Source organism: Streptococcus australis (assembly GCF_015553625.1).
In the GTDB taxonomy this organism is placed as follows: Bacteria; Bacillota; Bacilli; order Lactobacillales; family Streptococcaceae; genus Streptococcus; species Streptococcus australis_B.
In genome coordinates this window covers 55,959-171,301 of the sequence record NZ_JADNGY010000005.1, presented here as the reverse complement: position 1 = coordinate 171,301, position 115,343 = coordinate 55,959, and the positions used below count along the sequence as shown (strand labels likewise).

Below are 115,343 nucleotides of genomic sequence, written 5' to 3'. Positions count from 1 at the left end.
GCAATAAAATTTGTCGTCTTACCTTTTGTGGTGCCAGATTTGATTAAGATGGCTTTGACAACTATTTTCGCGGTCATTCTTTATCGAAATCTCAAGCATCTCCCTTATTTCAAAAAAGAAAAATAAAAAACTCTTAGAGAGGCTTGCAGATCTGCATAGCACTCTCTAGGAGCTTTTTTCATTATTTTGTTGCTAGAAGGGCTGCTTCAACAGCTGCTTTCTCCCGCTCAATAAGATCGATACGAGCCGCGATTTCTTTGATTCCCATCTTGATATTGCGGCTAATCGCCATATCATCCAATTGAGGTTCAAAGAAGGCCTTGTATTCATTCAACCGTTCACGGGTCTTGAAACAGTTGGCTGGATAGATGACAAACTTATCAAAGCTCATATCACCACCGAGTGCTTTCTTGATCCAATCCCAGTTTTCACGCGCCCAAGTCCAGGTTCTACCTTGGGTAAAGTCATCATGCAAGAAGTTGTAGTACCAGCTCATAGCCAAGTCCTGAGGTTTCACCACATCCTTGTTCTTCCACTCCTTCAATAGAGCTTCCAAAGTTTCCGCATCCTTGGTATAAGAAAGTGCAGCCGCCAACTGGCGTTTAAAGTTTCCATCAACTGTCTTCACATAGGTATCCAGATATTGTTGGCTAAGCTCCTTGGTTTCATGGTGCTTGATTTGGTTGACTAAGATTTGCAAGCGAATGGCAGCTGGGAGTTTTTCCAAATCATCTGCGTGTGCTTCAAAGATAGCACTCGCTTGGGCTTGTGCAGCTTCATCATTGGCCTTAATCATATTGGCGATCATAAGCTGACGAACTTTTTCGTCTTCTTCTGTTTCACCAGGCTTAGCTTCTAGACCCAAGCGTTCAAAGTTGTAACGGTTCAAGCGTTTTAACAACTCATGGAAGGCTGCTTCTGTTTCAGTTCCCTCATCCACAAAGAGACTGATTCCAGCTAAGACGCTCGAAACAGCTGAAACGACCAAGTAGGAACTTTCTTCTGTCAAGTGTTCAATCACTGGCAAGAGGCTTGCATAAGAAATTTGACCACTTTCAGCTAAAAGACGACGTTCTTGAACCACTTGTAATTTTGAAGTGCTATCCAAGCTAGCAAGGTCAGCAAGAATGTCTTCCAACAATTCCCCACGGTAGTCACTGATATAGTGAGCTGTATTTTCTGTATTGAATCGAAGAGCTCCGCTGTTAGCTGCTTTCAAGGCACTGTAGTTTGGAATTTCTAAGACTTCAGTTTCCAAAGTATCTGGAATACCCGTCCAGTTGCTATTTAACGGAACAACCCACTTGCGTCCTTTTTCTTCTCTTTCTCCGATGAAGAACTGCTCTTGACGGATGATCAAGGTATCGTTCTCTACAGAAGCTGAGACAACAGGGTATCCTGGTTGCTCCAACCAAGAATCCATAAAGGCTGCGACATCGCGACCTGAAGCTTGCCCAAGAGCATCCCAAAGATCACGACCGATGGTATTGCCGTATTGGTGTTTTTCAAAGTAGATCTTCAAACCTTTACGGAAGGCATCATCGCCTAACCAACGGCGAAGCATGTGCATGAGCCGGCTACCCTTGGCGTAAACGATCGCAGGGTCAAAGAGGGTGTTGATCTCGTCTGGGTGTTTCACTTCCACATGGACGGATTGAACACCATCAGTCGCATCGCGTTTCAAGGCAGCAGGTACACCAGTTGTTTGGAAGTCTTCAAAGATATTCCAGCTTGGTTCGATGGCATCCAAGCAGACATATTCCATCATATTGGCGAAGCTTTCATTCAACCAGAGGTCATCCCACCACTTCATGGTCACGAGGTTACCAAACCATTGGTGAGCCAATTCGTGAGCTACGACCAAGGCTACTGTTTGACGGCTTTGGGCTGTCGAGTTCTCATCTACAAGGAGGTAGACTTCACGATAGGTTACCAAGCCCCAGTTTTCCATAGCTCCAGAAGAGAAGTCTGGGAGGGCGATATGAAGGGATTGAGGGATTGGGTAAGCCACTCCATAGTAGTCTTCGTAGAATTCAATGGCACGAACAGCAATATCTAATGAGAAGTCCAAGTTTTCTAATGGGTGAGCTTTGGTAGAGTAGACACCGACTAGGGTTCCATTCTTGGTCTTAGCTGTCACACCCTGCAAATCTCCTGCCGCAAAGGCCAAAAGATAAGAAGACATACGAGGAGTTGTATCAAACTTCCAAATACCTGTTTCTTTCCGACTTTCGACATCGATTTCAGGCATGTTAGAAAGAACGATTTCCCCTTCTTCTTGGTCAAATTTCACAGCCAAATCAAAGGTCGCTTTGGCTTCTGGCTCATCCACACTCGGGAAGGCTTCACGCGCAAAATGGCTCTCAAACTGAGTGGAGATGACCTCTTTTTTGACACCATCTACTGTATAGTAAGACGGATAGATCCCTGTCATATTATCGGTAATTTTTCCTTCATAAGAAAGTGTAAGGTTTACTTTACCTGTAGCAGGAACTTCAACAAAGACCGCTTCTTCCTCATCCTTGACTGTAAAGGAACAATCTTGCCCATCTACTTGTGCAGATTCGATGGTCAAATCCTTTTGTTGAAGAGAGATGCGAGTATCCTTTGCCTCTCCTGTAATGGTCACTTTCCCTGAGAAAGTCTTGTTTGAGCGGTTCAAATCTAAGAATAGATCATAGTGCTCAGGTACAAATGTATCAATAAAATGTGCAACTGCTTGCATGAGTATCTCCTTCTTCATTTATTCTCATCTTCTATTCTAACATAAATCCTATGGTCTGTAAGGTAAGAGGAGGCAAAACCAGATCTATAAAAGAATAAAGTCTGAGATGATGACCTCAGACTTTATTTTCTTATAATTCCACAATTTTTCCTGTTTCGAAGTAGACAACCCACTCACAGATGTTTTTAGCATAATCACCAATACGCTCCAAGTAGTTGATCACTTGGAAGTAATCACGTCCGGTTACAATGGACTCAGGATTCTTCCGAATTTCTTCTGTTGCTAATTCTTGAATGCTATCGAAGTAATGGTTGATCACTTCGTCTCGGCTAGCTACTTCATAGGCCAAATCTACATCACCTTTGAGGTAAACATCCAGTGTGGATTCGACAAAGTCTTTGACCTCACGACCCATCTTGCTGATCTCCTCTTCAACAGATTGGATGCGGACTTCCCCCTTCATTCGAATAGTTGCTTTCGCGATTGAAACCGCATGGTCACCCATCCGCTCTAAGTCAGAGACTGCTTTTAAGACCGTCATGACCACGCGAAGGTCTTGCGAAACTGGCTGTTGAAGGGCGATAATCTCAAAAGATTTGCGCTCCAATTTCACTTCGTATTCATTGATATCCGCATCATCTTCGATAACCTGGCGGGCCAATTCACGGTCATGTGTGACGAAAGCACGAACCGTACGATTGATTTGGGTCAACACTTCATTTCCCATTGCATAAAATTGGTTATGCAATTTTTCTAAATCTTCTTCAAATTGAACTCGTAACATTTTATTTTCTTCCTATCCAAATTTACCAGAGACATAGTCTTCTGTTTCTTTCTTAGCTGGGTTCAAGAACATTTCATTGGTATCATTGTACTCAATCAAATCGCCATCTAAGAAAAAGGCTGTTTTATCGGAAATCCGACTCGCTTGCTGCATGGATCGAGTCACCAAGAGCATGGTGTAACGGTCTTTTAGTCCATACAGGGTTTCTTCAATCTTACCAGCTGAAATCGGGTCCAGCGCTGAAGTTGGTTCATCCAAAAGAATAATCTTTGGACTGGTCGCAAGGACCCGCGCTACACAAACCCGCTGCTGCTGACCACCGGAAAGTCCGATAGCAGAATCATGCAGGCGATCCTTGACCTCATCCCAGATGGAAGCACGTTTCAGTGAGGTTTCAACCGCTTCATCCAAAACAGCCTTGTCCTTGACACCATTAATCATCAAGCCATAGGTCACATTATCATAAATGGACATTGGAAAGGGATTGGGCTGTTGGAAGACCATTCCGATTTCCTTGCGCAATTCGACCGTATCGGTCCGTGGTCCGTAGATATTATGTCCATTATAGAGGATGGTTCCTGTAGTTGTGACCTCATGGTTCAGGTCCCCCATGCGGTTAATGGCTTTTAAAAGGGTAGATTTCCCTGATCCTGAAGGACCAATCAAGGCTGTAATCTCCTTTGGAGCAAAATCCAAAGAAACACTATTTAAAGCCTTCTTTTTATTGTAATAAACCGACAAGTCCTTGACTTGCAAAATTGGTTCTGTCATTCTATTTTCCTTTTTGTTGTCATATTCCTTTATCCAAAGTGACCCGATACATAATCGTTGGTCGATTGCAATTTCGCATTTTGGAAAATATTCGAAGTCTTATCGTACTCGATGAGGTTTCCAAGGTAGAAGAAACCGGTATAATCACTAGCACGCGCTGCTTGTTGCATACTGTGTGTCACGATGACAATCGTGTAATCCTTCTTCAACTCCAGCATGGTTTCTTCTAATTGCGCTGTTGCGATCGGGTCTAAGGCTGAGGCTGGCTCATCCATGAGCAAAATCTCTGGTTTAACGGAGATGGCACGGGCAATACAAAGGCGTTGCTGTTGACCTCCTGAGAGCGTCAAAGCAGACTTGTGCAAGTCATCCTTGACCTGATCCCAGAGTGCTGCTTGCTTCAAGGATTTTTCTACGATTTCATCCAAGACCTTCTTGTCTTTGACTCCTGCCCGTTCGTGAGGGAAGGTAATATTGCGGTAGATAGACTTCGCAAATGGATTTGGTCGTTGGAAGACCATCCCGATATGCTTTCTCATTTCATAGACATTGATATCTGGTCGGTTGACATCAATCCCTTCGTACCAGATCTCACCAGTCACACGCGCAATATCAATGGTATCGTTCATCCGGTTCAAACTTCTAAGATAGGTGGACTTCCCTGATCCAGAAGGACCAATCAAGGCTGTAATCTTATTCTTTTCAAACTGCATGTCGACGCCTTTGATGGACTCGTTATTTCCATAATAGACATGCAAATCTTTGGTAGATAGGACCACCTTTTCTTCAGGAAAAGTAATGATGTGTCTCTCATCCCAATTGTATTTTGACATTTCTTCTCCTTTTATGCTGAGGTTAATTTCTTATGGAGGTAAGTACCGAGCTTACGTGCTCCAAAGTTGAATATCAAAATGAAGATCAACAAAACTGCTGCAGAACCAGCGGATACTTCAATAGCATCTGGAATGGTCCCTTCACTATTGACCTTCCAAATGTGGACTGCTAGTGTTTCTGCTTGACGGAAAATGGAGATTGGACTGGTCACACTGAAGAGGTTCCAGTTACTCCAATCCAAAGCTGGAGCTGACTGGCCAGCTGTATAAATCAAGGCCGCTGCTTCCCCGAAAATCCGTCCAGAAGCCAGTACGACACCCGTAATAATACTTGGCAAGGCTTCTGGTACCACTACGTGAATCACGGTTTCCCAACGAGAGATTCCAAGAGCAAGCCCAGCTTCTCTTTGTGTATGGTGGACGTTTTGCAAACTATCTTCAATGTTTCGTGTCATCTGTGGCAAGTTAAAGACTGTCAAGGCCAAGGCACCAGAAATAATCGAGAAGCCATATTGGAACTGCACTACAAAGACCAAATAGCCAAAGAGACCGACTACAACTGATGGAAGGGAAGACAAGATTTCAATACAGGTCCGGACCAAATTGGTCAATGGGCCCTTCTTGGCATACTCTGACAAGTAGATCCCTGCCCCCAAAGAAAGTGGGAAGGAAATAATCAAGGTAATGACTAAGAGGAAGAAGGAATTATAAAGCTGAATCCCAATCCCTCCACCTGCTTGGTAAGAAGAGGATTTGCTGGTCAAGAAAGTCCAAGACACATGCGGCAACCCTCTAAGTAAGATATAGAGAATCAAAGAAGCAAGAATAGTGACAATAATTCCAGCAATAGCATAAAGAACCCCTGTCGCTATCTTATCTATTTTTTTAGCGTGCATAGTTCTTCTTACCTCTTTCTTTCGTGATCAATTTGATAACGCTGTTGAATGCCAAACTCATCAGCAAGAGCACCAAGGCAAGTGACCAGAGAACGTTGTTGTTAACTGTTCCCATAACCGTATTTCCGATACCCATGGTCAAAATGGAGGTCAAGGTGGAAGCTGGAGTTGTTAAAGATGTTGGAACAACTGCTGAGTTTCCGACTACCATCTGAATAGCCAAGGCTTCCCCGAAGGCACGCGCCATCCCAAAGACAACCGCCGTAAAAATACCGGAGCGAGCGGCCTTTAAGGTAACATGCCAGATGGTTTGCCAGCGAGTCGCTCCCATAGCCATACTCGCTTCCCGATAGTGACGAGGAACTGCCCGTAAGCTGTCTGTTGTCATAAAGGTCACTGTTGGAAGAATCATGACAAAGAGGACAAAGACCCCTGACAAAATCCCAAATCCTGTCCCACCAAAGATGGAACGAACAAATGGAACCACTACTTGCAAACCAATAAATCCATATACAACGGAAGGAATCCCTACCAACAATTCAATGGCTGGTTGTAAGAGACGAGATCCCTTAGGAGATACTTCTGTCATAAAGACTGCTGCACCAATGGCAAAAGGTGTCGCCACCAAAGCAGACAAAAGGGTTACAATGAAGGAACCCAAGATCATTGGCAAAGCCCCAAATTCTTTCCCTGACGGATTCCAAGTGGATCCGAAAAGGAAACTAAAGACATTGACCTTGTTGACAAAGAAGGTCGATAATCCCTTTTGGGCTACAAAAATCAAAATCAAAGCTACAACAAAGACAATTAAACTCATACAACAGAAGGTAATGGTTTTACCAAATTTTTCCAAACGAGAATTATTGGACTTTGCGAGCATTTTTTTTGCTACTTCGTTCATTTTTTACCTAATTCTTCTTATTTCTTCGTAATGTTACCGTCAAGATCACGGCTGACTTTCATATCATTGATTGGGATATAGCCCATCTTACCAACGATTTCCTGCTGGACCTCATCTGTCATCATATAATCCAAGAATTTCTTGGCCAATTTACTTGGCTCTCCCTTGGTATACATGTGTTCGTAGGACCAAATTGGCCAGTTATTATTCACCACGTTTTCCTTAGTTGGTTCATAGCCATTTAACTTCATAGTTTTGACACTATCATCCACGTAGGTAAAAGCCAAATAAGAAATGGCACCTGGAGTCTGGGAAACAATGTTCTTCACCATTCCATTGGAATCCTGTTCCTGAGCCTGTTTAGGATCTTTCCCATTCATGATGATGTCATCGAATACGGCACGGCTACCGGATCCTACTGCCCGGTTCACAATGGTAATTTCGAGATCCTCACCCCCCAATTGCTTCCAGTTGGTATATTCACCAGTAAAAATCTTACGCAATTGTTCAGTTGTCAAATCGTCTACGGAAATAGTCTTATTGGCAATGATGGCTGTTCCTGCTACTGCCACTTGATGGTCTACCAAGCTAGAAGCATCGATTCCATCTTTTTCCTCCGCAAAGAGGTCACTATTTCCAATATCCACAGCTCCCGATTGGACCTGAGAAAGACCTGTACCAGATCCGCCTCCTTGGACATTAACAATCTTACCGGGATGTTCTTCCACATAACGATCTACCACCCCTTCAACGAGCGGTTGTAGGGCTGTCGATCCAACAGCTGTAATCGCTTCTCCACGGTCAATCCAAGATGCACAGGCAGATAGAGAAGCTGCAAGTGCTACTGTTGCTAGCCCAAGGACTAGCTTTTTGCATTTATTCAATGTAAGTCTCCTTGAATCAAAATCAAATATCGTTTAAATGTTATCTCTAAACACTTGGTCATCTTCTAGTATTCTAGCAAGAATCACTCTATTTCCACTATAACATAGAAAGACCGCATTTCCTAATAATTTATCTAAATCTCAAGCCTTTTGGAAAGAAATTTTTTAACGTTCGTCCCGTTACTTTTGCAAAGCCCAAACCATTGCCTCCAGCCAGGACCTGATACCATCCATTTGCGTAATCTTGCTCCAACTGAATGGTCTCTCCAGCCACGTACTTACTAAAGTCTGGATCCGACAAGCTGACTGATTTTTTCACTTGATCTGGTTTCAGAGCTAGGCCCAGAGCAAAGCTAGGTTCAAAGCGATTTTTCTTAAAGGTGCCAAGGTGCAAGCCATTGCGAGCAATCTTGACCTTTTTCAAATCAGGAAGTCCAGATGGTAAGAAATAAAGCTGATCTCCAAAACATTGGTAGAGACCCTCCAAGTCGATGGCTAAGCGGTCCTTGGCAAAAGCTTGCCACAACTTCTTCTGCTCAGCCGTTAGATTGGAACGTCCTTCCTTGAACTTCTTAACTTCAGGCTCTCCGTGATAAAGGAATTTAGCAACAAATTGCCCTTCACCCTTGAAATGATGAGGATACATACGGGCCGTTTCAGGATGTCCGATCCCTTCTACCATACCATTAATTTTTTCAATCGGTAGCAATTCTAGCTCATATTCTTCTAAAAGCCAAGAGACAATCTCTTCGTTCTCTTCCGGAGCCCAGGTACAAGTCGAATAAACTAGCTGCCCCCCTGGTGCCAGCATCTTGATAGCATCTGTTAAGATTTCTCTTTGAAGACTTGCGCATTGAGCTGGATAATCTGGATTCCAGTAGTCCATGGCATCTGGCTGCTTCCGGAACATTCCTTCACCAGAGCATGGTGCATCCAAAACAATCAGATCGAAAAAGTCTGGGAAAACCTTTGCCAAACGTTCGGCTGATTCATTGGTCACCACGACGTTACGAGCACCAAAGCGTTCAACATTCTCGACCAGAATCTTGGAGCGTCCCTTGTGAATTTCATTAGAAATAAGGAGGCCTTGATTGCCTAAATAAGAGAGCAAGTGAGTCGTCTTTCCACCAGGGGCTGCCGCAAGATCCAAGACCTTCATACCCGGACTGGGATGCGCTACTTGAGCCACCATTTGGGCAGCGGGTTCTTGCGAGTAGACCAAACCCGTGACATGGGCAATGGATTTCCCCGATACCTTACCATAGTAACTCCAAGGCATGCCTGGAATGGGCTCATCGCCTCTGATTTGCACTGCCTTTAATGGATTGGTTCGATAGGCAGAAACGGCTGGTTCATCAAAAGTTTGAAAGAAGGCTTCAGCCTCTTCTTCAAGTAATTGGGTATACTTTTCTTTAAATCCTTGAGGAAAGGTCATGCGTTTTTTCCTTTCGTCAAAAAAGGTTGAATTTCATCTAGTTTACAAGTCGGCACCATCATAATGGGCTCCAAGGTCTCATAGTTGGGTTCTTTCCCTTCCAAGGTCAGGACCGAGTAACCTAGACACTCGCCCATAATGGCAGCAGCAGCATAATCCCAAGGCCAGATATAGCTAAAGTAGCCTAAAATACCACCAGATAGAATCTTGGTAAAGCTGATACCAGCGCTCCCATAGACTCGAATCCCCAAGCACTCTGCTCCCAGATCCGCCATGCCCCAAGCGTTGGATTTGAGCATGCCAACATTGGAAGCCACTAATAAGTCCCCAAGAGGCCGATTTTGAAATGGTTTCAGTTCTTTGTCATTGCAAAAGACTCCAAAATCCTTTCCACCAAAAAAGAGATGGTCGCGCATGACATCATAGATCAAGCCAAACTGGCCAATCCCTTCTTCAAAATAGGCAACCATTACAGCAAAATCTTCTTTTTGGGTCACAAAATTATTGGTCCCATCAATGGGATCAATCACCCAGACCTTGCCGGAGTGAATAGGCGCACGAAGCTCATCTTCTTCAGCGAAAATTTGGTCTTCTGGATAAGCTTCTAATATCTTATGGACTAAGGTTGCTTGCACTTTCTGATCCATCTGAGTCACCAAATCCGTCGGATTTGTTTTGACAGTAATCGCTAGCTGGTCATGTAAGTGTTCTCTTAGATAGCTTCCTGCTTCTTTGACAATGGTCTTAGCAAATTCTAATTTATTGATCAATCGAAAACCATCCTTCCCCTTTTTCTTTCGCAACTTTGGTTGCGCGGTAAAGTGAGTAGCCACTGACCTCTTCAAATTCCTTGCCCAGACGCTTTTCTTCGCCAATACTTGGGACAACTTTCTTAAAGGCCTTATAGGCTTCTAGGTAGATGCGGGCATCTGCCTTTTGTTCATAGGCTTGTTCAACCTGATTAAAAAAAGAAAGCACCGAAGCAAGCTCTTCAGTGCTCCACGATAAATCGAGTGGGTAACTATAATTCTTATTCATATTAATGGATCTCCGCTCTTAATGTAGCAGATCTTAACTCTTCCTTACGATATCCTCGAGGAAGAAATGCGCGGATTTCGTCCTCATTGAAACCAATTTGCATCCGTTTCTTGTCTAGAATAATTGGGCGACGCAAAAGACTAGGATTTTCCTCAATGAGCTTAATCAAAGCAGAAATCGATAAATCCTCTACATCAACATTTAACTTCTGAAAAATTTTAGAACGAGTTGAAATAATATCGTCTGTACCGTTCTCAGTTAGAGCTAAAATATTACGCAACTCCTCAGTTGTTAGAGGACTCGTCATAATATTGTGTTCCTTAAAAGGAACCTCATGTTTTTCTAACCAAGCCCGGGCCTTCCGACAGGATGTACAACTCGGAGACAAAAATAATGTAATCATGTTCTTCTCTTCTTTTTTTGGACACACTTAGCTAACTCTATTATACAAAATTATTCGGTGCTTGCATAGTGATTTTTGAATTTAGACAAAGAAAATTCTCCCCTTAAGGGAGAATTTCTAACAAAAGTTATCTGGTCCATTGACGAGCTATGATCTCATCCTGACGCAGTTGCTCCACAAGCGCTTCTACACTGTCAAATTTGACCATTTCTCGAATCTTGTCTAACCAAAAAATCCGAATCGTATGTCCATAAATATCTTTTGAAAAATCAAAGATATTGGCTTCAAAGCGAAGTTCCGTCCCATCAAAGGTCGAGTTTTTACCTACAGAGGCCATCCCACGATGACGCTTCCCTAGCACTTCTACTTCGACGACATAAACACCATCTTGAGGAAGATGTGTCCGATCGATAGGTGCAAGATTGGCTGTTGGAAAACCAATGGTTCGACCTCTTGCATCCCCATGAACGACAATACCACGACTGGATAGGGGATAGCCTAAAAGATTGGCTGCTTCTTTGACCTGGCCTGATGAAATAGCCTGCCGAATACGGGTCGAGCTGATTTTTTCTCCCTGGTCTAGGACAGGGGGAACCACTATGACTTGGCCTTTAAAATAGGTCTCCAAATCACTAGCTACTTTCTTGTCACTACCAAAGCTATAATCAAATCCTGCCACTAAGACACGCGCTCGAAGTGATGTTAGGTAGGTAGCAACGAATTCTTCAGCAGTATGAGCCGCAAAATCACTGGTAAAATCAATGAGATAAAGATCATCTACTCCAAGTTCTTCCATTCGTTTAAAGCGTTCCTCTGGATTTTGAAGGTGGAGGAGTAATTCTGGTTGGTAACGGGCAAAGGCCAATTTTGGAGATTCTGGAAAGGTCAAGACAGCTACTCGAAGTCCTTGCTCATCCGCAATGGCGCGAGCTGTCCGAAATAGCTCCTGATGCCCTCTGTGAAGACCGTCAAAATAGCCCAAGACAAGAACTGTATCTGCTTGAGCTTTTATTTCTTTTTCACTAGTTACATAACAAATGTTCATGAATTTATTGTAACACACTTTCTGTCAGAAAAACCTTGCGAGGTTTGTAAAGTTCTTCTCTTTTTTCTAAAATGGCCACTAATTTTCCTTGGTAAAAAGCAGCCAATTCTTTGGAGTCACTCTCAACCGGAATAAAGCGTCCCACTTGGACTTCGCCGACCTCTTCGACTGTCAGCTCCACTTTTTCCAAATCTCCGGTTCCAATTTCAAGTGGATGAAGGAAGCTCAAATCTCCTTGAGCAACTTTTTCAGCAAGTTCTTCCAAGGTTAGGGCATTTTCTAAGGACAAGCCAGCAGCACTGGTGCGTGTCAGATGGGACATGTGGGCCGCATAGCCCAGTTTCTGCCCTAAATCCACAGACAAGGTTCGGATATAGGTCCCCTTGCTGCATTTAACCCGGAAGCGAAAGCGGGCTAGTCCTTCTTCATAACGAATTTCGCTTGTGCGCGTGAATTCATAAATGTTCACCTGCCGAACTGGACGTTCCACTTCTTCTCCTGCACGCGCATACTCATAGAGCTTACGCCCATTGACCTTGACCGCTGAATACATGGGTGGTACCTGTTCGATTTCTCCTACCATCTGGGCAATCATGCGGTCTACCTCTTCTGCATCCAAGGGGTCTTGCACAGGGGTCCGATCGACAACTTCTCCGCTGGCATCCTCCGTCGTGGTAGAAAACCCCAAAGTGATTTCTCCCTCATAGATTTTGCCTTCATCCTGCATAAATTCAACCATTCGGGTCGCCTTTCCTACGGCAATCGGAAGAACCCCCACCACATCCGGATCCAGAGTTCCCCCATGGCCAATTTTCTTGGTTCCTAAGATTTTTCGCAGTTTAAAGACCACATCATGTGAAGTCATTCCCGCTTCTTTTTTTACATTAATAATTCCGTCCATTTGAATTACTCTTTCTAACTCATGTGTGACCATGACGGTCACCGACCCTTTATTATACCATGAAAAGGATCTCCTTGTCCCTGATTCCCCATTCCCATGAGCTCCTAAAAATCCCGTAGCAGATTTCAGACTTTTTAAAATGGGTTTGATACAATAGAAAACGAAAGAAGGTGTAACATATGTTAACGTATGATGTTATTGTTATTGGATTTGGTAAAGCTGGTAAAACACTCGCAGCGAAATTATCAAGCCAAGGGAAAAAAGTCGCTCTAATTGAAAAGAGCAAGTCTATGTATGGTGGTACTTGTATCAATATCGCTTGTATCCCAACCAAGACCTTGATTGTCGCAGCGGAAAAAGGCTTGGATTTTGAACAAGCCATGAGCGAAAAGAATGCGGTCACCACTCGTCTCAACGGCAAGAACTACGCAACTATTGCTGGAACTGGTGTAGACATTATCGATGCAACAGCTCGTTTCGTTTCCAACAAGGTCATCGAAATTCAAGCCGGTGAGGAAAAGGAAGAATTGACAGCAGAAACCATTATTATCAATACTGGTGCAGTGCCAACTATCCTTCCAATCCCGGGACTAGCTGAAAGCAAATTCGCTGTGGATTCAACCGGTATTCAACGTTTGGAAAATCTGCCAAAACGCCTGGGTGTTCTTGGCGGTGGACCAATCGGATTGGAATTTGCCCATCTCTACAATACCTTGGGTAGCCAAGTAACAGTACTGGATGCTTCTGAAGCATTCTTGCCACGGATTGAGCCAAGCATTGCAGCTCTTGCAAAAGGCTACCTTGAAGAAGATGGCATTCAATTCTTGCAAGGCGTTCATACCCAAGAAATCAAAGATAGTGAAGCTAGCTTAACCCTTGTAACCGATAAAGGAGATTTCGAATTCGATATCCTCCTCTACGCAACAGGACGTAAGCCAAATACAGCTGGTCTTGGTCTTGAGAACACAGACATCCAAGTCACTGATCGTGGAGCGATTCAAGTCAACCGTCATTTGGAAACCAGCGTCCCTGGTGTCTTTGCAGTTGGGGATGTCAATGGCGGTCCTCAGTTCACCTATATGTCCCTCGATGACTTCCGCATCGTCTTCAACTACCTCACAGGCGATGGTAGCTACAATCTCGAAACACGCGGAAACTATGCGACAACACTCTTCATTGATCCTCCATTGGCGCAAGTCGGCTTAACTGAGCAAGAAGCACGCGACAAAGGACTTCCAGTGGCTGTCAAAGAATTACCAGTTGCTGCCATGCCACGTGGCCATGTCAATGCAGACCTTCGAGGTGCTTTCAAAGCCGTAGTCAATCCAGAAACCAAGGAAATTCTTGGGGTCACTCTCTTCGGAGAAGCTGCAGGCGAACTCATCAACCTGATCACCATGGCCATGGACAACAAGATCCCTTATACTTACATTGCGAAGCAAATCTTTACCCACCCAACTATGGCAGAAAACCTAAACGATCTCTTTGCGATTTAACTAACATAAAACGCTGGAAAAATTTTCCAGCGTTTTTTTAGTGTAAAAATCCACAAACAATCTCTTGAAATAACTTATTTTCTTCATACAGAGCATGACCAGAATGCTTAAGAATAAGGAGCTGACAACCCAAAATCCCTTTTGCCAGTTCTTTAGATCCCTTCACACCGATCACATCATCTTCAAGCGCACCAAGGACCAAGGTCGGGCATTGAATTTCTTTTAAAACCTCAAGACTATCGTGGTCCAGGCAAGACTGAGACTGAATAGCAATTCGTTTCTCATCTTTGATTCGCCCCAAACGACCCATAATGTCAGAAAGAAAGCGCCACCTTCGATAGCTCTTTTGCGTATAAGAATGATAGGCGATATCCAGCATGAGGTCTCTAAAATTTCCGGATTGACTAATTTTTTGCCAATGCTCAATTCGTTCTCTAGCAAGTTGACTCGGTTTAGCTGTTGTCACGGCTAGGATGAGCTTTTGAACATTTTCAGGAAAATCAACTGCCAACCATTGGGCAATCATTCCACCTTGTGAAATCCCCATAACATAGGCAGCATCTAGGTTTAGTGTCTCCATTGCTTCTGCTACATCTGCTGCCATATCCCGTGTCGTATAACCCTGCCTCAACTCGTTGATTCGAGAAAAAACATAAACTTTATATCTCTTAGCAAGTAAACGATAAGAGAGGGAAAAGAGCTGGGCCTTTCCTTTGACTGTCTGCAACCCATCCCCTAAGCCTGGTATGATCACTAGGGGCTGCTTTCCTTTTCCAAATGTTACATAGTCCATGCTCTTATCGTTAAAATATAAGTTTTTCCCTTTTGTTGAAGACATTACTTCGTTTCCCTTACTATTTTATCATGTTTATTCATGTTAACTTTTTAAATGCAGAACAAAGCCGGCAGTCACTTTTTCAAATCCAACCGCCTGATAAAACTGATGTGCAGCATTTCGTTCAGCAGTTAATCCACTATTTAGAGCCAGTGCATTAACTCCTTCTTTTACCGCTTGTTTTTTCAATTCATCGATTAGCCTACTAGCAATTCCTTGTCGTCTTGTTTCTTTTGCAACCGACAAAGCTAAAATACGATAGTAAGATCCATCTGCTTCAAAAAAGAAGAGCTTTGCATAACCTAAGAAACCTAAAATTTCTCCGTTTCTTTCAGCTAGAAGAAGGCCATAATGTGGCTGAGAGAGAATCATTTCTAAACGACGAGACAGCTTAGAAGCAGTCGTTGGATAGCCCAAGTCTTCGTATAGAGACAGTAAGGATTCAGCATCCTTCATGGTTGCTTTTCGTATCTGCATTGGAGCCTCCTAGTCTTCCTTCAAGGCATCAAACTTGGCTTTCATAGTCGGATTCTTCCGAGTCAATTTTTTAACGGAAACATCATCCAATTTGTTGTTAGCAAGGCGAAGTTGATTTTCAGATGTGGTGAGGAATTTTTTGACCTCTTCCATGCGTTTAATGGCCTTGTCGATTTCATCAATGGCCTTGCCGAAGTTGACAGAAGCCGAATTGTAGTTCTTGGCAAAGGCAACCTTGAAAGCATCCAAGTCTTCCTCAAAATGAGTGATGTCAATATTTTGCTCACGGATTAGTGCTAGTTCCTGCTTGTATTTTAGAGAGTTGAGGGCAGCATTGCGTAAGAGACCAATCAACTGGATAAAGAACTGAGGACGGACCACATACATCTTCTCATACTCGTGGCTGACATCGACAATCCCTGTGTTGAAATAGTCGTTATCTGCTTCAAGCATACTGACCAAAACAGCATATTCACAGTTCTTTTCTCGACGGTCCTTGTCCAATTCCTTATAAAAATCAGCATTCTTATGCTTCTTCTCTGTCCCGTCGGCTTCATTTTTCATCTCAAACATGATGGAAATGAATTCTAGCCCATTTTCATCAAAGTCACGGAAGATAAAGTCCCCTTTAGACCCACGTGCAGAAATCTTATTATCCTTTTCAAAGTAGGCATTTGGGAAGGCAAAACTGCGAACCTTATTGAACTCACTCTCCGCATACTGCTCCAGACTTTCTCCGATGGCCTTGGTTGATTGTTGGGCCTTGAAGTTCTTATAGAACTCAACCTGCTCATTAGCCGCCTTAAGCTGGGCCTCATAGTTTTGTTTAACTGAAGTCAGAGAAAGTTCGTTTTCCTTTTCTTGTAAAAGGAGCTGATTTTTGACCTGGTCACGTTCTTTTTCTAAGTCAGATAAAGTCTTTTGTAGTTGGTTTTCATGCTCCAAGCGCAAGGTGGCTAATTGATTCTCCAGTGCCTGAACCTCTTTTTCTTTCTCTAGCAGACTTTGGCTAGCAGTTTGCTCCACCTCTTTTTTAGCCAATTCTTTTTCAGTATCAAACTGTTGAATCTGGTTTTGTAACTGGGCAATTTCTTGGTCCTTTTTTGCTAACTTCTCTTGTTGCTCATTGAGGGCCTTTTGCTCTGCCAAAGCCAACTCCTGCCGAATCCGCTCATGAATTTCCTTGTCAAACTCCGCCGTCCTCACTTGGGACAAGAGCTCGCTGTATTGACTTTCATTGACTGTAAATACTTCCCCACAGTTGGGGCACTTGATTTCGTTCATAGCATGCCTCTTTCTCTATTCTTAGTATATTATATCATGCTAGTAGTAAAATCAAAACCAGCAAGCTAGGCCTGCTGGTTTTAACCGAGTATTCATTCCTCTATTGGAGACTTTTCTTAGGTGAGGACGGACGGTAGCGACTCCCTTTGGGATTCCATACCTTATATTTGAGCCTCACGTCTCAAATATACCGAGCACCAGAAACTTATGTGTTTCTGGCGCTTTCCTCACGGCGAAAAGTCTCAATCTATTCCGCACTATTTCCAAAATTTCTTTTCTTGCAACTTTTTCATGCAGTAAGCAATTAGATCCTTGAGGAGATATTGCTTGTTTATGTTCTGAAATAATACACTAGGCTTACTGGTTTCCGTTTATTTTTTCTCAATCGGAGCGACACTGGCCAAGAGTTTTTTTAGACCCACTTCTGGGAAGTTGATCTTGAGTTCTTGGGTACTACCACTACCAGATACTTCAAGCACAGTTCCTTCTCCCCACTTCTTGTGAAGGGCAATATCACCAATGGACCAAGCGACGCTTTCTTTGGCACTAGAACGGTTGCTATTGCCAAAGGGGAGGCTTGAGGACGTGAGCGCACTTGGAGCTGCTTGTCTCTTGCGCTCTTGAAGGGCTTGTGACAGACTCATGCCTTTTCCAAAGGTCGTTCCGCCTCCATTGCTATAAGAAGCCTTAAAGCTGGTGTTTGCTGGACGGGCCAAGCCCTGGTAGGTCAATAAATCCGAGCTAATCTCATTGATAAAGCGCGTCGGACGGTTGTAGCTGGTCCGCCCAAAGAGCAAACGAGAATTGGCATTAGTCAAGAAGAGAACCTTCTCTGCCCGCGTGATCCCTACATAAGCCAAGCGACGCTCTTCTTCCAACTCATCCGGATCCTCTGCCGCTCGACTAAGAGGAAAGACGTTTTCTTCCATCCCAATCAAGAAGACCACTGGGAATTCCAAACCTTTGGCTGCGTGAAGGGTCATCAAGGTCACTTCTGAGGTCTCTTGCGCTCCATCGTCTGTATCGGCAATCAAGGCTAAGTCGTTCAAGAAACGACTCAAGCTGTCCACACCTGATTCGTCTTCAATAGAATCGCCATTTTCATCAAAATTCTTGGTAACAGATAGGAACTCTTGAATATTCTCGATGCGGGCCTGACTTTCCAGATTTCCCTGATTGGTTAGGGCCGTCATATAACCTGTCTTGTCAAGGACTTCTTCGACCAACTCTGTAATGGTCAGCTGGTCCAATCTCTCTCTCAAATCAAGAATGAGATTGGCAAAGTCCCAGATAGCCTGGGCTGCTTTTCCTTTAATGCCAGAGAGCATGATATTGGCCGAAGCATCTAGAAGTGAGGACCCTTGCATTTGAGCAAAATCGCGAATCTTATCCACCGTACCCGGCCCGATTCCCCGCTTGGGTTCATTAATGATCCGCTCAAAACTGATATTGTCACTGAGATTAGCAATCAAGTTTAGATAAGCAATAACATCTCGAATTTCCTTCCGACTGTAGAACTTGGTGCCTCCTACCATGGTATAGGGAATATTGGACTTGAGCAGTGCTTCTTCAATGGTACGTGACTGGGCATTGGTCCGGTAGAGAACCGCAAAATCACGATGCTTATAGCCAGCTTCCCGACTGAGCTCTTCAATGGTTTTGGCAACAAAGACTGCTTCATCCTGCTCATCATTGGCCCGGTAATAAACAATCTCTTCACCGTCAGCATTTTGGGTCCAAAGATTCTTCGGACGGCGGTTCCGATTGTTTTTGATCACATCGTTAGCTGCTTGTAGGATAGTTTTAGTGGAGCGATAATTTTCCTCTAACAAGACGACCTTGGCATCTGGATAATCCTTTTCAAAGTCGAGAATATTTTGCATGTCTGCACCCCGCCAGCCATAAATAGACTGGTCAGCATCCCCAACAACACAGATATTTTTAAAGCGAGAAGCCAAGAGTTTGACCAATTGGTATTGGGCATGGTTGGTATCTTGGTACTCATCTACATGGATGTATTGGAACTTCTGCTGGTAATAGGTCAGCACATCTGGATGCTGGTCAAAGAGACGCAAGGTCAACATGATCAAATCATCAAAATCCACCGCTTCTGACTGACGGAGTTCCTTTTGGTAAGCCTCATAGCACTTGGCTACGATCTGGGTGTACATATCCCCCGCTTGGGTGGCATAAGCCACTTCGTCGATCAGGTCGTTCTTGGCATTGGAAATGGTCCCCAAGATGGTCCGTTCATTCCATTTCTTAGGATCCAAATTCAAGGACTTCAAGATCCGCTTCATCAAGGTCCGCTGCTCACCTGGATCGACAATGGTGAAGTTGCGATTGTAGCCAATGTGATCCGCATCTCGACGAAGAATACGCACACACATGGAGTGGAAGGTCGCAATCAAGCAATCTTGGGTGGCTAGATTCAACTGATAAGCCCGCTCCTTCATTTCTCGAGCGGCTTTATTGGTAAAGGTAATGGCCAAAATATTCCAAGGATTGACCATTTTTTCATCGATCAAGTAAGCGATGCGGTGGGTCAAGACACGTGTCTTACCCGAACCAGCTCCCGCCATGATCAAGAGGGGACCTTCTGTCGTTTGGACCGCCTCTGCCTGGCGATCATTCATACCATTCAATAAAGGATTCATCTCATTCTCCTCATTCTTTCAATCGTTCTATTATACCATAATTTCGTCCTTCTTCCTTTTGGAAATGGTTGGATTCATTTGAATTTTGCCCTCAAAAAAGCTATAATAAAGCCTTAAGAAGAACGAATTTTTCCTCTTCAACAACCACTTGTGAGGAAATCTACAGAAGTCTGGAGGAGTTATCAGTGAATCAATCACAAAGTAATTTAAAACTAGCCGAACGTGGAGCCCTGATCAGTATTGTAGCCTACCTGATCCTTTCCGCTGCCAAATTAGCAACAGGCCACCTCCTTCATTCCTCCAGTTTGGTTGCCGATGGTTTTAATAACCTTTCAGATATTATCAGCAATGTCGCCCTTCTCATTGGTATTCGCATGGCCCGCCAGCCAGCTGACCGCGACCATCGATTTGGTCATTGGAAGATTGAAGATCTAGCTAGTCTGGTGACTTCCATCATCATGTTTTATGTGGGCTTTGATGTCCTACGAGATACGGTTCAAAAAATTCTCAGCAGGGAAACAACTGTTATTGATCCTTTAGGAGCCATTGTTGGAGTTGGGTCAGCCCTTGTCATGTTTGCGGTCTATCTTCATAACCGCACTTTAGCCAAGAAAGCCCAATCCAAGGCCCTCAATGCCGCTGCCAAAGACAACCTGTCTGACGTAGTCACTTCTTTAGGAACCTCTGTTGCGATTGGAGCTAGTGCTCTTAACTATCCGATTGTGGACCAATTAGTAGCTATCGTTATTACCTTCTTTATTCTAAAAACAGCCTACGATATTTTCATTGAATCCTCCTTCAGCCTCTCAGATGGATTTGATGAAAGTCTTCTGGATAAATACAAGGCTGCTATTCTAGAATTGCCAAAGGTCAGCCGGGTCAAATCCCAACGAGGACGGACCTACGGAAGCAATATCTACCTAGATGTCGTCATCGAAATGAATCCAGACCTTTCTGTTTATGAGAGCCATGCCATTACCGAAGAGGTCGAGCGCCTTCTCAAGGAAAAATTTGGAGTCTTTGACATTGATGTCCATGTGGAACCAAGTTCCATCCCAGAAGATGAGATTTTGGACAATGTCCTTCTCAAACTAAGAACCTACGAAGAGCGCTTGCAAGCTCAGCAAGAATATTCAACCCTCCTAGCAGACAACTTCACCCTCATCGATGAGTTTGGCCAGGAAAGCCACAAGGAGGACCTGGTCCGTTTGCAGGAAGAGCATCAGATTCCCTTTAAGAATTTCGAGATCGAATCCATCAGTCAAAAGACTAAGCTGATTCGCTATGAATTAAATAACCAGATCCATACCAGTCTCTGGCGTCGCCATGAACATTGGCAAAAGGTCTTTCATCAAATTACCAGTAAAAAGGAAAACTAAAGCCCTCTAACTGGGATGAATGAAGCTAAAAAGCTACTGCAGCTCACACGTTCTGCAGTAGCTTTTTTGTACGAAAAAAATAGTCCTTCTGGACTATTCTTCTGTTTTAATAAAGCCGAATTTATCCAATGGATACAATCGGAAATCAACTACCCCTTCAATCTGACTAGCTTTAATATAACCAAATTCACGACTATCTTTTGTATTATTGCGATCATCATTTAAGACTAAATAACTATTACTTGGTACTTTTCCAGCCTTGGTTCCCTTAAGTTCTCTAGAGAAAAAATCATTTGTAAAATAATCGCCACTTGGGGCTGCCAAATGTTTGGTCTTCATTTTATCCAAATACGGCTCTTCTGTAGCTACACCATTCAAATAAAAGACATCATCCACATAGCTGACCTCATCGCTCTCTATAGCAATGACACGTCCAAGATATTGTTTCTCTTTTACATGGTAGAGGACCAAATCTGTCCGATCAATTTTTCCCTTCTTAGTCGCTAATACTAAATCATCTTTCTTAACGGAGGCATTGGCCATTTGATCAGATACCCACAATGGTTGAAAAACAAATAGGCGCAAAGTAATGAGTACCAAGCCCAATATTCCAATGATGATAATATTCCGAATCAAATCCCTTTTTGACATTCCTATCCCCCCTTTCAGTTCCTTCCATTATACCATTTTATTAGACAATAAAAAAGGCCCACATTCCTAAATCGTCAGAAACTTGGACGAAAAAAACCTTGTCTCCAAGATTTTACACTTAGAGAACAAGGTTGGTTAGTTAGATTAACGTACTGTACGGATACGCATAGTGTTTGTACGAACAGCTTCACCAAGTGGCACACCTGCAACGATAACGATATCGTCACCAGATTGTACAAGACCTGCTTCTACTGCTTTACGTTCTGCGATTTCGAACATATCGTCAGTTGATGATGGAGCATCTGTCAACATTGGGATAACTCCCCAGTTCAACATCAATCCACGTTCAGTCAATTCATCAAATGTCAATGCCAAGATATCAGCATTTGGACGGTATTTAGAAATCAAACGTGCAGTGTGACCAGTCTTAGTAAGAGTAACGACCAATTTGATATCCATTGAGTTTGTTGCATCTTTAACAGCTGATGCCATAACTTCTGTCTTAGAGTTACGTTCGAAAGTATCTGAGTTCAAACGTCCGTATTCGTTAAGAAGAGTTTGTGCATTCTTGTCAATTGTAGCCATTGTTGTTACTGACTCAAGTGGGTATTTACCGTTTGCAGACTCACCTGAAAGCATAGTCGCGTCAGTTCCGTCGATAACAGCGTTAAATACGTCTGATACTTCTGAACGAGTTGCACGTGGTTTTTCAGTCATTGTTTCAAGCATGTTTGTTGCAGTGATAACAACTTTACCAGCAGCGTTCACTTTTGTGATGATCATTTTTTGGTATACTGGAACCATTTCGAATGGTACTTCGATACCCATGTCACCACGAGCGATCATGATACCGTCAGCAGCTTCAATGATTTCATCTAAGTTATCGATACCTTGTTGGTTTTCGATTTTAGCGAACAATTGAACGTGACCGTTACCAGTTTCTTCACAGATTGCACGAACTTCGTTCACGTCTTTCGCAGTACGTACGAATGAGATCGCGATGAAGTTGATACCTTGTTCCAAACCGAAGCGGATATCGTCGTTATCGCGTTCAGCAAGAGCTGGGAAAGGAATCTTCGTATTAGGGATATTCACACCTTTCTGCTTAGCAATAATACCGTCATTTTCAACAACCACTTCAAATTCACGAGTATCATCGTCTTTAGCGAAAATACGAAGACCTAATTTACCATCGTCAACCAAGACTTGATGACCAACTTCAACATCATCGTAGATATCAAGACCACCAGCAACGTTCAAAGCAATCACTTCACGAGTTGATTTGATTCCTTGTTTAGTTGCAACACGGATTTTTTCACCAGTCTTGTATGAGTACTCTTTAGCATCGCCTTCGAACAACTCTGTACGGATTTCTGGACCTTTTGTATCAAGAAGGAAACCAACTTTTTTACCAGCGATTTCTTCTGCACGTTTAACGGTTGCCATACGGTCACCTTGTTCTTGGTGGTCACCGTGTGAGAAGTTGAAACGGAAAGTGTTAGCTCCTGCTTCAATCAATTGAGCAATGTTTTGTGCTGAAGCTTCAACATCAAGTTTTTCACCCCAATATCCATCATCACCAAATTTTTTACCACCACGGATTTCTACCGCAGGACCTAAGGTTGCAACGATTTTTACACGTTTGTTCATGATTTTTGTGACTCCTTTTAAAATACACTGTCTATTTAGACAAATTTTAACAAATAACTATTAGATAGAAGATAAGCTACGGTTCAACTCTGCAAGGTTCAAGTCAGCCTTGTGAGGGTTGTTCACCTTGATTTTGCCGTCTTCAGTCAAGCTGAAGAGAGCACCTTCTTCTGCACTACCAAGAATTGGGTTTTCCACCATTTGTTCATTGCGGATACCAACAGCTACACCACCGATACCAGCTTTCAACAACTTAACAGCATGTGCACCCAAACGTGAAGCAAGGACACGGTCACGCGCAGTTGGTGAACCACCACGTTGGATATGTCCAAGTTCTGTTACACGAAGATCACTTGTATCTCCGGCATCTTTCAAGACTTTACCGAATTCAGCAGCAGACATCACACCTTCTGCAAGGACGATGATGTTGTGTGTACGACCTTTCTCGTAGCCCATCTTGATGCTTTCAACGACATCTTCGATTTTGAAGCCTTCTTCTGGAATGATGATCTCATCAGCTCCTGAAGCAATACCTGACCAAAGGGCAATATCCCCTGCATGACGTCCCATTACCTCGATTACAAAGGTACGATGGTGACTAGACGATGTATCCCGGATCTTATCAATCGCGTCCATAACAGTTGTAACAGCTGTATCAAATCCGATTGTAAAATCTGTACCAACGATATCATTATCAATTGTCCCAGGAAGTCCTACAGCTGGGAAGCCATGTTCTGTCAAACGCATCGCTCCGTGGTATGATCCATCACCACCGATAACGACGACACCTTCGATTCCATGTTTCTTCAACTGCTCAATCCCTTTTAATTGACCTTCGCGTTCAGCAAATTCAGGATAGCGAGCTGAGTGAAGCATTGTCCCACCACGAGAAATAATATCCCCAACTGATGAAGCATCCAATTGATGGATATCGCCAGCAACCATACCAGCGTATCCATTATAGATACCAAATACTTCCATTCCTTCAGAAATTGCTTGGCGAACAACTGCACGGATAGCAGCATTCATTCCAGGGGCATCTCCTCCACTGGTTAAAACAGCAATACGTTTCATTTCGATATTTGCTCCTTTTTTTTCTTTTACATTCTAAATGATTATAACACAAAGAGGCTCAAATTTCTCCTATTTTCCGTAGATTTTATCGATAAATCGTTTTCATAGCAATACTTGCCAGCTCATTTTCTAACTTCTCGTTTTTCTGGACGGAAACTCCTTTTAATTGAATGGTCTTTTTCTCCTCTTCATAGCGAATAACGACAGGATAAGGACCTGGATAAGCTTTTAAAATATCTAAGACTGCCCGGTCCTCCTGGTGATCAAACAATTGAATCCAAAAACGCTGATTGGTGGCTTCTTCTGCTTCCATCAAAATCATTTGGAGACGACCATCTCTAGATTGTACTTTCCCCTTGAGATAGTAATAGCCCTTCTCTCTTATTTTTACACTATACTGGCGATAAGTATCTGGGAAAAGGGTGACATCCATCTTCTTTTGGAGATCGGAAACTTGTAAAAAGGCCATATTTTCTCCATTTTTGGTTCGGATGGTCCGGATCGATTGAACTTCGACCAGGATAGTAGCCTGTTCTCCTTCGCTTAAAGAGGCGATTGATCGAGTCGGTTTGCTACTTGCAGCTACAATTTCCACCAAAGGATGAGGGCTCAGACCGACCCCAATGACCCTCTGCTCCATTTCATACTTCTCGGCCTTGCTATAATCCTCAGCATCCATCCAGGAATAATTGGCTTCCCCAAACAAACTCCCCAATTCATCCGCAAAGACAAATAGATTAGGAAGGTTCTGAAGGACTTTTCTTCGATTCTTTTCAAAGCAGTCAAACAAGCCCAATTCTACCAGTGGCGTCAAAAGAGGAAGTTTGTGGTACTGACTTGGCAAGCGCAAGATAAAATCTTCAATACTCTCAAACGGACGTTGGTCAATAATCCAAAAGGCTAGATCTTTTGGAAGACCTTTGATATTCTTCATTCCTAGATAAATCTTCTGAGCTTGGAACTTATCTTTATAAGGAATGGTATTAATGGTCAAAGGAGCCACTTGGAAGTTGAATTGCAACGCATCGGTCAAGTAATCACTGCTAGAGTAGTTGAGCATAATGTCAAAGAAGACATCTGGATAATGGACTTTAAAGTAAGCCAATTGGAAGGCCAAGGCTGAGTAGGCATAGGCATGGGAACGGTTAAAGCCATAGCCAGCAAATTTTTCCATAATGGCAAAGACTTTCTTGGCTTTTTCTGCACTATGCCCAAGCGCGACAGCCCCCTTGATAAAGTCATCTTCCATCCGATGCATTTCTGCCACGTTCTTTTTCCCCATGGCCCGTCTGAGAATATCGGCCTTTCCTAGACTAAAGCCAGCAAAGGTCTGGGCCACCTGCATGACTTGTTCCTGATAGAGCATGATGCCATAAGTTGGTGCTAGAATCCCTTCCAAACTAGGATCAATCATATCGACCTTCTCTTTGCCATGCTTGCGTTTGACGAAATTATCGATATAGTCACTAGCCCCTGGCCGGTTCAAAGAAGTCGTCGCAACAATTTCTTCAAAACAGTTGGGTTGAACCCGTCTTAATAAACGGATAGCTCCTGCTTGCTCAAACTGGAAGATTCCCTTGGTATTACCCGCAGCAAATAAAGCAATCGTTTCTGGATCTTCTAGAGGAATATCCTCGATTTTAATATCCTTTTGATATTTTTCCTTCACTGCTTCGTGCATCCGTTGAGCAAAGGTTAAATTTCGTAGTCCTAAGAAGTCCATCTTGAGCAAGCCATTTGCCTCAACACCATGGGCATCATATTGGGTCAGATTCATCTCCTCACCCATCTTGATCGGAATTTGATTGGTGAGGTCTTCTCCACTCATGACGACACCTGCCGCATGAATCGACGTCTGACGCGGTTGCCCTTCAATCCTCTTCGCAATTTCAAAACCCTTACGGTATTCCGGACGACTTTGGATGGCTTGACGGAAGGCTAAATTCTTTTCATAAGCAGAGGCTAAGGTGTCCCGTAAGCCAATCCGCTTGGTAAGGTTGGTTAACTCATACTCTGGGGTTCCAAATCTCTTAAACACATCTCGAATGGCTTGTTTCGCTCCAAAAGTTGAGAAGGTCACAATTTGAGCCACATGAGGACTGCGGTAGCGATTTTTAACATACTGGATAAATTTGGGACGATAGACATCTGGAATATCAATATCAATATCTGGCATGGTATAGCGCTCTAAGTTCAAAAAACGCTCAAAGAGGAGATTGTTCTTGACTGGATCAATCCCTGTAATATCCAAGGCATAGGCTACTAGACTACCAACTGCTGATCCACGTCCCATCCCCATATAGTAACCCTGACTTCGACCAAAGCGTAATAAATCCCAGACAATCAAGAAGTAGTCATCAAAGCCCATCTGATGGATGACAGCCAATTCATGATGCAAACGCTCTTGGTAAACCGTCTGGTCCAGCCCCTTGCTTCTCAAGCCCTCCTCAGCCAACTCACGCAATTCCTCGACTGCAGGTTTCTCTGGATTAAAACGGGGAAGCTTTAATTGCGTATCAATCTCATAATGAACGGCAGCAAGAGTCTTTTCTAGATAAGGAATACTATCCGGAAAATTATGTGAAAATGCCCGCTCCAACTCTTCAGGTGGCAGGAACATCATAGAGGTGTCAATAGCTCCTACTTCCTTCAGACTGCAATTATTACGAATGGCGTGAAGCATCTGAAGACTCTCCAAATCACTCGTAGAAAAATATCGGACCGTATGGAGTGGGAAAACAGGACGAGAAAAATGTTTCGCTGGAGTATCCGGAAAGACACCAATCGCAAAGTCTTGGCCTAAGTCTAAATACTCAATCCCTTCAAAATAGGGAACGATGATGGCTATATCATCCAATAAGTGTTGAAAGGCTGACCAATCTGTTGTCCCCATCATTTTCATGCTGGAAATTTTAATTAAGTGTTTGTAGCCTTTGGTTCCTAATGCAACCAAACGGATAGACAAAGGACCCGCCGGTATCTCGACTTCCAAATCAAGACCTAGGACAGCCCCCATACCAGCTTTTTGACACTCTTCTAAAAACTCGTAAGCCCCATATAAATTATCGATGTCCATGAGACCAATTTGTTGGTAACCCATTTCTTTGGCACGATGAATATAGTCTCGAATAGAGACTAAACTGTCCATAAAGGTGTAGACTGATTTTGTGTCCAGCTGTGTAATCACCTTGTTCTCCTTTTCATCCGTTCTTTCCTTCTATTATACAGGAAATCCGGCAAAGAAGACACTCTTACCCATTGCCAATCCTGCCTAACAAAAAAACAGATCAACTGATCTGCTTTCCTTTCTCTTACGGAAGACATGGGATTCGAACCCACGCACGCTGTTACACGCCTACCGCGTTTCCAACACGGCCTCTTAAGCCTCTTGAGTAATCTTCCAAACTAGTATCCATTATACGGAAAAGCGCTCCTCCTGTCAACAAAAAATTTAGGAATCGCTCACAAGATATCATTACTTGATAGATTTTAAAGAAATAAAAAACGACAAGGATTTGTCGTTTGCATATATAAAAATGGAGCCGGTGGGAGTCGAACCCACGTCCAAACATCTGCCAGCATATTTGTCTACAACCATAGGTTATGTATTGCTTTAACAGCTCCTCGACACATAACTCAAGCCTAGGAACTGCGAGTCTATCAATCTCTTATCAAACTGCTAGACAAAGTTTGATCGTATCTCGCTAAAATTAAGACCTGTCATCAGACGCGAGCAATCCGAATCGGGTCACGCCTGCTGGTTTTTAGGCAGCTAGAGCGTAAGAAGTGTTATTTTTTGCAGTTATATTTAACTGAGCGTTTACGTCGCCACACGAGTCGCAAAATATGCCTCATAATGCCTGTCGAATCCGTAACGACCCCAAAATGATATACTCAAGTGTATCATTTTTTGGGTAAAATGGCAAAAGAAAAAGAGGAATTCCTTCCTCTTTCATTCTTATTGTAAGTTCAATTTGAATTTTGTTACATAATGAACGGTAAAGTACATCGCTACAATTTTCACCACTTCATAGATATAGGCAGGAATAAAGTTAACAACTAAGATATCACTAAGAGTATCAGAAGACATAGTTGCAGTTCTTGAAAGTTCTGAAATAGATATAGAAGGGAACAATCTTCCAATGATACTTAGTACAACCCAAAGGATAAATCCAAAGACGAAGGCCATCACGATACGACTGTTAATGAAGAGCTGACCCAGTGAGATGGCACAGTAGAGCATTAAAATACCTGAAATAGTCGCTAACACTTGAAATAGCAAGCTTTGCCAAATAAGAGATGACCCAATCTTTTCGAACAATGGACCAAGTAAATCAAAAATATTCTGTTGTTGAGCGAGGCCAATCACTCCTAAGAAAATAAGCAAAGAAAGAATCAAGCTAATAAAACAGAAGATACTCCAAATCAAAGCAGATGTTACTTTTACAAGTAAAACAGTATGAGATCCAGTTGGCAAGGTCCAGGTCAAATAACCTTCACGACCAAAAATATTGTTATAAAAACGACGAATAATAATGATATAGTTGGTCAAGGTCAAGCCAATGTAGCCCGCAAAAATGACCAAAACAACAATACTCCCAATAGTTAAGGCTGTGTTTTCTGTGAAAGTTGATGCCCCAGTTATAACACTAGAAGCTAATAAACCAGCAAAAATGGAGAGAATAGCAAGCACACCCGAAATAATGAGATACCACTTATAGGTTGCTTTTAATTCATATTTCATTAATTTCCCAAACATAAGAACCTCCTAATACATTCTAAATTGTTCACGGAAGATCTCATCAATCGATTTACCGTATTGGTTGCGAAGAACAGTTGTGTTTTCATGCAACAGAATACGACCTTGATTGATAAAGAGCGCTTCATCCAAGACTTGTTCAACGTCCGCAATCAAGTGGGTTGAAATCAATACAGATGAGTTTGGACGACGATTTTGAATGATGGTTCTAAGAATGTAATCACGCGCAGCAGGGTCTACTCCCCCAATTGGTTCATCCAGAATGTACAAATCCGCTTCACGGCTCATGACCAAAATTAATTGAACTTTTTCCTTATTCCCTTTAGAGAGTTGTTTCAATTTTTGCTCTGGGTGCAAATGTAAATCATTCAACAATTGATAAGCACGTTGAGCATTGAAATCCTTATAGAAGTCTTGGAAGAAACGGATTGTTTCTGAAATCTTCATATTTTCATCCAAATAAGTTGTATCTGGTAAATAAGAAACGACCTGTTTGGTTTTTGCAGACGGTACTTGGCCATGGATGTAGACATTACCAGAAGTTGGTTGCAAAAGCCCATTCACTAATTTAATAATGGTAGTTTTCCCACTTCCGTTTGGTCCTAACAAACCAATGATACGACCCGGTTGAATATTGACACTCACATCACCTAAGGCAATATGTTTACCATACACTTTTTGAACATGGTCTAAGTAGACCAAAGGGTACTGATTCATAATCTTCTCCTTAATTTAATAATGATTCTATTATAACCTTACTAAGAAGTGATTGCAAGATATAATCGTAAAAGAAGGTAGAATGTTCGTACTATTTGACATCCAAACCATCTTCATAAAAAAAGAGGAACATCTGTCCCTCCTTTAAATCAATTTTATTTAATTCCCAATGCAATCCGCGCATAGCGGCTCATCTTTTCAACCGTCCAAGCTGGATACCAGACCAATTTTACATCGACCTTGGTCACTTCTTCCATTCCTGTTAAGGCATCATAAATCTGATCCGTCAGCAAGTCTGCCAATGGACACCCCATAGTGGTTAGGGTCATATCGATTTCTGTTTCACCAGTTTCACCATCAAACCGAATTTCGTAGACTAAACCAAGGTTGACAATATCTATACCTAATTCAGGATCGATGACTTGCTCTAGATTTTCAAGAATACGGTTTTTAATTTGTTCGATTTCTTCTGTCGTATAACTCATTCTTTACTCCTTCTTCACTCAGTTCAACCCCAGGAAGAATTTTTTTGTTTACAGCAAGCCCTAGATTCAAAGGGCTCTAGAAAAGGGCACCCGGACCTGGCCACTCTCTTGTTTTTTGGTGGCCGTTAAAAAGGTCCCCCGGACCTTTTTAATCCTCTATAAAGTCACGCAATGGTTTGCTTCTGCTTGGGTGGCGGAGTTTGCGGAGGGCTTTGGCTTCGATCTGACGAATCCGTTCACGGGTCACGTTGAAGACTTTCCCCACATCTTCCAAGGTCCGCATTTTTCCATCATCCAAACCGAAACGAAGACGCAAGACGTTCTCTTCACGGTCTGTCAGAGTATCGAGGACTTCATCCAATTGTTCGCGGAGAACCACACGAGTGGTGTAGTCTACTGGATTTTCAATCACTTCGTCTTCGATAAAATCTCCCAAATGGCTATCGTCTTCTTCCCCGATTGGCGTTTCTAAAGAAACAGGCTCTTGGGCAATCTTCAATATTTCACGCACCTTATCAGGTGTCATATCCATGCGCTCAGCGATTTGTTCTGGTGTCGGATCTTGTCCCAATTCTTGCAAGAGATTGCGTTGCTCACGAACCAACTTGTTAATAGTTTCTACCATATGAACAGGGATCCGAATGGTACGAGCTTGGTCTGCAATGGCACGCGTGATAGCCTGACGAATCCACCAAGTCGCATAAGTAGAGAACTTGAACCCTTTGGTATAGTCAAACTTATCAACGGCCTTCATCAATCCCATATTTCCTTCTTGGATCAAGTCCAAGAATTGCATCCCACGTCCAACATAGCGCTTCGCAATGGAAACAACCAAACGAAGGTTGGCTTCTGCCAAACGTTGCTTGGCTTCCAAGTCTCCTTGTTCCACCAAGATGGCCAATTCTTGCTCTTCTTCATTGGTCAAAAGAGGAACGACCCCAATTTCTTTCAAGTACATCCGTACTGGGTCATTGACCTTGGCAGAGTTGCTTCCAAGCAATTCCTCATCCGTCAACTCTGGTTCTTCTTCTTCGTTGTTCAGGACACGCGCACTTGGATTTCCTTCTTTATCCGTGATTGAAATCCCAGCATCTTGAATCCGTTGCAACAAATCATCAATTCCATCGGCATCCAAAGTAAAAGGAATGACCAATTGATCATTGATTTCATCATCTGTTGCAGTACCACTTTTCTTATGACTACGAATAAACTCTGCAATTTGGACATCTAAAGTTGTGATATCTTTTTGTTCTTTCGCCATTCCTACTCCATTCTTCTTTTTTGAGCGATTAGTCGCTCGAGTTCCAATAAAGCCTGATCCGCATCTCCACTGTGAGAGGCTTCTCGGACTTTTTTCCCTATTTGTTGACTTTCTTTACGGAGAAGCTCACGATTTCTCGTTTCTTCCACTTCTTCCAGCTCATTCTCCGCTATTTCATCCGGTAAATTCTCTTCTAACATCAGATACCAGGCTCGTTGGACTTCCTCTGTCTGCTCGGACAAATCCTGCGATGTCACTTCTCCATTTTGGCAAAGAAGTTGGTACAAGGTTTGCAAGGCAGGGGTATCAAATGAAAAATCTGTCCGAAGACGATATTCATTCAAAACATAAGGAAAAGCGTTCATCCGATGAAGAAGATGATTCTCAGCCCGAACCAGGCGAGGCAACTGCTTCTGTACAACAGTTGGACTAGCAATTGGAGCCTGTGTCTGGATTGGACCTTGATTTTGACGCTGACTACGCATCTGAAGACGACTAGCATTAACCGTTTGTTCCACCTGCAAATAATCAAAATCAACCAAGAGGTCGGCTAATTTATAAATGTAGGTGTTTTGTGCCGTTACAGATGGCGTCTGAGCAATTAAAGGAGCCATTTTCTCAACAAATTCAATCTGCGCCTGCAAATTTTCAATATTGTCTGGCTTCCAATGATCCATGAGAAATTCTATGCGGCTAAGACGCGTTTTTTCCAATAAGTCTGCTAAAGCTTGCGGTGAATTCTTTTTGAGATACTCATCAGGGTCCATCTGATCAGGAATCTGGACAACCTCTACTTCCAGTTTTTCCAGAACCTCTAAAGCCTTTGCTGTCGCTAACCTTCCCGCTTTATCTCCATCATAGGCCAAGATAACCTTTTTGGTAAATTTGCTGAGATGGGCTACATGTTCACGGGTCAGAGCTGTCCCCATGGAAGCAACCGCATTCTCAATCCCAGCCCGGTAGGCTGCAATGACATCCATGAATCCTTCCATCAGGTAAAGTTCATGGTTCTTCTTAGCGACCTGCTTGGCCTTATCCAAATGGTACAACTCATAACTCTTGTTAAAAAGGAGCGTACTACGGCTGTTCTTATATTTCCCCTGAGGCTTGGTCCCTTCGGCTTGTTCACGCCAAAGTCGACCAGAAAAAGCAATAACTCGGCCAGTATCATCCGATAAGGGAAACATAATGCGATCTTGAAAAGCATCATACATAGTTCCCATATCACTAATATGAAACAGTCCCGACTCGGCCATAATGTTTTCTGAAAACTTTCCAGAAACACTCTGATACAGATAATTTCCTTCTGCTGGTGCTAGCCCTATTTGAAAATGCCGAAGCACCTCATCATCAAGCCCTCGATCATAAAGGTATTGCCGAGCATCCTCTCCCATCTTTGTCGTCATCAGGATTGCATGATAGAATTTGGCAGCCTCTTGATGAATCTCATAAAAAGGTTGTTTCCCATCTGCTTGGTGTCCCCTGGACTGAGAGGGAGCAAGAGCTTGCACCTGAATGCCTACCTGATCTCCAACAATTTGAACAGCTTCCATGAAGGAGATACCACGATAGTCTTCGATAAACTTAAAAACATCGCCTGATTTGCCACAACCAAAACAATGATAGAACTGTTTATCCTCGACGACATTAAAAGAAGGCGTCTTTTCACCATGAAAAGGGCAGAGACCTAAAAAGTTTCGTCCTGCCTTTGTCAATTGAACAACTTCTCCGATTACATCTACAATATTCACACTGTTTTTAATTTCTGAAATCAGTTGTTTGTCAACCATAAACAGTGCCTCCATTTTACCATAGAATATCATTAACTATTTTAAACTAATTTTTGTCAATTGTAAATCATTCAGATTGATTTTCATCCTATTTTTCCACATCTTTCCATAGTTTCTAAAATCAACAGTTTGCTTAAATCAACTTTTTTAAAAAATTTGAGCATAATCATTGAATTCAACAAACTTTTTGGTTATACTATGGTCTGTAAAAAATTTATTATGAAAGGACATATTTAGGATATGTTAAAAGAATTGAAAGCTTTTCTCCTTCGTGGGAACGTTGTTGACCTTGCTGTTGCTGTGATCATCGGGGCTGCATTTGGAGCTATCGTAACATCATTTGTGAACGATATCATCACTCCACTTATTTTGAACCCAGCTTTGGAAGCTGCTCATGTTAAAAATATTGCTGAATTGACATGGAACGGTGTTGCATACGGTAGCTTCTTGAGCGCTGTTATCAACTTCCTTGTTATCGGTACTGTTCTTTTCTTCGTAGTGAAAGCCGCTGAAAAAGCTCAAAACCTTGGTAAAAAGGAAGAAGCTGCTGAAGAAGAAGTTGCTGGTCCTACTCAAGAAGAGTTGCTTGCTGAGATCCGCGACTTGCTTGCAAACAAATAATCAGATAAAAAGACCCGATCTTCTAATTTGAAGGTCGGTTTTTTTGTCTTCGATTTTTCTAGAGAAACAAAAAACAGACCGAGGTCTGTTCTTGTCTTCAATTAGAATTTTTTACGTTTACGAGCTGCTTCTGATTTACGTTTACGTTTTACAGAAGGTTTTTCATAGAATTCACGTTTGCGTGTTTCTTGAAGAGTACCAGCTTTAGTAACCGCGCGTTTGAAACGACGAAGAGCATCGTCAAGAGATTCATTCTTACGTACTACTGTTTTTGACATGTTTTTCACTCCCTTCAAGTTCAAGATCTATTCTATTCTACACGGAATTCTAAAGATTGTCAAGAAAAAGTTAAAGGAATTCATCTCTGGCAACTCTCTAAACGTTTATCAAATCTATTCGAGGATTCATTCTTTTCTGAATTCCTTTCATTCATAACGATTATAAAGTTTTGATACTACTTGTTCAAATGCTTCTACTTCCTCCCAATAATCCATTGGGAGATTACTAATTTTACTTAGATCATTCTCATCAAAATGATAGACCAGATGACGCAAAATTTGAGTTTCTATCCAGCGCACATCCCTTAGTTGCGCGATAGTAACTGATTCCAATCCTACTAGATACTGACAAAGAACAGCCAGTGACTCCGAATGAAACACTTTCTTCTCATGCAAATAATATAGAAAACTAAAATAATCAGCTCTTCGATTATCTTCTATTAAATTCTTTTCTTTCATCCCTACTCCCTTTAGAAAAAACTGTTTCCTCATTAAAAGATAAAAAACACTTTCCGTAATGTCTACGAAAAGTGTTCTAGTCTTACATATAAAGGAAGTTAAAGAGAGCAATGGCAACGATTGCAGCCAAGATTGGTGCTACAACTGGTACCCAAGCGTACCACCATTTTGAATCTCCCTTGTGTTCACCTAAGACAGATTTTGGAAGGAAGGCGTGAACCAAACGTGGACCAAGGTCACGTGCAGGGTTCAAACCAGGTCCTGTAGGACCACCAAGTGATGTCACCAAAGCCATAACGAGGAATCCAAGTGCCAAGTGAGCAATTCCTAGACCAGGAGCATGTGCTTGTGACAAAGCCAATTTTGCAGCTGTTGAAGAAGCATCAAAAATCCCTCCTTGCTCAGTCGCTGCTCTTTGAGCTAGACCAGCAACCTCAGCACCGAAGAAGTGTTTTGTCAAGCCAAGTGCCCCAAAGAAAAGAACGAATGACCCTGCAAACTCATTGACGAAACCATTGATGGTTGCTGCTTTACGTGATTCAGGAGTTCCTTTATCCAAGCTAGAAATCGTTGAGAAAGTTCCCAAGATATTGTTTGGATTTTCAGTTTGAAGGTAATATGGACGGTGAGTCGCAACGACAACCAATTGTCCAAACATGGCTCCAAGAACTTGAGCAACGATGTAGTATAAAACATTTTCCCAAGGGAAGAGGCCACTAACTGCAAGTCCAATCGTAAAAGCAGGGTTGATATGGTTTCCTGATACATTACCAAACATCAAGGCTGGCATCATAACACCAATTCCGTACCCGATTGCAATCACGAGCCATCCACTTTGATGCCCTTTGGTACCCTTCAATTCAACGTTTGCAACGGCACCATTTCCTAAAATAATCAATAAAGCTGTTGCAATAAATTCGGTCGCAACTTTAACCCAAAAATCAAATTGCATTTTTGAATAATCTCCTTATAAAAAAATAATAATAATTTATTCTATCAGAATATCGAACACTTGTAAATAAACCGAACATTATTTTTAAAAAATATATCTTAATCCCTTGATTCATCCTTTTTAATTCTTGTATTATCCTCCACTTTCTATTTAACTCCGAATTATGATACAATAGGATTAGTTACACATCACAAAGGAGATACCATGTCTGAAATCTATGACATTACCATTATCGGCGGTGGCCCTGTAGGGCTCTTTGCTGCCTTCTATGGCCATCTGCGTCAAGTAAAAGTAAAATTGATTGATTCCCTCCCTCAACTAGGTGGTCAACCTGCTATTCTCTATCCTGAAAAGACAATTTTGGATGTCCCTGGTTTTACCAACCTAACAGGGGAAGAATTGTCCAAACGGTTGATCAATCAATTAAACACATTCGAGACTGAAATTTGTTTGAATGAAACTGTTTTGGATATTCATAAAAACGAGGATCACTTCCTAATTGAAACCAATAAAGACCAACATTTCAGTCGTGCTGTCATTATTGCTATGGGCGGTGGTGCCTTCAAACCACGTCCATTAGAAGTGGATGGAGCTGAAGAATTTGAGAACGTCCACTACCATGTTTCAAATATCCAACAATATACTGGCAAACAAGTTGCTATTCTAGGTGGAGGAGATTCAGCAGTCGATTGGGCCCTGGCCTTTGAAAAAATCGCACCGACAACTCTGGTCCATCGTCGTGATAATTTCCGAGCTCTCGAACATAGCGTTGAGGAATTAAAGGCTTCTTCTGTCTCTATTCAAACTCCTTATGTTCCTAGTCGCTTAATCGGAGAAAATGGCCGTGCCAGCCACCTGGAAATCACCAAGGTCAAATCAGATGAAACCCAATTAGTCCCTATCGATGAACTCTTTGTCAACTACGGCTTCAAATCGTCAGTCGGCAAATTAAAAGAATGGGGCTTGGATCTCCAACGTCATAAAATCCTCGTGAATCGCAAACAGGAGACCAGTCGTGAAGGAATCTATGCTTGTGGCGATTGTTGCTTCTATGATGGGAAAATTGATTTAATTGCAACCGGCTTAGGCGAAGCTCCTACAGCAGTGAATAACGCCATTAATTACATTTATCCAGATAAGAAAGTTCAACCAGTCCACTCGACTAGCTTATAAGAAAAATCCTTTGAATCATGATTCAAAGGATTTTTCTTACAAATTATCCAATTCTTCTGCAATCTTATTGATTTTCCGCAAGCGATGATTGACGCCACTTTTGGTCAAGGGCGTTTTCAAGGCATCTGCAATTTGCTGAATGGAATAATCGGGATTCTGAATTCGAACATAAGCAACTTCCTGAAGCTCGACAGGAAGGCCACCTAATCCAATAGTATCCATGATTTTGACGATATTGTTGATGGTCTTCATACTAGCTGTAACCGTCCGCGCGATATTGGCCATTTCAGCATTGTTAGCTCGATTAAGATCATTGCGCGCCTCTCGCATGACCTTGACAGACTCAAATTCTTCCAAGGCCTGCTTCGCTTCTACCAAGATGAGGAAATCAATAATATCCTCCGCCCGCTGCAAATAGGTGACAACTCCTTTTTTGCGTTCGATGGTCTTGGCATCTAACAAAAAGTGTTGCATCAGGTTGGCCAAATCCTGGGCATGGTCAGAATAAACCGAACTAATCTCTAATTGATAGCGTCCTGATTCTGGATCCTTGATGGTCCCACTTGCTAAGAAAGCTCCTCTCAGATAAGCGCGACTTGCTTCATCTTCTTCCAAGATTCTCGGGTCAATCCCAGTCTCAATACCAAAGAAAGAATCAGCCAAATGCAGGTCTGCAAGAATGTCTTCGACTTTTTCATCAATAGAAACAGTATAGACGCGATTCTTTTTCAAATTGGTTTTTTGGTGGTGACGAATATCGGATTTAACCTGATAAAACTCTACAATTAATTCATAGATATGGCGGGCAATCTTAGCATTCTCCGTTGTCAGAGACAAACTTAAGCCCCCCATACTCAAGCCCAAACTACCTGACATCTTAATCAGAGCAGATAACTCACTTTTCTCAAAGCGGTGAAGGGTCAAGAGCTCTTCTTTTACTTTAATGGTAAAACTCATTTAATCACCTGTACCATTTGCATCAGTTCATCCACAACAGCTTCTCCATCATGGAAGGCTCCGCCATTTTCCAAGCGTAGGAAATTGGTTGAAATAACTCGGGGCACTTGAGATTTTAAACCTGCAAAATCGTGTTCTACTTGAACCAGATATTCATCAAATCGATTCGTGTCCATATATTCTTGAGGTACTTTTTCAATATTGACCAAAACAGTATCAATAAAAGGCTTCTTCAAGTGTTTATGAAGGACGGATACATGGTCACTGTCAGTAAAGTGTTCTGTCTCCCCACGTTGGGTCATGATGTTGCAGACATAAGCGACCTCTGCTTTTGTCTCAAGCAAGGCTTGTCCAATTTCCTCAATCATTAGATTAGGAAGGATCGATGTAAAGAGAGAACCAGGTCCTAAAATAACCATATCACTTTCTAAAATCGCATCTACTACTTTTCGACTCGCTTTCGGCGTCTCATCATTATAGGTATTGGTGACATAGACATAATCAATCATGCCCTCATGATGGGCGATTTCACTCTCACCAGCGACTTCTGACCCATCCATAAATACGGCATGAAGGGTCAACGGTGTATCGCTGGAAGGATAGATTTTTCCTGTCGTATGGAAAAATTTCGTAAGCAATTGCATGGCATTATAGGTCGAACCCTGCATTTCAGAAATCCCAGCAATAATCAAATTCCCTAGAGGATGACCAGCTAGTGGCCCATCGTCTTCCGCAAAACGATATTGAAAGACTTTTTCATAAAAACGAGGCATGTCAGACATGGCTACTAGAACATTTCGCAAGTCGCCTGGTGGGGTCAATTGATGAATATTTTTTCGAAGTTCTCCAGAGCTACCACCATCATCCGCCACTGTCACAATGGCCGTAATTTCAACATCCTTTTTCCGTAGGCTATTCAAGATGACGGAAATCCCTGTACCGCCTCCGATGACGGTCATTTTTGGTTTTCTCATGAACGATTCACCGTTTCTTTCCGTCGGTCTTTGTCGCGATGACTCATATTAACCGTCCAATCTTTAGCTAAATCACGTCCGAGCCGTGCCGCAAAGGCAACTGAACGGTGTTGACCGCCTGTACATCCCATAGCAATAGTCAAGACAGACTTCCCTTCTCGTTTGTATGCTGGCAAGATGGGAGCAATCAACTCGTAAAGATGACGATAAAACTCTTCTGATTCTTTGTGATCCATGACATAGTTATAGACATCATCATCTAGCCCTGTTTGATTCCGTAGCTCTGGTTGGTAGTAAGGATTAGGTAGGAAACGAACATCAAAGACCAAGTCCGCATCTAAAGGCAAACCATACTTAAAACCAAAGGACATGACTTCAATTCGAAATTCGGGCTGACTATCTTGTCTGGAGAATTGTTCAGCAATCACTTTACGAAGATTACGGGGAGTTAATTCCGTCGTATCAATGACATTTTGACTCATGTTTTTAAGCGGAGCCAAAAGTTCACGTTCTAGAGTAATCCCATCCAAGACGCGCCCATCAGCAGCCAGTGGATGACTACGACGGGTTTCTTTGTAGCGAGCAACCAATTCACTGTCGGTCGCATCCAAAAATAGAATTTTAAAATCAATTCCTTCGTGATTCTCTAATTCGTCCAAAATGGAGCGAATTTCTGCAAAGAAAGACCGACTACGCATATCCACGACGAGAGCCAACTTGTTATTGTCCATCGAGAGTTGAATCAGCTCTATAAATTTTGGCAAGAGAGCTGGAGGCATATTATCAATGGTGAAATAGCCCATATCTTCAAAGGACTGAATGGCTACGGTCTTCCCTGCTCCACTCATTCCTGTTACAATGACCAGTTGAATTGTTTTTTCTGTATCTGTCATCCTAATCACCTTTTCCTTACAAAAAAGGAGGAGGGCATCATCTTTCCAGTTGGTCAGTCGATGGCTCTCACTCCAACATTCCTTTTACCCGAATGCATTCCTTCTATTGAGACTATACTTCTGCAATCACTTCGATTTCGATTTTGACATCGCGTGGCAAGCGAGCCACTTCTACTGCAGAACGTGCTGGAAATTCACTTGAAAATGCTGTCTTATAAACCTCATTAAAAGGTACAAAATCATTCATATCACTTAAGAAACAGGTTGTTTTCACCACGTGATCAAAGTCCGTTCCAGCTTCTTCAAGGATAGCAGAAATATTCTTCAAGACTTGTTGGGTTTGTTCTTGAATGGTTTCACCAACAATTTCACCTGTTTCTGGTGAAAGGGGAACTTGCCCACTTGCAAATAAGAGATTGCCCACTATTTTTCCTTGAACATAAGGACCAATTGCTGCTGGTGCTTTATCTGTGTGAATTGTTTTTGCCATTTTCTTCTCCTCATTCCTAATTTTCACTGGAGGCTGCTAGCTTTTCCCGTTCTAAGCGTAACTTACGATTGGGATTCAACTTATTAAAGAGTTCTTCCAATTTTTCTGCATTCCAAACGTCTGCAGCAGAGACAAAATTTCCGTCTTTATCACGAAAGGATATAGGTTTATCTCCCATCTTCTTCTCCTCTTTATCTCTAACTAGTCAACAAATTCAAATTCGAATTTACCGATTCGAACGATATCGCCGTCTTTAGCACCACGTGCTCGAAGAGCTTCATCGACACCCATTCCACGCAATTGACGCGCAAATTTCATGACAGACTCATCCCGATCAAAATTGGTCATATTGAAGAGTTTTTCTAACTTATCACCAGACAAGATCCAAGAAGCATCATCATCTCGATTGATTTCGAAGGCTGGTTGATCCTCATCAAAGCCATAGTAGACTTCTTCTTGCGCCATATCTTCTTCTGAATACAAGAGGAATTCTGGTGTTTTATCTAACAAGTCTGCTGTTGCTTCCAACAAATTGTCCAAGCCTTGATGGGCCAAACTAGAGATTGGGAAGATCTGTGGCAATTCATCAAATTCGTCGTAATTGGCAGCCAATTTTTTCTTGAACTCTTTCAAGTTTTCTTGGCTCTCTGGCATATCCATTTTATTAGCGACAATAATCTGTGGTCGCTCCATCAAGCGAAGATTATAGGTTTCAAGCTCCTTGTTGATTTGAACGTAATCTTCATAAGGATCGCGTCCTTCACTCGCTGACATATCGATGACATGCAAGATAACACGGGTACGCTCGATGTGGCGAAGGAATTGGGTACCCAGACCGACACCTTGGCTAGCCCCTTCGATCAATCCAGGAAGGTCTGCAACTGCAAAGGACTCACCTGATGGTGTCCGAACCATCCCCAAATTCGGAACGATGGTTGTAAAATGATAAGCTCCAATTTTTGGCTTAGCAGAAGTAATCACACTGAGAAGAGTTGATTTCCCTACTGATGGGAAGCCAACCAAACCAACATCCGCTAAGACTTTGAGTTCTAATTCGAGTTCGCGTTCCTGACCTGGTTCCCCATTTTCTGAAATCTCAGGCGCTGGATTCTTAGGAGTTGCAAAACGGATATTTCCGCGTCCTCCACGTCCGCCATGGGCTACAATATATTCTTGCCCATTTTCAACTAAGTCGGTAATGACCTTACCAGTCTCCGCATCTCGGACAGTTGTCCCTTGCGGTACTCGCACATAGAGGTCTTCTGCCCCCCGTCCGTGCATCCCTTTGGTCATTCCCTTCTCGCCATTTTGAGCTTTAAAATGCCGGTTATAGCGGAAGTCCATCAGCGTGCGCAAGCCTTCGTCTACAACGAAGATGACATTGCCTCCGCGTCCTCCATCACCTCCCCAAGGTCCGCCATTGGGAACATACTTTTCACGACGGAAGGCGACCATGCCATCTCCACCATTCCCAGCCTTGACCTTGATTTTGGCTGTATCTAAAAACATACTCATAATTTAACGTTTTCCTTTTATTACCAAGTGCTGCTTGGAATCCTCTTAGTAGGATAGTGCACCAAATGCTGCAGCAAAAATTGCTCCAACCGTTACAATTAACATAATCACAATGACTAGCATAGTCAATTTTTCAAAAAATGTTTTTTTGCGTTTTCCGTTATCTCCAAAAGCCACGTTTTTTACCTCTATTACAATAAATTCATTAGCCCTATTTTACCACGAAAAAGGGCATTTTTCAAACATCCACCCTCTAGAAGAAAAGGAGAGATTGTATAGATTAAACATCCTACATCCAGGTTTGTTTCAAACACTTTTTCATGTGGCAAATAAAAAAGAGGCTGGGACAAAAGTCCTAGCCTCTTAATTGTCTTTGGATTGTCGAGCAAGACGCAGTGGTTGAGTGGGCTCTACTACTCTGATTTTATCAGCAGTTACAGCCCTACTCAACTGTGCGGAGGTGGGACGACGAAATCGAAGTCTAACGAATGACCGATTTCTGTCCCACTCTCTTTAAAAACGAGGATTATTTTGTTAACTTCTTAGAGCGAAATACTGTAATACCAACTGCACATCCCAAGATACCGACAAGGAAGATAACAGGCGTCATCTTTTCACCTGTACTTGGAAGAACTTTTTTCTTACCAGATTTTGGAGCTTCTTCTTTGACAGAAGTTGATGATGAGTTTGATGATTTCGGTTCTGTTTGTGATTTAGATGGCTCTGGATCTGGTTTTGGTTTTGGATCCGGTTGGGGGTTAGATGGCTTTGGATCTGGATTTGGTTGGGGGTTAGATGGCTTTGGATCTGGTTTTGGTTTTGGATCTGGTTTTGGTTTTGGATCTGGATTTGGTTTTGGATCTGGATTTGGTTTTGGATCCGGTTGAGGGTTAGATGGCTCTGGATCTGGTGTCGGTGGGGTTTGTTCTTTCTCACCTAATCCTTCTCCAGATCCCGATTCCAATCTCAATTCGCGTGTTAAACTACGAGGCTCAGGAAAATTGGTTGCTGTCCATGTCAAAGTATTATGAACTAGATCGCCAACTTTTGTACCCGGAGCCACTCTAGTAGAGTATTCAATATACATTGGCCAATTGTAGTTATCTCCAAATTCAATAGTAAATCCTGTGATCTGACCAGCTGCATTCTTGTCGAAGACAGCTTTTTTACTGAAATTATCTAAAACTGGCAGAGTTAAAATATGGGCTTCGTTTCTAATTCCACCATCTACTGGACTAAAGCGAACCGCACGGAAACTACCTTCTACCAGTGTCAAACCATCTCCAAATTGATCTTTAATGACCATTCCACGAAGGATATCTTGACGAGCATTTAAGATAATCCGCCATTTTACAATCGTTGGATCTGTTTGGTCTTGGTAGCCATATTTCATTTCATAGTCACCAGCTTGGCCATCTGTTTTTTCGTAGTTTAATGAAAAATCTGTATTACCAAATTTAAAGGTCAGTGGGGATGTTTTGGTAACAACCTCTGGATCAACTTTCACATCAAAACGTAAAGAAACGCGTTTATTGAGAGGGTGTGAAGCAAAGTAATCGTTAAATGTAACCGTTACGGTCTTGTTTGCCGAATTGACAACAGCTTTCCCGACTGTCTGACCATTTGTTTGGCCTTCTTCTACCACATCAAATTCTAGAGCTGTATAAAAGGTTAATTCTTTAGGCAAAGACAAGGTCAGGGTGTCTCCTGCTTGAATGGATTGTGTATCTGGAAAGGCTACATTGATGGTAGCGGATAATTTTTCGTTTGTTAAGACTGTAGTTCCACTGGTTACTACTTGATTGTCCTTGGTTAGGCTTGCTGTTTGTGTATAAGACAGGACTTCTGACGCTTGAATCGTTTGCACAAAAGCATTCGAAAAGAGGACTGTGGCAACAAGGGCTAGTGACCACATCATTCGACGTAAATATTTCATATTGACCTCCTTAACTCTCACTTGGAGAGTTTACTTCTTTATTTAATCTTCAAGACCAATTTCATCTTTGACTACAGCAGCAATTGTATCCACATAGTAATCCACTTCGTCATCAGTCGGAGCTTCTGCCATAACACGAAGCAGTGGCTCGGTACCACTTGGACGCACTAAGATGCGGCCATTCCCAGCCATTTCAGCTTCCATTTTTTCAATAATTGCATGAATAGCAGGAACTTCCATCGCCTTATCTTTCATGCTATTTTCAACACGGATATTGACCAATTTTTGAGGATAGATGGTCACTTCTGATGCAAGGTCTGATAAGGTTCGTCCAGTTTCTTGCATAATCTTAGTCAATTGAACAGCACTCATCTGGCCATCTCCAGTAGTATTGTAGTCCATAACAATCACGTGACCAGATTGCTCTCCACCAAGATTATATCCGGACTTCCGCATCTCTTCAACTACATAGCGGTCTCCTACCGCAGTTACAACCTTATGAATACCTTTAGCATCCAAGGCTTTATGGAATCCTAGATTGGACATGACCGTCGTTACGATGGTGTTATCTTTTAAGAGGCCTTTATCAGAAAGGTAGGTCCCAATGATGTACATGATTTTATCACCATCGACTAGGTCCCCATTTTCATCAACCGCAATCAAACGGTCACTATCACCATCAAAAGCCAAACCAATGGCCGCACCAGATTCTCGGACAGCCTCTTGCAAAGCCTCAGGATGGGTCGAGCCTACTTGGTCATTGATATTGAGACCATTTGGGCTTTCTCCAATAACTGTCAAACGTGCTCCTAGGTCAGCAAAGACTTGACGGGCGCTTGTAGATGCAGAACCATTCGCAGCATCTAGAGCCACGTGCATTCCTTCAAGCTGGGTTCCAGTTGAAACTAAGTATTCTTGATACTTACGAAGTCCTTCAGGATAGTCCATCACAGTTCCAAGACCTTCTGCACTAGGACGAGGAAGAGTATCAGACTCCGCATCCAATAAAGCTTCAATCTCTAATTCACGGTCATCATCCAGTTTATAGCCATCATTCCCGAAGAATTTAATCCCGTTGTCTAAAGCTGGGTTGTGGCTGGCAGAAATCATGACCCCAGCACTTGCCCCTTCAGAACGAACTAAATAAGCTACACCTGGTGTCGCAATCACACCGAGTTTGTATACTTTAATCCCTACAGATAAGAGACCCGCAACAAGCGCACTTTCCAACATTTCACCAGAAATACGAGTGTCTCGTCCTACGAAAACAAGTGGCGTTTCTTTTTCATGTTGACTGAGGACATACCCTCCGTATCGACCGAGCTTAAAGGCCAACTCTGGTGTCAATTCGACGTTTGCTTCTCCACGGACTCCGTCCGTTCCAAAATATTTACCCATTATGATAATCCTTTCGATGAATCTTTATTAATTGCTATTATTTGATGAGGAACTGGATGACGACGAGCTAGAACTTGTCTGTTTCAACTCAACCTTCATGTATAGTTCTGATGGAGAGATGATGACTGGTAAATCATTTCCCTCGCTATCGACTGCCTTCAAGGAGACGGTTGCCGTGTAGGTATTGTTCAAAAGATCTCCTTCAGGGAAGATGGCTTCCACATGATCAATTTTGGCTAAAGTATCCTGGTCGCTGGTGACAGAGACCTTATCTTCAGAAAAAGTAACATGTGAGAGACTCCAACCTGGGGCAATTTGTTTGTCTGGTATCGTGACGGAAACATCAAACTTTTTCGTCTTTTTCTTACCAATTTTTGCAGTGACTGTTTGAGGCTCGATGGTTGCAGTTAAACCGGAAGGTAAGCCTTCCACCTTTAAGGTGATTTCATGCTGGCCCTCTTTCAAATTGCTCAGATCGGCTACCACTTTAAATTTACGAGTACTAGCCTGCATTTCTGATGCTAAAGCGACACGATTGGATCCTTTCAGAAAGACGGTCACTTCTGAGCTAATCCCACTGACAAAATATTTACTATCGTTGTATTTTACATCAATCGGAATATTGGTAAGAGTATTGGTATAAGTTTCAGAGCTCACTTGGCGTGCACTACTGTTATTCTGGAAATTAACAGAGGTAGCAATGATGAATAAGAGACTTGAGAAAAAGACTGATGTCACAATATAGACAATTTTTCTTTTTGGAATCATTTGATACGTCCTCCAAAAATTCTTGATTTCAAATCTTTTTTTCCTTGATCTTCTGGAATAATGAAGGAACGCAATTCTTGTTCGAATTCTTCGATACTGAGGTCGTGTCTAAAGCTCCCATTTCTCGCAATGGAGATACCACCCGTTTCTTCCGAAACAACAAAGGTAAAGGCATCACTTACCTCAGACAAGCCGATTGCAGCCCGGTGTCGCGTACCGAACTCTTTTGAAATTCCCGTGCTTTCTGTTAAGGGGAGATAAGCACAAGATACAGCAATTTTATCATTGGTGACAATCACTGCCCCATCGTGAAGCGGGGTGTTGGGGATAAAAATATTAATCAGCAGTTCACCCGAAACATCTGCATCGAGGGGAATCCCCGTAGAAATATATTCTTGAAGGGTTCTACTCCCTTGAATCGCAACCAAGGCACCAATCTTCCGAGGACTCATATACTCAACGGCTTTTACATAAGATTGAACCAATTTTTCTTCTGGACTAATCTGGTTGGTTGAGAAAAATTCAGTTGCTCGACCTAATCGTTCTAATCCCGTCCGAATTTCTGGGGAGAAAATCACTACCGCAGCAATGACCCCGTAGGTGATGATTTGGTTAATCAACCAAGAAATGGTCGTCAGACCAATCATATTGGCAACTAACTCAAATAAGAAAAAGGCCAAGACACCACGGACTAAAATCATAATTTTAGTGCCGACAATGGCTTTTATAAAATAATACAATAACCAGGCTACCAGGGCAATGTCAATAAGGTTGATAATCACACTCCAGGGAGTGGGAAATAAACTGGCCCAATACTGGGGATTTGACAATTGTTGGATGTTCACAATCTCATACCTACCACTTCTCTTCTAGGCTTTTCGCGCAGCTAACCATTGTGGATGCTTACTAGCAAAAGTAAGGATTCTAGCAAAGGATAGCGCGTTCAAACTACTCTACATCATTATATCATGTTTCAACAGATTTTTCTGTAACCTTCTATTGGTTTTTGTGATAAAATATGAATTATGAAGATTAAGACTAGTATGGGGCTTATTGCCGGAAAAATGAGTAGTCACCTCTTGCGCATGCTTGGACGTGGCTCTACCCTTCCTGGAAAAATCGCCCTTCAAATTGATAAAGACATTTTACAACACCTGGCCCAGAACTACGAAATTGTAGTTGTCACTGGTACGAATGGGAAAACACTGACAACAGCTCTCACTGTTGGAATCCTTCAGGAGGCTTTCGGACCTATCGTGACCAATCCTAGTGGAGCCAATATGATTTCAGGGATTACGACTACTTTCTTGAACGCAAAGGGTTCTTCTGGTCGTCCTATCGCTGTTCTTGAAATCGATGAAGCCAGCCTGTCTCGAATTTGTGACTACATCACTCCGACCTTGTTTGTAATCACCAATATTTTCCGGGATCAAATGGACCGCTATGGGGAAATCTACACGACTTATCGGATGATCTTGGATGGGATTAAAAAAGCGCCACAGGCGACTGTTCTGATGAATGGGGATAGTCCTCTATTCCATACCCTTCCCCTACCAAATACCGTTCAATATTTTGGCTTTGATATAGAAAAAACTGCTCCCAAGTTGGCCCATTACAATACAGAAGGAATTGTCTGTCCAGAATGTCATGGCATCTTGACCTACCAGTTGAATACCTATGCGAATTTGGGGGATTACCTCTGTGAACACTGTGGCTTCCACCGTCCTCCTTTGACAGTCGCTGTCGATGAATTGACCGAGCTAACCAATACTTCTTCTCACTTTAAGATCAACGGGACAAACTACCACATCAATATTGGGGGCCTCTATAATATTTATAATGCCCTCGCTGCAGTTGCTGTTGCCCATTATTTTGAAGTAAGTCCAGACGTCATTAAGCGTGGTTTCGACAAGAGTAAGGCTGTCTTTGGTCGTCAAGAAACCTTTAAGATTGGGGACAAGGAATGTACCTTGGTCCTGATCAAAAATCCAGTCGGTGCGACGCAGGCTATTGAAATGATCAAGCTAGCACCTTATCCATTCAGCTTGTCCGTGCTTCTCAATGCCAACTATGCTGACGGAATAGACACCAGCTGGATCTGGGATGCGGACTTTGAACAAATCACTCAAATGGACATTCCAGAGATCAATGCTGGAGGGGTGCGCCACTCTGAAATTGCTCGGCGACTTCGGGTTACAGGCTATCCTGCTGAAAAGATTACAGAAATAGCTGAATTAAAAGAGGTCTTCCAACGCATCCAGCAACAGGAAACCCCTCACGCCTATATTTTAGCCACCTATACGGCCATGCTAGAATTCCGTGAACTTCTAGCTCAAGAACACCTGATTGGAAAGGAGATGAATTAATGACCTACACTTCACTACAATCCCCTGATCAGGAAACCTACCAATTCGAATTGAGAATCGCCCATCTTTATGGGAATCTGATGAATACCTATGGGGACAATGGAAATATCCTCATGCTCAAGTACGTTGCTGAGAAGCTTGGTGCTCGTGTCACTGTGGATATCGTTTCTCTCAAAGACCGCTTTGATCCAGAAGTCTACGATATCGCCTTTTTTGGTGGAGGCCAAGACTACGAACAGACCATTGTATCAGAAGATCTGCCAGATAAAAAAGAAGATCTCGAACGCTTTATTCACGACGATGGTGTAGTCCTTGCTATCTGTGGTGGCTTTCAGCTTCTAGGCCAGTACTACATTGAAGCTTCTGGTAAACGCATTGAAGGTCTTGGTATTATGGGGCATTACACTCTCAACCAAGAAAACAACCGCTATATTGGCGATATCAAGATCCATAACGAAGAGTTCAATGAAACCTACTATGGCTTTGAAAATCACCAGGGTCGGACCTTCTTGGCAGAGGATGAAAAACCGCTGGGCAAGGTCGTCTATGGAAATGGGAACAACAAGAAAGATGGGTGCGAAGGCGTTCATTACAAAAACGTCTTTGGTAGCTACTTCCACGGCCCTATCCTCTCTCGTAACGCCAATTTAGCCTATCGCTTGGTGACAACCGCTCTAAAGAAAAAATATGGGCAAGACATCGACCTAGCGACTTACAATGATATCTTAAGCCTTGAAAAAGCAGAAGAATACGCTGATGTGAAAAGCAAGGCTGAATTAGAAGAATAAGGAGACAAAATGAATAAACGAAAACTACAATATGTTGCACTACTGATTTCTGTACTGCTCATTGCAATTATTTCCTTGGCCAATATGCAAACGGTGACTGTGAACTTTTTGCTGGTCCAATTTAAACTCCCTCTCATCATTTTGATTCTGGTCTGTGTCCTTCTCGGTTCGCTGGTGACTTTCTTAGTCAGCCTTCCAAAAAATTTCTCATTAAAACATGAATTAAAATCTGCGAAAAAACAACTAGAACAAAAGATGTCGGGTGAAAAAGAAGAAAAAATCGAACAAATCGAAAACAAAAGCACCGATTGATTTTTTAGCATCGCTTCGGTTGTTTTCTGTAAAACAGTTTGTCTAGATCAAAAAAGCACCAGTCGGTGCTTTTTTCATACTGATCTAATGACTTTTTGATGGTAGATGCTTGGCTACGAGTTGGGCTAGGAAGGAAAAGAGAATGACGCCAGCGCCAATCAGGAGAAAGGATTCTACTCGGACGCTTGGCAACCAAGTCATCAAGCCTTTTGCGATGGGCATAAAGAGAATGGCCAGGGTAAAAATGGTGCTTAAGACCCTTCCTAGATAGTCTCCTTCCACCTTGGTTTGTACTTGGGTAAAAAAATGGATATTAAAAATCGTCATAAAGAGTTCACAGACTAAATTTCCAGAAAAGGAAAGAAGAGGAGGAAGAGGCAAGCCCATCATGAATACTCCTACTCCTGTTAAGATCAATAAGAAGAGAAGCATCTCCATGCTTGATTTAAATTTATTAGCGATCAAGGCTCCGATGATGGAGCCAATAGCCCCCAAGGTTAAGATGGTCGCATAAGCCCCCTTGACTCCGTAAAGTCGATTGGAAAAGGGAAGTAAAAACTCAAAAGCTGCAAAGAAGAAATTGACACTGGAAGCCACCAATAAGAGAAAGAAAATTTCTTTCTGCTGCCAGATGTAGTGCACTCCATCCTTGATATCAGAAAAAATATCCTTTGCCGTAAACCCTTTCTTTTCTTGAACCTTTTCTTCTTTCGGCAGTAAAGCAACCAGTACAAAAGCAATGAAAAAGGTCAGTGCATCCAGTAAGAGGGTCCCATGGAGACTGGCAAATTGTAAAACAAGAAAAGAGAAGACAGGTGAACTAACACCGACAACCTGTAAGACCAACTCCAAGTGGGCATTATAAGTCACAATCTCGTCTTTCTCTACAAGTTCTGTAATAATGGCTTTATTGGCAGTTCTAGAAAAAGCGAAGGCAATGGCCTGGACAATATTGGCAACAATCAGGGCTGCAATCATCCAACGATCGTTCCTGATAAAAGAAATGCCCAAACAAAGGAGACCACACACCAAGTCGGTTGTCATCAAAATCTTACGACGAGAAAAACGGTCTGAGATCACGCCTCCAAATGGATTAACTAGAATGGAGGTAACAAGTTCAGAAATCTGATAAATCCCCAATACTGTCTTTCCTACCGTCCCCATCGAGGCCAGCCAGACACTATTCCCATAATCATAGAGCATATTTCCCATTCTATTGATCGCACCACGAGTAATTAATTGGACTGCATGTCGCTTCATAAAAAAACCTCCTTCATTTTCTGAAACTATTGTATCAGTTCATGAAAGAGGTTTTCATTTTATTCCTTATTTGGGAAAAATAATAGATTGCAATTTTATAAAAGGATACCTACTGTTCTTTTGATTGAAACTGCTTAGCTACTAGCTGAGCCAAGAGTGAAAAGAGAATAACTCCAGCTCCAATCAGGAGAAAGGATTCTACATGGACACTTGGTAACCAAGTCATCAAACCTTTGGCGATGGGCATAAAAAGAACAGCCAAAGTATAAATCGTGCTCAAGACTCTCCCCAGATAATCATCTTCCACCTTTGTTTGCACTTGACTAAAAACGTGGATGTCGAAAATGGTCACAAAAAATTCACAGACCAGATTTCCCGAAAAGGAAAGATAAGGTGGGAGAGGCAAGCCCATCATGAACACTCCGACCCCTGCCATAATCAGTAAAAACAGGAGAGTTTTCATACTTGATGCAATTTTATTGGCAACAAGTGCTCCTAGAATAGATCCGATAGCTCCCAATGTTAAGATGGTCGCATAAGCCCCCTTGACCCCGTAGAGTCGATTAGAAAAGGGAAGTAAAAACTCAAAAGCCGCAAAAAAGAAATTAACACCGGAAGCCACCAAGAGGAGAAAGAAAATGTCTTTCTGATGCCAGATATAGTCTAACCCATCCTTGATATCAGAAAAAATATCTTTCCTAGTAAGCCGATGCTTCTCTTGAAATTGGGGTTCTTCTTTCGGAAGGAATGCCACTAGGACAAAGGCAATGAAAAAGGTCAGCGCATCTAGTAAGAGGGTCGCATGGAGACTGGCAAATTGTAGAACTAGGAAAGAAAACACAGGTGAACTGACACTAACAACCTGTAAGACCAACTCCAAGTGCGCATTATAGGTTACAATCTCTTCTTTCTCTACCACCTCTGTGATAATGGCTTTATTGGCAGGTCGAGAAAAACCAAAGGCAATGGCCTGAACAATATTGGCAACAATCAGGGCCGCAATCATCCAACGATCACTTCTGATAAAAGAAATCGCCAAACAAAGGAGTCCACAAACCAAGTCGGTCGTCATCAAAATCTTGCGACGAGAAAAACGGTCTGAAATCACTCCTCCAAAAGGATTGACGAGAATCCCTGTCACTAACTCAGAAATCTGATAGATTCCTAATACCGTCTTTCCTATAGTCCCCATTGAGGCCAGCCAGACACTATTCCCATAATCATAGAGCATATTTCCAATTTTGTTAATCGCTCCACGACTAATTAATTGGACCGCATGTCGGTTCATAAAATCTCCTTTATCTCTTGCTTATTTAGGAACATTCATCTATTACAAATTTATCAAAGTGTTCTTGATAGTAAGCTACCTGCTCTGGTAGTCCCAACACATCAAAAATATTCATGGCTTCCTGCATTTGCTGACAGCCTTCTTTCTTTTGCCCCTTCTGATAGAGGGCAAATCCCTTGAGGTAATGAAAGACATTGCGTTCGTAGAGTTTAATTCCCTTGCCGATAATCTTTTCAACATAGGCTTCAAAATAACTAGCATTTTCAAAAGAACGGTGTTCTAAACAATGCTGGTAACAATTCAGAGCTAGAATCAAGACCAGTTTTCGATGGCGACCAATTTCCTTGTAGAAATCTTCACGCTCCATCACTTCTCTACCAAACCGAGTGACATAATCCACATCATAAAAGCTATAGAGATTGCCAAAAAGGATCAACTCATACATGGTCCATTCTTCCGTTTGAAAGAGATAATCTGCCACCTTGTCCAGATCACTTTGCTTCATCGTGTAGCTGGCATCTCTCTGGCAAATCAAGCCTTGTAACAAAATCCAGTTCAATTCAAAATAAAGGGGATTGGTCGAACTTGTAGCCTTTTCCAGTTGTTCTCTTTGAAGCCTTTGAAAACCAGCAATATCATTTGCATAGTAAAGCGGAATAATCTGAGCCATCAAGTCCACATGCTCATGGTGTTGAAAATTTCTGGCCTTATCCATAAAATTCTCAATCGTCACATGGATATTATCTAATATCTCAAAGAAACGCGAGACAGCTAAATCCGACTCGCCCAATTCAAAGCGGGATAACTGAGACGTCGAGCAGGCTTCTCCTGCAGCTTCTTTCAATGAATAATTTTTACTCATTCGAAATTCACGAAAAACTTTTCCTAAATCTTCCATTTGATTACCACTTAAATTCCTTTAAGTACCTTTCTAACTCTTGCAAGTATCCTTCGTAGAATCCCTGATTTTCTTTAACGGAAAAATCTAATTGTCTTAAGTAAGAAATCAGCCAATCAACCAATAGATCATACTGATGAAGAGGTAGGCGTTTCATCTGCTCTTCAACAAAAGAAATGGCCTCTGCAAAGCGCTGCTCTTCTAAAACTTGCTGAAGATAGTGATTCCCGTTGATGAGTCTTCCTTCCTCATCCTCATACTGCCCCAAATCTAAATTCTGAATCTGTAGGCGCAAAGTTGTACCAATTATATCGGCCACACCTTTAATCTGATTCATAAACCAATCATTTTCAGTCATCACAATGTTCTCCTTAGGCAAATTAGAAAACTACACTCTCTCCGCCAGTTCTGCCCACTCTTCCATGACCGCTTCCTGTTGGATGGTCAATTGGTCCAGATTGCTTTGCAATTGAACTAAATCTTCCGCATCATTGGTGCTATGCATGCTTTCGGTAATGGCTTGAATTTTTTGATCCAGCTCTTCCATCTCCGCTTCCAATTGCTCAATGCGACGAGTGATTTTACGGAGTTCCTTTTGGTTTTGCTTTTGCAAGTGATAATCATTGCTGGTGACTTCTTCCATTGAAGCAGCTGGCACCGCTTCTGCTTGCGCTGCAGCAAGGGCTTCTAACTCTGCTTTTTTCTCCAGATAATAATCATAGTCTCCTAGGTAAAGCGTTGAACCCTCTTCTGAGAGTTCTAAGACTTGGGTGGCTACCCGATTGATAAAGTAACGGTCGTGGCTGACAAAGAGAAGAGTCCCGTCAAAATCAATCAAGGCATTTTCCAGCACTTCCTTGCTATCGATGTCCAAGTGGTTGGTCGGCTCATCGAGAATCAAAAAGTTGTTATTCTCCATGGATAGTTTAGCCAAGAGCAGGCGCGCCCGCTCTCCACCTGACAGCATGCCGACGGTTTTCTTGACATCGTCCCCTGAGAAAAGGAAGGCTCCTAGGCGATTGCGAATTTCTACTTCTGGTGTCAGTTTAAAGTCATTCCAGAGCTCATCCAAGACACTGTTATGAGGGGTTAGCTTACTTTGGGTCTGGTCATAGTAGCCTACCTCGACATTGGCCCCAAAACGGGCTTCTCCTTTGATAAAAGGAATCTGTCCAACGATGGACTTGATAAGAGTCGATTTCCCGATCCCATTTGGTCCTACAATAGCGACCGCATTCATCTTGCGGATATCCAGATTGATGGGCTCTGATAGGACTTGATCGTCATAGCCGACAGCTGCCTCTTCTACTGTCAAGACGACATTGCCAGAGGTCTTATCAGAATGGAAGGTCATATGGGCAGACTTGGTCCCAGCTTCGGGCTTGTCTAGGCGCTCCATTTTTTCCAACTGCTTGCGACGAGACTGGGCCCGCTTGGTGGTCGAAGCCCGCACTAAATTGCGATTAACAAAGTCTTCGAGAGCAGCGATTTCTTTTTGTTGCTTCTCGTAGTTCTTGGCTTCGGTCAGGAGTTTTTGCTCTTTTTGCTCGACAAAGCTGGAGTAATTGCCGACATAGCGGTCCAAAGAATGCTTGGTCAAGTCCAGAGTAATGGTTGCTACCTTATCTAGAAAATACCGGTCGTGACTGACAATGAGAAGGGCCCCACTATAATTGACCAAGTAATTTTCCAACCAGGCGATGGTCTCAATATCCAAGTGGTTGGTCGGCTCATCCAGTACCAAAAGATTTGGCTTTTCCAAGAGCATCTTGGCCAGAGCTAAACGGGTATTTTGCCCTCCAGACAACTCTTCAATCTTCATCTGCCACATAGATTCATCGAACTTGAAGCCGTTTAAAATGGCACGGATATCTGCCTCATAGGTAAAGCCACCAGCCTGACGGAATTCTTCCGAGAGCCGGTCATAATCCTGCATGAGTTTCTCCAAATCGGCTCCAGTTTTTTCCCCCATATCGAGCTCCATCTGCCGTAAGGTTCTTTCCGTCTTACGGAGATCGTCAAAGACATGGAGCATCTCATCGTAGATGGTATTAGACGACTCAAAGAGGCTATCCTGGGCCAGATAAGAGAGAGAAAGGTCGCGTTTTTTATTGATTTCTCCTGAGGTCGGCTCTTCTTCTCCCACCAAGATTTTCAAGAGCGTAGACTTGCCTGCGCCGTTCTTTCCGACCAGAGCAATTCGATCCCGTTCATCCACTTGCAGGCTGATATTATCAAAAAGAACCTCCCCTGCAAAAGAGCGTTCAATTTTGTTGGCTTGTAAAATAATCATAGTTTCATTGTACCTTACTTTTGACAAATTGACAATTGAAGAAAAGGCCAAACGCTAGACGCGCTTGACCTTTCTTCACTTTTTAAATCGCTGAGACATTGGAAGCCATTTGACTGTACTGATAGGCTAGGAAAAGCCCGATGCCAATCACTAGCAAAAACAAGCCCCATTTGATGACGCCCTTCACAAAGCGAATCACAAGCAGGATAATCATGGAGCCAATCAGCCAAGTAATGGCCGAATGGGAGAAGAAAGCTTGAACAGCTTCCCTATTGTTCCCGAAAAATTGACGGACTCCCTCAGGAGCATAATTTTCCCAAGCCTGTTGAATGCCTAATTCATGGGAAATTACTTGCCCTTTTTGGGATATCCAAAGAAAGATTCCAGAGTTAAACACAAAGAGTGCCACTTGTTCTGGAAAGGTTCGAATAAGATACAGTATCCGTTTGATCATTCTGACTCCATGTATAGTTGACGAACAGCTTCAATATCCCTCGCTTGGATGCTATAAAAGGAACCAGCCGACTGCATGACGGACTCTTCCTCATTATGGTCCAAACCAATGGCATGGCCTAGTTCATGCTCAGCTGTATTCACAATCCGTTGATGGGAATAGTTGTACTGCTTATTTAATAGGTAATAGCGATTCAAACGAACAATCACACGTTTGAATCGATGAGTTAAAACATTGGTCTGGGATTCTGCTTCACCTGCTGCAGAAACCGTGCTATCATCCATCTCTGTTAGGAGGATATCCGCCTCTTCTTCACTGGTGACAAGTTGGAAAGTGAAGGCCCCTGTCTGATTCCAAGACTCAAGCGCTTCCTCATAAGCAAGGGTAAAGGTCTCATCCATCGCAGGATCTAGATAAACTTTTGCAGTTGCCTGATCCCACCTTGCTCCTGTAGAGGTATGGCCATCAGTTGCTAGGCCTTCTTGAGCAGATGGGCTCCCTTGACTTAGCATAGGACCAGTTCGATGAAAGTAAGCATCCACCTGCGTGACAACCGTTTGGGCCGCACGACTGACGCCGTCTATCCCGCTACCGGTTTTGCCACTAAAGAACAGAACACCAACTACTAGGGCAAAACTGAGAGCTAGGGTCCAAAACAAGCCCCAAATAAGACTCCAAATGGCCCGTATTAGAAAACGAATCATGGCTATAATAGTTCTCACAAGCTCCTCCTTTCCTTGGGAAGACCTCTGTTTAGGTCTAGAAGAGAATAGTATACCTTAGTTTTCTTAAAATAAACTAAAGATTGCAGTCATGAATAGAAAAAGATTCAGTTGACTACAAAGCCAACCGAATCCTTCTTATCTTGCTTCTTCTTTTCCGTTTAGCTTAACGATGCACTGTTACTTTTCCCGTACGATAATCCAAACTAATCCCACTCTGAACATTTGGAACAAAAACATTAAACTCTAGACTACCATCACTAGATTTTGCTTCAATTTGACTGCCGACTGGTACCAAATCATCATCCGATGCATAGTGGAGAGTCACCCGATAACGAACCCGCTTATTATTGTCTAAGGCCTTCCGAACAAGGGTCTCATAATAATTTTGTCCTGTCGAAAAACTATCACGCGCTTGATTCGCCCAAGCTGTTTGAACCGCTATATTTTTTGGATTGCTCGTTGAGGCATCAAAACCATCAAGCTTACCTATCAAGGCATAGCCGAGAAGGTGTCCCCGATCAACCGCATGGTCGTATTCCCCAGCTAAATTGGTTACTTGGTGCCAGCCAGCTGGCGTCCAATCTACATCTGTCTGCTCTCTCTTTTGGTATTGACGAGTCGCCTTGGTCATCAAAGCGTTGGCAACTGTGGGAATTTCTCGTCCTTTTACAGTCTTTGTCTTCGTATCTGCATAAGGGAGACTCGCAACATCTGCATCCAGATTGGTTTTGTTCTGGTTAATAATGAAAGCGCCCGCTTCGTTCCATTGAATGTTCTTTCCTAGTTTCGTACGAACACCATCCGTCAGAACACTCTCTGCTAGTTCCTTACTCGGTGTTGCTTGTTGACTCGAAGTGACAACCGTTTGAACTTGAGAGTGACTAGCGACTGGCTGGGGTTGACTAAAATAATACCCGCCAATCGAGAGAGCTGCAGCCACCACCAAGCCTAGTAAGGTTTGTCCCGATTTTTTCATTTTAAGTGGTTTCTTTTGATTGTTTGCCACAATGATTTCCTCTATTTCTACTGAATTGGAAAGAGCCTGGGATCACGATCTCAAGCTCCTCTTTTTGATAAATAGTTACTTACCTGTAAATTTCTGAAGGATTTCCTTCCATGTATCTGGCGAGAGAATAGACCAAGGATCCTTCCCATTACCAATGATACCATATCCAATGACCAAGCCAAGAGCGAAGACAATCGCTAAAATAGTAAGAACCAATAGGACGATTCCCAATTGTTTTCCAATTGCTTTTAATTTAGTTTTCATCATCATCTTCCTTCACACGACGTACATCTGCTCCAAGAGCCACCAATTTCTCATGGAATTTAAAATATCCACGGTCAAGGTGTGTTAACTTGCTAACTTTGGTTTCTCCCTCAGCTACAAGCCCCATTAAAATCAAGGTCGCACTAGCACGCAAGTCTGTCGACATCACTTCAGCCCCTTGTAAGCTAGCTCCACCTTGGATGCGGGCTGTATCTCTCATAATGTCTGAGTGTAAGCCCATCCGACGCATCTCTTCCAAGTGTTGGAAACGATTTTCAAAGACTGTTTCAATCATAGTCGATTCACCAGAGGGCATGGCCATCAAAGCAGTAAATTGAGCTTGCATATCTGTAGGAAAACCTGGATAAGGCAAGGTTTTTACCGTCACTGGTTTCAATTTAGAGACATCTGAGCGAATGCGAATACCATTTTCTTCTTCCGTTACTTCAACACCCATTTCTTGCATCTTAGAAAGAAGAGGACGGTTGTGTTCCCAGATAGCATCCTCGATTAAAACGTCTCCACCTGTCATGGCTGCACCAACCATAAAGGTACCTGCCTCAATCCGGTCTTGAACAACATTGTGAACCGCGCCATGCAAGCGATCCACCCCAACAATCGTCAAGGTTTCTGTGCCTGCTCCACGCACCTTAGCACCCATCTTATTCAAAAGAGAGGCTAAGTCCACAATCTCAGGTTCGCGGGCTGCATTTTCGATAACCGTAGTTCCATCTGCCAAAGTTGCTGCCATCATGATGTTTTGCGTCGCACCTACGGATGGGAAATCCATATAGATATGCGCTCCATGAAGACGATCTGCTTTTGCTTCAATATAGCCCGCAGTTTGAGTGATCTTCGCCCCCATAGCTTCCAATCCCTTCAAGTGCAAATCGATTGGACGACTACCAATGGTACATCCACCCGGCATGGAAACTTTGGCATGACCATTCCGAGCCAAGACAGGACCTAATACGACGATCGAAGCCCGCATCTTGCTGACATATTTGTAAGGCGCTTCTTCTGTTAATGGTTGAGTTGCATCAACGACTACTGTATTGGTCTCTTCATCAAACGTCACTTGAGTGTTCAAGCCACGAACGACATTATTCATGGTAAAGACATCAGATAAAACAGGAACATTGGTCAAAGTCGTTGTTCCTTCACTGGCCAAAACAGTTGCTGCTAAAAGGGGAAGGACGGCATTCTTTGCTCCTTCAATCTTCACAGTTCCAACTAGGCGATTTTGACCACCGTTTACAATAATTTTATCCATACTCGTTATTACTCCATTTCATTCAGTCACGACTACTATCATACCATAAATTCATCAAAAAAGAAGCTAAAAGTTCCCGTTAAACAACTGCCGACTGAATTCATAGATACTGATAAAGAAGCTACTCGTCAAATACCCTAAACTAATGCTGATCAATAGAATAAGAAGACGAATTTTCAAGGCTGTATCAGCACTTACCTTTAAAAAACGCTCCCACTGAACCACCGTTGAAAGAAGGTGGTAGGCAAAAGAAATAAATAATAGGTGACTGCAAAAAGTAAAAATCATTTGAATCATACCTCTATTATACCACAAGAAAAAGTTTCCCTTTATATTCTTTAGATTCAAAAAAGAGAGTGGGACAGAAATCGGTCATTCGTTAGAATTCGATTTCGTCATCCCACCTCCGCACAGTTGAGTAGGGCTGTAAAAGCTGATGAAATCAGCGTAGTAGAGCCCACTCAACCACTGTGTCTTGCGCGACAATCCAAAGACAATTGAGAGGCTAGGACTTTTGTCCCAGCCTCTTTAACTTTTTATAATCGATTTCCGACATTAATCCGGTTAATAGCTCGTTGAAGGGCAATTTTTGCACGACGCTCCATATCAACAGAATGTTGATCTTTGGCTTCTTCAAGGGCCTTTTCCGCACGCAATTTTGCACGCTCAGCCCGGCTAATATCAATGTCTCGGGCGCGTTCAGCTGAATCCGCTACAATGGTAATGACATTATCCGCTACTTCGATAATCCCACCATTGACTGCAATCCAATCAATATGTTTGTCATCGTCGACACGACGAACCTTGACTTGGTCTACAGCCAAAACCGCAATGGTATTGATATGATGAGGTAAAATCCCTAATTCACCATCAATTGTCTTGACAGATACAAATGCGGCATGATGATCATAAACCAGTCCATCCGGTGTAACGATTTGGACGTTCATTTGACTCATCTTTCACCTCTTCTTAGAATCCCATTTTTTCAGCTTTGGCGATCACATCTTCGATCGATCCAACACCACGGAAAGCATCCTCTGGCAAGTGGTCATATTTCCCATCCAAAATTTCCTTAAAGCCACGAACAGTTTCTGCAACTGGTACATAAGAACCTGGTTGACCAGTAAATTGTTCCGCCACGTTAAAGTTTTGAGACAAGAAGAATTGAATACGACGGGCACGAGCCACCAAGGTCTTTTCATCATCAGACAATTCATCCATCCCCAAGATAGCAATGATATCTTGCAATTCGTGGTAACGTTGAAGGACGCGTTTGACCTCAGAAGCCACTGCATAGTGCTCTTCTCCAACGATATCTGGGGAAAGGGCACGCGAGCTTGATGCCAATGGGTCCACGGCAGGGTAAATCCCTAATTGAACCAATTTACGCTCCAAGTTGGTCGTAGAGTCCAAATGGGCGAAAGCTGTTGCTGGAGCAGGGTCTGTATAGTCATCGGCTGGCACGTAGATGGCCTGGATTGATGTAACAGAACCTTTCTTGGTTGAGGTAATCCGTTCTTGCAATTGACCCATTTCAGTTGCCAAGGTCGGTTGGTAACCAACGGCAGAAGGCATCCGTCCCAAAAGGGCTGATACTTCTGATCCGGCTTGGGTGAAACGGAAGATATTATCGATAAACAAGAGAACGTCTTGACCTTCCACATCACGGAAGTATTCCGCAATGGTCAAACCAGTCAAGGCTACACGCATCCGTGCTCCTGGTGGTTCGTTCATTTGTCCAAAGACCATGGCTGTTTTTTCGATAACGCCAGATTCCTTCATTTCCCAGTACAAGTCATTCCCCTCACGGGTCCGTTCACCAACCCCGGTAAAGACGGAGATCCCACCGTGCTCTTGGGCAATGTTGTGGATCAATTCTTGAATTAAGACGGTCTTCCCAACTCCGGCACCACCGAAGAGGCCGACCTTCCCACCTTTCAGGTAAGGGGCCAAGAGGTCAATGACCTTGATCCCTGTTTCAAGAATTTCTTCTGAAGTAGAAAGCTCATCAAAGGATGGAGCTTTTTTATGAATGGATTCACGAGGAGCATCTTCTGGAAATGCTTCTTCCAAGTCAATGGTATCTCCCAAGACGTTGAAAACACGTCCAAGAGTTTCTTTTCCGACAGGCACAGAGATTGGACGACCAGTGTCCAATACTTCCATCCCACGAGTCAAGCCATCTGTTGATTCCATGGCAATGGTGCGAACGACACCATCCCCAAGTTCAAGAGCTACTTCAAGAACGACTTTTGATTTTTGTTGGTCATTTTTATAGACTACAAGCGCATTATTAATCTCAGGGAGTTTATCGCCCGCAGCAAAAGCTACGTCAACGACAGGACCTACAACCTGAGAAATTTTGCCTAAACTCATGTCATTCTCCTATTCTATTAAGTTTCTAAGCTTGGTCATACATATAAGCAAGCTTATTTTTGTATTGTTAAAATGTGCATCGAATCAACTACTCAAGCGCACTCGCTCCTGCAACAATTTCCGTAATTTCTTGCGTAATGGTCGCCTGACGAGCTCGGTTGTATTGAATGGTCAATTCATCAATTACCTTCTTGGCATTGTCTGTTGCTGTTTGCATGGCCATCATACCGGCAGCATTTTCAGCTGTTTTGGCATCAACGATGGCTCCATAAATCATACTCTCAGCAAACTGTGGAAGCAATTGATCCAAAATCGCATCTCGGTCTGATTCCAACTCCAGATTCAAGATATAATCTTCATCTGCTTCGTTGGGGTCCAAGTCAATGATCGGAAGCATTTGCTCAACCCGCAATTGACTGGTCAAACTATTGACGTGGTGGTTATAACAGACATACAATTCATCAAACAATTCATTTTGATACATTTGGACTGTCTTGTTAATGATCTTCCGCACTTCATCAAAGCTTGGTTGATCAGCTAGGCCACGTAGTTCATAAACCGGCTGGATGCCTCTTGCTCTAAAGAAATCTGCCCCAATACTTCCAATACAGATGACTTCAAAATCCTCACCCGTTGGATGGTATTCTTCCTTCAATTCCATGACAGACTTGAGAATAGAGGCGTTGTATCCTCCCACTAGTCCACGGTCAGAAGTGATGACAATATAAGCAGACTTTTTGACAGGCCGACTCTTTAAAAATGGATGGTACTTAGACTTATCATTCTCAGCCTCATGTCCATGTAAGAGGTCGGTCAATAGCTTACGAACCTTAGATGCGTAAATTTGGAAGTCCTTGGCAGCTTGCTCAGACTTCCCAAGTTTGGCAGCAGATACCATCTGCATAGCATTCGTAATTTGACTGGTATTCTTTGTCGATGCAATTTTATTTTTGATATCATTTAAAGAAACTGCCATCTGCCACTCCTATTTCTATTTGAAACTTGATTGGTTGACAAAGTCAGTAATCACTGCATCCATTGTTTCTTCACTTGGAAGATCTTTGGTCGTCCGAATGGTTTCAAAGATTTCTGGATGATGCACTTCTACAAAGGCAAACAATTCCTCTTCAAAGCGAAGGATATCATCAACAGGTACACTATCCAAGAATCCATGTGTCAAAGCATACAAGATGACTACCTGTTTTTCGACAGTTAATGGTTCATGGACTGGTTGCTTCAAGACTTCTACTGTCCGGCGACCACGGTTCAACTTAGCTTGAGTAGCGGCATCCAAGTCACTACCAAACTTGGTGAAGGCTTCCAACTCACGGTAAGAAGCTAGGTCAATACGGAGAGTCCCCGCAACCTTCTTCATAGCCTTGATTTGGGCTGATCCACCAACCCGTGACACAGATGATCCTGCGTCAATGGCTGGACGAATTCCTGAGTTAAAGAGGCTATCTTGCAAGAAGATTTGGCCATCTGTGATCGAAATTACGTTAGTCGCGATATAAGCAGAAATATCCCCTGCTTGTGTCTCAATGATTGGAAGCGCAGTAATGGAACCACCACCCAATTCATCCGATACTTTCGCAGAACGTTCCAATAAACGGCTGTGAAGGTAGAAAACATCCCCTGGGAAGGCTTCCCGTCCTGGCGGACGACGAAGAAGAAGAGACAATTCACGGTATGCAACGGCTTGTTTAGACAAATCATCATAGACGATTAAAACGTGTTTGCCATTGTACATGAACTCTTCGGCCATAGCAACCCCTGCATAAGGTGCAAGGAACAAGAGTGGAGATGGTTGTGAGGCTGATGCCGTCACCACAATGGTGTAATCCATAGCCCCATACTTACGAAGTGTTTCTACTTGTGTCCGAACCGTTGATTCTTTTTGACCGATAGCGACATAGATACAGATCATGTCTTGACCCTTTTGGTTCAAGATAGTATCAATGGCAATCGAGGTTTTCCCTGTTTGACGGTCTCCGATGATCAACTCCCGTTGGCCTCGTCCGATTGGAACGAGGGCATCAATGGCTTTCAAACCTGTTTGAAGAGGTTCTGATACAGATTTCCGTTGCATAACACCAGGAGCTGGTGTTTCAACTGGACGGAAGGTATCTGTTACGATTTCTCCCAAGCCATCCACTGGCTGACCAAGAGGATTGACAACCCGACCAATCAAGGCGTCCCCAGCAGGGACTTCCATGATTTTACCAGTCCGACGAATCGAGTCTCCTTCACGAATGTCTGTGAAGTCTCCAAGGATGATAATCCCGACATCTGTCGTTTCCAAGTTTTGCGCCATTCCGTATGAGCCGTTTTCAAAGATCAACAACTCCCCACTCATTGCATTTTCAAGGCCATGAGCACGCGCAATCCCGTCACCAATATAGGTAACGACTCCGGTCTCTGTGACGTCAAAATTTGGCTGGAAATTTTCAATTTGTTGCTTAATTAAAGCGCTGATTTCTTGTGCGTTAATCGCCAAAATTCACACCACTTTCTATTTCAAATTTGCTTTTATGACTTGCAATTGACGTTTGAGACTGGTATCAAGCGTCTTGTGATTTGCTGAAACCACAAAACCACCAATCAGATCTGGATCCAGTTCTTCTTTAAGCGAACGAACTTGGATACCAAATTTCTTTTCAATAATAGGGATCAACTTTTCTTTTTGAGCCTGATCCAGTCCGGCAACCGAAGAAACGGTTACTTCGAAACAGTTGCTCAGCTGTTGAATTTGATCCATACTAACTCTGACAATGTCATAAAATAAGGCTTCACGATGATTGAGAATAACCACTTCAATCAAATGGTCTAGTAATGCTGAATCCGAGTTTTGAAAGAGTCGAAGACTCTTCGCTTTCTCTTCATCCTCTACACCGATATGAGCTAAAAATGCAGCAAGGCCTGTTTCTTCAAAAACAGCCTTAATTTGACTTAATTTTTCATAAACGTCATCTTGCTGATTCTTTTCAAATACCAATTGAACAAAAGGCTGGGAATATTTCTCAATTACCATTAATTGCTTTTTGTCCATTAGGCATCTCCTAATTCATTTAGGTAGCGATCGATCAGTTGGCGATGGCCTTCAGAGTCCAACTGTTGGCTTAGCAATTTACCTGCCAAGTTGACGGTTAGGTCTGCGACATCTCCCTTGATACTGTTCATCGCTTCTTCTTTATTTTGCGAAATTTCTAATTGCGCTTTTTCTTTCAAGCGAAGGGCTTCTTGGTTAGCTTCACTAAGAATATGAGCCTTATTTTTTTCGGCTGTTTCCTTAGCCGTTTCAAGAATTGTCGTTGCTTCTTGACGACTACCTGCCAACTCAGCTTCACGTTTGCTAGCAAGTTCCTCTGCCTTTTTACGGGCTTCTTCGGCACCATCAATATCTGAAGAAATCTTTTCAGCTCGTTCATCTAAGACACTGGTAATATTTCCCCAAGCATATTTCTTCACTAAAAAGATCAATAAAAGGAAGGAACCAGCGATAAGAATAAAGTCACCGATAATGGTACTAATAGTTAAATCCATCTTCTAATCCTCCTCTACTTACTCTTCCCCTTCATTTATTTTTTTACCAATGTACATAGATGACAACATGGTAAATACATAAGCCTGAATACATGAAATGAAAATTGAAAAGGCTGTCCATAACATGTTTGCGATAAAGGCAAAAGGATACCAATACAAGGCATGTTGTGACAAGGCCAATAGCAATCCAGCTAAGACCTCACCGGCAAAAATATTTCCGTAGATCCGAATCGCCAAGGAAGCAAAATTGGTGAACTCTTCTAAAATGTTCATCGGAGTCATAAAGCCAGGTGTAACAAATGCTCTCAAATATTCTTTAACGCCTCTACGACGAACTCCTTCTACATGGGCGATCAAAGTGATCAAGAATGAGAGGGATAAATCGTATCCAAGGTTGGCTGTTGGGGAAGTCCACAAGTTATAACCGTTTGTTGTTTGTACTTTTGCCATTAAGCCGATATTATTGGCAACCAAGATAAACAGAAATAGAGAAAACAGAAACAAGGAATAATCCTTGATGTATGATTCTCCAATGTTTGGTTTGGTAAAACCAATCACAAAGTCATAAATCATCTCAAGAGCATTTTGTTTACCCTTTGGACGGATGGTCATTTTGCGACTTGCCCAATAGACAAAGGCAAAGACCATCAAAACAGTTACAAGAGACATGGCAAGTAGGGTCAAATCAAAGGATACTGGTCCAATATTTAGGGTTGGATTCACACTTTCTTCCAAGGTTTGACACCTCCTTTCCTAAATAGAGAAGTCTATTTAATAACGAAGGCCATGGCCAAGGTTACGAAGAAGGTACCTTCTACAAAGGCGATCCCGAGGATCAAAAGGCTACGTAATTGACCGATAATCTCTGGTTGACGAGAAGCAGCTTTGAAAAGATTACTCATAATCAATCCTTCAGCAATGGACACGCCGAAGCAGGCAAAACAAAGACCTAAAAATGTTAAATTCATGATGAATTCTCCTTAAATAAATTTTACTCCCTTAGTATACTCCTAAAAGATATAATAGTCAAATGTTTGCCTAGAAAGAAAACGTTTTACGGCAATTCTGTCACTACTTTCAAAATTCCTCTTGCCACTAGTTTTCAAAAGACCCTAATCGTTTTTAGACACTTTGTCTATTTTTGTATTCCACACAAATTTATATTATTTTTATCAGAAGAGGAAGCATTATTACCAATGATAGAAAAAACTCACCTGACGAGCAGATGAGCATTTTCTTCCTATTTAAAAATAGGGGTTTTGAAACTGTCCGTTTGTTGCAGCAATTTCTTAAAGATTTTTTCTTTCAGTGAAACAGTATTGCCAAATTTGACAGATCCGTTACTTAGGGTAGCCTTATCTTTATCAACTGCTTCAGCAAATTCACGTTTCAAGTCTTCATAGCTATTGTAGGTTTTACCATCGATTTCAATAGATTGAATTCCTTTTTTGGCACTTGTCACAACTTGATTGAAGTAAGCTTTATTCCAATCTTGACTGAATTTATTGAGGACAGCTTCCCCTTCTAGATAATCCAGAAGTATGAGCGTATCGTTTTACCCCTTCATTTACCGATCAATCTCCTCGCGTGAGGTGAGGTCATTTGGATTGGTATTGTACCATTGGTTTCCATCGTTGGGACGTTCGTAGGCCATATTGAGACCCAGAGCTTTGTATTCCCCATTTGAATTAGATACAGATGGTGTTTGCAACATTCCTTGGGCAAACTCTTCCCTGCAAAAGCAAAAAAAACGCCTAAAATAGGCGTTTTCCATTCATCTTATAATGATTGATAGAGATCAGCATAGTGTTGACTAGCTGTATCCCATGAGAAGTCACGGCTCATGGCTTGTCTTTGGAGACCAAGCCAAGCCTCCTTATCATGAGTATAGACTGTCAATGCTTGATCTACAGCCCAGTTTAGCCAGTAACCAGAAAGGTTGTTAAAGCTAAAGCCAGTACCACTACCATCAAGCACATTATAGGCTTGTACTGTATCTCGAAGTCCTCCTACCTCGTGAACCAATGGTAGCGTGCCATAGCGCATGGCCATCATTTGAGATAGTCCACATGGTTCAAAACGACTTGGCATCAAGAAGACATCAGAAGCAGCATAAATTTCCTGCGCTAACTGGACATCAAACATAATATTGGCAGAGAGTTTATCTGGATAAGCTTGACCAAACCAAGAAAAGGCATGTTCAAAGCCAGGATCTCCTGTTCCCAAAAGAACGATTTGGATATCCTTTTGTAAGAGGTTATGTAATTCTTCAACTACCACATCAAACCCTTTTTGGTGAGTCAAACGAGAAACGATTCCAAACAAGGGAACATCATCACGAACCGGAAGTCCGACACGTTCCTGAAGAGCTCGCTTACTTGCTGCTTTTCCTGATAAATCATCTTTACTGAAATGATAGGTCAAGAGCGGGTCTGTCTCAGGATTGTATAGGTCTGTATCGATTCCATTCACAATCCCCGTCAATTTACCAGATTCCATGCGCAAGATTTGATCAAGGCCACAACCATATTCAGCCGTTCTGATTTCATAACTATAACTTGGTGAAACCGTCGTCACACGATCAGCATAGAGGATCCCGGCCTTCATCCAGTTCAAGCAATCCTTCCACCGAAGGGTACCATCTTCGTAGCGCTCAAATCCAACTCCAAACAGATCCCACAACATTCCTGGATCAAACTGACCTTGGAACTCCAGATTATGGATGGTCAAGACAGACTTAATTCCATTGTAAGCTTGAATCCAACGGTATTTCTCTTTTAGTAGGAAAGGAATCATGGCTGTATGGTAGTCATGAGCGTGGACGATATCTGGAATAAAGTCTACACGTTCCATCATCTCAAGCGCTGCCAATTGGAAGTAGGCAAAGCGCTCCCCATCATCAAAATCTCCGTAGACATGTCCTCTAAAGAAATATTTTTGGTTATCAATAAAATAGAAGGTAACACCATCACGATAGATGCGTTTCACACCAACATATTCACTTCTCCATCCCACTCTGGTCTCGAAGTGCAAAACATCTTCAACTTGGTCGCCAAATTTCGCCTCTACCATGTCGTAGTAGGGGAGGACGACACGAACATCATGTCCTTTTTTAGCCAAGGATTTAGGAAGTGCTCCAATCACATCTCCTAGCCCCCCTGTTTTTGAAAAGGGAGCTCCTTCTGCGGCAACAAACAATAATTTCATTATCCAATATCCTCTGTAATCACAGCACCTTTTTTAATCACAAGAGGTGCCTCTTGGGTTCCACGAATGGTTACACCAGCCTCAACCACAACTCCCTTGTCAAGAATCGCATGCTCGACGACTGCTCCCTCATGGACAACAACGCCTGGGAACAAGAGACTGCTACGAATTTCTGCCCCCTTATGTAGATGAACACAACGAGACACAATCGAATCATGCACCAAAGCTTCTACAATACTTCCTGAGGCAAATTGCGAATTCTTAATTTGCGAACCAGGAGCATAGTAAGTTGGCTCTTCATTTTTCACCTTGGTATAAACTTTTTGATTTGGTGAGAAGAGAGACATGAATTTATTGGTTTCCAACATATCCAAGTTAGCGCGGTAGTAGGATTCAACAGAGTGAATATTGGCAATATAGCCAGTGTATTCGAATGCGAATGCTCCATATTCAACCGCTAAATCACGTAAGATATAACGCAATTTTTCTGGATGTTCTTTATGGATTTCTGCTTCTAATTTTTCAATCAACCATGGTGTATCAACGATAAAGATATCCGTTGACATATTATAGAGAGCATCTGGATCTGTTCCATCAAACAACTTTTGTCCACTTACATGATCTGTCTCATCGATTTCTAAAACCGCATTTACTTCAGAGATGTCACGATGATGCATTTTCTTGTAGACCACTGTGATTGGTCTGTCAACGGTATTGTGCAAGTGGAAGACTTGGTTCAAATCAATGTTTACTAAGATATCACAGTTAAGAGCGACTGTCTGGTTTGACCCAGAGCGTTTCAAATAGGTCAAGAGTTGCTCGTAGTATTCTTTACCAACGTTTGAACTTTCTACTGGAGTGTTGTAGATACCGAGATAGTAGTGACTCAATAGGGTTGACAAGCCCCACTCACGACCAGAGCGAATATGGTCAAAGACAGAACTGATATTTTCTTGCTGGAAGATACCAAATACACTACGGATTCCTGCATTAGCGAGGCTAGAAAGCGGGAAGTCGATCAAGCGATATTTCCCATCAAATGGCAGACTGGCAACAGGACGATGATCTGTCAATGACGACATATCATGGAAGCCTACTGTGTTTCCTAAAATGGCTGAATACTTATCAATCTTCATCTGTTGCTACCCCCACTTTTTCGTTATATCCAACGACTTGTACTTCTTCCGTTCCATCGATGACAACACCTTCTGAAACAACTGCTCCTTCACCGATAATAGCACGTTTAATCACAGCACCTTGACCGATAATGGCACCACTCATGACGACAGAATCTTCAACGACTGCACCTTTACGAACTTGTGCTTCCGTAGACAAGATAGAATGTTTTACTGTTCCGTCTACCAAGCACCCATCCACTACCAAGGAATCTTCAATATGGGCATGTTCGCCAAAGAAGTTTGGTGGTGAAATCAAGTTACGAGAATAGATCTTCCAGTGACGATCACGGCTGTCCAAGGCATTGTTTGGATCAATGTATTCCATATTCGCTTCCCAGAGAGATTCAATAGTTCCCACGTCTTTCCAATAGCCATTGAATTCATAAGCATAGACGCTTTCTCCAGATTCAAGGTAAGTTGGAATAACGTTTTTACCAAAGTCAGACATATCCATGTCACTCTTCTCTGCAGCTACTAGCATGTTGCGAAGACGAGACCAGTCAAAAATGTAGATCCCCATAGAAGCTTTTGTTGATTTTGGCTCTGCAGGTTTTTCTTCAAATTCGACAATTCGATTGTTGGCATCCGTATTCATAATTCCGAAACGGCTAGCTTCTTTTAAAGGGACATCCAATACAGCTACTGTAAGACTAGCATTGTGATCTTTATGAGACTGAAGCATTTCATCGTAGTCCATCTTGTAGATATGGTCTCCAGAAAGAATCAATACGTACTCTGGATTGATGCTATCGATGTAGTCGATATTTTGGAAAATCGCATGACTTGTTCCTTCAAACCAACGATTTCCTTCACTTGCAGAATAAGGTTGAAGGATAGAAACCCCAGTATTAATACCATCAAGACCCCAACTTGAACCATTTCCGATATGATTGTTTAAGGCAAGCGGTTGATACTGAGTAATCACGCCAACATTGTGGATACCTGAGTTGGCACAGTTGGATAAGGCAAAGTCAATAATACGATAACGTCCCCCAAATTGCACTGCAGGTTTGGCAATGCTTTGAGTGAGTTTTCCAAGGCGAGTTCCTTGCCCACCAGCAAGGATCAGAGCTAGCATTTCATTCTTCATTGATTACTCCTTTTTGGATTGACGAGACCTTCTTCCCAGTTCTGAGGAGAGGCACTGTGGCCTCTTCTACAGAGTTAGGAATGGGATCATAGACCGCGATCAGTAGATCACCAACAACTATTCTTTTGTTTTAGACACATTGGAACGAAGTTTTCGTTTCACTTTCCATACACTAGCTCCAAGAGCCGGTAAAGTAAAGGTTAAGGTTTGTGGATAATCTTTCCATAATCCCTCTTGAGTCTTCACTTCTTGGTTGTGCTCTTTCCAGACACCTCCCCATTTCTCTAATTCTGTATTCCAAATTTCTTCATAGACCCCAGCTACAGGGACGCCGACTGTAAAGTCCTTGCGCTCTACTGGTGCCATATTAAAGATACAAAGCAAATGATTTCCTTTTTTATCCTTACGAGTAAAGGTCAAAACGCTTTGATCTCGGTTATCTGCATCAATAATCTCAATACCATCATAGCTATCATCAATTTCCCAAAGCATCTTGTTGTCTTTGTAGAATTGATTGAGCTGTGAAGTAAACTCTTGCATCTTGCGGTTCATGTCATCTTCTAGATTGGACCATTCTAGCTGTTCTTCAGACTTCCATTCTAAGAATTGGCCAAACTCTGAACCCATGAAGAGCAATTTCTTACCTGGGTGACAAATCTGATAGGTCAAGAGGTTTCGCAAGCCAGCGAACTGGTTGTAGCGATCTCCCCACATCTTATGCATGAGACTCTTCTTCCCGTGAACCACTTCATCATGAGAGAATGGCAACAAGAAGTTTTCAGAGAAGGCATACATAAAGCTAAAGGTCACCAAGTTAAAATCAAATTTCCGATAAATAGGATCTTCCTCGTAGAAGCGAAGGATATCATTCATCCAGCCCATATTCCACTTGTAGTCAAATCCTAAACCACCATACTCTTCTGGACCAGTGATCTTGGTGCCAGATGAACTTTCCTCCGCTACCATGATGACATCCGGATGTTCTGATTTAATCACAGCATTCATCCGCTTAAGGAAATGAATCCCCTCATAATTGAGATTTCCACCATCGATATTTGGTGTCCATGGACCACTATCGTAATCTAAGTAGAGCATGTTGCTGACCGCATCGACCCGGATTCCATCCAAATGATAAAACTCAATCCAGAATTTTACACTAGAAATAAGGAAGGATTGGACCTGGTTTTTCCCTAGGTCAAAGTTCATTGCTCCCCAACCATAGTTGTGAGCCCGATGATGGTCCTGATATTCAAAGGTTGGTGTCCCATCATAATAGGCCAAGGCATCATCATTGATCGTAAAGTGTCCGGGCACCCAGTCCACAATCACCCCAATGTTATTCAAGTGACAGGCCTCAACGAAATCCTGAAACTCTTCCGGTGTTCCGTAAGTATGTTCCAAGGCAAAGTAACCCATCAATTGATAGCCCCAACTTAGTCCGAGCGGGTGAGCCATCACCGGCATGAACTCCACATGGGTATAGTTCATTTTCACCAAGTAAGGAATCAAATCTTCCTTCAACTGAGCAAAGGAATAAGGACTTCCATCTTCATTCCGTTTCCAGGATCCAGCATGAACCTCATAGATATTAACTGGTCGAGATCGAAAACCAAGTTTTCTCCGTCTCGCCATCCACAGTCCATCTTTCCATTTCCGCTCTGGAATATCAGTAATAACCGCTCCTGTACCTGGACGTTTTTCCATGCGTACCGCTAAAGGATCCACCTTCATCAAGCGGTGGCCATTTTGTCTTGTAACATGGTACTTATAAATATCTCCCACTTGAGGTGCTGTTGTAAAAACTTCCCAAACACCAGCTTCATTTCTCACCATAGGAATTTCATTTTCTTCCCATTGGGTGAAATCACCTACTAAGTGTACTGCCTGTGCATTTGGAGCCCATACGCGGAAACAATACCCCTCCACACCATCTACTTGCTCTTTATGAGCCCCTAGATAATGTTGAAGATGAAAGTTCTCTCCGGTTCCAAATGTGTACAATGCTTGTTTCGTATCCATTCACTCACCTCTCTCGCCTCTTATGAAAGCGCTTCCTAATAGTATTATTCTACTATAAATAGTTGAAATATTCAAGATTATTTCTTGAATAATGCGATGAAAATATATGAAAATAATTCAAAACTTCCAAGTTTTCCCTGAAATTTCCTAAAATCAATTCACAATTGTTCAGCTTTCAAACTATCTTTCTAACATTATACTATAAAAATCATTGTAATTAAACCTATTTCCGAAAATTTTTAGAAAATTTAGATTTTTTGTTTTGATATAGGGATATCTACTCTATTTTTATTCAGCTACTTCCTTTATAAGACAAATAAAGTAGCAAAATAAAAAAGCTACCACCTCTTCCAAGGTGATAACTTTGTTATCAGATTCTTAAAATCAATTAATCTACGTTCACGTATTCTTTAGAAAGTTCAAGAACTTCTTCCATTGTTGAACATTCAGTAAGAGCACGGTTAGCGTATTCTTGCATCTTAGTTGTATCCAATTTCTTCATCAAGCTACGTGTACGAAGGACTGATGTAGCTGACATTGAGAACTCATCCAAGCCCATTCCGACAAGGAGTGGAACAGCTGTTTGGTCACCGGCCATTTCACCACACATACCAGCCCATTTACCTTCAGCGTGAGCTGCCTTGATAACGTTGTTAATCAAGCGAAGGATTGATGGGTTATATGGTTGGTAAAGGTATGATACTTGTTCGTTCATACGGTCAGCAGCCATTGTGTATTGGATCAAGTCGTTTGTACCAATTGAGAAGAAGTCAACTTCTTTGGCAAATTGGTCAGCCAACATTGCTGCTGCTGGGATTTCAATCATGATACCTACTTCGATGTCGTCAGCAACGGCAACACCTTCAGCAACCAATTTCGCTTTTTCTTCTTCAAGAATACCTTTAGCGGTACGGAACTCCGTCAACAAAGCAACCATTGGGAACATGATCCGCAATTTACCGTGAACAGATGCACGAAGCAAGGCACGTAATTGAGTACGGAACATTTGGTTACCAGTTTCAGAGATGGAGATACGCAAAGCACGGTAACCCAAGAATGGGTTCATTTCTTTAGGAAGATCGAAGTAAGGAAGTTCTTTATCCCCGCCGATATCCATCGTACGAACGACAACAGGTTTACCGTTCATACCTTCAAGAACCGCTTTGTATGCTTCGTATTGATCATCTTCAGTTGGGAAGTCTTGAGAGTCCATGTACAAGAATTCAGTACGATAGAGTCCAACTGCTTCTGCACCATTCTCATTCACACCTTCAACGTCTTTAGGTGTACCGATGTTAGCAGCCAACTCGAAGTGTTTCCCATCTGCAGTAACAGTTTTCGCATCTTTCAAAAGAGCCCATTCAGCTTTTTGTTTCGCGTAAGCTTCACCAGCTGATTTGAATTCTGCGATTTGTTCTTCACTTGGGTTGATAACAACTTCACCAGTGATTCCAGATACGGCCAAAACATCACCATCTTTTACAAGATCTGTAATGTTGTTTGTACCAAGAACAGCTGCGATTTCAAGTGTACGCGCCATGATCGCTGAGTGACTTGTACGGCCACCAATGTTTGTAACAAAAGCTTTAACGAACTGTTTGTTCAATTGAGCTGTATCTGATGGGGTCAAGTCATGCGCAACCACAATTGCTTCTTCATTGATGGTCGCAGGGTTTGGCAATTTTTTACCAAGCAAGTTTGCAAGAACACGTTTGGTAACGTCGCGAATATCTGCTGCACGTTCTTGCATGTATGGGTTATCTTCCATTCCTTCAAAGATGGTGATAAACATGTCTGTAACTTCTTTTAAACCAGCCTCAGCATTCACCTTCTTCGTGCGAATTGTTTCCTTGATCTGACCAACCATTTCAGGGTCAGAAAGAACCATCATGTGAGCATCAAATACTTGTGCTGCTTCCTCACCAAGGCTCGCTACTGCATTCTCCCGAATAAGAGAAAGCTCGTTTTGTGAAGCTTCAAGAGCTGCATCCAAACGAGCTTCTTCTGCATTTGTATCTTCAACTGAGATTGTTTCAAATGACAAGTCGGGTTGAACAAGTAGATATGCCTTAGCAACGGCAACACCATCAGATGCTGCAATTCCTTTAAGCATTTCTGTCATGTTTATGCCAATCCTTCTTTTTCCATTGTTTCAGCGATTGCTGCAAGAGCATCATCAGCGTCAGCTCCTTCAGCTGAGATTACAACGTCAGCTCCTTGACCAACACCAAGGCTCATAACACCCATGATTGATTTCAAGTTAACTGATTTACCTTTGTATTCAAGAGTAATATCTGAAGCAAATTTGCTAGCAGTTTGAACCAACAAAGTTGCTGGACGTGCGTGGATACCTGTTTCTGCCACGATGTGGAAATCTTTAGAAGCCATAGTTTGACTCTCCTTTTAAAATTAGTTTTGAGTTATCTGTGATAACCCTTACAATTTGCTATTATATCATCTTCTTCATTATTTTTCAAGATTTTTATCACACACTTACTGAAAATACTTACAGGAAGCACTCAATTTTTCTCTTCTTTTGATCTTCTTTTTTTACTTTCTTCTATTAAATAAATAGAATTGCTTTCACGGACACAGTATATAGAATTTTAGGAAAAAGATAGGGATTCCTTTGACTTAAAAAACCTATATTTTATCACGTTTTCCTCAATTTTCACTAATTCTTACAATACTACATATTGTGGTATCTTCCGGTATAGTTAATTTATGTGCACAATATTTAGTTAAAACTCTTGACAAGGAAAAACCTTTTGTTTATACTAGATACAGATTTATGAATTTAGAGGAGTTAGATCACATTATGGTGACAATTTATTCAAAAAATAATTGCGTTCAATGTAAAATGACCAAACGTTTTTTAGATACCAATCACGTTGAATACCGTGAAATTAATCTAGATGAGCAACCTGAGTTTGTAGACCATGTGAAGAACCTTGGTTTCAATGCTGCACCAGTTATCCAAACGGCAGATGAAGTCTTTTCTGGCTTCCAACCAGCTAAGCTCAAGAAATTATCTTAAAACTATCAAACAGGATCTGATTGGTCTAGGGAATGGAATACTGTAGTCCTTGACTACTGTGTTCCCTGGCCCTTTTACTTGTACAGGGGAGCTTGCCTCCCCTTTGTTTTTGAATTAGAAAAAGGAACATTATGGGATTAAAATCACTTGAAGACGTAACCTACTTCCGTCTTAATAATGAAATCAACCGTCCAGTAAACGGTCAAATCATGCTTCATAAAGACAAAGAAGCCTTGGATGCTTTCTTTAAAGAAAATGTTGCGCCAAATACTATGGCCTTTGATTCAATAACGGATAAAATCAACTACCTTATTGAACACAACTATATCGAAACAGCTTTTATCAAGAAATATCGTCCAGAATTCTTGGAAGAACTTTATCAATTTATCAAAGACCAAAACTTCCAATTCAAGTCCTTCATGGCTGCCTATAAATTCTATAACCAGTATGCGCTTAAAACAAATGATGGAGAATACTATCTCGAAAGCATGGAAGACCGCGTCTTCTTCAATGCTCTCTATTTTGCAGATGGAAATGAAGACATTGCCAAAGACATCGCAAACGAAATCATCCACCAACGCTACCAACCAGCTACTCCTTCTTTCTTAAATGCTGGACGTGCCCGCCGTGGAGAATTGGTTTCCTGTTTCTTGATCCAAGTAACAGATGATATGAATGCGATTGGACGCTCTATCAACTCTGCCCTTCAACTTTCACGTATCGGTGGTGGGGTTGGAATCTCCCTCAGCAACCTTCGTGAAGCTGGAGCACCGATCAAAGGCTATGAAGGAGCTGCTTCTGGGGTCGTTCCTGTTATGAAACTCTTTGAAGATAGCTTCTCTTACTCTAACCAACTTGGTCAACGTCAAGGGGCGGGGGTTGTTTACCTCAACGTCTTCCACCCAGACATCATCGCCTTCCTTTCAACTAAGAAAGAAAATGCCGATGAAAAAGTTCGTGTTAAGACTCTCTCACTTGGTGTCGTCGTACCAGACAAGTTCTATGAGTTGGCTCGTAAGAATGAAGAAATGTATCTCTTCAGCCCATATTCTGTAGAGCGTGAATACGGAGTGCCATTCAACTATATCGACATCACTGAAAAATACGATGAGTTGGTTGCTAATCCAAACATCCGTAAGACAAAAATTAAAGCCCGTGATTTGGAAACAGAAATTTCTAAATTGCAACAAGAATCTGGTTACCCATATGTAGTCAATATTGATACTGCTAACCGCGCCAACCCAGTTGATGGCAAAATCATCATGAGTAACTTGTGTTCAGAGATCCTCCAGGTTCAAGAACCAAGCTTGATCAACGATGCTCAAGAATTCATTAAAATGGGGACCGACGTCTCATGTAACCTTGGTTCAACAAACGTAGTCAACATGATGACCTCACCTGACTTTGGTCGTTCTATTCGTGCCATGGTTCGTGCTTTGACCTTTGTGACAGATAGTTCTCACATCGTCGCTGTTCCTACGATCGACCATGGAAATAGCCTAGCGCATACCTTTGGCCTCGGTGCGATGGGACTTCATAGCTATCTTGCGCAACAATTGATCGAGTACGGATCACCTGAGTCTGTTGAGTTCACTAGCATCTACTTCATGCTCATGAACTACTGGACCCTCGTGGAATCAAACAATATCGCGCGTGAACGTGGCGTTACCTTCCACAACTTTGAAAAATCAGACTACGCAAACGGTACTTACTTTGATAAGTACACGACTGGAGAGTTTGTTCCAAAATCAGAGCGTGTCAAAGAACTCTTTAAAGACATCTTCATCCCTAATGCAGAAGATTGGGCTGAACTTCGTGATAAAGTGAAAGCAGATGGTCTTTACCACCAAAACCGTTTAGCTGTCGCACCAAATGGTTCTATCAGCTACATCAATGACGTGTCTGCTTCTATCCACCCAATTACACAACGGATTGAAGAACGTCAAGAGAAGAAAATTGGTAAGATCTACTACCCTGCAGCAGGATTATCAACAGATACCATTCCTTACTACACTTCTGCCTACGATATGGATATGCGGAAAGTCATCGATGTCTATGCTGCCGCAACTGAGCACGTGGACCAAGGACTCTCACTGACTCTCTTTATGCGCAGTGACATTCCAAAAGGTCTTTACGAATGGAAAACTGAAAACAAACAAACCACTCGTGACTTGTCTATCCTTCGTAACTATGCCTTTAATAAGGGAATCAAGTCTATCTACTACGTCCGTACCTTTACAGATGATGGTGGAGAAGTTGGCGCGAACCAATGTGAAAGCTGTGTCATCTAAGACACTCTGATCCATTGCTACCAAAAGTCGGTCCGCCGACTTTTTGTGCAGTATTCTAACAATTGTGTTAGAATAACAATGATTGTATGATCGAATGAATTAGAAAAAGAAAGAGATTTCAAATGGAAACTTACTACAAAGCCATTAACTGGAATGCCATCGAAGATGTCATCGATAAATCTACTTGGGAAAAGCTAACCGAACAATTCTGGTTGGATACACGTATTCCTTTGTCAAACGACTTGGACGACTGGAGAAAGTTATCTCTCAAAGAAAAAGACTTGGTTGGTAAAGTCTTTGGTGGATTGACACTCTTGGATACCATGCAGTCCGAAACTGGTGTGCAAGCTCTTCGTGCAGATATCCGTACTCCCCACGAAGAAGCTGTCTTTAACAACATCCAATTCATGGAATCTGTCCATGCTAAGTCTTACTCTTCAATCTTTTCTACCTTGAATACCAAGTCAGAAATCGAAGAGATTTTCGAATGGACCAATACCAATCCTTTCCTTCAGAAGAAGGCAGAAATCATCAATGAAATCTACCTCAATGGAACTCCCCTTGAAAAGAAAGTAGCCAGCGTCTTTCTTGAAACTTTCCTCTTCTACTCTGGTTTCTTCACACCGCTCTACTATCTTGGAAACAACAAGTTAGCCAACGTGGCTGAAATCATCAAGTTGATCATTCGGGACGAATCTGTTCACGGAACCTATATCGGCTACAAGTTCCAACTCGGATTTAACGAATTACCAGAAGAAGAACAAGAAAAACTCAAAGAATGGATGTATGACCTACTCTACACCCTCTATGAGAATGAAGAAGGCTATACAGAGAGCCTCTATGACGGTGTGGGCTGGACAGAGGAAGTCAAGACTTTCCTTCGCTACAATGCTAACAAGGCCCTTATGAACTTGGGACAAGATCCGCTCTTCCCTGACTCAGCGGACGATGTCAACCCAATCGTTATGAATGGTATCTCAACCGGAACATCCAACCACGACTTCTTCTCACAAGTCGGAAATGGCTACCTCCTCGGTGAAGTAGAAGCCATGCAGGATGACGATTACAACTATGGATTATAAGAAGAAAAACCTTTCCATCTGGAAAGGTTTTTTTGTTGCAATCTTTTTCTAATTGGGTACGTTTCTTTTTTTGAAAAAAGAGAGGCTGGGACAAAAGTCCTAGCCTCTCAATTGTTTTTGGATTGTCGAGCAAGACGCAGTGGTTGAGTGGGCTCTACTACGCTGATTTCATCAGCTTTTACAGCCCTACTCAACTGTGCGGAGGTGGGACGACGAAATCGAATTCTAACGAATTACCGATTTCTGTCCCACTCTCTCCTATTGCTTACAATTTACCTGCTACGGCATCCAACAATTCTTGGATTTTCGCTTGGTTGCTTCCTCCTGCCATGGCCATGTCTGGTTTCCCACCACCACGTCCATCAACGATTGGAGCCAATTCTTTGACCAAGTTACCTGCGTGGATGTCTTTTGTCTTGCTGGCTACAAGGACATTTACCTTGTCACCAATTGCTGCGACAAGAACAAGCACATCAGAGTAGTCTTTTTGTTTCCAGTTATCCGCAAAGGTACGAAGGGCACCTGCATCTGAAACAGAAACTTGGCTAGCAATGTAACGGTGACCGTTTGCTTCTTGGACATTCTTGAAGACATCACCTGCCGCTGCTGCTGCAGCTTTTTCCTTCAATTCTGCATTTTCTTTTTGCAATTGACGGAGTTGTTCTTGAAGGCCTTCTACCTTGTGAGGGACTTCTTTGAGTTGAGGTGCTTTCAAGGTTGCTGCGACTGCTTTCAGTGCATCTTCTTGTTTACGGTAGGCTTCGAAGGCTTCTTTACCAGTTACTGCCAAGATACGACGAGTTCCTGATCCAATCCCTTCTTCTTTAACAATCTTGAAAAGACCGATCTCAGAAGTATTGCCAACGTGGGTACCACCACAAAGCTCGACTGAGTAGTCACCAATGGTGACAACACGGACTTCCTTACCGTATTTCTCACCAAAGAGGGCCATAGCTCCCATTTCTTTAGCTGTATCAATATCTGTCTCAACTGTTTCTACAGCGATCGCTTCCCAAATCTTTTCATTGACTTGTTGTTCAATGGCACGCAATTCTTCAGGAGTTACCGCTTGGAAATGAGTGAAGTCAAAACGAAGGAATTCTACTTCGTTAAGAGATCCTGCTTGAGTAGCATGGTGGCCAAGGATATTGTGAAGAGCTGCATGGAGTAAGTGAGTCGCTGTGTGGTTTTTCATGACACGATGACGACGGTTCGTATCGATTGCCAAGGTATATTCTTGGTTCAAAGCAAGTGGAGCATGAACTTCAACGGTATGAAGAGCTTGTCCGTTTGGTGCTTTTTGAACGTCTGTTACAGTCGCTACGACATTTCCTGTAGCATCCAAGATTTGACCATGGTCAGCAACCTGTCCACCCATTTCAGCGTAGAATGGAGTTTCTGCAAAGATCAGTGATGCAGTTCCTTCTGAAACAGCTTCTACTTCTGCGTTATCTGCTACGATAGCCACTAATTTTGAAGGCAATTGGCTAGCATTGTAGTTAAAGACGCTCTCAACAGTGATATTTTGAAGGGTTTCGTTTTGCATCCCCATGGATCCGCCTTTGACAGCTGACGCACGCGCACGTTCTTGTTGTTCCTTCATAGCTGCTTCAAAACCTTCACGGTCAACTGTCATACCAGCTTCTTCAGCGATTTCTTCTGTCAACTCCACTGGGAATCCATAAGTATCGTAGAGTTTGAAGACATCTTGACCAGCGATAACCGTTTGACCTTTTTCTTTCAAGTCTGCTACGATTGTTTCTGCAAAGTGTTGACCTGAGTGAAGGGTACGAGCAAATGACTCTTCCTCGCTCTTCACAATTTTCTCGATAAAGTCACGTTTTTCAAGCACTTCTGGATAGTAGCTTTCCATGATTTTACCAACGGTTGGAACCAGTTTGTAAAGGAAAGGCTCATTGATGCCCAATTTTTGACCATGCATAGATGCACGACGAAGAAGACGACGAAGGACATAACCACGGCCTTCATTTCCAGGGAGAGCCCCATCACCGATAGCAAATGAAAGAGAACGGATATGGTCTGCGATGACCTTGAAGCTCATGTTGTCACCATCTTGGTCGTAAACTTTACCAGACAATTTTTCCACTTCACGGATGATTGGCATGAAGAGGTCCGTTTCAAAGTTAGTTTTCGCCCCTTGGATCACGGCTACCAAACGCTCCAAACCAGCGCCCGTATCAATGTTCTTGTGTGGCAATTCCTTGTATTCACTACGAGGTACAGCTGGATCTGCGTTAAATTGTGACAAAACGATATTCCAGATTTCGATGTAACGGTCGTTTTCGATATCTTCTGCAAGGAGGCGAATACCGATGTTTTCTGGGTCAAAGGCTTCCCCACGGTCAAAGAAGATTTCTGTATCTGGTCCAGAAGGTCCAGCACCGATTTCCCAGAAGTTGTCTTCAATTGGGATCAAGTGACTTGGATCTACACCCACTTCAATCCAGCGATTGTAAGAATCCGTATCAGCTGGGTAGTAGGTCATGTAGAGTTTGTCTTTGGGGAAGTCAAACCATTCCGGACTTGTCAAAAGTTCATAAGCCCAAGTGATGGCTTCATCACGGAAGTAATCACCGATTGAGAAATTCCCCAACATTTCAAACATGGTATGGTGACGAGCTGTTTTTCCTACGTTTTCAATATCGTTGGTACGGATGGCCTTTTGCGCATTGGTAATCCGTGGGTTTTCAGGGATGATAGTCCCATCAAAGTATTTCTTAAGGGTTGCTACCCCTGAGTTGATCCATAAAAGGGTTGGATCGTTGACAGGAACCAAGCTAACAGATGGTTCTACTGAGTGACCTTTGGTAGCCCAGAAATCAAGCCACATTTGGCGGACTTGTGCACTAGATAATTGTTTCATGTTTTCTCCTCTATTTCATGTTTTCTATTGGTTGGCTTAAGAGCCATTTTCAGTCATTTCTACATAGTCAATTGCAAGACATAAGGAAATCACGAGATTGGCATATTTTTCTTCATAGACAGCTACCTGATAAGTCGACGTCAAGGTAAAGACTTGTTTGCTAATCTCTGCAACCAGCTGGTCCCGATCATCCAATAACTTGAAATTCAAATCCCAGATATTGCCTTCGATGCGTAGTCCTAAATTAGAAATATCGTACTTATCACGGAATAAGGTCAGTTTTTTACGGATGAAAAAACTGGAGCCATCCGCCAATTCTACAGTGAATTGGGGTAAGAGGCTAAAGGTTTTCTTCGTGATATGGCTAATCTTCTGGCCTTCCACATCAAATACCGTAAAGGTCTTAGGAATCTTAAAAAATGAACCTTCTACATGGTATTCTACCATTCCCAGATCATTTTTGATGTCAAAGCGTTCCCCTCCAAGTCGAAACTTTTGTTTGACCAGATACGATTTCATCAGTTTCCTCCTGCAAATCCATAGGAAGGCCTTTCTCTTATTAGAAAGGATCTCCGGTAGAAGATGCTGAAAAAAAGACAAGCTCACTAACGAAGGGCGAAAAACCGCGGTACCACCTTCATTCAATGAACTTGTCATTCTTCATTCGATTATGTAATTGTTCTATTGAGTAGCAAAATCATTCCTCTTCCATGGCTCGCACCCCCGCCACTTCTCTGAATCTGATTCTAAATGATTTATTCTCAACTATCTCATTATACAGATAAATACAATGCTCGTCAACTAATATCCTTATTTAGAAGATGAGCTATCTTCTGTTGTTGCACCAATATTTTGCATGTATTGGTTGAAGGTTGCCTTGAAGGCATCATCTTTGACCTTGATATTGGCATTTGTCATTGCTTTGGCAATGATGCTACGGATAAAGTTGGCATCATTTTTACGTTCTGCCGTCAGAATTTCTTTCAAGCGTTTTTCGTATTTCTTCCAGTCAGATCCTTTTTCTTCCTTCTTAGTTACTTTAACGATATAGTAGGCACCAGCGCTTTTTTGACTAGCAGGATCAATAACGACATCTGAAATACCATTTACATCAAGCTTAGATGCTGCTTCCTTGACACGGGTTGGAACAGTTGTTGTTCCAGAGTCAAATTTGATTTCTCCACCCTTTTCTTTGGTGCTAGCATCTGTAGAATTTTCTTTGGCAATTTGTGCAAAGTCAGCGCCTTCAGCTTTTACACTTGCAAGAACTTCATTCGCTTTTTCTTCTGAATCCAATTTAATCACATTTGCAGTGATTTCTGGTGTATAGCTTTCAAAGGCTTTTTTATAAGCTTCGTCTGTCAACTCTTTTGAAATAGCTTGGTCAACCGCATACTCTAACAAAAGGTTACTACGGATTTGTTGTTTGTTGGTTTCTTCTGTCAACCCTTGTTGAGTGAGGTAGCTATTGAAGGCTTCACCCAATTGTTTTTTCTGCTCATCAACTTTTTTCTCAACATCTTTGTCTGAGACTTTTGAGCCGTATTCTTTTTCAAAGACTTTATTAATGGTCATTTGGAACAGGTATTGTTGTGCACCTTGGTTATGTTTGATTTCATCATAGAAATCACCAACAGTGATCGTGTCACCCTTCATTGTGACGATATCTTTGTCACTGCCACCTTTTGCACAAGCTGCTAGCGCTACAACGGATAAAAGGGTCACCGCTCCAGCTACAAATTTTTTCTTCATGTTTATTTCTCCATTCTAAAATTCACTGCTTCTATTTTACCACAAATTCAAAAGGATAACTTAAATAAGACTAAAAGCTACTCTTCTGTCGGCAAGGAAATCTCTTCCTCGTTTTTACGGATCATGAGAATGCCATCACCGAGCGGAATCAGACTGGCCGTCAAGCCAGGATGGTCCAAAGTGGCGTCAAAAAGACGTTGCAAACCTCGATAGATGGTGCGTTGTCCACGACGGACTTCCATAATATCACGTGCTACATCTCCCCCTTGGAAGATATCGTCTAAAATCACCACTCCCCCAACTTCCAACCGTTTGAGAACTTCTGGAAGAAAGACGATGTACTTGGACTTAGCCGAATCCATAAAAATCAAGTCAAAGCGTTGCTCGATATGCTCCAGCAGATCGACCGCATCCCCTTCTAAGAGGGTGATTTGGTTACGTTGATCAAAACGAGCAAAGTTTTCCTTGGCAAAACCAATCATTTCCTCGTTGCGATCAATGGTTGTAATCCTTGCATCAGGCACTTGCTCTGCCATCAAGAGGGCCGAAAAGCCGATTGCTGTCCCAATTTCTAAGATTGACTTGGGTTGCATGGTCTGCAAAAAGAGACGAAAGAAAGCAACCGTTTCATGAGGGATGATGGGAATATTTTCCCGTCGAGCAAATTCTTCTAGCTCCTTTAAAGCATCCGTTACCGGCGCTTGGCGCTCCCGCATGAAAGAGACAATTTCCTCCTTGACAACTGGGCGGCGCATATTGTGGTTGGCATTTTTACTGTAAGACTCTACCATCTTAGGCCAATCCTAATTTTTCAACCAGGGCCTCAAATTCATTGAGACGACGTTCAAAGACTTCAAAGGCTGCATTGAGGTAGTCTTCTTTTTCCATATCGACACCCGCCTTGCGGATCACGTTGAGTGGATAATCCGAATTTCCAGCCTTCAAATATTCTAGGTATTTGTCCTTATCTTCCTGTGTTCCATGCACAATTTTCTCAGCCAAGGCAGAGGCTGCTGCAAAACCAGTTGAATATTGGAAAACATAGTAGTTATAGTAGAAATGAGGAATGCGAGCCCATTCGTATTGGATTTCTGGGTTATCTTCTTTTGAAAGACCATAGTATTTCTCGTTCAAGTCTGCATACAACTCATTCAAGAATTCGCTGGTCAAGACTTGTCCTTCTTGGTCAGCCTTGTGAATCGCATGTTCAAACTCCGCAAACTGGGTTTGACGGAAGACTGTACCACGGAAGCCATCCAAGAAGTGGTTGAGAATGGCAAAACGGGTTTCATCATCTTCTACTTCAGCTAGCAATTGCTCAGTCAAGATATTTTCATTGGTTGTAGATGCAATCTCAGCAAGGAAAATAGAATAATCCCCATAAACATAAGGTTGGGTTTCACGGGTATAGCTGGAGTGCATACTGTGGCCGGTCTCATGCACCAAGGTGAAGAGATTGTCCAATGTATCTTGCCAGTTCAACAACATAAAGGCATTGGTGTCGTACGATCCACCTGAATAAGCCCCTGAACGTTTTCCTTGGTTGACATGGACGTCGATCCAACGTTCAGTGAAGGCCCGCTTCACGCGTGATAGGTAGTCATCGCCAAGCACCGCCAAAGCCTGCTCAGACTTGGCAAGAGCTTCTTCATAGGTGAACTTGTAATCGGTAGAAGATAATGGCGTGTAGACATCATACATCTTCAAATCTTCAATTCCCAAGATTTTTGAGCGGAGTTTCACGTACCGTTGCAACAAAGGCAAGTGCTTGTTCACCGCTTCTACCAAACTATCATAGACGCTTTCTGGGATAAAGTTAGCAGAAAGAGCTGCCTCACGCGCACTTGAGAATTTGCGAACCTTGGCATTGTAATTGTGAACCTTGACGTTGGTCTGAAGAGTCTTAGCATAGGTGTGTTGGTACTGTTCGTAGACACCATACAAGGCTTGGTAAGCTTCCTTACGGACTTGGCGGTCCTTCGACTCTACCAAAGAGATATAGTTTCCATGGGTCAACTGTACTTCTTGGCCTTGGTCATCCTTCACCATCGGGAAGACGATATCTGCATTGTCCAAAATCTCAAAAGTTTCACCCGCTGCAGCGAAGATTTCACCCGCTCCTGCTAACAATTCTTCTTCTTTTTGAGAAAGGACATGCTCTTTGGTTTTGAGTAATTTATCAAAGTAATGAGCATAAGCTTCTAGGGCAGGGACTTCTTTCAAGAAGTTGGTATATTGCTCTTCGGTGATCTCCATAAATTCTGGTTCGTAGAAGGCAAAGGTCTCCCCTAAAAGGCTGTAAAGGGACATGGCTTTTGATTGGAATTCTTGGTATTTGGCTACGCGTGTGTCCTGGTCATTCTTCATATGAGCGTAGACATAAACCTTCTCCAAACGACGGCTCAAGTCCAAATAAACTTCTGTGGTTTCTAATAGGTTGGCTGGAGAAGACAATAAAGAGCCTGCAAAATGGGCAGCATCTTTAATAGCTGCAGCTAAGGCAGTTGCTTCTTCTTCCCATGCTTGGTCTGTCGCAAAAATGGTCGACAAATCCCATTGGTATTTTTCATCAATTTCATTTCGTTGTTTTACCATTACAAAAATCCTCCAATGCTTCTATTCTAACATAAAAAGCACCTAGATTATTATCTAAGTACTTATTTTTATACAAAATGAACTTCTTGACCTTCCGTCAACATTTCTGCTTTTGAAATCAAGACCTCTGAAAAAATGTTCGTCGGAGCTCCCACAACTTTATAGTAATTTTCAAAATCAACGGTCAAAAACTTGCCCACTACTCCGGATTCGGGGACATTCTCGTCTAAATTGATAGACGTCCCGAAGGGTAACTGTAAAATATGTTTAATCTTCATATTTTTTCAATTCCTCCTTCCAATACTTCAGATTCTTCTTTGTTTGTTCGCTTTCGTTTTTAGGTATATTATACCTCTTTTCTAACTAAAGTAAATAGTTTTGCGCGTCTATTTCAGCTTTTATTCTGCTGAAATATTACCATTTGGGGGTATTTGATTGACAGAAATTTAAGCTTTCCAGTTCTGATAAAAACGAGGTGAATAAAGAGTCTGCGTCGCTTTCATTCCAGTTGAACGATAGTAGGTCATAAAGTTCTGATAATAGGCTTGCCAGTCTCCCCTAATCTGAATAAAATTCCTAGACTTCAGTGGCCGACAAAGGGGATAAAAGGCTTCCAAGTCCAATTCCAGGAGATGCTTTCCTTTCAGATAGAGTTGTTCCTGAAGGGCCATCCACTTAGGATGCCGGTAATACAACTGCTGACGAAGATAGTCCTTAAACTGTCTGTCTAGAGAGACCGTCATTCGTTGCAAGCCTTGTTGGGCATAGGGGGTCCGCAAAACATCTAACAAATTCCCTCCATAAAAAGGAAAATATTGAGTCCGATAATGAAGACGCCCTCGCAAGTCTTGATGGATCAGATAGTGGAGCCGAACTTCCTGCTGCTCTAGGTCCAACTCCCAGAGATGAAAGCCCCTATTTTGGCTAAAATAGACAAAACCTTCTTGCAGAGCTGACAGGCTTTTCTTGAGCCATAAGTTTTTCCCTAGCAACCAGTAAACTTGATAACCATGCTTGCGATAGGCATCGCTCCGTTCTTTTAAACGCTCCATGGATAAGGAACTACATTGCACTTCTAAGGCAAGCTTTTGATCTGGAAGGAGAATATCCGCAATCTGTTGGAAAGCCTGCAGAGGACTTTCCACTTCAGCATTGGAGTGTTGCTTGGCCCATTGATAAAGTGCCAGCTTTAACTCCAAATGCTCTGGACTCTCCGTTTCATGATGGAAGGGGCAAGCTTCTAGGTTGACGTGGGCAAAATGCGGACGCATCACAGGCCCTTTCTTTAAGATGACTTCCTTTCCACACAGGAGACAGAAAAAGGGACCCTCCTTTTTCATCGGAACCTTCTCCAAACAATTCCAACGCTGTTGCTTTGCATCAGCCGCAATAAACATTTCATCACCTCCACTTATATAATTCGTAATAGGGGATACTTATATAAGGGAGACAGAAAAAAAGGAGGCAAGCTCCTTTTTTAGATATGATCTTATTTACATGTAAAGTGAATGTGCATTCATCCTAGACGAGACTTTACATAACGTCCCCCGCTTATTGATCTGACTCACTCGTTTTCTCGCCTGATGCCGGATCGGGAGTTTCCGATGATGGGGAGGTCTCATTTTCAGATGCTTCAGCTTGTTTTCGAGCCGTTTCAAATTTTTCAACAATGGTTGCACGAGTAGCTTCCGGGACCTCGGTGTCTTCAGGCCCTATCGTATCCATGAATTCATTAAAACGGGCCTTGCTCGTTTCCATTTTCTCCTTCAAGTCTTTCAGGTAAGTCTCATAGGTCTCTTTTGCAGAGCCCGTTAGGGATGCTCCTGCTTCTTCCGAATGAGCAACTGTTCGGTCCGTCATCAAAGCATAGAGAGCTTTAAAATCCCCAACCGTTCTGGCATTTTCAAGTTCCTCATCTGTATACAAAACAAAAGGAGACTCTGTGGATCCTTTCAAGCTGGTCACTTTCTTGCCCTGAGAAGCGCTAGAAGACTGGGTTGTTTTCTGAACTGACTTTTCACTGGACGAGGTCCCTTCTTGATTCGAGCAGGCTACTAGCCCAAGCGCTCCCAATAAAGCAGCCATTGATAATAGTCTTTTTTTCATTCAATCTCTCCTTTTTATCATTCCACTACCATTCTAGCATCAAGCCAGGTTGCCGTCAATTCATACCTGTCCCCTGATTCTTTAAAAAAAGACCAGAGATCAGTCTATCTCCGGTCTATCGATTTAGCTTTTGACAAAAAGTCCAATGCTACCAATCTATTTATTCATCTGAATCGCTATCTTCATCGTCTGAGTCTTGGTCAACTGGTGACTCTGATGAGTCTTTGGCAGAGTCGCGAGCATCCTTCAACTGTTCAATAAAGGTTTCACGAAACTCTTTTGGAACTTCCGCATTATCATCCCCATAACGCTCAACAGCTTTATTGAAGGCTTCCTTAGTTTGTGCAAGAGTCTCCTTAAGCGTATCTGCTACTTGAGCAAATGACTCTTTGGCACTTTCAGGAAGAGATTCCATCGATTCAGTCATCAGGCGATTGGATTCATCCACGATTTTTGCGAAGCACTTTTTAAAATCACCAACTGTTTTTAATTTTTCAAGCTCTTCGTCTGATGGGAAGATATCATTTGTTGTTTGAGAGTTAGTATTAGAAGAAGTCTTTTCTGCCTTTGATGAGCTAGAAGATTTGCTTGTTACCTTTTCTGTCTTCTCAGTAGATGAAGAAGCTTCGGTTTTTACTTCTTGCTTACCTGAACAAGCCGCAAGCGAAGCAACTGCCAATAAAGCGGTAGTAGATAAAATCAATTTTTTCATTTGATAACTCCTTTAATATTGATTCGAGTCCATTTTACCATCAAATAATTTTATCGTCAAATCAATTACTAGTTCATGATAGTTTGTGAAATAATATCCGAATATGGAGGCCCCCACTGCTCTAGCACTACTTCTCTCCTACCTAAAACTGGTTGTTCAGTTGTTTCACTACAAGAAAAAGGCTGGGACAAAAGTCCTAGCCTCTCAATTGTCTTTGGATTGTCGAGCAAGACGCAGTGGTTGAGTGGGCTCTACTACGCTGATTTCATCAACTTTTACAGCCCTACTCAACTGTGCGGAGGTGGGACGACGAAATCGAATTCTAATGAATGACCGATTTCTGTCCCACTCTCTTTTTATTTTCTCTTATATCTTATGTTAAAGAAAATTCTTAGGAAAATGAAGGGAAGGAAGCAAAAAAGCCACATTGGATCCCAGCCTTTTTGACGCGTGCTAGTGGTCTTCTGATGGGACGCCTGTACTGCGCTTACAGCCTGTGTTTGCTGAATAGACGGAGAAACAGTTTGCAAGCCATTTGCAATTTGTAGCTGGCCATTTTGAACACTGACCTCTGGATTGGTCCCTCTTTTCACCGTAGCATAGAAAGGTTTTTCTAAGTGATAGGTTTGCCCCTGAATGGTGTGATCCCCCGCCGGCAGCACCTCTTTGTATTCATAATCCTGATAGAGTCTTTCAATCAGGGCATTTCCAATGACGTGGCGCAGGCTCTCTGCAATCTCCACATCGTAATGGCCAACTCCCATAATGACTTGAACAAATCGCTGGTTCCCACGGTTAACCGTCAAGGTGTAATTATAATCTGCGGTCGGACTAGAGCCTGTTTTCAGACCATCCGCTCCCTTAAGAGAATACCTTCCACCTTCTAAGGAATAATTATAATTCTCATGCGTTTCTTCATAATCTGTCCCTTGGAAGAGGGTAATCTTGGCATTTTTGGTGTAGTTGAGGATTTCAGGGAACTCATTGACCATGTGATAGGCCAAAATAGCCATATCTCTCGCTGTTGTTTGGTTAATGGCATGTTGATCATAGCGTGTCGGATTATAGTAGCCATCCAAGACTGCAGTTGGGGCACCATTAGGATTGTTCCACTTGGTATTGGTCATTCCAATTTCCTGAGCCCGCTGGTTCATCAAATCCAAGAATTTATCCGGATCTCCTCCAGACACCTTATTGGCAATCATGATGGTAGCAGCACTTGAAGAAGGAACAAAAATCATATTTAGGAGGGTCGATACCTTGTATTTAGCACCCGCCACAATGGGACTATTGCTCAACTTTTGGTTTTGCGAAATTGCTACATCTGTTTCTGTCGCTGTAATTTGGGTATCATAATCCAGCTGCCCTTCTTGAATGGCTTTCAGAAGAACATAGACGGACATCAATTTAGCCATACTACCAGAGTCACGAGGAACATCAATATTATCTCCATAAACAATCGCTCCTGTGTGAGCATCAACAACAATATCGGCCTTAGGACGGAAAAACTCATCCACCGAAGTCCCTGATTTTTCAGTGATTGACATGATGTCTTCTTGTTGGTAAAGATCATCCGCCCTTACGAGCATTGGAAAACATAGGCAACTAAGGGAAAGTGTCGCAAATAAGGCACGTTTAAACTTCATTCTCTCTCATTTCTTTCATCATCATCGTTCTCCATTATAGCATAAGTCCCTCTATTCAGAAACACTATTTCCTAATCTTTTTACTCCTTCATACTCCCAAAGAGACCCGGAGATTTTCCTTTTGGCATCTTTAAAAAGATACTTAGAAGAAGGACGAGAACCAGGACAGCCACCAAGAAGGAACTCATCATTGAAAATCCACCGTGATCCACAAAGAAAGCTGCTACTGGTTGCAAGAGAATGGTAGCAAGATAGCGGACTCCCTGCAGGATAGCCATTGCTAAGACTAGATCTTTCTTATCCACCTGTTGGGAGATAAAACGTAAGGAGACCATGACCAAGACCATCCCCGTCGTATGCTTGGCCAACAGAGTGACCAGCACTTTTAAGAAGACAGGACTTGGAAGAGCATAGATGAAATACTGGAGCAAGAGAATCCCCACAGGAAGCAAAATCAGTAAACGCAAGGGCCAATGGTCCATAAAACGATCTGAGAAAAAGATGAGAGGTGCTTCGACTACGACAGATATGGCCACAACTGTAGAGGCTATCTGAACAGGGAGACCACTATCCATCAAGAGAGCTGGAATATAGGTATGGCCAATATTGCCCACGCCCGACACAAGCCCCATCAAAAGTAAGAAAAAGAGATAGGGACCATTGTGGAGCAAAGGACGGATCGATACAGCTTCTTTCTGTACCCGACTGGTCTTGTCGATACGAATAGCTCCTAAAGTGAGGAAACTAAGAAGGATAGTTACCAAAACACAATAGTATACAGACTGGGGGCTAAGATGAGCATAAAGCCAACCAGCTAGTTGCGCTCCAGCCGCATACCCTAGTGTCCCCCAAACGCGGATTTTTCCAAAAGCATAGGAACTCTGGGTAGCGAAAACCTCCATCATGGGAGCCGTCCCATTTAGACACAGCAAAACCAAGCCATAAAAAATCGTCAACCAAAAGTAGTTAGGGGCCCAGATGAAGCCAGCCACTCCTGCCATGAGGACTCCCAAGCTCAAAGTGGTGATTTTAACAATGCCAAATCGTTCATTGATATAACCAAATAAGGGCTGGGTAAGCATGGATAGGAAAAAGGCCATTGATACCAAATGAGAGACTTGACTGGCTGAATACTGCTGGCCGATAAGATAGACAGAGATTAGAGTCGTAAAGAGAGCAGTCGACATGAAGTAAAAACTATATAAAAATAAATAAGCAGGATAGGAATTTCGAAATGCTTTCATTAGTTTCCTTTCAAATTTAAATATAAGAGGCAATGACAAAACCCAACTGGATTTCAGTTGAGTTTTGATTATTTATTTTTTGTATCGATCCTGAGCCTTGAGCGCACGTTCTTTACGATGGGCTCTTTCTAAATACAGAATCATAGCGAGAATGAAAATTGGAATCAGAATGACCAGGCTTTCAAGAGGAAAATGGAAGGATTTCCCTGTAGTTGAAGCCGTAGTACTTTGAGTATCCGATTGATTCACGGCTCCTTCTTTGACTGGAAGTCCATCAGAAATCTTTTCTGATAGGGTCATCAAGCCTGAATCCGCCTCTACTTGTCCATCTTTAACAACTAGCTTTGGATCCTCTTCGCCTTTTTTGACCGTGGCATAGAAAGGTTGATCTAGGGTGTAGGTCTTTCCATCAATCGTCTGAACACCCTTGTCCAATAATTTCTTATAACGATAATCTGCAAAAGCTTTTTCGATCAAGGCATTGCCAAATGGATGTCGATAGTATTCGCCATCCTGGTCAGACCAATCACCAACTCCCATGACTACGGAGATAATTCGTTGTTCTCCTCGTTTAGCAGTTGCGATATAGTTGAAGGCACCGCGAGGACTCGAGCCTGTCTTCAGACCATCTACGCCTTCAAGAGCATATCTAGCTCCTGGCAAGGAATAGTTATAAGTATCAAAAGTCTCCTCATAAGGAGTTCCTTGTTTGACGGTCACCTTAGCTTGATTGGTATAGCTAAGGATCTCAGGATATTCTTTCACGAAATGATAGACGAGAATCGCCAAGTCTCTTGCAGTTGTCTGGTTAGCCGCATCATTTGGATAGTTATAACTGGTATATAAACCTCGGAAGGTTGAAATGGCCGCACCACTAGGATTGTTCCAAATGGTATTGGTCATCCCCAACTCCTTGGACTTTTCATTCATCCGCTGAATAAAGGCATCCGCATCGTGGTTAGAAAGGAGATTGGCCAACATAATCGTGGCCACATTGGAGGATGGAACCGCGGTCATGGTAATCAATTCAGAGACCGTATAGTCTACGCCTGCAACGATGTTATTGTTGGAAATCTCATAGATTTTTGACATGGATTGATCCGCAGCTGTTGCAGTGACAACCGTATCTTTGGTAATCTTCCCCTCTTTCATGGATTCGAAAAGCAGATACAACGTCATGAGCTTACTCATACTTGCAGGATCCCGCACTTCATCAATATTGTCTTTCCATAAAACATCCCCGGTATTCGCGTCGATAACGAGGGAAGACCTTGGTCGGTTATAGGCCTGCACATGATCATTGGGATACATTTTTTGCGCCATATCCACTAACTCATCAGCCACGATCGACAAAGGTCGGAACAGAGATAAGACGATGATTCCTAAAACGAGCAACTTCTTTTTCAAAATATATTTTCCTCAAATATAGAATTTTATCTTATTGTACCATACTTCAATCTATAAAAAAACCTATCTTTCAGGATATTTTAGATAGGTCTCTCTGTTTCAACTGGTTACAGTAGGCTCAAGGCTGCTTGGTCTGCAATAATTACGACATCTGGATGACCTTGAAGGGCACTCGCAGGTAAACTCTCTGTTTTTGGACCATTGACCATTCCAGCAATCGCTTCTGCTTTCGATTCACCATATGCAAAGAGAATGATGGACTTGGCAGCGAGAATATTTGCAATTCCCATTGAAATGGCTTGAGTTGGCACATCTTCAATTTTTTCAAAGAAGCGAGAGTTGGCTTCAATCGTTGATTGATCCAAATGGACCAAATGCGTTTGGCTGTCAAACGGAGTTCCAGGTTCGTTAAATCCAATATGCCCGTTGCGACCAATCCCTAGAATTTGCAGATCTACTGGGTTTTGGGCCAAAATTTCATTGTAATGAGCTGTTTCTTCTTCTGCAGTATCTTCATTTCCTTTCGGAAGATAGCTGACTTTAAACGGTTTCTCATTGAATAAATTTTCCTGCATAAAGTAACGATAAGATTGAGGATCTTCTCCCGTCAAACCGACATACTCATCCAAGTTGACACTGACCATGTCTGAGAAATCCAAGTCACTTTCTCGAATCAATTTATAAAATTCAAGTGGACTGCTTCCAGTCGCAAGCCCTAAAGTTTTGGCACCCTGCTCTAACTTTTCTTTTAACAGGTCAAAAGCAACCTGCCCTCCTTCGATTTGATTGGCTACTTCAATAACTTTCATGATTAGACCTCCGCTTATTTCTTATTTTCATTATATGGTATAGACCAATTTTTGTCAAGCGCTTTCTTGATGTTAGAAAAGGATTTTTTACCTTCATCCCTTTAAAATTCGGCTAGTGATTTCCTTTGTTTCACTCTTATTTCATGATATAATGGGGAAGGTTAAATGTAAGAAATAGAAGAATTTAGATACAAGGAGAGAACATGAACACGAATGACTTTGATTTCCACCTCCCCGAGGAATTAATTGCGCAAACCCCACTAGAGAAGCGCGATGCCTCAAAACTACTAATCCTCAATCGACAAACAGGTCAGATGGAAGACCAACATTTTGACGCCATTATCAATGAATTAGAACCAGGGGATGCTTTGGTGATGAACAATACCCGTGTCCTTCCAGCTCGTCTCCATGGGGTCAAACCGGATACAGGAGGTCATGTGGAGCTTCTCCTCTTAAAAAATATCGAGGGCGATCAATGGGAGGTTCTTGCTAAACCTGCTAAACGTCTCAAAGAGGGAGGGGTCGTCAGCTTTGGTGATGGACGTCTCCAAGCAACTCTGATCAAAAAGCTGGAACACGGAGGATGTATCGTAGAGTTTTCTTACCAAGGGATTTTCCTTGAAGTCTTGGAAAGTCTAGGGGAAATGCCCCTACCACCTTACATCCATGAAAAATTAGAAGATCAGGAACGTTACCAGACGGTCTATGCCAAAGAAAATGGATCCGCCGCTGCTCCTACTGCTGGCCTCCATTTCACACCCGAGCTCTTACAAAAAATTGAAGACAAAGGGGTTCACTTGGTTTATCTAACCCTCCATGTCGGACTTGGTACCTTCCGTCCAGTATCTGTCGACGATCTCGACCAACATGAGATGCATTCCGAGTTTTATCAACTCTCTGAAGAGGCTGCCCAAACCCTTCGGCAAGTTAAAGCGAGAGGTCACCGCATCGTAGCTGTTGGAACCACTTCTATCCGAACCTTAGAAACAATTGGGAACAAGTTTAATGGAGAGTTACAAGCCGACTCTGGTTGGACCAATATCTTTATCAAACCAGGCTATCAGTGGCAGGTTGTCAACGCCTTTTCAACCAACTTCCACCTACCAAAATCAACCCTAGTCATGCTCGTTTCTGCCTTCGCAGGTCGAGAACTCACTCTGGATGCTTATCAGCACGCTATCGACCAAGGCTACCGTTTCTTCAGCTTTGGAGATGCTATGTTTATCAAATAAGGAGAGCCCCTTATGAATAAGATTGAAAGTCGCCACCGCCTGATCCGGTCCATTATTTCAGAAAAGAAAATTCGAACCCAACAGGAATTGCAGGACAGCCTGGAAGCCAACGGCATCATCGTGACCCAGTCAACTCTATCAAGAGATGTCAAATCCTTGAATCTAGTAAAAATTAACGAAGGGGATACCTCTTACTATGCCATCAATAGCATTGCCCCATCTCGCTGGGAAAACCGACTGCGTTTTTATATGGAGGATGCCCTCGTCATGCTTCGTCCCGTCCAAAACCAAGTGGTCGTCAAAACTCTCCCTGGACTGGCTCAATCTTTCGGTGCTATCTTAGATGCCCTTGAATTACCACAAATTGTCGCAACGGTCTGTGGGGACGATGTCTGCCTCATCATCTGTGAAGACAATCAGGGGGCCTTGGACTGCTTTGAAAAATTGAAAGAATTCACTCCTCCCTTCTTCTTTAGCAAATAAAAGAAAGCTTAGATGGTCTGACCATCTAAGCTTTTTTCAAATCTATATTAGGCTTCCTTGCCTGCTAACCGTCGAATGGTCTCGGCATAAATTTCCATTGCACGATATAAATCATCCAGTTTGGCTCGTTCATTCGCCTGGTGCTCTGTTTGGAGAGCATCAGGGAAGAGGGCCCCATAAGCCACACAATTCTCCATGGTTCGAGCAAAGGTCGCTCCTCCTGAGGACATAGCTGGAGTCTGATCCCCCGTTTCTTCTTGGTAGACCTCCATCAGAGTACTCACCAACGGACTATCTAATGGAACGTACAGGGGAGCTACATAATCAAACTCTTCATACTGAAGTTGATAGCTAGCTGCCACTTCAGTTAATCGCTCTACTAAAGCATCCTTATCTGCTAAGACTGGAATCCGAATATCAATCCCGATTTCAGATCGCTCTTCATCAATAGAGAGGGTCGCAATATTGAAGGAAAGAGCACCACTTGGTTCATCTTTGATTTCACCAAAGAGAGCTGCTCCTGTCGCATCTTCCCCAACAGCATCTGCTATAAAGAGAAGAGCTGGATGAGGCTGGATCAAGGAAAGACTTTCCGCTAAGCCGACAATAGCATTGACACCCTCAGCCGCATCCTTGGAGTGTTTAGACAGTCCAAGAATGGTTACTGCTCCTGCTTCTTCTGTATACTTCACACCACTTTGCTCGATCACTGGTAAAAGTTCCTCTAAACGTTCCCCCTTATAAGTTGCCTTATCTGGTACCACGTTAAGGGCACGACCAGCTTGTAAGGGACGATCCTCCCAGCCTGGTCCATGGAGCTTCACTTGAAGCAAGCCTTTTTCAGCATAGGTTAATGGGAAGGACGAATCTGGAGCAAAGCCAAGATCTGCTTTTTCTTCTAGCTGATTGTAGCGGTTCATACAGCGCCAGAGAGTTTCCTCATCTGTACCAAATATAAAGCGAATCCGTTTGGTAAATACAAGTCCTTGGTCAAGCAGACTCTTAACTGCGTAAAGGGCCGCAAGGGATGGCCCCTTGTCATCTTGTACTCCACGTCCGATCAACCATCCATCTTTCAGAGTCGCCTCAAAAGGTGGCGTCTGCCAATCTTCTAAATCACCGGCTGGAACAACATCCAAGTGACAAAGAACGGCCAGGAGTTCTTCCCCCTGACCGATCTCTGCATATCCATAGTATCCTTCAGGATCTAGATAGGTTTGAAAGCCCATTTCTTGAGCAATTTCTAACGTTTTCTCAAGGACATCTTGGATAGCTTGTCCAAACGGTGTTCCATTTTCGCCTTCGTTTAAAACCGAAGGATAAGAAATGATGGTTTGAAGAGAGGTTAAAAACTGCTCTTTTACATCGTCCTTTATTCTATTTTTCATGAAACACCTACTTTATTCTATTGTAAGAATGGAACCACAGTTCCTAGTAGAAGAAGGGCAATGGTAATCACTACAATCGCTACGACCAATTTACCCATGAATTTCCACCATGCACTCAATTCAACACGTCCAAGAGCAAGAGCTCCCATTACGATACCTGAAGTTGGTGCGATCAAGTTCAAGACACCAGATGCAGATTGGTAAGCTGTAACAATCAAGCTAGCTGGTACATTGACGAATTTACCAAGAGGTGCCATGATACCCATTGTCGCGCTGGCAAGACCAGATGATGATGGAATCAAGAATGACATTGGCAAGTAGAAAATGTAAGTCAAGACAATGAACAATTGAGATGAAAGACCTTTAAGTCCTTCTTCACCCCAGTGAAGAATTGTTGCAGTGATCATACCGTCGTTCATGATGACTTGGATACCACGTGCTACTGCTACGATAATAGCAACACTCAAGAGGTCAGCTGCACCATTCATGAAGGATGAAATGATTTGTTCTTCTTTCAAGCCATAAATGATACCAACAAGGATTCCCATGAAGGCAAAGAGCATAGCTGTTTGAGGGAAGTACCAAGTACCAAGAGCATCTGTGTTACCGATCAATTGACCAAGGTAAGGAACTTTATGGAGAGACTCGTTAAAGCTGTCAAAGAATGTAATACCCAAATCTTTGAATGGGATAAATCCAGCAACCATGATGACGAATGTTGAAATGAAGACGAGCAAGACACGTTTTTGTTTCTTGTTCATTTGTGAAGGAATTTCTTCGCCACTATCAACGTTGAAGTGTTTCAAATCTTCTTCACGAGTAGCATAGGTGAGAGATTTGGTTGGGTCTTTTTGAATTTTATCAGCGTAACGGTATACATAGTAGGTGCTAAGGGCTGTCATGACAATCCAGAAGATTAAACGAAGCAAGAGACCTGAAGCACTTGAGATACCTGCAGTATCAGATGCGATAACTGTCGCAAATGGGTTCAAGGTAGATGCCAAACATCCAATCTGTGAACCAAGCAATATAATGGCTACCCCTGTCAAGCTGTCAAAACCAACAGACATCATAACAGGTACAAGAAGTGGATAGAAGGCCATGGTTTCCTCACCCATACCATAAGTTGTCCCACCAAGGGCAAACAATGGCATTAAGATCAAGATCAACATTTTTTCGCGGCCTTTGTATTTACGAACGATAGAAGCAATCCCTACATCAAGGGTACCTGTTTCGTTCACAACACCAAGGAAACCACCGACCATCAAGATAAAGAAGGCTACGTCAATGGCTGCACTGGTTGGTGCTTTACCAAGCATGGCATTGATTGGGGCCATCAAGACGTCCCAAATCCCTTGAGGATTTTGTTTCACAGCTTCATAACTACCTGCGATGATGGCACCACCATCGTCAACTTTGTATTGACCAGCTGGAATAATCCAAGTTAACACTGCCATAATGGCAATGATGATTAACAATACGGTATAAGATGAAGGCATCTTAAACCCTTTTTTCGCTTTTTCACTCATTTGCTTATCCTCCTAACGCAACAAAGTTTGAGTGACTCTTTCAAAAGGTTTATCTTTTAGAAAGCGCTTACCTATATGTTTATTTTATCATATTTAAGATTAAAAAACTAGTTTTTCCTAATCTTTTTTAGAAAAAACAAGGGAAGGATCTTTGTACAAAATCCTGTAAAAATAAGATCTACTCCCCTCCTCATGTGCATGAATTAGTCTTTAACGATAATTGTTCCACTTTCAGACTCAATCAAAGCGCCAAGGTTTTCAAGTGAAGTGATGACTGCTTTTCCTTCTGGACGACCATTTACAAAGGCAATCGCAGCTTCTACTTTAGGAAGCATGCTTCCTGGTGCAAATTGGTCTTGTTTGATGTACTCTTCCAATTGAGCGACATTGACATGTTCCAATTTTTCTTGATCTGGTTTGTTGTAGTTCACAAAGACATAGTCCACACCTGTCAAAACGATGAAGAGGTCTGCTTCTACCAATTCAGCCAAACGTTGGGATGCAAAGTCTTTATCGATAACAGCTTCAACACCAGTCAAGCTGCCATCAGCTTCTTTCACAACTGGAATACCGCCACCACCGGCTGCAACCACTACTTGGCCTGCATTGAACAAGGTACGGATAGTATTGATTTCTTTGATATCCACTGGTTTTGGAGAAGCAACAACTTTACGCCAGCCACGACCAGCATCTTCTTTGAAAGTTGCACCTGATTTTTCAGCTTCTGCTTTTGCTTCTTCTTCAGAGTAGAATGGGCCGATTGGTTTGCTCAAGTTAACGAAAGCTGGGTCGTTCTTATCCACAACGACTTGTGTCACAACAGAAGCCACATCTTTTTCAATTCCTTCTTCAAGAAGAGCATTTTGAAGAGCGTTTTGAAGCCAGAAACCAATGCTTCCTTCAGTCATTGCAACCAATGAATCCAATGGAAAAGCTGGGTTCTTTTCAGAATCTGCTGCCAAATGTTGGAGCAAAAGGTTTCCTACTTGAGGACCATTTCCGTGAGTGACGATCAAGTCATCCCCATTTTTAATCAATTTTACTAAGTGTTTTGCTGTTTCTACAAGTGCTTCTTGTTGAGCTTTTGCAGAAGGATCAGATGAGAGAATGGCATTTCCTCCCAAAGCAACGACGATTTTTCTTGACATAGTTTTTCCCTTTCTATAAAAAATAGGGGCAGGACTAAAGCTAGCAGTCCAGCCCCTATAGCTGTTGGTATACGGTTATAAAGTCTTAAACTTTTGGAATGTACAAGTTACCAAGAGTAGCTGCCATAACCGCTTTGATTGTGTGCATACGGTTTTCAGCTTGGTCAAAGTGGCGAGCATATTTGCTACGGAACACTTCGTCAGTAACTTCCATTTCTTCTACGCCGAATTTTTCAGCAACATCTTTACCATAAACAGTGTTTGTGTCGTGGAAAGCTGGCAAGCAGTGCAAGAAGATCAAGTCTTCGTTATCAGCTTTCTTAACCAATTCCATGTTTACTTGGTAAGGTTTCAAAAGGGCAACGCGTTCTGCAAATTTGTCTTCTTCACCCATAGATACCCAAACGTCAGTGTAAAGTACATCTGCACCTTTCACAGCTTCGTCAGCATCTTCAGTGATCAAGATATGAGCGCCACTTTCTTTTGCGAATCCTTCTGCCAATTCAACAATTTCTTGTTCTGGGAAGAGTTCTTTTGGTGAGAAGATGTGTACGTTCACACCAAGGATAGCACCTGTTACAAGAAGGCTGTTTGCAACGTTGTTACGTCCGTCACCACAGTATACAAGTGTCAAACCTTCCAAACGTCCAAAGTTTTCTTGAACAGTCAAGTAGTCAGCAAGCATTTGAGTTGGGTGCCATTCGTCAGTCAAACCATTCCATACTGGAACACCTGAGAATTCAGCCAATTCTTCAACCATGCGTTGGCTGAAACCACGGAATTCAATACCATCAAACATACGTCCAAGAACTTTTGCAGTATCTTCTGTAGATTCTTTTTTACCAAGTTGGATGTCGTTTGCACCAAGGTATTCTGGGTGAGCACCAAGGTCGATGGCTGCAGTAGTGAAGGCTGCACGAGTACGAGTTGAAGTTTTTTCAAACAAAAGCGCAATGTTTTTACCAGCTAGGTAGCGGTGGTCAATGTTGCGTTTTTTAAGGTCTTTCAAGTGAGCTGAAAGTCCGATAAGGTATTCTAACTCTGCACGTGTAAAGTCTTTTTCTGCTAAAAAGCTACGTCCTTGGAATACTGAAGTTGTCATTAATTATCTCCTTTAATTATGCATGATAAGATCCTGTCAATCAGTTTAGAGGGCTCAGTTTAGACACTGAGCCCGTCTAACCCGTAGAAGGATGATTAGATTTCTTCACGTTCGAATGGCATTGACATACAACGAGGTCCACCACGACCGCGAACCAATTCACTTCCGCGGATCTTGATCAAACGAAGTCCGTATTCTTCTAATTTCTTGTTGGTAACAGTGTTACGGTCGTATACTACTACCACACCTGGTGCGATTGTAAGAGTATTTGATCCGTCGTTCCATTGTTCACGCGCAGCAGCAACGACGTTGCCATCTCCACATGGAATCAATGTAACTTTTTCAACACCAAGGTTTTCAGCAAGCAATTCAGCCAAATCACCTTTTTCTTCAACGATCTTCAATTGTTCGTTTTCATAAGTTACAGAGAAGACGCGAAGGTTACCTTGGATTTCAGGGTGGATGGTGAATTTATCGTAGTCCACCATTGTGAATACTGTATCCAAGTGCATGAATTTACGGTTGTTAGCAAATTCGAAGGCCAATACTTTCTTGAAGCCAACGTTCTTCTTGAAGATGTTTACCAACAATTTTTCGATTGATGCAGCATCTGTACGTTGTGAGATACCAACTGCCAATACATCTTTAGAAAGTACCAACTCATCTCCACCTTCGATACGAGTATCTTCTTCACGGTTGTAGACAAGTTCAACTTTTCCACCGTAAACTGGGTGGTATTTGAAGATGTATTTACCATACAAAGTTTCACGGTTACGTGTATCTGCGTACATGTGGTTCAATGATACTGCATTACCAATTGTAGCAAATGGGTCACGTGTGAAGTACAAGTTTGGCATTGGGTCGATTGCAAATGGATAGTCAGATTCAACAAGGTCTGTCAATCCTTTTGCTTCTTCAGGAATTTCTGGAAGTTCAGCTTTTTGAACCCCTGCCATTGTTTTTTCAACCAATTCTTGGTTGTCTTCAATGCTGTGAAGCAATTCACGGATCGCAACTTTTGTTTGGCGTCCACGAATGTTTGCTTCTTCAAGGTATTCTTCGATGAACTGATCACGAATTTCTGGAGAAGTCAATGATTCAGCAGCCAACTGCTCAAGATAAAGTACTTCGATTCCTTCGTTACGAAGTGCTTCAGCAAATGCGTCATGTTCTTTTTGAGCATCTTCCAAGAATGGAATATCATCAAAAAGAAGACGTTCAAGATAGTCAGGCATCAAGTTTTCCAACTCTTTACCTGGACGGTGCAAACAAACTTTTTTCAGTTTTCCAATTTCTGAGAAAACATGAATTGGGTGTGTAGACATCTATAGTCCTCCTTTTTTCTTGCGGTTTAGCTTAGCTAATCCCGTTTACATGTTTCATTTTATCACCAATTGGTACCGCTTTCACAACCAATCTTCCATTACGAATGCCAAGAATTTGACACTTTTTTAAATATCACCCTTGTTTTATGAAAAATGAACCGCTTTCTTTGAATATTTTGCTAAATATATTCTTTTTGTGAGTAAATATTTTTTTATTTGATTTTTGAAACTTTTTAACGTTTTTGACAGAAAATAAAAGAATCCCTACTAGGCTTCTTCTTGAATGTAGACAAAGTTTATTTTACATAAAACACCTAGATGATTTTCAAAAAATGACTTTTATTATTTTTTCATTTAAGAAGTTTAAAAACTTTCCGCCGTGAGAAAAGTGCTTGAAACATGATTATTTCAAGCACTCGGGAGTTTTGAAACCTTAGGTTCAAAACTAAGTCATGGAACTTCGTAGAAGTTCGCTGACGTCCGTACTCACCTAAGGAAAGTTTTTCAGAAGACTTTATCTTCAATCCAAAAGAAGCCCTACTAGGCTTCTTCAAAACTATCTAAAAAGAATGGAAGATCAAGAAAAGTTAATTTCTTATGCTTGTACTCGATTCTCTCCTCTTCTAGGAGCTTCTTTAACACTTGATTGACGGTTTCTCTCGTCGTCGCAGCTAATCTAGCCAACTCCTTCATACTCATTGGAAAAGGAATAGTTGGCCCAGACTTTTGATAATCCTTACAGAGTAGAGCTAAGGATTGGATCACACGATCACTGGCACTGGCTGCAACCACATTGCGAAGTCGCAACTCCTGAAATTCCAATATTTTTGAAAGTTTTCTCGTTATAAAGAGAACTTGTTCCATACTGGACTGGACAATTTCCTCATAAAGCTGAACAGGAATACTGAAGTATTTAACGGTTGTCATGGAAGTGGCTGTATAGTGATAATTGGAATCTGTAAACATACCACCGTATGGGAAGACGGCTCCTTCTTTGATGTAATCCATATACGAGAAGGTATCTGAAGAGTCAAACTCCTCAATACGAACATAGCCTTTTACCACTAAAAAAATTCGATCGCGCTTATCACCGGCAAAAAATAGGATCTGTCCCTTTGGGATTTCTCTATAATGAATTTCTACAGCTAATTTATCAAATTTTTCAACTGGAATCGCAGAGAAAGCTGGATGGGAGCGAATCAACTGATAATCTTCTTTTGTAATCATTTCTATTCTTTCTTTGGGTTCTTTAGTTATTATATCATATTTATTCACTGACCTCAAAGAATGTCACCAAGATTTTAACCATGAAACTTATCTTTGCTAAGAAAAAACCTTCCCAAAACGTTTTTGGGAAAGGTTCTAAATCGTTAGTTGACATTTACACGGTGCCATTCATTAATCACATAGCAGAGTTGACCAAGTAAATGAAGACCGTAGCCACTGATCTCCGTACTTTCTGGAGTAGTTCCCCCTAGACCAGCTGTAAAAATCGAGATGAGGTAGGGTGTTTGTTCGTAAACGATGGCTTCGACATTGAGGGCTTCTGCTACATAACCAGGTTTTTGCTGAATGACTAAATCTGGTAAATACCGTTTGTAGTATTCATTCGGGAAGGACTCTCCGATCAATTCTAGCAAGGTCGCATATTTTTCTTTGTGATTCCAAAGATAGTCTAAGACTTGAATATAGTAATCAGAAGTCGTTTTGTTTTCAGGACTAATGGTTTTTATTTCTGCCCGGGATTTTCCATATTTTTTATACTTCTCATAGACATTGTCCATACCACCAAAGCGGTCGGCCAAGGCATAGGCCGGCGTATTTTCTGAGTAGACAAGAGAATAACGCTGCATATCTGGAATCGTCATAGCGCCACCAAAGGCAGCTACATAATTATCGTGCTCTCCAAGGTACTCGTAGTAAGTATTGGTAATATCAAATTCATCCGTTAAGTTTAACTTCCCTGCATCGACTTCATCCACGACCAACATATTGAGGGGCAGTTTATAGGTACTTCCAGCTGTCATCGGCTGTAACTCATTCATTGAAAACTGTTGGCCTGTCGCAGGATTTTTGTAGGTAAAGGTAATTTGGGAAGGATCAATACCATATTCAGTCATATAGTCTTGTACAACTTCTACCAAGCCTTTATTGGCATAATCATAGACAAGACCCAAATTTTCCATGGTTTCACGATCTTGATCCATGACAGCTTGTTTCTCCTCAGGAGTTTTGACACGAGGAGGTTGGAGGGCTTGCTTCTCTTGCTTGGAGTCCACTGCTTGAGGCGTCGTTCCCTCTTGAGCAAGAGGCGAGGCAGGAGCCTGATAAAGATGGAGGTAAGTTAAAGCTCCAACTCCTCCTATACATAATAAAATCCCCAACACAATCATGATCGATCGAACATTAAATATTTTTTTCATATGAAGTTAATTATAAAAGATTCTCTTTAAAATAACAAGGTATTTCCAGTTCAGAAAACGATTTCTTGTAGAAGAAATTTTTTAGCGATTTCCAGGTCAATCCTTCTTCATATCCTAAGAATCCATCCCCTTTTGACTGTCTTATTTCCGCTTAAAGGATCCCATGATCAGTTTTGCCACTTCACGCGCAATGGTACGGAACAAGGAACTGATAAAGGAATCTTTGGCCTTTTCTAAACTAGATTTCCGCGGACGGCCCGGACTCCGTTTTTGACTGGCCTTCTCTTCTGCAACTCTTGCTTTATCTTCCTCTTCCCGCTCCTTTTCCTTCTCTTCTCTAGCAGATTTTTCAGTCAATTTTTCATAAGCTGATTCATTGTCTACTCGAACAGCATATTTTTGATGGAAAGGAGAGCTGGTCATCAAGGCCAACTGTTCACTCTCGTTTAACAAATCAAAACTCGATTGTGGAGACAAAATATGGGAGCGTTCAACCACACTTGGTTGCCCCTTTTCATTTAGGAAGGAAACGAGAGCTTCCCCTGTTCCCAACTCCGTCAAGACAGTTTCCGTATCAAATTCTGGGTTTGGTCGGAAGCTTTGAGCAGCAACTTTAATAGCTTTCATTTCTTTTGGCGTATAGGCACGCAAGGCATGTTGAACACGGTTACCAAGTTGGGCTAAGACAGATTCAGGGAGATCTTGAGGATTCTGCGTAATAAAGTAAATCCCTACTCCTTTAGATCGGATGAGGCGAACGACTTGCTCAACTTTTTCAAGGAAGAGCTTGCTCGCATCATTAAACAAGAGGTGGGCTTCATCAAAGAAGAAGACAAATTTCGGTTTTTCTAGATCTCCAACTTCTGGTAAGGTCTCGAACAGACGAGACAACATCCAGATAAGGAAGGTTGAATAGAGCTTAGGGGAGTTGAAAAGACGAGTCGCTGATAGAATGTTGATGTAGCCTCGTCCACTGCTGTCCAATTGCATAAAATCTTGAAGATCCAAGGCAGGCTCTCCGAAGAATTGATCTGCCCCCTCTTGCTCTAGCACTAACAAGCTTCGTTGAATAGCTCCTACTGATTGTTTACTGATATTGCCGTATTGAGCGGAATAATCTGAGGCATGGTCATAGACTTCCTTCAAAAGACTCTGCAAATCCTTCAAATCAATCAAAGGCCAATTTTTTTCTTTGGCTAATTTAAAGACGATGGCCAAAATCCCTGTTTGCGTTTCGTTGAGGTCCAACAAGCGCGCTAGCAAAAGAGAGCCCATTCCTTCAATCGTTGCACGGACTGGATGGCCTGCTTGACCAAAGACATCCCATAAGCGAACTGGAAAAGCTTGAGGTTCAAAAGGATCTGTAATACCTAGTAGCTTATAGCGCTCTTCCATCTTTGGAGTCCATTGTCCAGCTTTTGCAAGACCTGAAAGATCTCCCTTGATGTCTGCTAGAAACACCGGAATCCCTTGCTGACTTAATTTTTCAGTTATGACTTTTAAGGTCACGGTTTTCCCTGTACCAGTAGCTCCTGCAATTAAACCGTGGCGGTTGAGCATTTTTAGATAAAGTGGCGTATCCACTGCTCCTTTTGTAATCGTAATACTTGTCATTTTCATTCTCCCTTTTGTTAAGGCACAGTTTTTTCAGAAAAAGTGACAAGGCTTCTTCCTTATGTAGGAAGCCTTTCTCCTCACTTTCACATACTCTTCTAGTGTATCATTTTCAGGTATAAACGCAAGAAATATCCCTTCCAAAACGGGAGAATCCTTTTAGTCTATGTTGACCAATTTGAAAATAAAAAGCCTGAATCGAGGCACCCCGTTAAGTGGACTCTTGATTCAAACTTTTTTTATTATGAAAGCTTATTTAGCTGCTGCGTAAAGCTCATCTACTTTATTCCAGTTGATCACTGAGAAGAAAGCTTTGATGTAGTCAGGACGAACGTTGCGGTATTTCACGTAGTAGGCATGTTCCCAAACATCCAATCCCAAGATTGGTTTCTTCCCTTCTGAGATTGGTGTGTCTTGGTTTGCTGTTGAAGTCACTTCAAGCTTCCCTTCTTTGTTAACAACCAACCAAGCCCATCCAGAACCAAAACGAGTAGTTGCTGCTGCAGTGAAGGCTGCTTGGAATTCTTCGAATGAACCAAAAGTTTCATCGATTGCTGCTGCAAGTTCTGCTGAAGGAGCTGTCTGTTCAGGAGTCATCAATTCCCAGAAAAGAGCGTGGTTCAAGTGTCCACCACCATTGTTGATAAGCGCTTGACGGATATCAGCTGGGATAGATTCTACGTCAGCAAGCAAAGCTTCAAGGTCTTCACCGATTTCAGGGTGTTTTTCAAGAGCTGCATTTGCATTGTTAACGTAAGTTTGGTGGTGTTTGTCATGGTGCAAGTGCATGGTTTCAGCATCAATGTATGGTTCCAATGCATCGTATGCGTACGGAAGATCTGGTAAAATAATTGCCATGGAAAATACCTCTATTTCTTTATGTATATAAAAATGATAACGCAATCATCCAATTTATTCAACTATTCTGCTTACACAGATGGGTTGGCCAACTTTAGCAAAGCCAAATCAAATAGATAATCTTTCTCATAGGTTCCTGATTTCATTTGGAAATCGGTATCAATCAACAGACAAAGCGCTTGCTCCAAATAGCTTAAAGATATCCCTCTACTATCTCTTAGAGCAAATTTGACTTGATAGGGATTTACTTTACGACCGGTCAGCTCTGATAGGTCTGAAACGATTTGGGATTCTGTTCGTCCCTCTTGCTTCAACAGCTTGACCTGTGTGTAAATACGGAACTGACTCAATAAAATGGCCAAAAGCTTGATTTCATCCTCTCCTTGTAGCCGAAGGTCCTTGACCAAACTGCGGGCGGAATCAATTTGTTTCTTTAGAATCATCTGGATCAGATCAAACAGATTATCCTGGAGTGTCTTTGGAATAGCCTCTTCAATATCTGAGATGGTAATGCTTGAGGATCCCTTATAGTTTTTAAGAAACTCCAAGTTTTTCTGAATCTCACTAAAATCAAAGCCAGATTTGATCAAAAGTTGGTCGAAGGCTTGTGAATCAATCGCTAGCCCTAGAGACTTGATCTCTTCCGTGAAATGGGCACGCAACTCCTGTTCCTTTAATTCAGTCGCTTCCAGTAACTGGGCATCCCGTTTTAAGAGCTTGACAATTCTTCGCTTGCTATCCAGTTTTCCTTCCGCAAAAACAATCAAGCGAGTCGTTTCTAAAGGTGCCGATAAGTATCCTTCAAAGGACTGCAATTCATCATCTGTCAGGTATCTTTTTTTTGCGGTCGTCACATCGACAAAATGATCCAAAATCACTATTTTTTCATCCGCAAAAAATGGAAGGCTAACCAAGTCAAGCTCGACCTCTGAATAAGCTGTTTCCTTCATGTCAAAATAGGAATAGTTCAAATCAGATGAATCGTAGCCAACTTTCTTTAAAAGTTGCTCTTTCATCCACTCAAACTGACCGATGTCATCCCCTGATAAAACCAGGATTGAAGGAAGGTTCTCAGCACTGATTTTTTTAATTGTTTGTAAAGCCTGCATGTTCTGAAGGTACCTCATTCCACTCTCTAAACTGATGCTCGGTCTGTTCCGATTCCATTTTCTTTTCAAGCGGTGCTTTCTCTAGTGGTGTTGGTGGAGCCGAAACAATCTGGGGAATAGCTGAAAAACTATTGGGATCCACCAAATAGGAAGGCATACTTGGCAATGAGACCACGGGACTCGTCGAATCAAATCCTGGAGAAGCATTCTGATCCTGTTGTGCAAGTCTAGCACTTGGAAGGACCAAGAGACATGCCAAACAAAGCAAACCCGCAAGAGCTAAGACTAGAAAAATGGAAATAGGAGATAAAAGGTAGAGCAAGATAGGGCCTAGAAATAGGAAAATCAACGACCAATGAAGACCCGCATCTCTCAATCGCCGAACGACTACTGCTTGCTGGGGAACAAAAATAAGATAGAGATAAAGGAGAAAAAAGATGCTGAACCAAGCTGAAACGTCCATCCCGGTCAAGGGAATCACGTCTTCCTCTGATTTCGAATTTGAAAAGAGTAAGACCAATTGGTAAATCCAAAATGGACTGGTAAATAATAAATGCCAGGCTTGGCTAATCCAAAATTCTTTTCTATCTGATTTTCTTGAAAAATCAGCATATTGCATCCAAAACAACTGTAATGATTTCATACTTGTAACCTCATTTCCTTGACTTTATCATAGCAATTTTCAAGCTAGAAATCAAACAGCTCTTATCGAACGGTTTCAATCGTCCACTGATTCCACCCTCTAAAACGAATCGCTCCTTGCTGGTCTGTACGAAAAACAGTCATCTGCAACTCTTTGAAGCGCTCCAAGGTTTCCTGATGAGGATGCTGGTAACGATTTTTTTCGCCCGCAGATATCAAGGCAATTTTTGCTTGGATTTTCTCTAAGAAGGCAGGGTGAGAAGATCCCTTAGAACCATGGTGGCCTGCTTTTAGGACATCTACGCGCAGTTGAGGATAACGGGCTAACAAGGTCTTTTCCCCTTCTTCTTCTAAATCTCCTGTAAAAAGGAAGGACCACCCATAAAAGCGGCCATAAAGAACAATGGAATCATTATTACTCCCATCTCCTACTTCTACCGGATAGAGGACTTCTGCACGCCCATCAAAGATCGACAATTGATCACCAGCCTCCAACGTTTTTACCGGTAAGTTCAATCGTTTGAGCAGACGGACAAAAGAGTCTTTTTTTAAACTTCCCTTAGAAATATTTATTTCCTTTATCCTAACCTTAGTCGCAAGCACTTCCAAATCTCCCATGTGATCTGTGTCAGTATGCGTGAGAATCATATGATCAATCTGGTCAATCCCCCTGCTCTTGAGATAGGGAAGCAGGGTCCGTTCTGCATTGCTAGTAGACCTTCGCTTCTTCCATGCCTCCTTTTGGCCAAAGTCCACTTTTCCTCCTGTATCAATTAGGATGGTTTTCCCACGCCAATCACGTAGCAAAATACTATCACCTTGACCAATATCAATGATGGTAATCTCATTTTCTAAAGGATGCTTCACAAGGGCAAATACAGAGCATACTAAGAGTAGGAACAGGTATCTCCATTTCTTAACCTTTCGCATCTCATAGAGACAAGCTAGCAAGCACAAGAGCAAGATGAAATAATAAATACTTGGCTGCCCGAAAACCAAGGATTGACTAGTGAAGCTCGCTAGATACTCCATACTTTTTTCCATCCAGACAAAGAAAGGATTCCAGAAAGTCAAGGGATACAGAAAAGAGAGGAGAAAAACGATACTCAGTCCTGGCAACAACAGAAGGTCAAACAAGAGAGAAAAAAAAAAGGTTAGAGGAAGGGACCAGGGTTGGTATTCTCCAAAGAAAAAAATGAGAAAAGGAAGAACCCCTAGCGTTAACACTAGACTCTCCTTGATGACTTTTCGGATTCCCTCCTTCTCCTCTTCGGAAGAGGTTAGCGTCAATATAAAGGCGTAGGCGCAGGATAAGAGACCTCCAGCAGTCAACAAGGAGGACGGTAAAAGAAGGAGTAATAAAAGGAGAGTGACTCCCATATTTTCCATTCCTTTGAGCCCAGCCTGGGCCAGGAGTTTCTGTAAGAGGCTTCGAACGACCGAAACCGAAAAGCCTGTCATTCCAGCATATAGAAGCGAAAATGGATAGAGGAGGTAGGCAACCTTTTCCTGCTCCAGTCCCAAGCGGAGAAAGAAGCGCCGAAAGGCATCTAGGAAGAAGGCAACCTGCATGCCCGACAAGGCAAACAGATGAATAATCCCCAAGTTCGAATATAACTGGCTCATTTCTTCAAACTCTACATCTAAAAAACCAAAAAGCAAGCCCGTCATGTAGTGACTCATGGGCTGGGGGAAATGCTGGTGAACCCATACAAGGGCCTTTCGCCTCCAACTAGACAGCAACCCTATGAAATCTCTAGGCTCAGCAGGTCTCTTTTCAAGGATGTGACTGATTTTCAAAAGGTGATAAATACCTTGTGTTTTCAGATAAGCCTGGTAATCAAAGCCCATAAAATTACGCTGTTTTGTCGGTGTTTCCAATTCGCCTTTGATCCGTAATTCTAGCCCCTGATTCAGGTGTTTAAAATAGGCTTGTTCTTCCTCTGACCGAAGCTGGTAGAAAACCTGAAAAGTACGGCTACCTGACTTGGCACGAAAGGATAAAGCATCTCCATTCACCTTGATGGTATCCGGTAAAAGCTGAATGACCCTTGGGACCCTATGATCGCTTGACTCTTGTTTTCCCTGTTCGATCCAGAAAGCAAAACAAAGGGCAAAGAGGGAAAGAAACCCTATGAGGCACAGAAATCGTTTGCCATCGTAGCGTCTCCTAAACAAGATGAAGAAGACCAGAAGGAAGATCGAAGCGAGCCAGTGTCCCGTGTAGATCCAATAATAGAGAGCTAAGACCGGCAGGGTGAGATGAAATGGATGAATGTTGAGACTTCTAATCCACTGTAACATGCTCTTTTAACTTTTCTAGCGTCTTTTGGCCAATACCAGAAACATTTTTCAATTCATCAACAGACTGAAATTTTCCTTTTTCCTCACGATAAGCAATGATATCTTGGGCTCGCTTTTGACCTATACCAGAAATCGTTTGTAGTTCTGCTTCTGTTGCCGTATTGAGATTGACCTTTCCATCTTTTGACTGCTTCTCGCCACCGGTCGCCCCAGCAGATGCAGATGCGGACGCAACAGGCGCTAGCTCCTCTCCATTCTTAGCAACATAGACGATGGACTCATCCTCCAATTTTTGCGCTAAGTTGACGGATTGGCTGTTGGCTTCGTCTGTCATCCCTCCTGCTTTTTGGACAGCATCATAAACCCGGCTCCCCACTGGAAGTTCGTAGACCCCTGCCTGCCTAACAGCACCCTTCACATCCACCATGATTTTTTCTTGAGAGGAGTCCGTCTTTTCCTCACTCCTCTGTTGAGAGCTAGAAGGGAGGCTTGTGTCTTCCTTAGGAGAAGTCTCCTGATCCACCATTTCTAACTGGGAAATGACAGTTTCCGGTGCTTGTGGAGGTTGCTTAGGCCAAAAGAGAAATACTCCTCCCATCACTAGCCCCACGGCAGCCAAACCTAAAAACAGTTTATATTCCTTGATCTTCTCAATCCACGTCTCCATAAATACCCCTTTTATTTTTATAATTCGTAAAAAATTGAAGAAATAAAAAAAGAATGTCAAAAATCACATGATTTTTGACATTCTTGTTCTCACGAAAACTCATTAGTCTTTCCGATGCTTATCCGGATCCCATACAAAACTGGCGATATAACTAAACAAGAGGGTCAGTAAAGCGACAACCAAGACAAATGGCAACAATAAAAACTTCAATAAACGGATGAGGATAAAAGGTTTCCGGTCATTGCGCAGTGCCTGAGATTCCGCATCTAAGCGATCAAACTCAGCCTGGATTCGTCTTGCAACTTCTTCCACTCCCTCATCATTCATTTTTGCAATATCAGAGATATCAATAGGGTGCCCAAAGTTCATGTCAACCCGTTCACAGGTCGCTAGTCCTTTCAAAGTCATTGGACCCGTATAAGTGACAGGCATAATACGTACCTTGGCCATCTTGGCAATCACAGCAACTCCACCCTTAACATCCTGAGAATGGCGACTTCCACTTGGAAACATAATCAAGGAACGCTTGCTTTTTTTGAGCATATTCACTGGGTATTTAATCGCTGCTGCACCTGGATTTTCACGGTCAATTGGGAAAGCCCCGCACATGCGAATCCACCATCCAAAAATCCGATTGGTAAAGAGTTCCTTCTTAGCCATAAAGATAAATTGCTTGGGTTTGGTCGCAAAGGCCATGTAGACCGGATCCCACCAAGTTCGATGAGGAGCTACGAGAATGTAATTTTCCTCTTGACTCGGAATCAGTTCCTTATGATGGTAATGAGCATTTCCATTCAGAACCCATAAAATAAAGGTCACTAAGCCACGTAAATAGGTATAAAACATGCTTTCTCCTTTGATAATTCTCTTGTTTATCCATTATACCGTATCCTTCTCTTCCCCGCAAATCTTTTCAAAAACTTGATGACTCAACAAACCGACTGCATCTAGTCTTTTTCTTAAAAAAATGATATGATGTTTTTATGGAAATGAATGAATTAAAGGGATTAACCCATGAAGAGGTCCGCAAAAAAATACAGCGTGGCCAAACCAACGAATTTAAAGCGAATACCAGTACCAGTACCTGGCAAATCATCAAGCGCAATGTCTTCACCTTGTTTAATGCTTTGAACTTTGTGATCGCCCTCGCTTTGGTTGCGGTACAAGCCTGGAACAATCTTGTCTTTTTTGCAGTCATCTGCTTTAACGCCTTATCCGGAATTGCTACAGAGCTCCGCGCTAAACGGATGATTGATAAATTGAACTTGATGAGTAAGGAGCTCGTCACTGTCATCCGAGCCGGGGAAGAGGAAACCATTGATCCAGAGGAAATCGTCCTTGGCGACCTGATTAAGCTATCTGCTGGAGACCAAATTCCGAGTGATGCCATCGTTCAAAAGGGAGTTGCTGAAGCCAACGAAGCCATACTGACGGGAGAAAGTGACTTGGTTCTCAAGGAAGAGGGAGATGAACTTCTATCCGGTAGCTTCTTAGCGAGTGGCCAGGTCTACGCTCGTGTCAAACGTGTGGGGGCCAACAACTATGCTAATAAATTGATGGTAGAGGCGAAAACTCTCAAACCCATCAATTCTCGCATCCTCTACAATCTCGCAAAAATCTCTAGTTTTACTGGAAAGATTATTATCCCATTTGGAATTGCCCTCTTCTGTGAAGCCTTTTTGATTAAACTGCTTCCAGTGAAAGATTCTGTGATTACTTCTTCCACTGCTCTCCTGGGCATGTTACCAAAAGGGATTGCCCTTCTGACAGTGACCTCGCTCTTGACAGCCGTGATCAAGTTAGGGATGCGCAAGGTCTTGGTCCAAGAGATGTACTCTGTGGAAACCTTGGCTCGTGTCGATACACTTTGTTTGGATAAGACAGGAACCATCACCCAAGGAAAAATGACCGTCAAAGGCATTCACTCCCTGTCTGAACACTTTTCTGAAGAAACTATCGAAGTTATTCTCGCTGCCTATATGCAAAATTCTGAGGATAACAACCCAACTGCCCAAGCTATCCGCAAAGCATATGGCGAGTTAGAACACGCTTATACAGCCGAGTCAATCATTCCATTTTCAAGTGATCGAAAATGGGGGGCCATGACCCTGACCAACTTGGGGACCGTTTATTTAGGGGCCCCAGAAATGCTCCTCAAAGAAAATCCTCCAGCGGTATTGGAAGCCCAAGCCCATGGATCACGGGTCTTGATTTTAGCTCGCAGTGTGGAAGCCATCGATATGCATGATTTGACTTTGCCAAGTGATGTAGAAGCAATCGCCGTCATTGAAATCCTCGATCCAATCCGCGAAGGAGCTGCCGAAACCTTGGATTATCTTCGCTCTCAAGATGTAGATCTCAAAATCATCTCTGGTGATAATCCAGTCACTGTTTCTTACATTGCTAAGGAAGCTGGTTTTGAAAGCTACGAAAGTTATATTGACTGTTCTAAGATTGAGGACGATGAGTTGGTGGACCTAGCTGAAAGTACAGCCATTTTTGGACGGGTTTCTCCTCATCAAAAGAAACTCTTGATTCAAACCCTCAAGGCTGCTGGTCGAACCACTGCCATGACAGGGGACGGGGTCAATGATATCCTAGCCTTACGAGAAGCTGACTGCTCCATCGTGATGGCCGAAGGCGATCCTGCAACCCGTCAAATTGCCAATCTCGTCTTGTTAAACTCAGACTTCAATGATGTTCCAGAAATTCTCTTTGAAGGTCGTCGGGTCGTCAATAACATTGGACGAATTGCTCCTATCTTCTTTATTAAGACGATCTACTCCTTCATTCTGGCCATTATCTGTATCGCAAGTGCCCTTTTCTTTGACATCAACTACTTGTTGATTTTCCCATTTATTCCGATTCAGATTACGCTGATTGATCAGTTTGTCGAAGGATTCCCACCATTTGTCTTGACCTTTGAACGAAACATTAAGCCAGTGGAAAAACACTTCCTCAAACGCTCCTTGCATCTGGCCTTACCAAATGCCTTGATGGTTGTCTTTAGCGTCTTATTTGTTCGTTTATGGGGAGCTCATCATGGCTGGTCTAGCCTGGATATGTCTACACTTTCCTACTACTTGTTAGGATCTATTGGCTTCTTGTCCGTTATTCGGGCTTGCTTGCCACTCAATATCTGGCGAGGTCTCTTAATCATCTTCTCTGTCTGCGGTTTCTATCTCTCTGCCTTTTACTTGAAAGGTCTGATTGAAATCGGAACATTGACAGCTGTGACCTTCCCAGTCTACCTTGCCTTGATGGCTCTCTTTACGGGAATCTTCATCTTGGCGACCATTTATCAAAAATATGAATTTGATTAAACAACTCTTGGATAAGGATGGAACAAAAGTTCTGTCCTTATTTTTTCTTATCCCTTTCTATGCTTTTCCCCGCCCTCTTTTCATGCTATAATAGAGCCATGAACGATATCGAATTAAAAGACGGCGAACGCGTCAACCAACTATTTTCAAGCGATGTGAAAATCATTCAAAACAGAGAAGTTTTTAGCTATTCTATTGATAGTGTCCTTTTGTCACGTTTTCCTAAGTTGCCCAACCGTGGTCTGATTGTTGATCTTTGTGCCGGCAATGGCGCTGTCGGACTCTTCGCTAGCACGCGCACCAAAGCAACCATCGTTGGAGTGGAGATACAAGAAAGACTCGCCGACATGGCAGAGCGTTCCATCCAATTGAATGACCTCTCCGACCGTATGTCCATGATTACCGATGATTTAAAAAATTTGCCCCACCATTTCCCTGGTAGTAAAATCGACCTTATTCTCTGTAATCCTCCCTACTTTAAAGTGGACGAGCATTCCAATTTAAATGAGAGCCCTCATTATTTGCTAGCCCGTCACGAGATCACCACCAATTTGGACCAAATTTGTCAAGTGGCCCAACGGACTCTCAAGTCCAATGGCCGACTCGTCATGGTGCATCGTCCGGATCGCTTCTTAGATATCATCGAAACCATGAAACGCTTCAATCTGGCTCCCAAACGGATTCAATTTGTCTATCCCAAGGTTCATAAAGATGCCAACATGCTTCTCATTGAGGCCATTAAAGAT

Annotated in this window: 107 protein-coding genes, 1 tRNA gene, 1 other RNA gene and 1 pseudogene (2 of these 110 cut by a window edge); 15 read left to right on the top strand and 95 right to left on the bottom strand. The window is 42.4% G+C overall.

Annotated features, from left to right (window positions below; genetic code table 11):
- Positions 1-126: the 3' portion of a biotin transporter BioY gene (locus tag I2D56_RS06150; RefSeq protein ID WP_117744089.1), read on the top strand. 417 nt of this gene lie to the left of the window's left edge; 126 of the gene's 543 nt are visible here — the last part of the coding sequence; its start codon lies off the left edge, out of view; the stop codon is at positions 124-126.
- Between the two features lie 55 nt (positions 127-181).
- On the opposite strand, the gene I2D56_RS06145 is transcribed toward I2D56_RS06150, so the two are convergent.
- From I2D56_RS06145 to truB, 13 genes are all read right to left on the bottom strand, one after another.
- A complete protein-coding gene (locus I2D56_RS06145; RefSeq protein WP_195348194.1) occupies positions 182-2,725 on the bottom strand; it encodes a M1 family metallopeptidase in 2,544 nt (847 codons plus the stop codon).
- Positions 2,726-2,855: 130 nt separating this feature from the next.
- Complete coding sequence (gene phoU / locus I2D56_RS06140; RefSeq protein WP_123159314.1) at positions 2,856-3,509, bottom strand: phosphate signaling complex protein PhoU; 654 nt, start codon at positions 3,507-3,509, stop codon at positions 2,856-2,858.
- 12 nt (positions 3,510-3,521) lie between these two features.
- Positions 3,522-4,280 (bottom strand): phosphate ABC transporter ATP-binding protein PstB, encoded by a 759-nt coding sequence (gene pstB / locus I2D56_RS06135; protein ID WP_003003393.1) that lies wholly within the window; start codon positions 4,278-4,280, stop codon positions 3,522-3,524.
- Positions 4,281-4,309: 29 nt separating this feature from the next.
- Positions 4,310-5,113, bottom strand: coding sequence for a phosphate ABC transporter ATP-binding protein PstB (pstB, locus tag I2D56_RS06130; protein WP_023026660.1), 804 nt, complete (start codon positions 5,111-5,113; stop codon positions 4,310-4,312).
- An 11-nt stretch (positions 5,114-5,124) separates the two neighbouring features.
- Positions 5,125-6,009 (bottom strand): phosphate ABC transporter permease PstA, encoded by an 885-nt coding sequence (gene pstA / locus I2D56_RS06125; protein ID WP_023022836.1) that lies wholly within the window; start codon positions 6,007-6,009, stop codon positions 5,125-5,127.
- Entirely contained in the window at positions 5,999-6,910 is a 912-nt protein-coding gene (pstC, locus tag I2D56_RS06120; protein ID WP_023022834.1) for a phosphate ABC transporter permease subunit PstC, read from the bottom strand. The genes pstA and pstC overlap by 11 nt, the downstream gene beginning before the upstream one ends.
- Positions 6,911-6,927: 17 nt before the next feature.
- Positions 6,928-7,794, bottom strand: a complete 867-nt coding sequence (locus I2D56_RS06115) for a phosphate ABC transporter substrate-binding protein PstS family protein (protein WP_023022832.1) — start codon at positions 7,792-7,794, stop codon at positions 6,928-6,930.
- Positions 7,795-7,924: 130 nt separating this feature from the next.
- On the bottom strand, positions 7,925-9,229 hold the full coding sequence (locus tag I2D56_RS06110; RefSeq protein ID WP_195348193.1) for an RsmF rRNA methyltransferase first C-terminal domain-containing protein: 1,305 nt from the start codon (positions 9,227-9,229) through the stop codon (positions 7,925-7,927).
- Positions 9,226-9,999, bottom strand: coding sequence for an inositol monophosphatase family protein (locus I2D56_RS06105; RefSeq protein WP_023022828.1), 774 nt, complete (start codon positions 9,997-9,999; stop codon positions 9,226-9,228). Before I2D56_RS06105 ends, I2D56_RS06110 begins: the two co-directional genes overlap by 4 nt.
- Positions 9,989-10,267, bottom strand: coding sequence for a UPF0223 family protein (locus I2D56_RS06100; protein ID WP_023026658.1), 279 nt, complete (start codon positions 10,265-10,267; stop codon positions 9,989-9,991). Before I2D56_RS06100 ends, I2D56_RS06105 begins: the two co-directional genes overlap by 11 nt.
- 1 nt (position 10,268) lies before the next feature.
- The gene (locus tag I2D56_RS06095; protein ID WP_040803090.1) at positions 10,269-10,670 is read right to left on the bottom strand and encodes a Spx/MgsR family RNA polymerase-binding regulatory protein; all 402 of its coding nucleotides are present in this window, start codon (positions 10,668-10,670) and stop codon (positions 10,269-10,271) included.
- A gap of 127 nt (positions 10,671-10,797) precedes the next feature.
- Positions 10,798-11,715 (bottom strand): bifunctional riboflavin kinase/FAD synthetase, encoded by a 918-nt coding sequence (locus I2D56_RS06090; RefSeq protein ID WP_023022823.1) that lies wholly within the window; start codon positions 11,713-11,715, stop codon positions 10,798-10,800.
- Between the two features lie 4 nt (positions 11,716-11,719).
- Complete coding sequence (gene truB / locus I2D56_RS06085) at positions 11,720-12,616, bottom strand: tRNA pseudouridine(55) synthase TruB (protein WP_023022821.1); 897 nt, start codon at positions 12,614-12,616, stop codon at positions 11,720-11,722.
- Positions 12,617-12,795: 179 nt separating this feature from the next.
- Here truB and I2D56_RS06080 point away from each other — a divergent pair, with 179 nt between their 5' ends.
- Complete coding sequence (locus tag I2D56_RS06080; RefSeq protein WP_023022819.1) at positions 12,796-14,112, top strand: FAD-containing oxidoreductase; 1,317 nt, start codon at positions 12,796-12,798, stop codon at positions 14,110-14,112.
- Positions 14,113-14,149: 37 nt separating this feature from the next.
- On the opposite strand, the gene I2D56_RS06075 is transcribed toward I2D56_RS06080, so the two are convergent.
- The 4 genes from I2D56_RS06075 to pcrA all read right to left on the bottom strand — a co-directional run bounded on the left by I2D56_RS06075 (position 14,150) and on the right by pcrA (position 19,365).
- The gene (locus I2D56_RS06075; protein WP_023022817.1) at positions 14,150-14,950 is read right to left on the bottom strand and encodes an alpha/beta fold hydrolase; all 801 of its coding nucleotides are present in this window, start codon (positions 14,948-14,950) and stop codon (positions 14,150-14,152) included.
- Positions 14,951-14,989: 39 nt separating this feature from the next.
- Complete coding sequence (locus I2D56_RS06070) at positions 14,990-15,424, bottom strand: GNAT family N-acetyltransferase (protein ID WP_023022814.1); 435 nt, start codon at positions 15,422-15,424, stop codon at positions 14,990-14,992.
- Positions 15,425-15,433: 9 nt separating this feature from the next.
- Positions 15,434-16,708 (bottom strand): DUF2130 domain-containing protein, encoded by a 1,275-nt coding sequence (locus I2D56_RS06065; protein WP_023022812.1) that lies wholly within the window; start codon positions 16,706-16,708, stop codon positions 15,434-15,436.
- 371 nt (positions 16,709-17,079) lie between these two features.
- Positions 17,080-19,365, bottom strand: a complete 2,286-nt coding sequence (pcrA, locus tag I2D56_RS06060; RefSeq protein WP_195348192.1) for a DNA helicase PcrA — start codon at positions 19,363-19,365, stop codon at positions 17,080-17,082.
- 185 nt (positions 19,366-19,550) lie between these two features.
- On the opposite strand from pcrA, the gene I2D56_RS06055 reads away from it, so the two are divergent.
- Entirely contained in the window at positions 19,551-20,744 is a 1,194-nt protein-coding gene (locus tag I2D56_RS06055) for a cation diffusion facilitator family transporter (RefSeq protein WP_195348191.1), read from the top strand.
- 93 nt (positions 20,745-20,837) lie between these two features.
- On the opposite strand, the gene lepB is transcribed toward I2D56_RS06055, so the two are convergent.
- The 11 genes from lepB to dnaG all read right to left on the bottom strand — a co-directional run bounded on the left by lepB (position 20,838) and on the right by dnaG (position 33,131).
- Positions 20,838-21,395: a signal peptidase I gene (gene lepB / locus I2D56_RS06050; RefSeq protein WP_023022806.1), complete on the bottom strand. Its 558-nt coding sequence runs from the start codon at positions 21,393-21,395 to the stop codon at positions 20,838-20,840.
- Between the two features lie 144 nt (positions 21,396-21,539).
- On the bottom strand, positions 21,540-23,045 hold the full coding sequence (pyk, locus tag I2D56_RS06045; protein ID WP_023022804.1) for a pyruvate kinase: 1,506 nt from the start codon (positions 23,043-23,045) through the stop codon (positions 21,540-21,542).
- A 60-nt stretch (positions 23,046-23,105) separates the two neighbouring features.
- Positions 23,106-24,119, bottom strand: a complete 1,014-nt coding sequence (pfkA, locus tag I2D56_RS06040; RefSeq protein ID WP_195348190.1) for a 6-phosphofructokinase — start codon at positions 24,117-24,119, stop codon at positions 23,106-23,108.
- Positions 24,120-24,204: 85 nt separating this feature from the next.
- Entirely contained in the window at positions 24,205-27,306 is a 3,102-nt protein-coding gene (locus I2D56_RS06035) for a DNA polymerase III subunit alpha (RefSeq protein WP_195348189.1), read from the bottom strand.
- A gap of 127 nt (positions 27,307-27,433) precedes the next feature.
- A tRNA-Ser gene (locus I2D56_RS06030) sits at positions 27,434-27,521 on the bottom strand.
- Between the two features lie 132 nt (positions 27,522-27,653).
- Positions 27,654-28,001, bottom strand: a transfer-messenger RNA (tmRNA) gene (gene ssrA / locus I2D56_RS06025).
- A gap of 76 nt (positions 28,002-28,077) precedes the next feature.
- A complete protein-coding gene (locus I2D56_RS06020) occupies positions 28,078-28,878 on the bottom strand; it encodes a hypothetical protein (RefSeq protein WP_023022798.1) in 801 nt (266 codons plus the stop codon).
- 9 nt (positions 28,879-28,887) lie between these two features.
- Positions 28,888-29,595: an ABC transporter ATP-binding protein gene (locus I2D56_RS06015; protein ID WP_023022796.1), complete on the bottom strand. Its 708-nt coding sequence runs from the start codon at positions 29,593-29,595 to the stop codon at positions 28,888-28,890.
- A 155-nt stretch (positions 29,596-29,750) separates the two neighbouring features.
- Complete coding sequence (locus I2D56_RS06010; RefSeq protein WP_006596590.1) at positions 29,751-30,080, bottom strand: metal-sulfur cluster assembly factor; 330 nt, start codon at positions 30,078-30,080, stop codon at positions 29,751-29,753.
- A gap of 148 nt (positions 30,081-30,228) precedes the next feature.
- Positions 30,229-31,341, bottom strand: a complete 1,113-nt coding sequence (rpoD, locus tag I2D56_RS06005) for an RNA polymerase sigma factor RpoD (protein ID WP_048689399.1) — start codon at positions 31,339-31,341, stop codon at positions 30,229-30,231.
- A gap of 2 nt (positions 31,342-31,343) precedes the next feature.
- Positions 31,344-33,131, bottom strand: a complete 1,788-nt coding sequence (gene dnaG, locus I2D56_RS06000; protein ID WP_195348188.1) for a DNA primase — start codon at positions 33,129-33,131, stop codon at positions 31,344-31,346.
- A gap of 240 nt (positions 33,132-33,371) precedes the next feature.
- On the opposite strand from dnaG, the gene mscL reads away from it, so the two are divergent.
- The gene (gene mscL, locus I2D56_RS05995; protein ID WP_023022790.1) at positions 33,372-33,752 is read left to right on the top strand and encodes a large conductance mechanosensitive channel protein MscL; all 381 of its coding nucleotides are present in this window, start codon (positions 33,372-33,374) and stop codon (positions 33,750-33,752) included.
- 101 nt (positions 33,753-33,853) lie between these two features.
- Here the strand turns inward: mscL and rpsU are convergent, their stop codons facing one another.
- The 3 genes from rpsU to gla form a co-directional block, all read right to left on the bottom strand.
- Positions 33,854-34,030: a 30S ribosomal protein S21 gene (gene rpsU / locus I2D56_RS05990; RefSeq protein WP_000048054.1), complete on the bottom strand. Its 177-nt coding sequence runs from the start codon at positions 34,028-34,030 to the stop codon at positions 33,854-33,856.
- A gap of 147 nt (positions 34,031-34,177) precedes the next feature.
- Complete coding sequence (locus I2D56_RS05985) at positions 34,178-34,489, bottom strand: hypothetical protein (RefSeq protein WP_195348187.1); 312 nt, start codon at positions 34,487-34,489, stop codon at positions 34,178-34,180.
- Between the two features lie 82 nt (positions 34,490-34,571).
- Complete coding sequence (gla, locus tag I2D56_RS05980) at positions 34,572-35,441, bottom strand: aquaglyceroporin Gla (RefSeq protein ID WP_023022785.1); 870 nt, start codon at positions 35,439-35,441, stop codon at positions 34,572-34,574.
- A gap of 204 nt (positions 35,442-35,645) precedes the next feature.
- Here gla and I2D56_RS05975 point away from each other — a divergent pair, with 204 nt between their 5' ends.
- Positions 35,646-36,614 carry an NAD(P)/FAD-dependent oxidoreductase gene (locus I2D56_RS05975; RefSeq protein WP_023022783.1) on the top strand — a complete coding sequence of 323 codons (969 nt, stop codon included), beginning with the start codon at positions 35,646-35,648 and terminating at the stop codon, positions 36,612-36,614.
- 36 nt (positions 36,615-36,650) lie between these two features.
- On the opposite strand, the gene whiA is transcribed toward I2D56_RS05975, so the two are convergent.
- The 11 genes from whiA to cdaA form a co-directional block, all read right to left on the bottom strand.
- The gene (gene whiA / locus I2D56_RS05970) at positions 36,651-37,571 is read right to left on the bottom strand and encodes a DNA-binding protein WhiA (RefSeq protein WP_023026645.1); all 921 of its coding nucleotides are present in this window, start codon (positions 37,569-37,571) and stop codon (positions 36,651-36,653) included.
- Positions 37,568-38,545, bottom strand: coding sequence for a YvcK family protein (locus I2D56_RS05965; RefSeq protein ID WP_023022779.1), 978 nt, complete (start codon positions 38,543-38,545; stop codon positions 37,568-37,570). Before I2D56_RS05965 ends, whiA begins: the two co-directional genes overlap by 4 nt.
- Positions 38,542-39,438, bottom strand: a complete 897-nt coding sequence (rapZ, locus tag I2D56_RS05960; protein WP_023022776.1) for an RNase adapter RapZ — start codon at positions 39,436-39,438, stop codon at positions 38,542-38,544. The genes I2D56_RS05965 and rapZ overlap by 4 nt, the downstream gene beginning before the upstream one ends.
- Positions 39,439-39,550: 112 nt before the next feature.
- The gene (locus I2D56_RS05955) at positions 39,551-39,928 is read right to left on the bottom strand and encodes a RidA family protein (RefSeq protein WP_023022773.1); all 378 of its coding nucleotides are present in this window, start codon (positions 39,926-39,928) and stop codon (positions 39,551-39,553) included.
- A gap of 16 nt (positions 39,929-39,944) precedes the next feature.
- Positions 39,945-40,106: a hypothetical protein gene (locus tag I2D56_RS05950; RefSeq protein WP_023022771.1), complete on the bottom strand. Its 162-nt coding sequence runs from the start codon at positions 40,104-40,106 to the stop codon at positions 39,945-39,947.
- A gap of 23 nt (positions 40,107-40,129) precedes the next feature.
- Positions 40,130-41,443, bottom strand: coding sequence for a GTPase ObgE (gene obgE, locus I2D56_RS05945; RefSeq protein WP_120702126.1), 1,314 nt, complete (start codon positions 41,441-41,443; stop codon positions 40,130-40,132).
- Between the two features lie 45 nt (positions 41,444-41,488).
- Positions 41,489-41,620 carry a DUF4044 domain-containing protein gene (locus I2D56_RS05940; protein WP_023022768.1) on the bottom strand — a complete coding sequence of 44 codons (132 nt, stop codon included), beginning with the start codon at positions 41,618-41,620 and terminating at the stop codon, positions 41,489-41,491.
- A gap of 349 nt (positions 41,621-41,969) precedes the next feature.
- Positions 41,970-43,379, bottom strand: a complete 1,410-nt coding sequence (locus I2D56_RS05935; protein WP_195348186.1) for an Ig-like domain-containing protein — start codon at positions 43,377-43,379, stop codon at positions 41,970-41,972.
- 42 nt (positions 43,380-43,421) lie between these two features.
- Positions 43,422-44,777: a phosphoglucosamine mutase gene (glmM, locus tag I2D56_RS05930; protein WP_120702128.1), complete on the bottom strand. Its 1,356-nt coding sequence runs from the start codon at positions 44,775-44,777 to the stop codon at positions 43,422-43,424.
- 27 nt (positions 44,778-44,804) lie between these two features.
- Positions 44,805-45,545: a YbbR-like domain-containing protein gene (locus I2D56_RS05925; RefSeq protein WP_195348185.1), complete on the bottom strand. Its 741-nt coding sequence runs from the start codon at positions 45,543-45,545 to the stop codon at positions 44,805-44,807.
- Complete coding sequence (cdaA, locus tag I2D56_RS05920; protein ID WP_023026641.1) at positions 45,542-46,390, bottom strand: diadenylate cyclase CdaA; 849 nt, start codon at positions 46,388-46,390, stop codon at positions 45,542-45,544. Before cdaA ends, I2D56_RS05925 begins: the two co-directional genes overlap by 4 nt.
- A gap of 180 nt (positions 46,391-46,570) precedes the next feature.
- Here cdaA and murT point away from each other — a divergent pair, with 180 nt between their 5' ends.
- Genes murT through I2D56_RS05905 form a run of 3 tightly spaced genes read left to right on the top strand, consistent with a single transcriptional unit; the run spans position 46,571 to position 49,011 of the window.
- Positions 46,571-47,911: a lipid II isoglutaminyl synthase subunit MurT gene (gene murT / locus I2D56_RS05915; protein ID WP_117744065.1), complete on the top strand. Its 1,341-nt coding sequence runs from the start codon at positions 46,571-46,573 to the stop codon at positions 47,909-47,911.
- Positions 47,911-48,699 carry a lipid II isoglutaminyl synthase subunit GatD gene (gene gatD, locus I2D56_RS05910; protein ID WP_117744064.1) on the top strand — a complete coding sequence of 263 codons (789 nt, stop codon included), beginning with the start codon at positions 47,911-47,913 and terminating at the stop codon, positions 48,697-48,699. Before murT ends, gatD begins: the two co-directional genes overlap by 1 nt.
- Before the next feature lie 9 nt (positions 48,700-48,708).
- Complete coding sequence (locus I2D56_RS05905) at positions 48,709-49,011, top strand: LapA family protein (RefSeq protein ID WP_117744063.1); 303 nt, start codon at positions 48,709-48,711, stop codon at positions 49,009-49,011.
- A gap of 84 nt (positions 49,012-49,095) precedes the next feature.
- Here I2D56_RS05905 and I2D56_RS05900 read toward each other — a convergent pair whose 3' ends face one another.
- The 26 genes and pseudogenes from I2D56_RS05900 to I2D56_RS05775 all read right to left on the bottom strand — a co-directional run bounded on the left by I2D56_RS05900 (position 49,096) and on the right by I2D56_RS05775 (position 74,273).
- Entirely contained in the window at positions 49,096-50,271 is a 1,176-nt protein-coding gene (locus tag I2D56_RS05900; protein WP_195348184.1) for an MFS transporter, read from the bottom strand.
- Between the two features lie 109 nt (positions 50,272-50,380).
- Positions 50,381-51,559 carry an MFS transporter gene (locus I2D56_RS05895; protein ID WP_195348183.1) on the bottom strand — a complete coding sequence of 393 codons (1,179 nt, stop codon included), beginning with the start codon at positions 51,557-51,559 and terminating at the stop codon, positions 50,381-50,383.
- Between the two features lie 25 nt (positions 51,560-51,584).
- A complete protein-coding gene (locus I2D56_RS05890; protein ID WP_023026635.1) occupies positions 51,585-52,457 on the bottom strand; it encodes an XRE/MutR family transcriptional regulator in 873 nt (290 codons plus the stop codon).
- A gap of 4 nt (positions 52,458-52,461) precedes the next feature.
- Positions 52,462-52,815: a hypothetical protein gene (locus I2D56_RS05885; protein WP_023026634.1), complete on the bottom strand. Its 354-nt coding sequence runs from the start codon at positions 52,813-52,815 to the stop codon at positions 52,462-52,464.
- Between the two features lie 30 nt (positions 52,816-52,845).
- Positions 52,846-54,750 (bottom strand): ABC-F family ATP-binding cassette domain-containing protein, encoded by a 1,905-nt coding sequence (locus tag I2D56_RS05880; protein WP_195348182.1) that lies wholly within the window; start codon positions 54,748-54,750, stop codon positions 52,846-52,848.
- Between the two features lie 82 nt (positions 54,751-54,832).
- The gene (locus tag I2D56_RS05875; protein WP_117744058.1) at positions 54,833-55,204 is read right to left on the bottom strand and encodes a hypothetical protein; all 372 of its coding nucleotides are present in this window, start codon (positions 55,202-55,204) and stop codon (positions 54,833-54,835) included.
- A complete protein-coding gene (locus tag I2D56_RS05870) occupies positions 55,201-55,926 on the bottom strand; it encodes a matrixin family metalloprotease (protein WP_195348181.1) in 726 nt (241 codons plus the stop codon). The genes I2D56_RS05875 and I2D56_RS05870 overlap by 4 nt, the downstream gene beginning before the upstream one ends.
- Before the next feature lie 166 nt (positions 55,927-56,092).
- Positions 56,093-56,905 (bottom strand): DNA/RNA non-specific endonuclease, encoded by an 813-nt coding sequence (locus I2D56_RS05865; protein ID WP_195348199.1) that lies wholly within the window; start codon positions 56,903-56,905, stop codon positions 56,093-56,095.
- Positions 56,906-57,010: 105 nt separating this feature from the next.
- Positions 57,011-57,199, bottom strand: a complete 189-nt coding sequence (locus tag I2D56_RS05860; RefSeq protein WP_023022752.1) for a DNA-directed RNA polymerase subunit beta — start codon at positions 57,197-57,199, stop codon at positions 57,011-57,013.
- A complete protein-coding gene (gene murA / locus I2D56_RS05855) occupies positions 57,189-58,472 on the bottom strand; it encodes a UDP-N-acetylglucosamine 1-carboxyvinyltransferase (RefSeq protein ID WP_195348180.1) in 1,284 nt (427 codons plus the stop codon). The genes I2D56_RS05860 and murA overlap by 11 nt, the downstream gene beginning before the upstream one ends.
- A 66-nt stretch (positions 58,473-58,538) precedes the next feature.
- Complete coding sequence (locus I2D56_RS05850) at positions 58,539-58,769, bottom strand: DUF1146 family protein (RefSeq protein ID WP_023022750.1); 231 nt, start codon at positions 58,767-58,769, stop codon at positions 58,539-58,541.
- Between the two features lie 239 nt (positions 58,770-59,008).
- On the bottom strand, positions 59,009-59,428 hold the full coding sequence (locus I2D56_RS05845; RefSeq protein ID WP_120702141.1) for a F0F1 ATP synthase subunit epsilon: 420 nt from the start codon (positions 59,426-59,428) through the stop codon (positions 59,009-59,011).
- Between the two features lie 13 nt (positions 59,429-59,441).
- Positions 59,442-60,848, bottom strand: a complete 1,407-nt coding sequence (gene atpD / locus I2D56_RS05840) for a F0F1 ATP synthase subunit beta (RefSeq protein ID WP_125374267.1) — start codon at positions 60,846-60,848, stop codon at positions 59,442-59,444.
- Positions 60,849-60,936: 88 nt separating this feature from the next.
- The gene (locus I2D56_RS05835) at positions 60,937-61,824 is read right to left on the bottom strand and encodes a F0F1 ATP synthase subunit gamma (RefSeq protein WP_031573410.1); all 888 of its coding nucleotides are present in this window, start codon (positions 61,822-61,824) and stop codon (positions 60,937-60,939) included.
- Between the two features lie 15 nt (positions 61,825-61,839).
- A complete protein-coding gene (gene atpA / locus I2D56_RS05830; protein ID WP_129268804.1) occupies positions 61,840-63,345 on the bottom strand; it encodes a F0F1 ATP synthase subunit alpha in 1,506 nt (501 codons plus the stop codon).
- A 15-nt stretch (positions 63,346-63,360) separates the two neighbouring features.
- Entirely contained in the window at positions 63,361-63,897 is a 537-nt protein-coding gene (locus I2D56_RS05825; RefSeq protein WP_120702143.1) for a F0F1 ATP synthase subunit delta, read from the bottom strand.
- Positions 63,897-64,391, bottom strand: coding sequence for a F0F1 ATP synthase subunit B (gene atpF, locus I2D56_RS05820; RefSeq protein WP_195348179.1), 495 nt, complete (start codon positions 64,389-64,391; stop codon positions 63,897-63,899). The genes I2D56_RS05825 and atpF overlap by 1 nt, the downstream gene beginning before the upstream one ends.
- A gap of 18 nt (positions 64,392-64,409) precedes the next feature.
- Positions 64,410-65,126 (bottom strand): F0F1 ATP synthase subunit A, encoded by a 717-nt coding sequence (atpB, locus tag I2D56_RS05815; RefSeq protein WP_195348178.1) that lies wholly within the window; start codon positions 65,124-65,126, stop codon positions 64,410-64,412.
- Between the two features lie 32 nt (positions 65,127-65,158).
- Positions 65,159-65,359 carry a F0F1 ATP synthase subunit C gene (locus tag I2D56_RS05810; RefSeq protein WP_006596628.1) on the bottom strand — a complete coding sequence of 67 codons (201 nt, stop codon included), beginning with the start codon at positions 65,357-65,359 and terminating at the stop codon, positions 65,159-65,161.
- Positions 65,360-65,631: 272 nt separating this feature from the next.
- Positions 65,632-66,123: pseudogene (locus tag I2D56_RS05805) on the bottom strand (ZmpA/ZmpB/ZmpC family metallo-endopeptidase); the annotation flags it as partial.
- Positions 66,124-66,170: 47 nt separating this feature from the next.
- Positions 66,171-67,598, bottom strand: a complete 1,428-nt coding sequence (gene glgA / locus I2D56_RS05800; RefSeq protein ID WP_023026620.1) for a glycogen synthase GlgA — start codon at positions 67,596-67,598, stop codon at positions 66,171-66,173.
- A complete protein-coding gene (gene glgD, locus I2D56_RS05795) occupies positions 67,598-68,734 on the bottom strand; it encodes a glucose-1-phosphate adenylyltransferase subunit GlgD (RefSeq protein WP_195348177.1) in 1,137 nt (378 codons plus the stop codon). The genes glgA and glgD overlap by 1 nt, the downstream gene beginning before the upstream one ends.
- A complete protein-coding gene (locus I2D56_RS05790) occupies positions 68,724-69,866 on the bottom strand; it encodes a glucose-1-phosphate adenylyltransferase (RefSeq protein WP_195348176.1) in 1,143 nt (380 codons plus the stop codon). Before I2D56_RS05790 ends, glgD begins: the two co-directional genes overlap by 11 nt.
- A gap of 117 nt (positions 69,867-69,983) precedes the next feature.
- A complete protein-coding gene (glgB, locus tag I2D56_RS05785) occupies positions 69,984-71,885 on the bottom strand; it encodes a 1,4-alpha-glucan branching protein GlgB (protein ID WP_195348175.1) in 1,902 nt (633 codons plus the stop codon).
- Between the two features lie 388 nt (positions 71,886-72,273).
- Positions 72,274-74,007 carry a phosphoenolpyruvate--protein phosphotransferase gene (gene ptsP, locus I2D56_RS05780; RefSeq protein ID WP_120702149.1) on the bottom strand — a complete coding sequence of 578 codons (1,734 nt, stop codon included), beginning with the start codon at positions 74,005-74,007 and terminating at the stop codon, positions 72,274-72,276.
- Positions 74,008-74,009: 2 nt separating this feature from the next.
- Complete coding sequence (locus tag I2D56_RS05775) at positions 74,010-74,273, bottom strand: phosphocarrier protein HPr (protein ID WP_006596636.1); 264 nt, start codon at positions 74,271-74,273, stop codon at positions 74,010-74,012.
- 430 nt (positions 74,274-74,703) lie between these two features.
- Here I2D56_RS05775 and nrdH point away from each other — a divergent pair, with 430 nt between their 5' ends.
- The 3 genes from nrdH to nrdF all read left to right on the top strand — a co-directional run bounded on the left by nrdH (position 74,704) and on the right by nrdF (position 78,295).
- Positions 74,704-74,922: a glutaredoxin-like protein NrdH gene (gene nrdH / locus I2D56_RS05770; RefSeq protein ID WP_006596951.1), complete on the top strand. Its 219-nt coding sequence runs from the start codon at positions 74,704-74,706 to the stop codon at positions 74,920-74,922.
- A 131-nt stretch (positions 74,923-75,053) separates the two neighbouring features.
- A complete protein-coding gene (gene nrdE, locus I2D56_RS05765; RefSeq protein WP_154852418.1) occupies positions 75,054-77,213 on the top strand; it encodes a class 1b ribonucleoside-diphosphate reductase subunit alpha in 2,160 nt (719 codons plus the stop codon).
- 122 nt (positions 77,214-77,335) lie between these two features.
- On the top strand, positions 77,336-78,295 hold the full coding sequence (nrdF, locus tag I2D56_RS05760; RefSeq protein WP_023026617.1) for a class 1b ribonucleoside-diphosphate reductase subunit beta: 960 nt from the start codon (positions 77,336-77,338) through the stop codon (positions 78,293-78,295).
- A gap of 265 nt (positions 78,296-78,560) precedes the next feature.
- Here the strand turns inward: nrdF and alaS are convergent, their stop codons facing one another.
- From alaS to I2D56_RS05695, 13 genes are all read right to left on the bottom strand, one after another.
- On the bottom strand, positions 78,561-81,179 hold the full coding sequence (alaS, locus tag I2D56_RS05755; protein ID WP_195348174.1) for an alanine--tRNA ligase: 2,619 nt from the start codon (positions 81,177-81,179) through the stop codon (positions 78,561-78,563).
- Positions 81,180-81,215: 36 nt separating this feature from the next.
- Positions 81,216-81,698, bottom strand: a complete 483-nt coding sequence (locus tag I2D56_RS05750) for an LURP-one-related family protein (protein WP_229050191.1) — start codon at positions 81,696-81,698, stop codon at positions 81,216-81,218.
- Positions 81,699-81,989: 291 nt separating this feature from the next.
- The gene (locus I2D56_RS05745; RefSeq protein WP_048717181.1) at positions 81,990-82,931 is read right to left on the bottom strand and encodes a peptidylprolyl isomerase; all 942 of its coding nucleotides are present in this window, start codon (positions 82,929-82,931) and stop codon (positions 81,990-81,992) included.
- A 77-nt stretch (positions 82,932-83,008) separates the two neighbouring features.
- Complete coding sequence (locus tag I2D56_RS05740; RefSeq protein WP_023026613.1) at positions 83,009-83,722, bottom strand: O-methyltransferase; 714 nt, start codon at positions 83,720-83,722, stop codon at positions 83,009-83,011.
- A 1-nt stretch (position 83,723) separates the two neighbouring features.
- A complete protein-coding gene (pepF, locus tag I2D56_RS05735; protein ID WP_195348172.1) occupies positions 83,724-85,526 on the bottom strand; it encodes an oligoendopeptidase F in 1,803 nt (600 codons plus the stop codon).
- A gap of 68 nt (positions 85,527-85,594) precedes the next feature.
- Positions 85,595-85,804, bottom strand: coding sequence for a hypothetical protein (locus I2D56_RS05730; RefSeq protein ID WP_123160093.1), 210 nt, complete (start codon positions 85,802-85,804; stop codon positions 85,595-85,597).
- 168 nt (positions 85,805-85,972) lie between these two features.
- Positions 85,973-86,923, bottom strand: a complete 951-nt coding sequence (locus I2D56_RS05725) for a competence protein CoiA (protein ID WP_195348171.1) — start codon at positions 86,921-86,923, stop codon at positions 85,973-85,975.
- A gap of 154 nt (positions 86,924-87,077) precedes the next feature.
- Entirely contained in the window at positions 87,078-87,632 is a 555-nt protein-coding gene (locus I2D56_RS05720; protein ID WP_195348170.1) for a hypothetical protein, read from the bottom strand.
- 160 nt (positions 87,633-87,792) lie between these two features.
- Positions 87,793-88,344, bottom strand: coding sequence for a hypothetical protein (locus I2D56_RS05715; protein WP_195214078.1), 552 nt, complete (start codon positions 88,342-88,344; stop codon positions 87,793-87,795).
- Positions 88,345-88,700: 356 nt separating this feature from the next.
- Positions 88,701-89,990 (bottom strand): D-alanyl-D-alanine carboxypeptidase family protein, encoded by a 1,290-nt coding sequence (locus tag I2D56_RS05710; protein WP_195348169.1) that lies wholly within the window; start codon positions 89,988-89,990, stop codon positions 88,701-88,703.
- Positions 89,991-90,070: 80 nt separating this feature from the next.
- The gene (locus I2D56_RS05705) at positions 90,071-91,234 is read right to left on the bottom strand and encodes an MFS transporter (protein ID WP_154852401.1); all 1,164 of its coding nucleotides are present in this window, start codon (positions 91,232-91,234) and stop codon (positions 90,071-90,073) included.
- A gap of 72 nt (positions 91,235-91,306) precedes the next feature.
- Positions 91,307-92,641 carry a DUF1958 domain-containing protein gene (locus I2D56_RS05700; protein WP_229050190.1) on the bottom strand — a complete coding sequence of 445 codons (1,335 nt, stop codon included), beginning with the start codon at positions 92,639-92,641 and terminating at the stop codon, positions 91,307-91,309.
- 107 nt (positions 92,642-92,748) lie between these two features.
- Positions 92,749-93,450, bottom strand: a complete 702-nt coding sequence (locus tag I2D56_RS05695) for a glucosamine-6-phosphate deaminase (RefSeq protein WP_129822235.1) — start codon at positions 93,448-93,450, stop codon at positions 92,749-92,751.
- Between the two features lie 203 nt (positions 93,451-93,653).
- Here I2D56_RS05695 and queA point away from each other — a divergent pair, with 203 nt between their 5' ends.
- Both queA and I2D56_RS05685 read left to right on the top strand, forming a co-directional pair.
- Positions 93,654-94,682, top strand: a complete 1,029-nt coding sequence (gene queA / locus I2D56_RS05690; RefSeq protein ID WP_129268782.1) for a tRNA preQ1(34) S-adenosylmethionine ribosyltransferase-isomerase QueA — start codon at positions 93,654-93,656, stop codon at positions 94,680-94,682.
- 12 nt (positions 94,683-94,694) lie between these two features.
- The gene (locus I2D56_RS05685) at positions 94,695-95,165 is read left to right on the top strand and encodes an arginine repressor (RefSeq protein ID WP_006596653.1); all 471 of its coding nucleotides are present in this window, start codon (positions 94,695-94,697) and stop codon (positions 95,163-95,165) included.
- Between the two features lie 47 nt (positions 95,166-95,212).
- Here I2D56_RS05685 and I2D56_RS05680 read toward each other — a convergent pair whose 3' ends face one another.
- The 14 genes from I2D56_RS05680 to I2D56_RS05615 all read right to left on the bottom strand — a co-directional run bounded on the left by I2D56_RS05680 (position 95,213) and on the right by I2D56_RS05615 (position 112,120).
- Complete coding sequence (locus I2D56_RS05680) at positions 95,213-96,553, bottom strand: dipeptidase (protein ID WP_129268780.1); 1,341 nt, start codon at positions 96,551-96,553, stop codon at positions 95,213-95,215.
- 17 nt (positions 96,554-96,570) lie between these two features.
- Positions 96,571-98,082: a YfcC family protein gene (locus I2D56_RS05675; protein ID WP_006596655.1), complete on the bottom strand. Its 1,512-nt coding sequence runs from the start codon at positions 98,080-98,082 to the stop codon at positions 96,571-96,573.
- Between the two features lie 203 nt (positions 98,083-98,285).
- A complete protein-coding gene (gene arcC, locus I2D56_RS05670) occupies positions 98,286-99,230 on the bottom strand; it encodes a carbamate kinase (protein ID WP_006596656.1) in 945 nt (314 codons plus the stop codon).
- A gap of 85 nt (positions 99,231-99,315) precedes the next feature.
- The gene (gene argF / locus I2D56_RS05665) at positions 99,316-100,332 is read right to left on the bottom strand and encodes an ornithine carbamoyltransferase (protein ID WP_006596657.1); all 1,017 of its coding nucleotides are present in this window, start codon (positions 100,330-100,332) and stop codon (positions 99,316-99,318) included.
- A 95-nt stretch (positions 100,333-100,427) separates the two neighbouring features.
- Entirely contained in the window at positions 100,428-101,657 is a 1,230-nt protein-coding gene (gene arcA / locus I2D56_RS05660) for an arginine deiminase (RefSeq protein ID WP_048789626.1), read from the bottom strand.
- Between the two features lie 540 nt (positions 101,658-102,197).
- A complete protein-coding gene (locus tag I2D56_RS05655; RefSeq protein ID WP_048789625.1) occupies positions 102,198-102,884 on the bottom strand; it encodes a Crp/Fnr family transcriptional regulator in 687 nt (228 codons plus the stop codon).
- 143 nt (positions 102,885-103,027) lie between these two features.
- Positions 103,028-104,080: a serine hydrolase gene (locus I2D56_RS05650; protein ID WP_048789624.1), complete on the bottom strand. Its 1,053-nt coding sequence runs from the start codon at positions 104,078-104,080 to the stop codon at positions 103,028-103,030.
- 141 nt (positions 104,081-104,221) lie between these two features.
- Positions 104,222-105,694: a helicase HerA-like domain-containing protein gene (locus tag I2D56_RS05645; protein WP_195348168.1), complete on the bottom strand. Its 1,473-nt coding sequence runs from the start codon at positions 105,692-105,694 to the stop codon at positions 104,222-104,224.
- Positions 105,695-105,946: 252 nt separating this feature from the next.
- Positions 105,947-106,552, bottom strand: a complete 606-nt coding sequence (gene sodA / locus I2D56_RS05640; protein ID WP_126403990.1) for a superoxide dismutase SodA — start codon at positions 106,550-106,552, stop codon at positions 105,947-105,949.
- 71 nt (positions 106,553-106,623) lie between these two features.
- Entirely contained in the window at positions 106,624-107,661 is a 1,038-nt protein-coding gene (gene holA / locus I2D56_RS05635) for a DNA polymerase III subunit delta (RefSeq protein ID WP_195348197.1), read from the bottom strand.
- Positions 107,639-108,304, bottom strand: a complete 666-nt coding sequence (locus tag I2D56_RS05630) for a DUF805 domain-containing protein (protein WP_195348167.1) — start codon at positions 108,302-108,304, stop codon at positions 107,639-107,641. The genes holA and I2D56_RS05630 overlap by 23 nt, the downstream gene beginning before the upstream one ends.
- Positions 108,305-108,366: 62 nt before the next feature.
- On the bottom strand, positions 108,367-110,607 hold the full coding sequence (locus I2D56_RS05625; RefSeq protein WP_195348166.1) for a DNA internalization-related competence protein ComEC/Rec2: 2,241 nt from the start codon (positions 110,605-110,607) through the stop codon (positions 108,367-108,369).
- Positions 110,591-111,274: a helix-hairpin-helix domain-containing protein gene (locus I2D56_RS05620; protein ID WP_195348165.1), complete on the bottom strand. Its 684-nt coding sequence runs from the start codon at positions 111,272-111,274 to the stop codon at positions 110,591-110,593. The genes I2D56_RS05625 and I2D56_RS05620 overlap by 17 nt, the downstream gene beginning before the upstream one ends.
- 102 nt (positions 111,275-111,376) lie before the next feature.
- The gene (locus I2D56_RS05615) at positions 111,377-112,120 is read right to left on the bottom strand and encodes a lysophospholipid acyltransferase family protein (protein ID WP_154852376.1); all 744 of its coding nucleotides are present in this window, start codon (positions 112,118-112,120) and stop codon (positions 111,377-111,379) included.
- Between the two features lie 137 nt (positions 112,121-112,257).
- Here I2D56_RS05615 and I2D56_RS05610 point away from each other — a divergent pair, with 137 nt between their 5' ends.
- Together I2D56_RS05610 and I2D56_RS05605 are read left to right on the top strand one after the other, a co-directional pair.
- A complete protein-coding gene (locus tag I2D56_RS05610) occupies positions 112,258-114,597 on the top strand; it encodes a cation-translocating P-type ATPase (RefSeq protein WP_195348164.1) in 2,340 nt (779 codons plus the stop codon).
- Positions 114,598-114,695: 98 nt separating this feature from the next.
- Positions 114,696-115,343 carry the 5' portion of a tRNA1(Val) (adenine(37)-N6)-methyltransferase gene (locus I2D56_RS05605; protein WP_061563751.1) on the top strand. It continues 99 nt past the right edge of the window, so 648 of the gene's 747 nt are visible here — the first part of the coding sequence; its start codon is at positions 114,696-114,698; the stop codon falls past the right edge of the window.

Excerpts from the sequence above, each read along its gene's own strand:
- arcC (WP_006596656.1), bottom strand. The coding sequence starts at position 99,230 with ATGTCAAGAAAAATCGTCGTTGCTTTGGGAGGAAATGCCATTCTCTCA.
- holA (WP_195348197.1), bottom strand. The coding sequence starts at position 107,661 with ATGCAGGCTTTACAAACAATTAAAAAAATCAGTGCTGAGAACCTTCCT.
- I2D56_RS05790 (WP_195348176.1), bottom strand. The coding sequence starts at position 69,866 with ATGAAGAATGAAATGCTAGCTCTGATCCTTGCTGGTGGGCAAGGAACT.
- I2D56_RS05895 (WP_195348183.1), bottom strand. The coding sequence starts at position 51,559 with ATGAACCGACATGCGGTCCAATTAATTAGTCGTGGAGCGATTAACAAA.
- I2D56_RS05685 (WP_006596653.1), top strand. The coding sequence starts at position 94,695 with ATGAATAAGATTGAAAGTCGCCACCGCCTGATCCGGTCCATTATTTCA.
- I2D56_RS06075 (WP_023022817.1), bottom strand. The coding sequence starts at position 14,950 with ATGTCTTCAACAAAAGGGAAAAACTTATATTTTAACGATAAGAGCATG.
- I2D56_RS05935 (WP_195348186.1), bottom strand. The coding sequence starts at position 43,379 with ATGAAATATTTACGTCGAATGATGTGGTCACTAGCCCTTGTTGCCACA.
- I2D56_RS05965 (WP_023022779.1), bottom strand. The coding sequence starts at position 38,545 with ATGAGAAAACCAAAAATGACCGTCATCGGAGGCGGTACAGGGATTTCC.
- I2D56_RS05725 (WP_195348171.1), bottom strand. The coding sequence starts at position 86,923 with ATGTTTATTGCGGCTGATGCAAAGCAACAGCGTTGGAATTGTTTGGAG.
- I2D56_RS05950 (WP_023022771.1), bottom strand. The coding sequence starts at position 40,106 with ATGGGAGATAAACCTATATCCTTTCGTGATAAAGACGGAAATTTTGTC.
- glmM (WP_120702128.1), bottom strand. The coding sequence starts at position 44,777 with ATGGGTAAATATTTTGGAACGGACGGAGTCCGTGGAGAAGCAAACGTC.
- I2D56_RS06010 (WP_006596590.1), bottom strand. The coding sequence starts at position 30,080 with ATGAGTTATACGACAGAAGAAATCGAACAAATTAAAAACCGTATTCTT.
- whiA (WP_023026645.1), bottom strand. The coding sequence starts at position 37,571 with ATGAGTTTTACCATTAAAGTAAAAGAAGAGCTCTTGACCCTTCACCGC.
- I2D56_RS06080 (WP_023022819.1), top strand. The coding sequence starts at position 12,796 with ATGTTAACGTATGATGTTATTGTTATTGGATTTGGTAAAGCTGGTAAA.
- I2D56_RS05890 (WP_023026635.1), bottom strand. The coding sequence starts at position 52,457 with ATGGAAGATTTAGGAAAAGTTTTTCGTGAATTTCGAATGAGTAAAAAT.
- alaS (WP_195348174.1), bottom strand. The coding sequence starts at position 81,179 with ATGAAACAATTATCTAGTGCACAAGTCCGCCAAATGTGGCTTGATTTC.
- I2D56_RS06090 (WP_023022823.1), bottom strand. The coding sequence starts at position 11,715 with ATGAACATTTGTTATGTAACTAGTGAAAAAGAAATAAAAGCTCAAGCA.
- I2D56_RS06020 (WP_023022798.1), bottom strand. The coding sequence starts at position 28,878 with ATGTTTGGGAAATTAATGAAATATGAATTAAAAGCAACCTATAAGTGG.
- lepB (WP_023022806.1), bottom strand. The coding sequence starts at position 21,395 with ATGTCAAAAAGGGATTTGATTCGGAATATTATCATCATTGGAATATTG.
- pyk (WP_023022804.1), bottom strand. The coding sequence starts at position 23,045 with ATGAACAAACGTGTAAAAATCGTTGCAACCTTAGGTCCTGCGGTAGAA.
- pstB (WP_003003393.1), bottom strand. The coding sequence starts at position 4,280 with ATGACAGAACCAATTTTGCAAGTCAAGGACTTGTCGGTTTATTACAAT.
- I2D56_RS05650 (WP_048789624.1), bottom strand. The coding sequence starts at position 104,080 with ATGAAAAAAATATTTAATGTTCGATCGATCATGATTGTGTTGGGGATT.
- I2D56_RS05695 (WP_129822235.1), bottom strand. The coding sequence starts at position 93,450 with ATGAAAGTTATTGAAGTAGCCAATCAAATCGAAGGAGGGCAGGTTGCT.
- I2D56_RS05775 (WP_006596636.1), bottom strand. The coding sequence starts at position 74,273 with ATGGCTTCTAAAGATTTCCACATCGTGGCAGAAACAGGTATCCACGCA.
- I2D56_RS05985 (WP_195348187.1), bottom strand. The coding sequence starts at position 34,489 with ATGAAAGAAAAGAATTTAATAGAAGATAATCGAAGAGCTGATTATTTT.
- nrdH (WP_006596951.1), top strand. The coding sequence starts at position 74,704 with ATGGTGACAATTTATTCAAAAAATAATTGCGTTCAATGTAAAATGACC.
- glgB (WP_195348175.1), bottom strand. The coding sequence starts at position 71,885 with ATGGATACGAAACAAGCATTGTACACATTTGGAACCGGAGAGAACTTT.
- I2D56_RS05645 (WP_195348168.1), bottom strand. The coding sequence starts at position 105,694 with ATGACAAGTATTACGATTACAAAAGGAGCAGTGGATACGCCACTTTAT.
- I2D56_RS05620 (WP_195348165.1), bottom strand. The coding sequence starts at position 111,274 with ATGGAGACGTGGATTGAGAAGATCAAGGAATATAAACTGTTTTTAGGT.
- I2D56_RS05730 (WP_123160093.1), bottom strand. The coding sequence starts at position 85,804 with ATGAAGATTAAACATATTTTACAGTTACCCTTCGGGACGTCTATCAAT.
- I2D56_RS05675 (WP_006596655.1), bottom strand. The coding sequence starts at position 98,082 with ATGAGTGAAAAAGCGAAAAAAGGGTTTAAGATGCCTTCATCTTATACC.
- rapZ (WP_023022776.1), bottom strand. The coding sequence starts at position 39,438 with ATGACAGATACAGAAAAAACAATTCAACTGGTCATTGTAACAGGAATG.
- glgA (WP_023026620.1), bottom strand. The coding sequence starts at position 67,598 with ATGAAATTATTGTTTGTTGCCGCAGAAGGAGCTCCCTTTTCAAAAACA.
- truB (WP_023022821.1), bottom strand. The coding sequence starts at position 12,616 with ATGGACGGAATTATTAATGTAAAAAAAGAAGCGGGAATGACTTCACAT.
- I2D56_RS05835 (WP_031573410.1), bottom strand. The coding sequence starts at position 61,824 with ATGGCAGTTTCTTTAAATGATATCAAAAATAAAATTGCATCGACAAAG.
- pcrA (WP_195348192.1), bottom strand. The coding sequence starts at position 19,365 with ATGAATCCTTTATTGAATGGTATGAATGATCGCCAGGCAGAGGCGGTC.
- nrdE (WP_154852418.1), top strand. The coding sequence starts at position 75,054 with ATGGGATTAAAATCACTTGAAGACGTAACCTACTTCCGTCTTAATAAT.
- I2D56_RS06065 (WP_023022812.1), bottom strand. The coding sequence starts at position 16,708 with ATGAACGAAATCAAGTGCCCCAACTGTGGGGAAGTATTTACAGTCAAT.
- obgE (WP_120702126.1), bottom strand. The coding sequence starts at position 41,443 with ATGAGTATGTTTTTAGATACAGCCAAAATCAAGGTCAAGGCTGGGAAT.
- I2D56_RS05705 (WP_154852401.1), bottom strand. The coding sequence starts at position 91,234 with ATGAAAGCATTTCGAAATTCCTATCCTGCTTATTTATTTTTATATAGT.
- I2D56_RS06070 (WP_023022814.1), bottom strand. The coding sequence starts at position 15,424 with ATGCAGATACGAAAAGCAACCATGAAGGATGCTGAATCCTTACTGTCT.
- I2D56_RS05925 (WP_195348185.1), bottom strand. The coding sequence starts at position 45,545 with ATGATTCCAAAAAGAAAAATTGTCTATATTGTGACATCAGTCTTTTTC.
- I2D56_RS06145 (WP_195348194.1), bottom strand. The coding sequence starts at position 2,725 with ATGCAAGCAGTTGCACATTTTATTGATACATTTGTACCTGAGCACTAT.
- I2D56_RS05885 (WP_023026634.1), bottom strand. The coding sequence starts at position 52,815 with ATGACTGAAAATGATTGGTTTATGAATCAGATTAAAGGTGTGGCCGAT.
- I2D56_RS06100 (WP_023026658.1), bottom strand. The coding sequence starts at position 10,267 with ATGAATAAGAATTATAGTTACCCACTCGATTTATCGTGGAGCACTGAA.
- pstC (WP_023022834.1), bottom strand. The coding sequence starts at position 6,910 with ATGAACGAAGTAGCAAAAAAAATGCTCGCAAAGTCCAATAATTCTCGT.
- I2D56_RS05845 (WP_120702141.1), bottom strand. The coding sequence starts at position 59,428 with ATGAGTCAAATGAACGTCCAAATCGTTACACCGGATGGACTGGTTTAT.
- I2D56_RS05710 (WP_195348169.1), bottom strand. The coding sequence starts at position 89,990 with ATGAAGTTTAAACGTGCCTTATTTGCGACACTTTCCCTTAGTTGCCTA.
- mscL (WP_023022790.1), top strand. The coding sequence starts at position 33,372 with ATGTTAAAAGAATTGAAAGCTTTTCTCCTTCGTGGGAACGTTGTTGAC.
- argF (WP_006596657.1), bottom strand. The coding sequence starts at position 100,332 with ATGACAACTTCAGTATTCCAAGGACGTAGCTTTTTAGCAGAAAAAGAC.
- I2D56_RS05875 (WP_117744058.1), bottom strand. The coding sequence starts at position 55,204 with ATGATCAAACGGATACTGTATCTTATTCGAACCTTTCCAGAACAAGTG.
- I2D56_RS05680 (WP_129268780.1), bottom strand. The coding sequence starts at position 96,553 with ATGAAAAATAGAATAAAGGACGATGTAAAAGAGCAGTTTTTAACCTCT.
- I2D56_RS06095 (WP_040803090.1), bottom strand. The coding sequence starts at position 10,670 with ATGATTACATTATTTTTGTCTCCGAGTTGTACATCCTGTCGGAAGGCC.
- I2D56_RS05750 (WP_229050191.1), bottom strand. The coding sequence starts at position 81,698 with ATGAAATCGTATCTGGTCAAACAAAAGTTTCGACTTGGAGGGGAACGC.
- murA (WP_195348180.1), bottom strand. The coding sequence starts at position 58,472 with ATGGATAAAATTATTGTAAACGGTGGTCAAAATCGCCTAGTTGGAACT.
- I2D56_RS06110 (WP_195348193.1), bottom strand. The coding sequence starts at position 9,229 with ATGACCTTTCCTCAAGGATTTAAAGAAAAGTATACCCAATTACTTGAA.
- pfkA (WP_195348190.1), bottom strand. The coding sequence starts at position 24,119 with ATGAAACGTATTGCTGTTTTAACCAGTGGAGGAGATGCCCCTGGAATG.
- phoU (WP_123159314.1), bottom strand. The coding sequence starts at position 3,509 with ATGTTACGAGTTCAATTTGAAGAAGATTTAGAAAAATTGCATAACCAA.
- I2D56_RS05610 (WP_195348164.1), top strand. The coding sequence starts at position 112,258 with ATGGAAATGAATGAATTAAAGGGATTAACCCATGAAGAGGTCCGCAAA.
- I2D56_RS05810 (WP_006596628.1), bottom strand. The coding sequence starts at position 65,359 with ATGAATTTAACATTTTTAGGTCTTTGTTTTGCCTGCTTCGGCGTGTCC.
- pstB (WP_023026660.1), bottom strand. The coding sequence starts at position 5,113 with ATGTCAAAATACAATTGGGATGAGAGACACATCATTACTTTTCCTGAA.
- gatD (WP_117744064.1), top strand. The coding sequence starts at position 47,911 with ATGACCTACACTTCACTACAATCCCCTGATCAGGAAACCTACCAATTC.
- atpF (WP_195348179.1), bottom strand. The coding sequence starts at position 64,391 with ATGGATTTAACTATTAGTACCATTATCGGTGACTTTATTCTTATCGCT.
- I2D56_RS05955 (WP_023022773.1), bottom strand. The coding sequence starts at position 39,928 with ATGGCAAAAACAATTCACACAGATAAAGCACCAGCAGCAATTGGTCCT.
- arcA (WP_048789626.1), bottom strand. The coding sequence starts at position 101,657 with ATGTCTACACACCCAATTCATGTTTTCTCAGAAATTGGAAAACTGAAA.
- atpD (WP_125374267.1), bottom strand. The coding sequence starts at position 60,848 with ATGAGTTTAGGCAAAATTTCTCAGGTTGTAGGTCCTGTCGTTGACGTA.
- I2D56_RS05860 (WP_023022752.1), bottom strand. The coding sequence starts at position 57,199 with ATGAAAACTAAATTAAAAGCAATTGGAAAACAATTGGGAATCGTCCTA.
- I2D56_RS05715 (WP_195214078.1), bottom strand. The coding sequence starts at position 88,344 with ATGAAAAAATTGATTTTATCTACTACCGCTTTATTGGCAGTTGCTTCG.
- I2D56_RS05625 (WP_195348166.1), bottom strand. The coding sequence starts at position 110,607 with ATGTTACAGTGGATTAGAAGTCTCAACATTCATCCATTTCATCTCACC.
- dnaG (WP_195348188.1), bottom strand. The coding sequence starts at position 33,131 with ATGGTTGACAAACAACTGATTTCAGAAATTAAAAACAGTGTGAATATT.
- I2D56_RS05740 (WP_023026613.1), bottom strand. The coding sequence starts at position 83,722 with ATGGTAGAGTCTTACAGTAAAAATGCCAACCACAATATGCGCCGCCCA.
- rpsU (WP_000048054.1), bottom strand. The coding sequence starts at position 34,030 with ATGTCAAAAACAGTAGTACGTAAGAATGAATCTCTTGACGATGCTCTT.
- I2D56_RS05655 (WP_048789625.1), bottom strand. The coding sequence starts at position 102,884 with ATGATTACAAAAGAAGATTATCAGTTGATTCGCTCCCATCCAGCTTTC.
- I2D56_RS05900 (WP_195348184.1), bottom strand. The coding sequence starts at position 50,271 with ATGAAGCGACATGCAGTCCAATTAATTACTCGTGGTGCGATCAATAGA.
- queA (WP_129268782.1), top strand. The coding sequence starts at position 93,654 with ATGAACACGAATGACTTTGATTTCCACCTCCCCGAGGAATTAATTGCG.
- I2D56_RS05905 (WP_117744063.1), top strand. The coding sequence starts at position 48,709 with ATGAATAAACGAAAACTACAATATGTTGCACTACTGATTTCTGTACTG.
- I2D56_RS05880 (WP_195348182.1), bottom strand. The coding sequence starts at position 54,750 with ATGATTATTTTACAAGCCAACAAAATTGAACGCTCTTTTGCAGGGGAG.
- nrdF (WP_023026617.1), top strand. The coding sequence starts at position 77,336 with ATGGAAACTTACTACAAAGCCATTAACTGGAATGCCATCGAAGATGTC.
- I2D56_RS05630 (WP_195348167.1), bottom strand. The coding sequence starts at position 108,304 with ATGAAATCATTACAGTTGTTTTGGATGCAATATGCTGATTTTTCAAGA.
- I2D56_RS05850 (WP_023022750.1), bottom strand. The coding sequence starts at position 58,769 with ATGATTCAAATGATTTTTACTTTTTGCAGTCACCTATTATTTATTTCT.
- ptsP (WP_120702149.1), bottom strand. The coding sequence starts at position 74,007 with ATGACAGAAATGCTTAAAGGAATTGCAGCATCTGATGGTGTTGCCGTT.
- I2D56_RS05825 (WP_120702143.1), bottom strand. The coding sequence starts at position 63,897 with ATGGACAAAAAGCAATTAATGGTAATTGAGAAATATTCCCAGCCTTTT.
- pstA (WP_023022836.1), bottom strand. The coding sequence starts at position 6,009 with ATGCACGCTAAAAAAATAGATAAGATAGCGACAGGGGTTCTTTATGCT.
- I2D56_RS05745 (WP_048717181.1), bottom strand. The coding sequence starts at position 82,931 with ATGAAGAAAAAATTTGTAGCTGGAGCGGTGACCCTTTTATCCGTTGTA.
- I2D56_RS05975 (WP_023022783.1), top strand. The coding sequence starts at position 35,646 with ATGTCTGAAATCTATGACATTACCATTATCGGCGGTGGCCCTGTAGGG.
- I2D56_RS05720 (WP_195348170.1), bottom strand. The coding sequence starts at position 87,632 with ATGAAAAAAAGACTATTATCAATGGCTGCTTTATTGGGAGCGCTTGGG.
- rpoD (WP_048689399.1), bottom strand. The coding sequence starts at position 31,341 with ATGGCGAAAGAACAAAAAGATATCACAACTTTAGATGTCCAAATTGCA.
- I2D56_RS06015 (WP_023022796.1), bottom strand. The coding sequence starts at position 29,595 with ATGAATCAGTACCCTTTGGTCTACTTAGACCATGTTCAAAAAGTGTAT.
- murT (WP_117744065.1), top strand. The coding sequence starts at position 46,571 with ATGAAGATTAAGACTAGTATGGGGCTTATTGCCGGAAAAATGAGTAGT.
- glgD (WP_195348177.1), bottom strand. The coding sequence starts at position 68,734 with ATGAAGATTGATAAGTATTCAGCCATTTTAGGAAACACAGTAGGCTTC.
- sodA (WP_126403990.1), bottom strand. The coding sequence starts at position 106,552 with ATGGCAATTATTTTACCAGATCTTCCGTACGCATACGATGCATTGGAA.
- gla (WP_023022785.1), bottom strand. The coding sequence starts at position 35,441 with ATGCAATTTGATTTTTGGGTTAAAGTTGCGACCGAATTTATTGCAACA.
- I2D56_RS05865 (WP_195348199.1), bottom strand. The coding sequence starts at position 56,905 with ATGAAAAAATCGGGACAAACCTTACTAGGCTTGGTGGTGGCTGCAGCT.
- pepF (WP_195348172.1), bottom strand. The coding sequence starts at position 85,526 with ATGGTAAAACAACGAAATGAAATTGATGAAAAATACCAATGGGATTTG.
- I2D56_RS05615 (WP_154852376.1), bottom strand. The coding sequence starts at position 112,120 with ATGTTTTATACCTATTTACGTGGCTTAGTGACCTTTATTTTATGGGTT.